This is a genomic window from Lacibacter luteus (assembly GCF_004118265.1).
Classification (GTDB): domain Bacteria; phylum Bacteroidota; class Bacteroidia; order Chitinophagales; family Chitinophagaceae; genus Lacibacter; species Lacibacter luteus.
This window is the reverse complement of record NZ_SDHW01000002.1, coordinates 692,059-776,244: the sequence shown is the minus strand read 5'-3', so window position 1 is coordinate 776,244 and position 84,186 is coordinate 692,059. Positions and strand designations below refer to the sequence as shown.

The following is an 84,186-nucleotide window of genomic DNA, read 5'->3' as shown; positions in this document are numbered from 1 at the left end:
CGTTTGATAAACAAAAAACAGCCAGTTCTTTAACAGCTTCAGAACATCTCTCCACCAGTTTTTGGATGATTTTTTTAGGGGGTCAATTTAAAATGGCGGAAGGGGGTTAGTTTGGGTGGTATTTACACTCAGAACAAAGTAGAAGAGTTGAAGGGTCTACCTCACCGCAACACATCTGTGTTCATCTGCGTCTATCAGCGGCCAACAAATTGTAAGCGCAGCGCACAATCCATTCGTGTTAATTCGTGCTATTCGTGGCCAACCACATTACAAGCGTAGCGCCGCAATCCAATCTGTGATCATCCCTCCAATCTGCGTCATCCGTGATTCTATTTCTTTATTGCAAGCGCAGCGCCGCAGTCTTTCCACTTTGTGTTTCTTACAATCTTTGCGTCTTCGTGGCAACCATTGTAAGTGCAGAACCGCAATCATTCGTGGTCACCCTCAACAAAACAAAAGACAATACAATTCCCCATCCGCTCAGGAGTGAATAGTTGAAGCAATAAATGATTGCTGTATTTCTGTTTAGAAAAAGGACTCCGTCGAAGAAAGAATGAATTGCCTTTTGACTTGCCCCTTCCTTTAGGGAGGGGTTAAAAATTAAGCCCCACTCACCTTAACAAGCGCCAGCGCATTAAACGCACCATTCTTCAATGAATACTGATTACCATTCACCTCCTGGTAAAACTCAATACCCAATACAAGAAACAAAGGCTTAGTGCTGTTGGCAGTAACCTGGTGATTCAGATTCAAAGCCGCCGTAGCAGTTGAATTAATCGGCAATGAATTACTGTCACCAAAATCCACCACGTAGGTTTTGTTTTCAAAATCAACTTCCACACCGGCCGATACCAGTTTGAAATGCGTTGCACCACTTGGTGCAGCCACCATATTCATCGGAACAAACGGAGGAATAGCAATTGCCAGCGCACCACTCACACGGTCAATACTTGCGCTATACGGTGCAAACAATGATGTACCAAGTTTGCTGCTGGCATTAAACTCAAACCCTTCCAGCAATTCAGCCTCACCGTCAATCACATTACGCAATCCACGCTCGTTGGTCGCATCAGCCTGTATCACTTTCATCATCTCACGTGTAAGCCTGCTTAACATGCGACTGTCTGCTGTGTGAAGTAATAAGGAACGGAGAGCAGTACGCAATACTTTCCCTGCTGCCCCGGCTCTGCCAAACTCTGCACCGTTCTCACGGGTACGGGCAAATGCAGGGTCGTTTGCAATACGCTCAGCATTCACACTCGTTTTTTCCCTTGCCAGGTAACCGTCTTTGCTTTTGTAAAATGTAATGTTACCGATCGTTCCCTTCAGTGGAAGGATACCTTTTTGTTGTGCCATCGGTTTATTGTTTAAAATCAAAAAATGCAAAATGTTTCAATAGGTACATTTCATAAAACCCGTCAGTTGCAACGACACAACAAGAGTACAAACGCAAAAAAGTAAATGAAAATCAACCGGGCGCTTTTACCGATTTTCGGCAATTAAAGCAGTTATAGCAAACAGTAGCGTATTTGCACATTTATAGCAGAAACTGCATACTACGTATATAGAGCGTATGTTAAGCGTATATACTGGCGCTATTCAAATAGACCAACATACAGTTGTAAAGTACTTGGAAATCGTTGCAATTAAATTTATACCCGTTCGGGTATAACAATGCGCTTTTATTTGTGTAATTGTTTACTGATTTAGTTACCACGCAGGTCTATGGCTAATTATCTGCGTTCATTTGTGTGCATCTGTGGCTAAATATAAAAAGCCCAGACGATTAATGTCTGGGCTTTCGTGGTGTGGGCCGGGATCGAACCGGCGACACAAGGATTTTCAGTCCTTTGCTCTACCGACTGAGCTACCGCACCTTCATCCTCCGTAGCTTTTCAGCGAAGGAGGGAATCCTGAAACACGCTATTTGGTAAGTGGAAGCCTATCCGCCTTTTGTGCTTCGGGGTTGCAAATATAGAGGTATCTGTGCAATTATTGAAATCAAAATCAAAAAAGCCTAAATTTGATTTGCTAACCTTAATTTAAAGTAAGGATTCAACCTTACGCCTGTTCACTTAATAACTTTGCTGCTTTATAATTAAAAAACCGTAACCACGGAAACCCTGCCGGAAATAGTTGTTCTCTTCAGTACAATAAAGCAACCTATACCCCGGTAATTTTTTAAACCAAAAAAGCTTCAAAATGAGAAAATTGAGTGTTCTACTCACACTTGCTTTCAGTTTTTTTATGCTGATTGCCAACGCACAGGTAACTACAAGTAGTATTACCGGAACCGTAATCGGCGACAGCAAAACTCCCCTCGAAGGTGCTACCGTTACCGCACTGCACGTTCCTTCAGGTACACGTTATGTTACCACCACAACCAAAAACGGTTTGTTTATTTTACCCAGTGTACGGGTAGGTGGTCCTTACCGCATTACAGTTTCATACACCGGCTACAGCGAGCAGGTACAAAACGATGTATATGCTTCGTTAGGTAACACAGCCAATGTAGATGTGGCCTTAAGTGCAACAGCGAAGGAGCTGAGTGCAATTGTTGTTACGGCCAACCGCAACCCGGTATTAAACACAAAAAACACAGGTGCATCGGCAACTATTAACAAAGAAGCGTTAAACCGTACACCTACTATTGGCCGTACTGTTAACGACATCACTAAGTTTAATGCGTATGGCAACGGTCGCTCTTTTGCAGGACAGGACAGTCGACTTAACAACTTCACCATCGATGGTTCGGTATTTAACAACGGCTTTGGTTTGGGTAGCCAGGCACAAGCTGGTGGCCGTACAAGTTCCGGTGCTATTTCGCTCGATGCCATTGAAGAACTGCAGATCAATATCGCCCCTTACGATATCCGTCAATCGGGTTTTGTTGGTGCTGCCATCAACGCTGTAACACGCAGCGGTACCAACGATTACGCAGGTTCTGTTTTTCATTTCTTCAACAACCGCAACCTGGCAGGTAAAGAAGCCAAAGGCGGTAAAGTACCTCCAACTCCTTTCCAGGTAAATACAACGGGTTTCCGTGTAGGTGGCCCTATCATTAAAAACAAATTGTTCTTCTTTTTAAATGGTGAGTTTACAACCAGTAACCGTCCCGCACTTGATTGGGTTGCCAATCGCACAGGTGCTGCAGGTAACGTAAGCCGTACAACAGCAGCCGACCTCGATGATCTGAAGAATTTTATGAAGACCAACTTCAACTGGGATATGGGTGCTACCGATAACTTCAACAACGAAGCATTCAGCCGTAAGTTCCTTGCCCGTATCGATTACAACATCAACGATAAACATAAACTCACAGTGCGTTACTCACATCACAACTCAGAAAGTGATGTCATCATCAGTAACAGCAGCTCAGGTAATACCGCAGGTAACGGTAACCGTCAGAACTTAGCATTAGCTATTTCCGGCCAGAATACGGGTTACAAGATCCAGGATAATACACGTTCAATTGTAGCAGAGTTAAACTCGAGCTTTAAACGTCGTGTATCAAACCAGTTTTTAATTACCTATAACAAACAGATCGAAGACCGTGCATACCGCACCGGTATGTTCCCCACTATTGATATCTTAAAAGATGGAAGTACGTATACCTCATTAGGTTTTGATCCGTTTACACCCAACAACCGGTTAGACTATTATACGTTTAACATTACCAACAACCTCACCTTTGTAAAAAATCAGCATACGTTTACAGCAGGTGCTGCATTCGAAGCATTTAAATCGAACAACCTGTTCTTCTATGCATCAAATGGTGTGTGGACCTTTAACAGCATCGACGATTTTAAAACAGCGGCGTTAGCGTACAAAGCAAACCCCAACTTAACTACATCGCCTGTAACGTTGAACCGTTTCAACTATCGTTATACCTTATTGCCCGATGGTAAATTGCCATGGCAGGTGTTTAAAACACAAACATGGAGTGCGTATGTGCAGGATGAGTATAAGATGACCAACCGTTTACGTATTACTGCCGGTTTCCGTTTCGATTATATCAATATACCTAACACTGCAACCGATTATGCCAACAGCTATGTTGCAGGTTTAAGTTTCCGTACACCCGAATACAGAGAGTATAAAGTATATACCGATCAGATGCCGAAATCTCGTTTGTACATGTCGCCCCGTTTAGGTTTTAACTGGGATGCGTATGGCAACCGTCAGCTGCAGGTGCGTGGTGGTACAGGTTTGTTCCTTTCACGTATGCCTTACGTACTCATCAGCAACCAGCTGGGTAATAACGGTGTAAATATTGGTTTGGTGAATGTAACAGGTACTGCTGCCAATGCGTATCCGTTTACACTCGATCCTTCACGTTATACACCAACATCTACCGATGTTACACTGTTGCGTGGTTACAACGTAAACTATGGCGATCCGAATCTTAAATTCCCGCAAACCTGGAAAAGCAATATTGCTGTTGACTATAAACTGCCATGGGGTGTTGTTGCAACAGTTGAATACATCTACAACCAAAACATTAATGCGCTTAATTATGTAGATGTAAACATGAAACTTCCTTCGGGTAAATTAACAGGTGCTGACACCCGTGATATTTATCCGGCACTGGATTTAAGCGGAAGTGCTGCTACCAATGCACGTTTCTTTAACAGTGGTATTGGTAACGTGTTTGTATTAACCAATAACAACGAAGGTTATTCTTACTCATTAACCACGAAGCTGGAAAAACCAATTACAAAAAACTGGGGTGGTTTGTTAGGTTATACCTATGCAAAAGCAACGGATGTAGCATTTGTTGCAAGTACTGTTAATGCCAACGTTCCTTCTGTTTATGGTTTAAACTATGTACGCAACAGTTTCAGCGATAACGATCTCCGTCATCGTTTTATCGGAAGTGTAAGCTACCGTATCATGTATGGTAAAACATACGGCGGTGGTACTACTGTTACATTAGGTATGGTTTCTGCCAGCGGCAGTAAATTATCGTATGTTGCAAGTAACGATATGAATGGTGATGGACAGATCAACGATCTCATTTATGTACCTGCAAAAGGAAGCAATCTTACCTTCCAGGATTATACAACAAGTGGTGTAACATTTACTGCAGCACAACAACAGGCTGCTTACGATGCATACATTAACAATCATCCTTACCTCAAAACACGCAGAGGTACATATGCAGAACGTAATGGTGCACAACTGCCCTGGTTAACCCGTTTCGATTTCAGTGCAGAACAGGATTTCTTTGTGAAAGTAGGTAAGTCGAAAAAGACCAACATCATTCGTGTACGTGCCGATATCTTAAACTTCGGTAATCTCATCAACAGCAAATGGGGTGTAGGTAATGCAACAACAACAACACAACCATTGAACTATCGTGGAAGAACTGCAGGTGGCGAACCCATCTATCGTTTGGCTACACAGGTAGTTGGCGGACAAACTGTATTGTTGCGTGATGCATTCATCAATTCATTAACAATTGATGATGTGTACCAGGTACAGATCGGTATCCGTTACATCTTTAACAATTAAGCAATCGTTTGTTGCTGTAAGGCAACGCATAAAAAAACCGATCGTAATTAATACGATCGGTTTTTTATTTTCAACCCGTTTGCAAATTAAGGTTGAACATCTTTGCCAAACTCAGCCAGCAACTCATCGTCTTTATCGGGTTTGCTGCTTAATATCTGCCGTACAATAAAATAACCCAGTAAGCCCGACAGAGGTCCGAGGAAGAACAAGGCCATTTGTTCAACACCGTTTAATGTGAGTATTACCGCAACAGTAATTTCTGTAATAAGCCAGGCTAGTGCAGCCATTACTTTCCAGGCCGTTGCATTTACGCCTTTGCGATCGGCAATAGGACCGATCTTTCGAATAAAATAAATAAGTCCGAGGATTTCAAGCATAGAAAAAGGGTTTGGTTTCGTAACTAAATATAAAACTCCTGCACGTAAAAAAAGCAGAAAGGATGCCCCTTCTGCTTATCTGTGTTGAATTAGTTTATATCTGTTTTGCCCTTCATGAAAGGAGACTGCTTCGTTCCTCGCAGTAACGGTTCTTGAACCCTGTGCTTTTCCCTTGGATTTTCTTTCTTGTACCTTAAACCTTGGTTCCTTGCCTATATCCTACATTCCGTATTCGCTCAAAAACTTAATCCGCATAATCTTTAATTGCTCCCAGTTATAAGCACCATCTTCCAGTTCCTGCTGTGCTACTTTTAAATCGCTGGTGCTGCAGGTTTTGAAGTAATCCATGATCTCTTCCTGTTCGTATTCATCCAGCCATTCATCAATAGCATAGTCAAGACGGAGCTTGGTGCCGCTGGCTGCAATGGTTTCCATTTCTTCCAGCATTTCATCCATACGCCAGCCTTTGTTTTTGGCAATGGTTTCAAGCGGAATACGTTTATCAATATTCTGAATAAGGAATACTTTGTTACCGCTCTTGTTTACCACACTCTTCATTACAAACTCATCGGGCTTTTCCACTTCGTTCTCTTCAACATACTTCGCCACCATTTCAACAAATGGTTTACCGTAACGAATGGCTTTGCCCTTACTAACACCCTGGCATTTTTCCAGCTCTTCCAATGTTGTGGGATAAAGCGTTGCCATATCCAGCAGCGAGTTTTCGAGGAAGATCACAAACGGAGGTAACCCTTTTTTCTTTGCTTCTTTCTGACGAAGTTCTTTCAGCATTTCAAACAATTTCTCGTCCGATGCCAAACCACCGCCACCTGCATCTGCACCTTCATCATCATCGGCATTTGCTTCTTCGTATAAATTGTTGAGTACAATTTTAAAGCTCTTTGGTTTTTTCAGGAACGCTTCGCCGGCTTTGGTAAACTTCAGCAAACCGTACTCTTCAATATCTTTCTGAATTAAGCCATGCAGCAACATCTGGCGGATGAGCGAGTTCCAGTAATGCTGATCTTTTTCTTTACCACTACCATATTCAGCTATCTGATCGTGACGGTACATTTGAATCTGCGGAGTAAGCTTACCCATAATAACAGGAATTACATACTCTGTAGCAAAACGTTCGTCGAGTGCTTTGATCGCTTTCAACGCAACAACTGTTTCATCTTTCGCTTCGATCTGTTCTTTCGGATGCAGACAGTTATCACAGTTACCGCATTTCTCTTCTTTGTACTCCTCTCCAAAATAATGCAGCAATATTTTACGGCGGCAAACAGAGCTTTCTGCAAAGGCAACCGTTTCCTGGATCATTTGCCCGGTTACTTCACGCTCACTTAACGGTTTATCACGCATCAGATGTTCGAGCTTGCTTACATCTTTATGCGAATAGTAAAGGATACATTTTCCTTCCATACCATCACGCCCTGCACGGCCTGTTTCCTGGTAATAGTTTTCAATACTCTTTGGAATATTGTAATGAATTACAAAACGGATATCGGGTTTATCGATCCCCATACCAAAGGCAATCGTTGCTACAATTACCTGTACATCTTCGTTGAGGAATTGATCCTGCCTGTCGGCTCTCACTTTACCATCGAACCCTGCATGATAAGCAACGGCTTTAATACCATTTGCCATCAGCATATCGGCCAACTCTTCTGTTGTTTTACGGTTGAGTGTATAGATGATGCCACTCTTGCCCTTGTTTTGTGAAATGAACTTCACAATATTTTTAACCGTTTGATCTTTTTTGATCTTAGGTTGAATTTCATAATAGAGGTTTCCACGGTTGAACGAGGAAATAAAAATATCGGGATTGCGTAAGCCAAGGTTCTTTACGATATCACTTTGTACTTTGGGTGTTGCGGTAGCGGTTAATGCAATGATGGGAATATCGGGGTTGATCTGATCCATCATTTCTTTTAAGCGGCGATATTCGGGGCGGAAATCGTGGCCCCACTCACTGATACAATGCGCTTCATCCACAGCAAAAAACGAAATCTGCAGATCGCTGAAGAATTCGAGGTTCTCCTGTTTGGTGAGTGTTTCGGGTGCAACGTAGAGCATTTTGGTTTTGCCGGTAAGCAAATCATCATGCACTTCTTTTATTTCTTTCTTGGTTAATGTTGAGTTGAGGAAATGCGCCACATCATCCTTACTGCTGTAGCTGCGTACCAGGTCTACCTGGTTTTTCATTAGGGCAATCAGCGGACTAACAATAATAGCCACCCCTTCGCTTACCAAAGCCGGCAACTGGTAACACAAACTTTTACCGCCACCTGTTGGCATAATTACAAATGTGTCTCTGCCGGCAAGCAGGTTGGTAATTACCTGCTCCTGTGTGCCTTTAAACCCATCGAAACCGAAATGCTCGTTTACGGCAGCATAGAGGTCGATGCCTGCAGCTATATCTGCCTTTTTTTTGCCGGTTGCTTTAACGGAAGTTCCGTCTGTTGAACGGGCAGCTTTCTTTACAGTTTCTTTTTTCTTTGTTGCGGTTGCCTCCTTAACAGGGGCTTTTTTCTTTGCTGTTGCCATCACTTAATTTCCTTCACGCTTGGTTTAACTAACTGGATTTTTCAAGCAAGTAGTTGATAAAAAGTACCGAATGTACTTTTCTTAAAGGGGCACGAAGTTACTGAAATGAATGGGGTTTCGGCCCGGCAATTCGTCAAAAACCTGCTAAAAAAGTCTATTTGATAAGATAATTCATTTTAACGGATTTGTAATTCTGAAATATGCACAAACTTCTTCGCAGGCGTTTTTCAGGTTTAGCTTTTCTGTTCTGTTGAATTACAGTAGGTTTGCCCCGCTAATGGAAGACAGAAAGCATATTGACCCCCTGAACGTTGCCCGCCGAACCATTGCACTGGAAGCCGGTGCTATTGAAGGACTTGTGGCATTACTTACCGATGATTTTACCCGTATTTGCGACAGTATTCTGGCTGCCAAGGGCAGGCTTATTGTTAGCGGTATTGGCAAAAGTGCGGTGATTGCACAAAAAATTGTAGCTACCCTCAACTCCACGGGCACACCTGCCGTGTACCTGCATGCAGCCGAAGCTATTCACGGCGATCTGGGTATGATTCTGCAACACGATGTAGTGATGATCATCAGCAAAAGTGGTGAAAGCCCGGAGATTAAAGTATTAGCCCAACTGGTAAAAAACTTTGGCAACCCTGTTATTGGTATGGTTGGCAATACGGATTCGTACCTGGCCAAACAAAGCGATTTTGTACTCAACACTACTGTAAGCCAGGAGGCCTGCCCCAATAACCTTGCGCCTACCAGCAGTACGACTGCGCAAATGGTGATGGGCGATGCCTTGGCGGTAGCCCTGATGGAATTGCGTGGATTTAAGAGTGAAGATTTTGCCAAGTTCCACCCTGGTGGTGCCTTGGGCAAAAAACTTTACCTGCGGGTTGCCGATCTGTACATCCACAACGAACAGCCGAAAGTAACGGCAGACACTTCGTTAAAAGAAGTGATTGTTGAAATATCAAAAAAGCGATTGGGCGCAACAGCTGTGGTTAATGAAACAGGTGAGCTGCTGGGTGTAATTACCGATGGTGATTTGCGCCGTATGCTGGAGAAAAACATTTCGCTCAACGAAGCAAAGGCCCAACAGATTATGACCCTCAACCCCAAAACGATTGAAGCAGATGCTTTAGCCATTGATGCCATGGAGCTGATGCGGAAAAATAATATCAGTCAGTTATTGGTTGTGCAGCACAAACAATACCTTGGCATCATACATTTGCACGATTTAATTAAAGAAGGATTGATCTAAAAGGTGAATGGTCAATGGTGAATGGTGAATGAAACTCACCACTCGCCACGCACTACTCGCCACTCACTACTCACCATGAACAAAAATCATTATGTAGCCATTATGGCGGGCGGTATCGGCAGTCGTTTCTGGCCTATGAGCCGTACAGCTTTTCCCAAACAGTTTCTGGATATTTTACATACAGGTCGTACGCTCATTCAATCTACCTACGATCGTTACCTGCAGTTTATACCAAATGAAAATATTTATGTTGTTACGTCGGCCGAATATGCTGCTATTGTAAAACAGCAGTTGCCCGATTTGCCTGCTGAAAATATTTTGTGCGAACCAAGCAGAAAAAACACAGCGCCTTGTGTGGCTTACATTGCACACAAGCTGCAACAGATCAATAACGAAGGATTACTGATTTGTGCACCGGCCGATCACCTCATTCTCGATGCACCTGCATTTACGAAAGTGTGTACCGATGCGTTTGATTTTGTAAACAACATCAATGCGCTGGTAACACTGGGTATTAAACCGCATTACGCCAACACCGGTTACGGTTATATTCAACACGAAGCAATGCCTGTTGCCGACAGTGTGTATAAGGTGAAAACCTTTACCGAAAAACCGAATCTTGAACTGGCGAAAACATTCTTAGCCAGTGGCGATTTTCTCTGGAATGCCGGCATTTTTGTTTGGAAGGTGAAGAACATCATCAAAGCATTTGAAAAGTTTTTACCGGAGATGAACGAAGTGTTTGTTGCTGAGAAAGAGCATTTCAATACAGCTACCGAACAGGAAGCAATTGAACGCATTTATCCGCAGTGTACCAATATTTCCATCGACTATGGTATTATGGAAAAGGCCGACAATGTGTATGTAATGCCTTCTTCTTTCGGCTGGAGCGACCTTGGTACATGGAACAGTGCTTACGAAAACATGGAGAAAGATTATTTTGGCAATGCAGTGGCCGGCAAAAATGTAATGATCATTGATGCTACCAAAAACGTAGTACATGCCAACGATAAAAAGTTAGTGCTGCTGCAAGGGCTTGATGATTTTATTATTGTAGACACACACGATGTGTTACTCATCTGCAAAAAGGAAAAAGAACAGGAAATCAAAGAATATGTTGCAGAAGTGAAACGGAATAAAGGCGATAAATTTTTGTAGGCTAAGAGTTTGAAATAGGAAAGGAGGGTTGAGAGTTTCTGGTTTCTGGTTTTTTAGTTTATCGTTTCATGTTGGTGCCTCCATTTCGTTTTATTCATTAAGGAAAACAAAAAGTGTTTAATAAAAAGGGAGAGGCGACAATATTGTCGCCTCTCCCTTTTTATCTCTTTCTACTCTTTACAAACTCTTAGCACTAGTTCTTGTTGTTGATGAATTCGAACGCTTTAAAATCTTTCCGTAATACGGCCAATTTTACTTTACCTGTTTTTGTGTGTACTTTATACCTGTTAAGATCAATCACTTCATGCGCTTTGCAGAAATTTTCCAGCTCTTCTACATGATATAATAATTCATGCAGCCACTCCACTTCGTGATCGATGGCTTCCTGGCTGCGGTGGTGATTGTTGAGCAGCACCAGAAGATCTCTCCGCTGATTCCTCTTCATAACTTAACAGATAACAATTTATTTAATAACCCACCATCCCTTTTTTGTTGGGACAGCCGCAGCTGTTTTTCCTCGAGGCACTACATCCTGTTCCCAAAAACAGTGCTACAGTAACTAACAATAGAAAAACAATCTTTGTTGAACGCTGCATCTGCATACTCACAAAATTTTTACGGATCATTGGATATTTGTTTAATCGGTGACTTGTAAAATAACTACTTTCCCGCCGAAATATTGTAGTACACCCGATGAACGGTTTAAAAAATACACGGATTTTATTGGCTCCTCTCGATTGGGGGCTGGGCCATGCAACCCGTTGTATTCCCATCATCCGTTATTTACAGGAACTTGGCTGCGAAGTTGTACTTGCAACCGACGGCGCTGCCGCAAAACTTTTGCAGCAGGAATTTCCCGGCATAGAGGTAAAACAACTAAGGGGTTATAACATACAATATGGCAAAGGCTCGTCGCTGTTCCTGAACATGCTGCAACAATTACCCTCAATTTTCAGGAGTATCCGATACGAACAGCAATGGCTGCAAACATTGTTACAAACAGAGCCGTTCGATTTCATCATCAGCGACAACCGACCCGGCTTTTACAGCAGCGCTGTGCCTTCTGTTTATATTACGCATCAGCTGCTCATTCATTCGGGCAAAGGAAAATGGCTGAACCGCATGCTGCAACAACTGCATACAGGTTATATCAAAAAATTCAACGCTGTTTGGGTGCCCGATACTGCTGGTCATCCTCATCTTGCAGGCGAACTTTCGCACCCTGCCAAACAATTGGTTCAACCTGTTTACCTGGGTTTGCTCAGCCGTATGCAGCCTGTTGCTGTTGCAATGCACAACGATCTGTTGATTCTGCTTTCCGGACCGGAACCGCAACGAAGTATTTTAGAAACGCAATTGGTACAATCGCTCAAAAACTTTCATGGCAAAGCAGTGCTTGTTCGTGGATTACCAAACGAAGCAGCGCTGTTAAAAGTTCCTGCTTCTGTAACTGTACACACACATTTGCCTGCACAAGAGTTGCAGGAAATTATTTGTGCATCAAAACTTGTTATTTGCCGCAGTGGCTATACCAGCTTAATGGATCTTGTGTATTTGCAAAAAAAGGCGGTGCTTATTCCAACTATCGGTCAGCCGGAACAGGAATATCTTGCACAACAGATGCAAACTCTTCAACTCTTCCCTTTATTAAAACAAAAAGAAGCAAGCATAGAACTTGCACTAAACATTGCTGAAACATTTAACTATCAATATCCGTTTCATGCAAACAGTTTTGAACAATACAAACCTGTTATTGCTAAACAACTCGAATTGCTGGTTGCAAAAAGGTAAAACAATGCAAGGGATATCGAAAAAAATCCCGTGTTACTGTCTGCCTAACTTGTGCCTGCGTTCGAACAACCAACTAAATGGTTTTTGTTTTTCGGGACGAAGATCGAAACGTTTAATACTTTTTTCTTTGAGTACCTGGATAGCTTCTTCTACGGAATCGGTAACAACAAAAAGCTGATCATCATCGGGAGAAATGGTTCCCCGTTGTTTCATTAACTGTACATGCTCTACCATTTCTTTATGAAACTCTTTACCCATTACAATTACCGGAAAGTCTTTGATCTTTTTTGTTTGAATTAATGTGATCGATTCAAACAACTCATCGAGTGTACCAAAACCACCGGGCATACAAATAAAAGCGTAGGAATATTTTATCAATAATGTTTTGCGTACAAAGAAGTAACGGATGTTTACCCAACGATCGAGATAAGGATTCGGATCCTGTTCGAACGGCAACACAATGTTACAACCAACACTTCGGCCACCTACATCTTTTGCCCCACGGTTTGCCGCTTCCATTAAGCCGGGGCCGCCACCTGTCATTACTGTAAAACCCATCTTTGCTACTTCAGCCCCAACCTTACGGGTAAGATCGTAATATTCATGTCCCTCATTATAGCGTGCCGAACCAAAAATGGTCACACAAGGCCCTACAAATGCAAGGCTACGGTATCCTTTCACAAACTCCATCATTACTTTCCATGCAAAACGGAATTCACGAAAACGGCTTTGCGGACCTTCTAAAAATTTTATCTCACTTTGCGATTGTTGTACGGCGGGTTTATCTTTTGTCGTCATTCGTTTATTGTTTTTTAGGTAACCAATTCATCTCCGGTATCAGTGCCGGTTCTTTAAAATAGTTTGAGCGTAAACTATCGTTCCATCCATTTGGATTTTTGTTGAATGTTTTACTGCTGAAAAAAATCATGCCCTGCATATTGGGTGTGTTGCGCAACAGTTCTATCTGGCGGGGAATAAGTGTACTGTCTTTCCACACATCGCTGCTGCCTGCACGGTAAATACCCAGGCCAATGTAACAATGTTTGCCATAAGTATGTTTACTCCACCAATCAATTAACACTTCATAAGGTGCAGCTTTATGACCAAACTCCCAATAGAGTTGCGGTGCAACATAATCGATCCAGTTTTTACGCAGCCATAATAAAATATCGGCATACAGATCATCGTAGTTTGTTTGTCCTGCTTTTGTATTGCTGCCCAATGGATCTTTATCGCTGTTGCGCCAAACACCGAACGGACTGATACCAAACTTTACCCAGGGTTTGGTTTGCTTGATCATTCGGCTCAATGCAACAATAATCGAATCTACATTGCTTCGTCTCCAGTCATCTTTCACTAACCCATTGCTGTATTGTTTATATGTAGCTGAATCGGGAAACTCAACATTGGCAATCCGGTAAGGATAAAAATAATCATCGAAGTGTACAGCATCTACATCGTATCGTTGAGTTATATCTCTTATCACTTCCACCACAAAAGCCTGTGCAGCTTTATTACCGGGGTCGAAATACTTTTTACCTCCATAATCCAAAAACCAATCGGGATGTATACGTGTAACATGTGATGGAGCAATGGAGGCTTTTCCAATACTGAAATCGGCACGATAAGGATTACACCATGCATGAAATTCCATTCCACGTTTATGCGTTTCCGTTATCATAAACGCCAGAGGATCGTAATAAGGAGATGGAGGTTTCCCCTGCACACCACTCAGCCATTCGCTCCATGGTTCGTATGGCGATGGATAAAATGCATCTGTTGCCGGGCGTACCTGCATAACAACAGCATTCATGCCATTGCTTTTGTGCAGATCGAGTATGCGGATGAACTCTGCCTTTTGCGAATCGACAGGTAATCCTTTTTTTGAAGGCCAATCGATGTTATCAACAGTAGCAATCCATACTGCACGAAACTCCTGTTTGGATTGTGCGGAAAGATGAAAGGAAAAGCAAAGGATAGTGAAGAATAAAAGGCATCTTACCATACTTAAATTTAGGCAGAACCCCGCACTTTATCGAGCAGGCGGTTTAATTCTCTTGCATCTGTTTCAGAAACATTCTGCAATACGTTATCAATTGTATAGGCCGATTGATCGAGCTTTTGTAAAAGCCGTATTCCTTTTGCAGAAATTTTTACATCTACCAATCGTTTATCTTTTTTATTGATACTTTTTAATGCGAGTTTTTTTAAAAGGAGGCGATCAACAATGCGGCTGGTATCGCTCATCTTATCAAGCATACGTTCACGAATCTGTAAAGTTGAAAGAGGCGAATCGCTGCCACGCAAAATGCGCAGGATATTGTACTGTTGTAATGTAAGATCTTCTTCTTCCAGCACAAGCTTTAACTGTTCGGTTACCCAGTTGTGTGTAAAAATGAGATTCACCACACATTTATGATGTTCATTCCGGAACTTCCGGATCTGGAGGATGTCTTTTTCAATGCTCATACGCAAGTATTGGTTAGATACGAGATGATTGGTTTAATACCCGGGTAAAACGTGGCTTTGTTTTAAAGATTGTTTTAATTGCTTGCAGCTTCTTCATTTAACAAAGGCAACACATTTACGTTTTCGGCAGCATGCGTTGTGTGCAATACCGGGCGGATTGATGATGTTTCAACAGGTACGAAAAATGCAGGACGGGTTTTTAATTCCCTGCAAATTTAGAAGCTCCCACCAATAAAATTCCTGTTATGGAATCGAGCTTAAAGTTTTTCAATTGTTCATCGCTTTCAAACCCTTTTCCGAAAATGGTTTTGGTGCGCTGTCTTATCTCCACATCTTTGGTGGTATAGAGTTTATGCAAATTCTGTTCCCAAAAAAGCTCATCGGTTTTTAAGGTATCGCCATCAACACTAATCACAACTACACTATCACGCAAAATAACCCGGCCTTGCTGTTCGTAATAATCGGCTCTTTTTGCATTGAGGTAGCTTTTAATACGGGTGCTGTCATCATAAAAATCTACGTGCAGCGAACGGGGAAATTCTACCCTTGGCACACTATCGAAATAACGGAGCATATAAGGCGCCGTTAGCTTTGCCTTTACTACTCCCGATTGACTTAAGTAACTGGTTACACCCTTTACTTCATCAACCGATAGTTTTTGTTGCTGCATTTTACGAATCTGGTCGAGGTCGTTTTCGCAGGCTATGAAAAAAAAGCAGCCCATGATTAGTGCTGCTGCTTTCTTTATTAGGTTAATATGATAAAAGCGATTACTCATATTTGCGTTTGATGAACCAGATATCGCTGAGTGAGAAACTAACTGAAAAACGGAAATAGTTTTCACGCAACAACATGGTGCGATTACCACGCTGGCCAAACTCAAGCGATGTATTGATGATGTTGTTCCGGTTAAACTCTGCATACGAATAGCGGCGGATGGGTAAACCTAAGCCCAGTGTAATACCATAGCTTTTCATATCGCCATCAACCTTATAAGGTTCTAAACCGTAAGTAAATCCGGTGCGGTACATTACCTGGTTCCAGTACGATTTTGCACGGCCTGTAATATCAGGAATAAATTGCGCTCCTGTTTTTACCTGCCATCCGTTTTGCAGCTTGCTGTCTTTTGCGCCATCATATTCATAATTGCCCCAGTTACTCAACACCACATCGGCACCAATGCGCAAACTTGTTTTGCCTTCAAACTCGTACATGGCACCAAAGCCATAAGTTGAAGGATAAAGCAGACTCATTGGAATATCTGTTTTTTCTGAAACAGAATCAATCTGCTGATCGGTACCAGACTGGCCGGTGATAAAGAACGTTTCGTACAATTCATCACGAGTGCCTTTTAATTTCCCTTGCAGGCTGGTATAAGCACCCAGTTGTAAAAAGCTTGCACGTTTTTTTGCAGTATCCAATCCCAGTTTAATGCGGTATTGCAAACCAAGTTCTAAGAATGCTGCACCAAACTTGTTACCGATTTTCTTTTGCCCGCTGCGGTAACGCTCAGGAACAGTATCGTTCAAAATATTAACACGTGTAATATAATCGGCCGTACCAAAACGGTAACCTGTATTAAATCCAATACTTAAATTCTTAATACCGATAGCAGACCCTACAAATGCCTGGTAACTACCACCGCTTCCTTCATAAATTGAAACAACGCTATCGCCTGCATCTAAACGGCTGCCCGAAATAATGTTGTAACTCACTTTGGTTAAAGGACGCAGACCAAATGCCAAACCCCAATCGTATTTTGCTTTTGGCGGTTTTATTTGAAAACCGGCAGCGAGGTAAGGAACTACCGCATTATTAGAAGTATAAGAACTACCCCTGTTATCGCTGAGTTTACGGCTGTTAATATCGATACCAATATCGAGGATCGAACGCTGTAAGCCAAAACGACTGTACGATGCCGGGTTTACAAAGTTGATGGTTTGATAGTCGCTGTAAGCTGCACCAACATGGCCCATACCTCTGTTTACGATGTTACCGGAAGGCACAATATCGCCTAAGCCATACCGGCTCCAGGGCGAATTATCCTGCGATTTTAACTGAGAAACGATTGATAACGATAGCACGAACAGAAACGAAACACGCTTACCGATTAAACTCACTGATTGCATACAGTCCTTTAAAGATTAGTTGAGGGTCTGCAAATATCTGGTTTTTGAGCAGAGGAGCAAAATGCAGCGTATCGCCCCCGGTTAATTGCACGTTAAAGTTCCCGTACTTTTCGGCATAAGCGTCAATAATACCGTCGATTTCCTTGGCCATACCCCAGGCTACACCGCTAAGGAGATTGGTTTTGGTATCGTACCCAATCAACGGAAAATTCCACTCCATATTTACCAAAGGCAGCTTGGCTGTGAGGCCGTGCATGGCTTTAAACCGCATTTCGAGCCCCGGCGATATACTGCCGCCCAAAAACTGGTTTTGGTTATTGATGAAGTTGTAAGTAATACAAGTGCCCAGCCCGATGGCTAAATTATTGCTGTTGGGGAAAAGATGAACCGCAGCCGCACAAAGTGCCAGGCGATCTGCTCCGATAGTTTCGGGTTTACCAACCGGCGTTGTAAAAGGCAATTTTGTTGCATGCGACAGTTTATGAAAATTGCTGTGATGGGCCAGCACATGCTCCACTGTTTCCTGGTGATTGATAACAGATGATAAAATGCTGTACTGCGGTTGGAATTTCTGCAACAGCTCTTCAATAGTTGAACGGTCATCGTTAGGAAGTATAATTATTTCTTTGAGATGACTTTCGTCGAACACAGCCGCTTTTAAACGTGTATTGCCGAAATCGAAACAAATGGTGGTGGACATGCAGCGAAGTTACAGGTCAAAATCGAACGACTGCAAATTCCTGAAATGGCCATTGAGTTTTACTTTTTCCTTCAGGCCTTCCATTTCTGAAAGCAGTGGAATTACTTTATTAAGGTGGCGTTTTAAATACTCCTGTCTTTGTGCTTCTCTAAACAGGCTTAACAGTTCGTATTCTTCATCTACATTTAACCCGATGTGATGGGCTACATCAAACGACTTTAATTCTTCTTCCGGTTTTTTAAAATCTTTACTTACCTGGAGTAATTTATGCAGATCCTTAATGCCCTGCACAACTTTTTGCATTTGAAGACGGTTACCATCGTCCAAGTCGTCGGGATAAGTTACAATGGCTCCGCTGTACAGTTTATCGGGAATGCTGCGAACCATTTCCAGCATGCGGAACACTTTTATTCCCTTTGTAGAAATATCCATCTTCCCGTCATCATATACTTTTTTTATTTCCTTTACCTCCACCAATGTACCCAGCTCCTTTAATTCTTTATTTACTACAGCAGGAATACCAAACGGCTTTTTTTGTTCGTAGCATTCTGTAATAAGTTGTTTGTAACGGGGTTCAAAAATGTGCAGGTTCAGGTTTTCGCCGGGAAAAACAATTACACTAAGAGGGAAAATGGGAATAAAGTTGGTCATACCAAAGGTTCTCGCTGCAAAATAACAAAGAAAGCGATTATTGTTTCTGCTGCCGCAGTAAACGTTGCAGTGTTTTGTACTTTGTTTTCGTATACCTTGAATTAGTAAGGGCTATAATAAACCCTTCTCTGCCATCGAGCATGCCCAGTCTTAGTATATAATTATGGAAAAAATTAAAGATGGGCGAAAACAACACTTTATACGAAACGCCTTTTACGCCGTTTTTAAAATATTGCTCGCCGCTTTTTACAGCGTAACTGTTCATTTTTTCTGTGTACTGCTCTGTGCTTTGTACGGTTTTATGCAGCAATGCTCCTTTTAACTTTTTTACTTCGCAATCATCTTCACAAATCAGTTTTTCGTGCACTGCATCTTCGTTCCAGATTGCCTGGTTACGGTTAAACAGCCGGGTTGGATCATCGTGCCGCCATTGGCCAAAACGAATAAGCTTTTCTACAAAATAATTCTTACGGCGAATGGTGAACACCTGCTTTTCGTTCGACAGATCGAGTTGCAGTAAAGTATCGAGCAACTGTTTATCTACAATCTCATCTGCATCAATTTGTAATATCCAGTCGTAGTCGGCCTGTTCGTTCGCTATGTTTTTGGTAAGTCCGTGCCCACGCCATTTTTCTTCAATTACTTTGGCACCGTTCTTTTTAGCAATGGGTATGGTGGCATCGTTGCTGCCTGTATCGCACACAATAATACTGTCTGTTAACAGCTTTACACTTTGGAGTGTTGCTGCTAACAGGTGCGCTGCATTTTTGGTTATTATTACAACGGAGATGGGTTGCATTTCAGAAGTTCGTTTTTCTCAAGGTTGATCGTACAATTCCAATATAGGATAAAAAAACAATATAGAAATACACCAAACTGGTCATCAATTGTGCTTTCGTATAAAAAAACAAGATTCATGAACAATACAAAGGCAAGAGCCTGTTTATGATGTTTCCATTTTTCTAAGAATAAGGGCATAAACGCCACAGCAGTAAACAACAGTACAGCAAGTATACCTGCACCGCTTCCACTCATCATCCATTGGTTTAAGGGCAAAAACTGTTCGGTTATGGCAACTTCGGATGCGTGTGATGCATACCATACGCCTGCCTGTGTTTTTATATCCCCATAACCAACACCGCCAAGCCAGTTTTGTTTAAACAAATACCAGCCACTTTGTATACTTGTCCACCTGTTTGCATCGCTGAAGCGGCCTGCAAACTCCTGTGCATTCCAGTTCACCTGTTCGAACAAAACATAATGTACCCGCACACGAAATGTTGGAAGCAGTGCATACGACAGCAATGGCAGAAACAGTACCGCAGCCAATGCAACTGCTGCTGCTTTTTGTTTACCGCTTTTGTATAATTGAAGAATGAGCAATGGAAGCACCACAACATATAAACCCAACAAACCTGTTTTTGCTCCAAGTATATGCAGGTAAATCGTTAACCAAAGTACAGCAACTCTTATTGTTGTAATGAACAGCTTAGATGCTATTGCTTTCCATTCTTCAATCTTCAGCCAAAACAATAAAGCAATAACAATTCCCATGCTGAAGCGGATATGATCGTTTGCAGCAGGTGTTGGAATGGTTTGTGAAAACTGATAAGCGTTGTTGAAATACTGCAGCTCCGCTGCATATTGTACCGCACTCCAAACCGAGCCTCCAAACATCAACCCTATCCAAAACAGTTTAAACCAAAGCAATTGTTTCCGTTCAATTCCTTTTTGACTGATCAATGCAAACGGAAGCAACAACAACGGAAGCTTATCCTGCATAATGCTTACCCATTCCTGTTTATCACTACTCCATAAACCCGAAATAAAGGGCAGCAGAAACAAACAGCTGATGCCAATTGACAGTTTGTCGGAAATGAATTGTTGAAAGCGCTCTTTCAGGTTGCCTTGTATAAACGCATTTGTAATAAGTGAAATGGTGCCGATGCTGAGTAATAAACGGCTGCATAAAAAACCAACGGCCATTGTTACTATGGCACTACAAAAAAGAAACAGATATATGTTGGTTCGGCTAAACAGCATGCTTGTTTGCAAATAAACAAACTTTACATGGTTTAACTCCTGATCTTTCTAACTGTGTTATTGCTACCCATAAGCGTGCAGCTGCTTGCCAAACATCTATAGTATTCTACTTAGTTTGAATGCAAGCATTATTTCAATTAGGTTTGTAGCATGTGGACGGCTTTATTAAACGAATTACAGCAGGGAAACATGAAAAGTCTTGCCCGTAGTATTTCATTAATTGAAAATGAAGTGCCGGGTTATGAAGTTTTTTTGCAAAGTCTGCCTGTTACACATACGCCTGTTATTGGTATAACCGGACCGCCCGGCGCCGGTAAAAGCACACTGACCGATAGCCTTATTGGTTTATTAGTGAATAAAGGAAAAAAAGTGGCAGTGCTTTGTGTTGATCCTTCTTCACCTTTCAACTTAGGCGCATTGCTCGGCGATCGTATCCGCATGAGCAATTGGTACAATCATCCGAATGTGTTCATCCGTTCATTGGCAACACGTGGATCGCTTGGTGGGCTGCATCCGAAAATTTTAGAGATCACTGATACCTGCAAAGCAGCAGGTTTTGATTATGTAATTGTAGAAACGGTTGGTGTTGGACAAAGTGAAATCGAAATTGCAGGTTTGGCGGATGTTACAACTGTTGTATTAGTACCCGAAGCTGGTGATGAAGTACAAACAATGAAAGCAGGCTTAATGGAGATCGCTGATATTTTTGCAGTGAACAAAGCCGACCGGCCCGAAGCTGATCTGTTTGTACGCAATCTTCGCCTGATGTTAGCTCCTGCTTTTACTACACACGAACAGGAAATACATGTGGTGAAAACCATTGCGACCGAACAAAACGGTGCAGCCGAATTACTCGAAAAAATTGAACTGTTGTTACAGCATCAGCATTCCAACGAACGCAGAAGCTGGTTACTTGCCGAGAAAGCGTATTATTTAATTCAACAGCAACGTATGAAAGATGTGCAGAAGAAAGCAATGAAACTGCAGATTGAAGAAGAAATGAAGAAAAGCGATTTTAATTTGTATAAGTTCATACATAACTATCTTTTGTTGTGAACCACAAAGGCACTAAGACAGAAAGATTCACGAAGTAAAACGGAGAGCAATGCTCTCCGTTTCTGTTTTTCTTTGTACTACTTCGTGACTCTTTGTGTCTTTGTGGTTCAATCTTCTTCACAACCAATCGGCGCACCCGGTGGTATTTCTTTATGAATGGTTGGCTTGGCAGCAGAAGGATTTTTCATGCGCTCAACTACCAGTTGCAAATGACCGGCATAAGTTCCCGTTGCTGTTTTGCTTTGCAGTTCGATATACTTTTTCAAATCGTTCATTGCCTTTGTAAGTATACCACGAACTGCATACGAATTGTTTTCATCAACAGACGATGCCAACAAATACGTCAACAACACCTGTTCTGTTTGTTGTTGTATCAACGCTTCAATACCATTACGACGTGGAGCTTTAAATGTTTTATCGATCAGTACACGAAGCATTTCTTCTAATCCCAAACCGCCTTTCAATTCTAACTGCACCATACGACTCAACCGTTCGCTGTTGAATAAAAATGAAAAAGGAAGATCGGCTGCTGTTTCCGCAGGCGACAACTGATCGAATGATAAACCTGTACGTTTACGGAACAATTCTCTTGAGCTGTTGTAACCCGATGGTCGTGGTGGAATCAACGCAGCAATGCGATCGGGTATCTGCAATACTTTCGGATCAATACAATCAACAATTGCAACCAATGCAGCAAGCTGTTCTGCTTTGCTCATCTGTTTGGTAATGATCTGTCCATCGCCACGCAATGCATAAGAATAATACATACCACCTACCAACTTAACAGCTGCTTCAATCTGATAACGATGATAGAAGTACACCGGCACCAACGCATCTTCCAGCATAGCCATCGGCATACCCGGACGAATATTTTTCTCGCCAAATTCATTTAATGCCTTTGCCCTTACTTTCATTACTTCTTTCAACTCCTCGGTTGCACTTACACCATTATCCCACAAATGTGCCTGCGGATGCAAACCACCCGGTGCACGTGCATCCCGATCGGCGATGAATTGCAATCCACGTTTATTCGCATCAACTAAAATTGTATTCAATGCAGTTGCTTCATTTGTTCCTGCTGGAAAATCCTGGTACCCCCATGTAACTGCTACTTTATCCCAGTCACCGATCTTATCATCATACACATTCGAAAAATCCATCTCACCTTGTGCATTTAAATGAATGGTGGGATGCGGATAATCCATTACACTTGCACGGTTGCTTACACTGGCTGCATAGTTGTGCATCAATCCAATTGTATGACCAATTTCATGTGCCGATAGCTGGCGCAATCTTGCCAATGCTGCTTTCAACATTTGATCATTTGCAGGAATGCCTGTTTCATAAGGCGATAATAAACCGGAGAAGATGAGATAATCCTGTCGTACACGCAACGAACCAAGTGACACCTGTCCTTTAATAATTTCACCTGTACGTGGATCAACAACCGATGCACCATAACTCCAGCCACGTGTAGAACGATGCACCCAATTGATCATGTTGTAACGGATATCCATCGGGTCGGCACTATCAGGTAAGATGCGCACATCAAATGCATTGGTATAACCAGCTGCTTCAAAAGCCTGGTTCCACCATTTGCCACCTTCTAACAATGCAGAGCGAATTGGTTCCGGTGTTCCATTATCTAAATAATAAATGATGGGTTTTACAGCTTCGCTTTTTGCAGCAGATGGATCTTTTTTATTTAAGCGATGACGGATGATATAATATTTTTCGATGGGGTCACTAACAGGTGATGCATAGTCGTAAAACGAAATGGGAATGTAACTGCTGCGTGGATCAAACACTCTTGGTTTGTAATTATTATCCGGCAGTTGCACCAACGAATGATGAATACGCAACGTAATTGCTTCGGTTGAAGGTGTAACCGCCTGTACATAGTTGCCCACTTCACCATCGCTGTTTGCATAAGTAACGGTTACTTCCAGTTCGGAGTTAAGCGGAAAATTTTTTGTGCGTGGCAGATACATGGCGCTGCGTGTTTTATCCAGCACATAATTTCCCTGCCGCATCCGGCGGATGGTATTGCTCACCTTCATGGCATCACGCAACAAAAAGTCGGTTGCATCAACCAATACCTTGCCGTTGCTTTCTGCTTCAACAGTAAAACCCCAAACTGTTGTTTGTGCAAATGCCTGTTCAACGGCCCTGCGTTCGGCTGCACTGTTTGATAATGCACGGTAACTGTAGTTGGGTTGAATAAGCAACACTTTGCGACCGGTTTTCGAAAACTTCACTACACGATCCTCGCCCAGCAAACCACGATCGAGACCAATATCATTCGAACCTAATCCACCGGGTAACGATACCACATAAAGAAACTCCGTATCGAACTTGTCTATTTCCAGCCAGAGTTTATTACTGTTCTCATCCCAATAAAAAGGGAAATAACCTTCGTACTTTTTTAAACCGTTTGTCTTGTCTTCAATGGTTGGGAGTTTCTGTGCTGCTGCAAAAAAAGGTAACAGCAACAGCAATAAAATTGACTTTCTCATATGCGTTGGTTTGATGCATACAAGTTAAGCCCTGCATTTGATTGAGAAAAGAGAATGTGATTAGTGGCGCTGAAAACCCTGAGCGAAGTCGAGATATGAGGGGAATTGAAGTGTACCTGACCTGACAGGTTTGTGTACTTATAATAATTGCGCTTACTTCTGTAATCAACCCGATAAGCTTAACCTGTCAGGCTTCGCTAAAAGACTACTGCTGTTCTTCCTTCGGCTGATTTTTCCACCAACGCCAGCCAACAAATGCAATAATGAGTAAGGGAGCACTCATTAAATAAATAATTGCGCCATTCAATGCCTTTGCAGGTTTTTCACCCAGCTGTGATGCTGTTTTTGTACAAATAGCACATTGTGCTTCTGCATCAACGCCTGTAAACAAAAATAAGATCAATAATAAAGTAACCAGTCCGGCCCACTTTTTCATACACTGAATTTGAATTGCAAAGGTAAGGGAGGAAAAGAAAGAAGTTGCAAGGAATACCGTTACCGGCGATGCAGACTTTGTTCTTTCTGCTTCAGTAATTTCTTTTCGGCTGAGGAGTGTGTTAAGCCTTCCGCTTCTTTAAAATAGGCTTTGGCTTTTGTATGATCGCCGATTTGAGCATGATACTCGCCCAAAACTGCCGGCAGGAGATAATAATTTTTCAATGTTTCTTTTCCTTCGATCAGTTCAATAGCAACAATCGCTTCTTTCGGCCCATGTAATTCAGCAATCACTATTGCTCTGTTCAATGCAATGATGGGTGAAGGATAGAGTTGCTGCAATAAATTATAACAGCTGAGGATATTGTGCCAGTTGGTATGTGCATAGTCTCTTGCACGTGCGTGTTCATACGCAATGCCGGCTTCAAGATGATATTTACTGATGGTTTCGCCAGCGGCAGATTCTTCGAGGTGAAAAACACCCGTTTCGATCAATGCCCTGTTCCATTTGCTGCGGTCCTGTTGTTTCATCAATAATATATTTCCATCATCGTCCATCCGTGCATTGTTTCTTGATGCATTAAAACACATGAGCGCCATTAATGCATGACTGTTTGCATGCTCAACCGTTTTTGTTCTGCAGATCAATTCGCAAAGACGCATCGCTTCACGCATGAGATCGTTTCGTATCAGGTTTTCATGATGGGTTGAATTATATCCTTCGTTGAATAAAAGATAAACAGCCATCAATACATTGTTCAACCGACTATCCAGCACATCGGCAGCAGGCAATTCAAAATCGACCTGTTGTTCACGAAATGTTTGTCGTGCCCGGTATAATCTTTTTTCAATCGTATCGTAACTGCATACAAATGCTTTGGCAATTTCGGTGACACTAAAGCCACACAACGTTTTAAGCACAAGTGCAACCTGCGATTCAGGTGAGAGTGATGGATGACAACAAACAAACATCATCCGCAAACGATCATCGTCTACAAATTTTTCATTTAACTGTTCGTGAATAGTTGGTACCAGCGAATATTCCGACTGTAATAAATGCGTAAACGATCTTGCAAATTCTTCGCCCCGTTTCTGTTGACGAATTACATCCACTGCTTTGTTACGTGCAACAGTGTATAACCAACCTGATGGATTGGAAGGAACACCATTGATCTTCCAATGTTCAAATGCTTTCACCAATGTATCCTGCACAACATCTTCGGCAAGCTCCAGGTTATGTACACCAAAAAGTTTGGTTAACGCAGCAACCAGCTTTCCCCATTCATGGCGAAAGAGATGTTCAACTGTTTGTTCTATGGGAGATGTTTGTTGCAGAAGATTCTTTTCTGCAAGTTAAAAAAAGCTCCGCCAGTTTTAACGGAGCTTTTTTACATATTATGAAGGCATATCCATTTTCAATACCTGGCGCAATTGAATGCTACCACCAATTTCATAATCGGGATAATCTTCGCAAAGCGCTACGGCTTCATCATAGTTCTCAGCTTTAATCACAAAGTAGCCGCCAACAATTTCTTTCCCTTCGGTGTACGGACCATCTACCACATTTTTGCTGTTACCCTTAATGAGTTTACCACCCGGTAATAATGGCTCACCACTTACATATTTATCTGCTGCTGCAAGTTTATTTATCCAGGCAAGCCATTTGCCCATATTTTCCTGCATTTCGTCGGGCGATGAATTATTTGCCATTCCGCCATGAAAGATCAACATGAATTGTTCCATAAAATCTGTTTTAAAAGTGAATAATTTATTGATAGACGAATGGCTGCAACCAATCCGGACAACCAGCTAAACAATTTTTTTTTATCCTGCATTTTCCAACACCACAGCATAGCCCTGTCCTACACCAATACACATTGTACACAAAGCATACTTTCCGTTTACCTCCTGCAACTGTTTGGCAGCTGTAAGAATAAGCCGTGCACCACTCATACCCAAGGGATGGCCCAACGCAATAGCACCACCGTAACGGTTAAGACGTGCATCATCATCTGCTATGCCCCATTGGCGAATACAAGCCAGCGATTGTGCAGCAAATGCTTCGTTCAATTCAATAATAGAAAGATCATTCCAGGAAAGTCCGGCTTTCTGCAAGGCTTTGTTGGCTGCTTCAACCGGACCAATACCCATGATCCTTGGTTCAACACCTGTAACATGCGAACTGATGATCTTCGCCAATGGCTTTAATCCATATTGTTCAACTGCAGTATCACTTGCAAGCAACAATGCTGCTGCACCATCGTTCAATCCCGATGCATTGCCTGCAGTAACGGTTCCGTTTGTACGAAAAGCAGGTTTCAGTTTAGCCAATACTTCAAGTGTTGTAGATGATTTAATAAATTCATCTTTTGTTACAACAACTGCTTCGCCTTTTTTCTGCGGAATAGTTACACTGCAAATTTCTTTTGCCAGATTTCCGTTTGCAGTTGCTGCGGCAGCTTTCATTTGACTGTTGCAGGCAAAGCGATCCTGATCGTTCCGTGAAATATTGTAAAGATCAACCAGGTTTTCTGCTGTTTCGCCCATTGCATCAGTTCCGTACATGGCCTTCATTTTCGGATTAACGAAGCGCCAGCCAAAACTACTGTCGAACATTTCCTGTGCGCCATCAAATGCAGCCGATGCCTTGCTCATTACTAATGGGCTGCGGGTCATGTGTTCAACACCACCTGCAATCAACACATCCGCATCGCCAACCTGTATTGCACGTTTCGCCTGCACAACCGCACTCATACCCGATGCACATAAACGGTTAACCGTTTCGCCGGGTACAGTAACGGGCAAACCTGCCAGCAGCAAAGCCATCCTGGCAACATTACGGTTATCTTCTCCCGCCTGGTTTACACAACCAAGCAATACATCTTCAACAAGCGATGCAGGAAGCAATGCTTTATATTTTTCTGTTAAAGCAGCTAATGGTACAGCCGCCAGATCATCGGCACGTAAGCCCGAGAACATTCCTTTAAAACTACCAATCGGCGTTCGCACCCCATCTACGATAAAACATTGTTTCATGTGTAAAAACTTTAATAGCAAGCAATCGTTAAAAAAACGAATGTAAAGAAGATGAACGACACAACAGAACCCGGATATTATTACATAGATTTCTAAAAAGAAATGATGAAAGGAATAAATTCATCTGATCTATTTCGGAACTTTAAGAAAACCCTCTGTCATGCAACGCAAGAACTTTTTGCAATACATCGCAATTGGTACAGGCAGTTTACTTTCTGTTCCACTATTGGTACAAGCACAAACAACTCCCAATCAAAAACCCGATCCTTTACCTGCCGAAAAAGTAAAAGAGTTTGTTGGAGCAGGGCATAACAATCTCGATAAAGTAAAAACATTGCTGGCCGAATTTCCTACACTGGTTTACTGCACCTGGGATTGGGGCGGTGGCGATTTTGAAACAGGCTTAGAAGGGGCAGGGCACGTAGGCAATAAAGAAATTGCCAATTATTTAATTGAAAAAGGTGCACGTACCAATTTGTTTGTATTAACAATGTTGGGCAAAACACAATTGGTGAAAGCCTGGCTCGATGCCTATCCGCAATACCTGTTTGCAAGAGGACCGCATGGTTATACACTTCTGCACCATGCCAACCGTGGCGGTGAGCAGGCAAAAGAACTTGTTGATTATTTACAGCATAAAGGACTAAAAGAAACAAGAACCACATTATAAATTTTAAAACTTACAAAATGGATAATGCTATCAGTTGGTTTGAAATACCAACAACCGATATCGACAGAGCACAGAAATTTTATGAAGCTGTTTTTCAAATTCAAATGCAGGCTTTAGAATTCCAAGGGTTTAAAATGCGCATGTTTCCTATTGATGATCCAATGAAGGGTATTGGCGGAACTCTGGTGCAGGAAAGCTCCGGTTTTTACAAGCCGTCGTTAACCGATGGACCAATGATCTATCTTAATGGCAATCCTGATGTGCAGATCTTTCTCGATCGTGTAGAAGCAGCCGGCGGTAAAATACTTGTTCCAAAAACAGTTATATCTGATGAGTATGGCGATATGGCTGTAATTGCCGATACGGAAGGTAACCGTATTGCACTCCACAACATTCCCGAAAAATACAGACAATAACAGTATGAAGAAGATAAGTATTCTATTGCTTTTGTTTGTTGCAGTCAGCAGTTTCAGTAATGAAACAGGTTGGCATACTTCTGTAAAATCGTTTCACTGGTTGAAGGGTTCCTGGCAAATGCAAACAAGGCGTGGTGTTATAACCGAAAAATGGGCTGTTGCAAACGACAGTACACTTTCAGGCGAAAGCAGCATTACACGTGCCGATGGTACAATTATTCCGTTAGAAAAAATTGAACTGGCTTTCCGTAAGGGGCATTACTATTATATTCCTACTGTAAAAAATCAGAATGGAGAGCAGCCTGTTGAGTTTAAAATAACAACACACAGCGAAAAGGGGTTTGTTGCTGAAAATCCACAACACGATTTTCCAAAACGCATCAGTTATACATTGGTGAATGCAGATTCAATTCATGCAGTAATTGATGATGGATTGGAAACGCCGGTTAAAAAATCAAACTTTTATTATTCACGAAAAAAAGATTGATCATGTCTGCTTTCGATTGGAGTTGGTTTACCGTACGTATAAACATACAAGGTTCATCTGTTGAGCAGCTTTACCGTGCATGGGCAACAAGAGGCGGCATTGAGTTTTGGTTTTTACGTATGAGCGAATACAAAACTGTTGGTGGCGAATTAAGAGGCAGCGATGAACCTGTACAAAAAGGTGATGTTTACCGCTGGCGTTGGCATGGCTACAGCGATGAAGTAACTGAAACAGGCGAAATACTTGATTGTAACGGAAAGGATTTTTTTAAGTTCAAATTTGGCGATGCAGGTAATTGCAGCGTACGCATTTATCCCGAACAGGATGAATTGATGGTCGAGTTACTGCAAGACGAAATTCCAACCAATGAAAAAGCGAAAGAGATGTGGCATATCGGATGCAAAACCGGATGGACTTTCTATTTCGCCAATATGAAATCGCTATTTGAAGGCGGCATTGATTTGCGTAACCGCAACGAACAAATTCAAAACGTCATCAATTCTTAAATGCACATGGCTTACAACGAAAAACTGGCAGCGCAGGTGCGTGAACTTATTTCAGCTTCACAAAAAAATGTGGAAGAGAAAGCGATGTTTGGCGGGCTCTGTTTTATGGTGAATGATAAAATGTGCGTTGGTGTGGAGAAAGAACGTTTAATGGTACGACTCGACCCCGCTGTTTACGATGAAGCAATGGAAAAAGAAGGCTGCAGACCAATGGATTTTACAGGCAGAGTAATGAAAGGCTATGTATTTGTTGATGCAGATGCAGTTACTACCAAAAAGAAACTCAGTTACTGGATAGATCTTGCATTGGCTTTTAATAAAATTGCGAAAGCAAGCAAAAAGAAAGGCAGATCGTAGAAACGATCTGCCGTAATTAACCATAAGTAACTTGGTGCAATAAGGTTAGATAATCATCATCAAAAATCGAACAACACAACTTGTATGAACGATCAGAAATTTTTTTGTGTTTTATGACAGGGATAAAGCAAAAGGGCCTTTTTTATGAACCGTTAATTGTAAAAGATCTTTTTCAAGCAATGCCGAAATGCGGATACATGCATAATCGGTTTGCAAAAGCTCTTCCAGCAACAGTTTTTTTACGGCAGCAGCAACTTTCTTTTCGTCGGTTAACAGCTGCAAATCGGGCGAAACATCATTAATAAAAAAACTATGCCTTAAAACAGCTACAGGTAATAACGATGCTGCAACATGACCAATAACGGGCTTCAGATAAATCTGGGTTTTCATACTACAGTGTTTTAAAAATTTACCGTTGAGTTTTCTGGGTATGTTTTCGTGGTTCAATTAAAACTCAACCGGCTCTTTTGGTTAAATGTGGATTTTGGTTTACTAAGTTTAAAGTCAGCTGATTTTTCATTGGGTTCGGATCAAAAACGGGCCTTTTTAACAGGAAATCGGATTATTAAAGTTCCAGTGGGTACAGATTAAAATTGGTTTTCATTGGTATCGGTTTCAGAGAGTACAAAACATTTGCTTGAATGGCTTTTGGGTCGTTTGGTTTTTAAATAGAATTAGATTTCAGTTTTCGTTGCTTCATCATCAATGACAGGACAAAGTAACAACCGTAAAGAGCCGAAAAAAATAGAAGACATTGACATTAGATTGTACATTATTCTAATTTGATTTTGTAGTTGAAATTCGATAGCCAACGCAAAAACATTTAGTTTAACTTGTTACCGTTAACAGCAGTAAAGTAAAACCCTTATAATATGCAATCTAAGGCAACAACAGTAGACGAATACATAGCAGAATTACCCGAAGACAGGCGCAAAACTGTAAGTCAATTAAGAAAAATTATTAAGAAAAATCTGCCAAAAGGGTTTAAAGAAACCATGAACTATGGAATGATGGGTTATTGCGTTCCACATTCTATGTACCCGGCAGGTTATCATTGCAAGCCTGAAGACCCTTTACCCTTTTTGGGCCTTGCTTCGCAAAAAAACTCGATCAACCTTTATCATATGGGCATCTATGCCGACCCTCAATTATTAAAATGGTTCCAGGATGCACATGCGAAAGCTTCGTCTAAAAAATTAGATATGGGTAAGAGCTGTATACGCTACAAAAAGCCGGAGGACATACCTTACGAACTAATTGGTGAGCTGGTTTCGAAAATTACTCCCGCCGAATGGATCGCTACTTATGAAAAGAAATTTGTACGCAAATAAAAAAACCTCGTATGAAACAAGTATTGATTTTACTCGCCTGTATATTTTCCTTACAGGCCTTTGCACAAAACAACGCTGCAAAACCAAAGCAATGGCTGGGTATTCTTACACTCAACGAAAAATACAAGGATGCAAAAAACTGGACTAAGGAAGATGAAGCCATTACGGGTGACCATTTTCAACGACTCATTAAATTAAAAAATGAAGGAGTTGTTATTCTGGCCGGTCGCACACAACTGGATTTAAACGATCCCGGTATGATGGGTTTGGTGATCTTTTATGCCAAAGATGAAAAAGAAGCACAGCAGCTGATGCAGGATGATCCGGCAGTGAAAAATAAGATCATGCTGGTAAAAGTAGTGCCTTATGGAGTAGCGGTAAATAAATGCGATTAGCGAACTTGAACAGTCTTACGGCCTTTAAAAGTTTGAATATCGCACACAACAGTTTAAGTTGCCTGTAACAGATCAAAGACACACATGATCATTTTTTAAGAATCACATTCATCAACATAAACAAACAGAAATGAAAAAGCAATTAATTACACTGCTGACAATACTCTTTGTTCTTACAAACGCAAACGCACAACTCGCCGATTCCATTAAAGCCAGCTACATCAAAGACTGGGAACGGTCAAAAGCCTATACCAAAGAATATCTTGATGCAATGCCAAAAGATAAATACGATTTCAGAGCACAGGACAGCATCAGAACCTTTGCACAACAGATGCTGCATCTTTCGCAGGGCATCATTGGTTTTATTGCAAACGGTACAGGCGCACAACGCATTTCATTTGGTCAGAATATTGAACAACGGAAAGGCGCACAGTCAGCCGACTCAGTAATGTATTATGTAATGGCGAGTTATGATTACGCTATTGAAAACATCAAGAATATGGATGTAACTAAACTGCTGGAACCTGCCGGTCGTGGCAACTTTATGTTCTCTCGTTTGGTGTGGCTCAACAAAGCACTGGAACACCAGGCGCATCATCGTGGACAAACAACGATCTATATTCGTTTGGTTGGTATAAAACCGCCGAACGAAAGATTATTCTAACGGATTTCTGATTTTATAAATGGAAAAGTTGATCGTACACATGGTCAACTTTTTTATTTACCTTCCTTATCCATTTTCAAAACCAACTGTTATGAACGTTTCCAAACTCTTCAGCACCGGCTTGCTGATCGTTTCAGTATTTGCATTGCATGCACAAAAGAAAACAACAGCTCCTGCAAAAGAAGAACCGAAAGATATTCTCAACACAGGCTTATTGATCGGACTTCAGTTCCGCAGTGTTGGTCCGGCCATTACGTCGGGACGTATTGCAGATATTGCTGTGAATCCCAACAATACCAGTGAATATTATGTAGCATCAGCTGCAGGTGGTGTTTGGAAAACAAACAACGCTGGCATTACCTACACTCCCATTTTTGATGGAGAAGGTGCATTCTCCATTGGTTGTGTTGCTATCGATCCAACCAACACGAATGTTGTATGGGTGGGTAGTGGTGAAAATAATAATCAGCGTGTGGTTGGTTATGGCGATGGAGTATATAAAAGTGAAGATGGTGGCAAGAGCTGGAAGAATGCTGGGTTAAAAAATTCAGAACATATCGGTCGTATTGCCATTGATCCGAAGAACAGTGATGTAGTTTACGTTGCTGCATACGGTCCTGTTTGGAACAGCGGTGGTGAACGTGGTATTTATAAAACAACCGATGGTGGTAAAACATGGAAGCAGGTGTTGAATGTAAGTGAGCACACAGGCTTTAATGAAGTGATGGTTGATCCACGGCATCCAAACATTGTATATGCAGCGGCGCATCAACGTCAGCGGAAAGTGTTTACTTATATTGGTGGCGGGCCCGAATCTGCATTGTATAAAAGTACAGATGGCGGGGCTACATGGAATAAGATGATGAGTGGATTACCCGGCGGCGATATTGGTCGTATTGGTTTGAATTATTCACCAGTAAATCCTGATGTGTTGTATTGCGTGGTGGAAGCACCAGAAGGAAAAGGTGGCGTGTTTAAAAGTACCGATCGTGGGGCAAGCTGGGAAAAGCAAAGTGGTTATGCTACTTCAGGCAATTACTATCAGAAACTTTTTTGCGATCCGAAAGATGTCAACAAAATTTTTGTCATCAATGTTTATCTCGGTGTAAGTAACGATGGCGGTAAGAATTTTTCTATTCTTGGTGAAAAGAGTAAGCATATCGATAACCATGTGATCTGGATCAATCCAAACAATACCGATCATTATTTAGTTGGTTGCGATGGTGGTGTGTACGAAAGTTATGATGCAGGCAGCAACTGGGATTTTAAAGCCAATCTTCCTGTTACACAGTTTTACAAAGCAGCAACAGATAATGCGTTTCCATTCTATCATATTCATGGTGGTACGCAGGATAACTTCAGCTTGGGCGGACCATCACGTACGTTGAGTGCAAATGGTATTATGAATTCCGATTGGTATTTCACCAGTTTGGGTGATGGGTATGAATCGCAGATCGATCAAACAAATCCTGATATTGTTTTTTCGCAGGCGCAGTATGGTGCAGTTACACGTTACGACAGAAAGAGTGGTGAGTTTTTATTTATCCAGGCACAGGAACCAGAAGGTGAAGCATATCGTTGGAATTGGGATGCGCCATTGGTGATCTCGAAGTATGATAACAAACGACTTTATCATGGTGCTAATAAATTATTTCGTACTGATGATCGAGGTAATACATGGAAAGTGATCAGTCCTGATTTAACAAGACAGATTGATCGCAACAAATTACCGGTGATGGGTAAAGTGTGGAGTATGGATGCGGTGGCGAAGAATGGTTCAACAGATATTTATGGTAACATCACGACGATTGCTGAATCGAAATTCGATGAGAATACCATTTATGTTGGTACGGATGATGGATTGATACAGATAACAACTGATGGCGGTGCTAACTGGATGAAGATTGATAATATTGCCGGAGTGCCTGAACGTACTTATGTGAATCACATCATCACTTCGCAGCACGATAAGAATATAGCGTATGTAACATTCAATCATCATCGCTACGGCGATTTTCATCCGTATGTGTATAAAACAAGTGATGGCGGTAAAACATGGAAAGCCATCACGAATAATTTACCTGAGCGTGGTACATCTTATACCATTGCAGAAGATCATGTAAACAAAGATTTATTATTTGTTGGCACCGAGTTTGGTTTGTTTGTAAGTATTGATGGCGGTAACAAATGGATACAGATGAAAGGCAACCTGCCAACGATTGCTGTAAAAGATCTGGAGATACAGAAGAGAGAAAACGATTTGATCCTTGCAACATTCGGTCGTGGTTTTTATGTGCTGGATGATTATACTCCATTGCGTCATTTAAAACGTGCAGACCTCGAAAAAGAAGCAGTGATCTTCCCGGTGAAAGATGCATGGATGTTTATTGAATCGCAACCATTGGGTGTAAGAGGCAAAGGTTTCCAGGGCGAAAGTTTCTTTACCACACCAAATCCGAAAGTAGGTGCAGTGTTTACATATTATCTGAAAGAAGACATTAAGACCATTAAAGAAAAACGCAGAGCTGCAGAAGCAGAAAAAATAAAGAAAGGCGAAGCGCCGGTTTATCCATCACCTGATTCATTGCGATTGGAAGATGAACAACCTGCACCGCATTTGTTGTTTACTGTAACAGATGAAGGCGGCAATATTGTTCGTCGCATAAAAGTACCGGCGAAGAAGGGTTTGAAACGTATTGTATGGGATTTCCGCACTTCACCATTTGGCCCGATTGATTTTACACCGTTCGATGAATCGTTTGCCTTCAGTTCACCTGATCAGGGTTACTTCGCCTTACCCGGCACGTACAAAGTGTCGTTGAGTAAGTTTGAAGATGGTGTGTACACCGACTTATCGCCTGTGCAAACATTCAAAGCAATGGCGTTGAATGCAGCAACACTTCCAGCAACTGATAAAAAAGCATTAGATGATTTCTGTAAAAAGATTGCAGAGTTAAGTCGAGTAGTGGCTGCAACCGATCAATACCGTGGCGAGTTGGTAAACAAAGTACGTTACATGAAACAGGCTGTTATTGAAACGCCTAAGCAAACACTTGATCTTTCCACAGCATTGCAGAGTATTGAAAAACGCTTGAATGCAGTAAATCGTATATTAAATGGAGATGCATCGATGGCAAGAAGAGAGTTTGAAACATCACCATCTGTAAACGGACGTATCGGTTACATCACAGGTGCATTGTGGAATACCACTGCTGCACCTACACAAACACAACTCAACAATTACCAGATCGCTGCTAAACAATTCACTCCTGTTTACAACGAACTGAAAGCAATTGCTGAAGAAGTAAAACGTATTGAAAATATTCTGGAAAAGAATGGTGCGCCTTATACACCGGGACGTTTGCCTGAGTGGAGAGGTTTGTGATAAAAAATAGAGTCACAGATGACACGGATACTACTGATAGAATACAAAAGAGCCGCATTGAAAGCGGCTCTTAATATTTAGAGAATCTGCAAGAATGATTCACCAAAGCTCCCCAACAGAGCAGCGGGTATGGAAATTTTTATTTGCTTTAATAGCAGTTAATAATTTTATTGAATAATTATAATTAGGCTCACGGCGTATACAATCAATTTCCCAATCATTAATGTTTGTTTTTAAATGATCATATGGTCCGTATGTTTTTAAAAATCCTATCGAATCATTAAAGAACCAGTCATAGCACCCACCTTTGTATTCTGATTCATACTTATAAATCAAACACGAATCACAGTCTATACTATTTGTAACCTTGCCTTTATAAAGTAGAGGAACAACGGATATTTCAATTTCAAATTTCTTCAAATATTGGTTATAAGTGTTGTCGTAAATAATATAATAAGAGCTATCTGAATGATTGAAGTTTAATCTAAACGAAATAGTGTCGTAGATACTTAATGTTATAGATTCAAATTTTAATAGCTCATAATAAAAAAAGTTGTCGCCTTTCTTATTCATTTTGTACTTAGCTGCTTCAGCTGTGTTAAAGCCCCATATTTTGTCTTTATTATAGATGCCAGTATTTACATAGCCGTTTGAGTCAACATAATTAATGTAATTCGATTCAATAATGTCCGAGCTGTTTATTTTGTTTCTCTGCATAATAAAACAAGATTGAACAGAGATGATGAAAAATAACAAATATCCAATCTTACGTTGCTTCATATCGTTTCTTTGTAATAGTTAAATCAGTACAAATCCTTCCAATCCGTGTCATCAGTGACTCTATCCCTCTATCTTCTTCACATCAATATCCCCTGCACAGGTTCAATACGTGGCGGTAATTCTTTTTCGCCCAGCATTTCACGTAGTTCAATTTCAAGATTGCGGCAGATGGCCGTCATCGGTATATCATTCACGCCATTATCAAATGGGTTTTCACTTGCATCACCGATCTGTTCCATTACTGCAAACACCCATGCAATGAGCATGGTAAACGGGATCACCAGCCAGTTAATGTTGGAATTGAGTTTTGCCAGCTCACCAATAATTGAAAACGGAAGCAGGAAAATAAAAATGAATACAAACGCTGTACTGAAACTTGCATACTGCCGTGGAAATGGAAAACTCTTGATGCGTTCCGATGCACCTTGCTGATTATAAAACTCAAGCACCAGCTTGCCCATATCACTGTGCTCAAGTTCATCAAGCCATCCTTTATTTTTGATTTCTATCAGTTCTTCATTCTGCCGCTTCATAATAGCCGATGCGATGTTTGCTTTTCCTTCAAACAATTTTCTGTCTTCCTCACTTAAAAATTTATGCATCACTTCTTCCGCCTGTGGTTCAAACTTATTTTCACCAAAGATATCTTTCACCACCTGCAGCTTTGGTGAACGTACATACCACGATTCTTTAAACACTGGATTGCGGCGCAATTGCAAACGCAGCATGTTGAGCCATGCAAGATGGCGGTACAGCAATTCTTTTTTTGCAGCATATGCTTCAGCCGATCCTTTGTCTCTTGATGCAACCACATCCATCACCATTGCACCCCACATGCGTGTTGCATTGGTAATACTGCCCCATACTCTTCTTGCCTCCCATAAACGATCATACGCCGAGTTGTTTTTAAAGCCCACATAAAAAGCAACGGCCGTACCAATGGTTGCCACCGGCAAAAAAGGAATAGCGATTGATTTGATGTCTAAAATATCATGAAGAAAAAATACAAGTCCGCTGATAGCAATACAAACAGCCTGCAAACGCCAGGCAAACTGAATGATCATTTTCGGATTGATGATGCGGGTGGTGAGCATGCTGATTATTTTTCTAAAAATATAAAAAAAGCCCCTTGCAAAACAAGGGGCTGTAAAAGGCTAATGGCCGATTATTTTTTTACACGTTTGAGTGTTCCTTTCATAACTTTTTTTCTTATCGAACTTTGGAATCTTTAACGGTAGAAGAATTCGTTTGTGTACTACTTCAGGTGGAGTTGTTTCTATGGAAATCAGTCCATGCCTGCAAACAGGCGTTCCGCATCTGCTTTTTTAAACAACTGTGTGCCTTCGTTCATAGTGGCAGCGCTGCCACAGGACACACCAAAACTGATGACTTCTTTTAATGAACGTTGCTGTTGTAACATATACGTCATGCCCGCCACCATACTATCGCCTGCACCAACAGTGCTTCGCTTCTCAACCTTTGGTGCAGCTGCAAAATAACGTTCCTCTTGACTTACCAACCATGCACCATCAGGACCCATACTTACGGCAATCAATTCTGCAAAACCATCACGTATTGCTTGTTGAGCTGCATCAGGCACTTCATTCTTATCAAGCCACTCTACATTCAGCATTTTACACAGCTCGCCAATATTTGGTTTAATGAGGTAAGCGCCTTTGCCTTGTAATGCCTGTAATGCTGGACCACTTGTATCAACAATACATTTTGCACCAACAGCTTTTGCATTTTTTACGATCAATCCATAAAAATGATCGGGCAAGCCGGGAGGTAAACTTCCGCTTGCAATCACATACTCGGGTGTGAAGTTGCGTATCTGATCAATCAATGTTTTAATTGTTTCTTCCTGCACTTCTCTGCCGGGAAATGTAAAACGGTATTGATTAACGGTTGATGTTTCAAGAATGATCCAATTCTCTCTTGTTTCTACTTTTGTATCTACAGCATGAAACTCCAATTCTTCTTCACGCAACAAGGAACATAACATATCACCATTATGTCCGCCTGCAGGAAACAATGCCACTGAAGATGTTTCCAATCGCTTCAATGCTTTACTTACATTAATGCCACCACCACCGGGCTCATTCACCACTTCGGTGCAACGGAGTTTGCTTTCAGGTTTCAATTGTTCAGCCTGCGAACTTTTATCAATGCAGGGATTAAGGGTTACTGTAAGTATCATGTAATGCGTTGTGTTAGTTGTAAGAATTGTTTTCCACTTCGGTTAAAACAAGATGAATGCGCTTTGCAAGTGTATCGTAATCGGTATAACCTTTTGCAAGCAAATGAAATTTCGATTCGGTCAACTGCATTAATACCTGTGGAAAACCGGATACCTGTAATTGTTTGCAGAGCTGAAATTCGTAATATGCTTTCTCTCGATATTCTTCCGACGCAAGCTTGCTGTAAAAATCATCAACAGGTATATTGTATTTCTCCAGCAAATGACGGTATGCTTCATTATCGGTCAAATCTCTTCCTTCGTAATGCAGACTGTATTGCAGATCGGAGGCAAAGCTTACCTGTTGATCGGGAAACAGTTCCTTAAAAATACAAAGTGCAATCGCCGGCTTTTCTGATGAAGGAAACCAATCGCTTTGATCGGGATTGTTGATGTGCCAGAGATAATCTTCACCAAACTTTATTCCCGTGTACTCTTCCACTGTTTTGTAAGCGCCTTTTATATATTCTGCTGTTGCACTTATGTGTACAGGCTGTTCGGGCAAGATCATTCCGCCGCTTAACACTTCTATCTGCAAACGGTCTCCGTATGCCGCATCAATTTTTTTCATTACGGAACTGAAACCATAGCACCATCCGCAATAAGCATCGTAACAATAAATAAGTAAAGGTTGCATTGTATAAATGTAAGCAGCAAAGTTAAAGCCATCTGAATAATGATGACCTGCAGAATTAACTGACAGCTATCAGGCGGGAATATGAAGTTCGAGCCTGCATCCTTTGCCGGGCGCAGAATCAATGGTTACATGACCGTTGTAATGCTCTGCACGGTTAACAATATTTCTGAAACCAAGTCCTTTTTGTATTGATGAAAGATCGGTTCCTATGCCATTATCAATAATCGAAAGCGAAAGTTCATGATCATCTGAAGAGAGATCGATGGTTACATCAGTTGCATTTGAATGGCGGATAATATTAATCATCTGTTCCTGTACTATCCGGAAAACAGTTAGCTCAGCATCTGCATTGTATTTCTTTGTTTCATCAAATGCTTCTGTATAATAAGAAATAGATAGTTTTTGATCGCTGTTGATCCTGCCCAGTAAATCATCAATAGCTCCACTTAAGCCCACAAGCTCTAACGATTTTGGGTTAATTGACTGACTGATCCTCCTTATTTCATTAACTGCTTCGCCAATATTTTTTTTGATCTGTGTAATGTAGTTGTTAGTGCTTTCATCTGCTGTTGCAACAAAGTCGAGCATCATTTTTCCCGACGATAAAACCTGGTTGATATTTTCGTGCAATTCGTATGCAATTTCAGAACGTTCACGTTCCTGCGCCTGTATAACTGCTTCAATAATCTCTGTTTTCTTTTGCTGTTCTTGCAGCACCAGTTTTTGCTGCAGCAGTTTTTCTTTACTAATGTCGGTATGTGTTCCTACTATCAGCAAAGGTCTTCCCTCTGCAGATCGTTCAATAACAATACCTCTGTCGAGTACCCACTTCATTGAACCGTCTTTATGATAAATGCGGTATTCAATCGAATGACTGTCTCGAATGCCTTGCCGATATTCTTCATCATTTTTAATCAAGAGATGTTTATCATCCCGATGCGTATTATTCCACCACTTATCTTCATTCTCTGTTTCGTTTAATTCTTCTGCAGTATAGCCGAGAAAATGATTGTTGGCTGCCGAGAACCAAGTAACGCCTGTTTCATAATTATGCTCCCATGCATTATCGCCCGTTTTATCAAGCGCCAGCCGCATGCGTGTTTCATTTTGTTTCAGCTTTTCGTTTGCTGTTCTGCTTTCAGTAATATCTGTAAAACTTGTAACAACTGATGTCAGCGTTCCATCACTTTCCGAAAACACAGGGTGTGAATTGATTTTTATCCATTTTAATTCACCCGATGGTTTGTACACTCCCATGATTATATTTTCCTGGGGTTTGCCGGTAGTAAGCACCTGCATCGAAGGCCGTTGTTCAACAGGAAAATCTGTTCCATCTTCTTTAATTGTTCGCCATAACTGATCAAATGATGATTTACCCTGCATTTGCCCTGCTGTGAAACCGAGAATCTGTTCTGCAGCAGTATTTGCTTCAAGAATATATCCTTTTTTATTTTGTACAACCACACCTTCGGCAAGTGAGTTTAGGAAATGATTGCTTTGCCTGTAACTCTGTATTATCTTTTCAGCTTTTGCTCTGGCTCTGAAACTTTTGTATAAAAAGTTATACCCAATAACAACAACCAGTATAAGCGAAATAATATTAGCAGCAAACAGCAACTGCAATTTTCCTGCAGTACTTCTGTTTTCTTCCTCCATTGTTTTTACCAATTGTAACCGTTCATCAGTAAACTTCTGAATGTTTCTACGCAACTGATTTGAAAACGCAGTTCCTTCTTTAATAAATTGTTTGATTTTTTCAGGAGATGGTCGGCTTTTTATTGCAGTTAAAGCAACAACACTATCTGAGATAGCAATCCGTTTATGCACTAAGATGCTGATATGGTTAATTACTGCTGTAGAAATAATGGCCTGCGTTGTATACCGGGTTAATTGGTCTGTTTCAGCTATCAGAGCTGCCTGTGTACGTTGATATATTTCAAAAAAATCCTGTTCTCCTGTTATGTAATAACCACGGCCCGCCATAGCCATTTCATCTGCTGCAGATAATAAGTTGGTTGCATTATTGATAATGGTACGTTCCCTCTGAATGGAGTTGAGTGTTTCTCTTCCCACTTCGTTCATCTTATACAGCAATACACTTATGGTGCATAGCCCCATAAGAATAAACAGCATATAAATGAACAACCGCTTGCTTAAAAATTTAACTAATGTACTCATACTAATTTACACTGAACTTAACAAGAAGCGATCCATTAAAACTAAAGAGCACAAGGAAAAATTGTCAGGTTCAGTTATTGGACTTTATGCAACATAAAAATACTGAACCTTTTTTTGCTAACGTTTGTAAATGCACAATTCAGATGAATTTAAACCAATCAATGACAGCCTCATGGTATTTATTACTACATACATCAAGCTTACCAAAGTATTACACCTTGTTTTACCCGCAATTCAATATGATACAATGCATCAAATGATTCAACAGGATTTTGTTTCAGTACAAGAAAGCTGGCTTCATATCCTTCTCTCAATGCTGCTATTTTGCGTTTCGGAAAAATATTTTGTGGAGTTATTTCGCACCACATCTTCAACAACTCCAGATTATTATAAACATTCAGTAATTGCAAATATTCTATTTCTGTTTTGGCTGTAAGATTATAACTATCGCAACCAATTGTAACAGGCACTTTATATTTCTTCAATAATTGCAAGTTATAGGTTTGAACGTTTACCTGTGCCTTGTATTGCTCATTAGTTATCGGTTTCAGTTCTGTTTTCAATAATGAGTAAGTTGCGTCGGCATGTACACGCTTTTTCTTAAACAAACGCACAGTACTTTTGTCAAGTTTATAGTATTCTGCAGTGTAACCTCCACGCCAACGTACCTGGTACCCCGGCAAATGATTGATCTCATCCACACCTGCACGCAAAGCAACTTTCAAATCGTTTGGTGTTTCTGCATGCGCACTAACTTTTAATCCTGCAGCGTGTGCTTTTTTTACAATGATCTTTGCAAGCTCCGGATCAATTCCCTTCTTGCCATTAAATGCTGTATCATCTTTTCTCTCCTTATATTCTTCTGAGAAGATTAAATAGAACTTAATAAAGCCGGGCTTTTGTGCAAGTATATAAGGCCATTTCTTTTCTAACTCTTCTTTTGAATTTACCAGGTAATAGGCTTCTCCTTCAAAGCTTTTAGCTGTCCAGCCGGGTAATGCTTTTTTATAGGTTGTGGTGAGCAGGTAGGGATATAATGTTGAGGGGTGCCCACCATTGGCTGTAATACCACCATTTGCAAATAAAACATCTACACTGTTTGGTTTGTTTAACCGATTTAAAATTTTATTTGTTGCAAAGGGAATACTGTTGGGATTTTTAATGTAGAAGATACCATCAGACAAATAACGTTCGATGTATACATCCAGATCCTGATCGGTTTCAGGAGAATGATTATGTGCTTCACCAAAAGGTGGAATTACAAACTGATTTTTGAGATCAACAACCGTATCAACAGCTGCCGGTTTATTTTTAGTGAGATAGCCATTTACACTGTAAAATTCTGCAGCAGTAAACCCTATACCATTAAACCATTGCCCGTTAATAAAGCGAATGGTTTTCTGTTGCGCCGATAACGCAGCTGTTACAAACATCAAAAACAATAACGAAAGCAAACGCATAACAAGCTATTCAACGGGTTAACAGGAGATACAGCAATTTAAATTTTGTTTTTTATTTCAATCATTTTTATCTGCATGATTGTAGCAATGCTGGTTGCCCGTTGCCTTGCCAGCTCTGCTTTGTCGCCTTCAAACAATTCATCAACTGTTGCTGTAAAATACCCCAGCCATGTTTTAAAATGACGGGCTTCCAACGGCGATTGCTGATGCAGATCCAGATGTGGCTTCATAGCATTTTTTTGATACGTGTCCGACTGGAATAAAATCGAATCCCAAAAATCAACCAGCACAGGAAAATGCTCCTCTAAATTGATCTTCGCCACATCAGTAAACAAATAACTGATGCTTTTATCGGTCAGCAGTTTATCGTAAAACCGTTCCATTAACAAACGGATATCTTCCCTGTTGCGAATATCTGTTTTCATATTAATGCGCCTCTAACCAGTTAACGCCTGTACCGGCTTCTGCAATTACCGGTACGCCGTGTGTAAGCGGCATAGCGGTCTGCATACAATCAATGATCAATGCTTTTATTTCATCTGCTTCTTCTTTTACTACATCAAAGATCAATTCATCATGCACCTGCAAAATCATTTTACTTTTCAGCTTGCTGTTTTTTAATGCCGCATGTGTTTTGATCATGGCCAGTTTGATCATATCCGCCGCTGTTCCCTGGATAGGTGAATTGATAGCATTTCGTTCCGCATAACCACGTACCGTAAAGTTGCTGGAGTTAATATCACGCAACCAACGCTTGCGGCCCATGAGTGTTTCCACATAACCATTTTCACGTGCAAAATTCACCGTGTCATCCATATACTTTTGAATGCCTGCAAACTCACGCTTATAATTATCAATGATCTCCTTTGCTTCGGTGCGGCTGATGCCTAAATTATCGGCCAAACCAAATGCACCTTGCCCGTAAATGATACCAAAGTTTACACTCTTTGCTTTGTAACGCATTTCTTTGGTTACGTCTTTCTCTTCAACCTTATACACTTTGGCAGCAGTAGCTGTATGAATATCCTTGCCTTGAATAAATGCATCGCACATGGCAGGATCGCCACTGATGGCAGCTACAATACGCAATTCAATTTGCGAATAATCGGCGCTCACCAGTAAATGATTTTCATCCCGTGGTACAAATGCTTTGCGTATTTCCCGTCCACGTTCTGTACGCACCGGAATATTTTGCAGGTTGGGATTGTTACTTGCCAAACGACCGGTAACTGCAACAGCTTGTCCGTATGTTGTATGCACACGACCTGTTTTGCGGTTGATCAGTTGCGGCAATGCATCAACATACGTTGATTTCAGTTTTGTCAACTCACGGAAAGCAAGAATATCTTCTACAATCGGACTTGTATGTGCAAGTTTTAACAACACATCTTCGCCGGTTGCGTACTGACCTGTTTTTGTTTTCTTCGCTTTGGGATCAAGCTTTAAATGATCGAACAACACTTCACCTAATTGTTTTGGCGAAGCAAGATTGAATTTTAAACCGGATGAACTGTACACTCTTTCCTCAGCTTCCTTCGCATCTTTCTCCAGCTGTTTTGAATAATCATTTAAGAAGTCCACATCCACTTTTACACCTTCAAACTCCATATCGGTCAGCACTTTTACCAATGGGTTTTCCACTTCGTAAAAAACTTTCTCTACTTCTTTCTCTTTCAAGCCGGGAAACAACGCATGTTTTATTTGCAAGGTAATGTCTGCATCTTCCGCTGCGTAATCGGTTATCTTTTCCAACTCCACATCACGCATGGTACCTTGCGTTTTTCCTTTCTTACCAATTAATTCTTCAATATGCACAGGTTCGTAACCGAGCAGTTGTGCACTAAGAATATCCATGCTGCGTTTGCCATCCGGTTCAATTACATAATGCGCCAGCATGGTGTCAAACAGTTGTCCTTTCAATTCAACTTCATACCATTTCAGTACCAACAGATCGTATTTAATATTCTGCCCGATCCATGTTTTACTTTCATCTGCAAACAATGGTTGAAAAATTTTCAGTGTTGCTTTTGTTTCATCCTGGTTGGCTGAACAGGGAATGTACCATGCTTTGTGTGGCTCATAAGAAAAACTCATACCCACCAATTCACAATCATTGGCATCAATACCGGTTGTTTCAGTATCAAAACAAATTTCTTTTTGCTGCAGCAGCTCTTCAACAAGTTTTTTTAATTCATCCTTTGAAGTTACAGCAATGTATTCGTGTGCGGTATTATGAATGTTGTTGGAAGCAATGGTAAATTCAGAAGAACCTTCTTCTTCTGCTGCCGCATCTTCTGTTTCTTTTTCTTCAACTGAAGTTTTTGTATCAGGTTGATTTGCTTTTGCTGCCGGTTTGGATTCCTTTCTTACTTCGCCCATTGTTGTGTCTACTATATTTCCAAACAAATCACGCTGTACAGCAACGGGAGCAGTTGAAAACACGTTAAAGTCATCGCCCAGGATACGTTTGCCGATGGTTTTAAATTCCAGTTCAGCAAACACTTCTTTCAACTCTTCTTTATTCCACTCTTTTAAACGAAAATCTTCTTCATGAAATTCAACAGGTGCATCGGTAATAATGGTGGCGAGTTTCTTACTCATAATGGCAAGATCTTTTCCTGCAGCAATTTTTTCGCCCATCTTACCTTTTACATTAGCTGCGTTGGCTAATACATTTTCCAATGTACCATATTCAGCTAAAAGTTTGGCTGCTGTTTTTTCGCCTACACCTGGTATGCCGGGAATATTATCTACTGCATCACCCATCATACCCAGTATATCAATTACCTGGCTTACTTCTTTAATATTCCATTTGGCACACACCTCTTCAGGGCCCATGATCTCCACATCGCCACCCTGGTAAGCAGGTTTATAAATTTTTACTTTCTCTGTTACAAGCTGACCATAATCTTTATCAGGTGTTACCATATACACTTCGTAACCCGCCGCTTCACCTTGTTTACTCAATGTACCAATTACATCATCTGCTTCATATCCATCTTTTTCAATAACCGGAATGTTGAAGCCTTTGATGATTCGCTTAATATCAGGAATAGCCAGGAGAAGGTCTTCCGGCGCATCTTGCCTGTTGGCTTTGTATTCTGCAAAATCGGTATGACGTTCTGTTGGGGCTGCTGTATCAAAACAAACAGCCATGTGTGATGGCTTTTGTTTGGTGATGAGTTCAATCAATGCATTGGTAAAACCAAACTGTGCGTTGGTGTTTTTTCCTTTAGATGTATTACGTGGATTACGAATGAGTGCATAATATGCACGAAAGATGAGTGCAAACGCATCGAGCAAAAAAACTTTTTTATCATTGGCCATGCCGCTAAGTTAACACCCTTGCCAAAGAGAGAAAGAGAAATTTTTATAAACGACAAAAGCCCCGTTTTTTCAACGTGGTTTTCATGTAAGCAAAAAAATACAGGAGGTGGTGGAAACCACCTCCGCAAAACTTACATTATGAGAAAATTCAACACCGGCAGCAAAAAATATAGGGTACGGATCGCCGGTTCGTTGACGTGCTTAACGAATTGAAACTTGTTGTACGATATGTACGACGGAATTACTTAGCTGAGTTTTCAGCAAGTTCATTTTCCAAAGGCTTCGCTTCCTTTGTTTGCTGTTGAGCTGTTTGTTGTTTTGAAACTTCTGCTTTACCTGCAACAACACGTGCTAAGAAAGAATCTTCCTTATAGAACACGTTTAAATAAATTGCAAAGAGGAAAAATACGAATGAGAAGAAACGCAATGGTTTTTTCATGACATTTGGATTTAGTTTTTTCAAAAATATTGGACAGTTCAAATGTAGAAACAGTTTCGCTAATATGCAACTGTTACAAGTTGTTTTTCAAAAATTCAGGGTTAGTACTTACCCCGTAAGCGGTAAATTTACGGTTGGCTCAAATGCAGTACTACAAAGGGTTACAGCACGCCTTCTTTAATCTCTTCCCACAAGTCACGATAGCATTGTGCTGCATAACTGCTGCGTGCAAATTCTTCAAGCGGAGCTTTGTGCACACCCATTTTTTCTACATCACTTAAATAAGGAATATAGTTTTCAAAGAAGCGTTTGTCTTTATATAATTCTTCCATCACTTCGTTGTGCATGGTACGGCGCAGATCGGTCATTGTAAAAAAGCAAGTCATCTTTTTATTATCGATGTTCTTCTCTTTAAAAAAATCTTTTACCATGTTATAGGTGCGAACAGAAAGTGTTGTTGGAATAATCGGCATCAACACAACATCTGCTGCATTAAAAATATTTTCTGCCAACGAACTTAAACCGGGAGGGCAATCAATGAACACAAAATCATAATCGTTTTTCAATTGCTTCAACACAGTTGCCAGGCGCTTTTTTGATGCCTGCATTTCATCGATCATTACATCGTGCGCTTTTGCAGTAATATCGGCAGGAATAATATCGAGGTTTTCATATTCTGTAGCCATGATGCTGTCGGCCAATTCTGCATCTTTGCCTACCAGATCTTTCATTGCCACTTTTTGCTTGGGCTTAACTTTGTAATAGAACGATGTTGCTCCCTGCGGATCAATATCCCATAACAATGTTTTGTAACCGTCTTTTGCTGCGAGGTACGCAAAATTTACACAACTGGCTGTTTTACCAACTCCACCCTTGAGATTAAATAAAGCAAATGTGAACATGGCTGATCTTTTGATGAACAGCTATCAAGTTAAGAAAAGATGTGGAAAATACACAAACAGCGGAATAGACTCCTGCGCACCGCCCTTCGACTTTGCTCAAGGAAAAAGGACGGATCAGCCATATCGAACGAAGTCGAGATATGAGCGAAACGGAAAATACAGTTCAACAGCCGTCAGAGTTCGCAACTGCCTGACGGGAGTTAAGCGTTCACTATTTCTTCATTTCATCCAACTCCTTTTGTAAACGGAACATTTCATCCCGCAGCCTTGCGGCTTCCATAAAATCGAGATCACGGGCAGCTTTCTCCATCTGCTTTTTGGTTCGGGCGATGGCTTTCTCCATTTGTGGAATGGTTTGATATACTTCCTGGTCTTCTGCTGCAACAACCAATTCACCATCGGGTGCAAGTGCATAGGTTTTCGCAGGATCGTAACCTTTAATATCGAGCACGGATGTTTGTTTCATTACCTGCTCTATCGATTTCTTCACGGTTGTTGGCGTAATACCATGCTCAATGTTATAAGCAACCTGTTTTTCTCTGCGACGGCTTGTTTCTTCAATGGTGCGTCGCATGCTTTCGGTCATTTTATCGGCATAAAAAATCACCAAGCCATCTACATTACGTGCAGCACGACCTGCAGTTTGCGTTAAACTTTTTTCATTGCGCAGGAATCCTTCTTTATCTGCATCCAATATTGCTACCAACGACACCTCCGGTAAATCCAACCCTTCACGCAACAGATTTACACCCACCAACACATCTATATCTCCTAAACGTAACTGGCGTAAAATTTCCACACGCTCGAGTGTATCCACTTCGCTATGGATGTATTTTGATTTGATGTTGATGCGGTGCAGGTACTTATCCATTTCTTCGGCCATGCGCTTGGTGAGTGTTGTTACCAAAACACGATCGCCTTTTTTAACTCGTTTATCAATTTCGTCTAACAAGTCATCGATCTGGTTTACACTCGGACGAATTTCGATGGGCGGATCCAGCAAACCTGTTGGACGAACTACTTGTTCTGCCACAATCCCTTCTGTTTTTTCCAGTTCGTAGTCATCTGGCGTTGCACTCACAAACACCACCTGGTTCAATAAACTTTCAAATTCATGAAAATTGAGCGGACGGTTATCTAATGCACTCGGTAAACGGAAACCATAATCTACCAACACCATTTTACGGCTTCTGTCGCCGCCATACATACCGCTCACCTGCGGAATAGTTTGATGGCTTTCATCAATGATCATTAAATAATCTTTCGGAAAATAATCTAACAAGCAGAATGGCCTTGTACCGGGTGTGCGCCTGTCGAAAAACCGGGAATAGTTTTCAATACCGTTGCAGTAACCCAGCTCACGTATCATTTCAAGATCGTATTCTGTGCGTTCCTTCAAACGCTGGGCTTCAATATATTTTCCTTCACGCTTAAAGTATTCAACCTGTGCAGCCGATTCGTCCTGTATTTCATAAATGATCTGCTGCATCATGTCTTTCGGCGCAATGTATAAGTTGGCAGGAAAGATAGCAGCATTGTCTACTTTACCAATCCGTTTGCCCGATTTAATCTCGATGGTTTCAATTTCTTCGATCTCATCGCCGAAGAACGTAATGCGATAACCAAAATCAACGTACGGGAGATTAATATCAACCGTATCGCCTTTTACACGAAAGCTGCCCCTGTTAAAATCGCCTTGCGAACGGGTGTATAAACTGTTGACCAACGAGTGCAAAAAGCCCTGCCTTGATAACACCTGGTTCTTTTGAATACGGATGATGCCATTTTCAAAATCGGTAGGATTACCCATACCATAAATACAACTTACACTCGCCACCACAATAATATCTCTCCGCCCACTCAACAATTCACTTGTTGCCTGCAAACGAAGTTTGTCAAGCTCTTCGTTAATGCTCAGATCTTTTTCGATGTAAGTTCCGCTCACCGGCATGTATGCCTCAGGCTGATAGTAATCGTAATAGCTTACGAAATAACCCACCGCATTATCCGGAAAAAACTGTTTAAACTCCCCATACAACTGTGCCACCAATGTTTTGTTATGCGTAAGCACAAGCGTTGGCCGCTGCACATTCTGTATAACATTGGCCATGGTAAATGTTTTACCACTACCTGTTACACCCAATAAGGTTTGGTATTTTTCACCGTTTAAAATTCCTTCGGTGAGTTGCTGAATAGCGAGTGGCTGATCGCCACTGGGAGTATATGGTGAATGAAGCTGAAAAGGCATACCATGCAAATTACGAATGAAAACGATTAATTTACAGCGTTAACCAATACTACATCTTTTGCTAAAGTATTTACAGCTTAACCAACAGTTCGATGTGCAAAAAATGCAGCAAGAAGTTGCATTGCTTGAAAGTGGTTTGTGGAAAGCGCATTACAACACGGCTCATTACGAAGGTAGCTGGACCATTTTACCGCTTCGCTCCATTAACGGAAGTATTGACAATATTATTTCTATCCATTCAGCAGCTGCAGAAACTATTCCGGCTTATAAAGACACTGTTTTGCTGCAACAATGCAACTACATCCGCTCTGTTCTTGCTTTTTTTGAATGCGAAAAAACGGCTGTGCGTTTAATGAAGCTGCATGCGGGTGCTGTTATTAAAGAACACAGCGATCATGACATGCGTTTTGAAGATGGTGAAGTACGGCTGCATATTCCCGTAGTTACAAATGCTGCAGTTGAATTTTTTCTTGCCGATGAACGTGTGCCGATGCAGGAGGGTGAGTGCTGGTACCTGAATCTTACATTGAAACACCGCATCAACAATTTTGGCAACAGCGACAGAATACATCTTGTGCTCGATTGCAAAGTAAACGACTGGATAAAAAAACAGTTTACAACAAACACTGTATTAAAAAAAGATTTTGAAGAAGGGCAGAAGCCAAAGCAATCGAAAGAAGAGAAATTAAAAATTATTGCCCAGCTGCGTTTACTTAATACAACTACTGCACTCGAGCTGGCCGATAAAATGGAAAAAGAAACCGAATGAACAACGACAATTTATTTCATACATCCATCAATTTTATTAACAGCATCGGCATAGAAACTGTGTTTTGCCGGCTTAATTCAGAAGATTGCTTTCTTCCCGGTATTTTCATCAGCAATGGAAAAATATTAATCGATAAAGAGAAGCTGTTACACCCCGGCGATATTATTCATGAAGCAGGGCATCTTGCAGTTATTCCATCGGCAGAACGAATGAATACTTCCGGCCCTGATATTGCCAAACGTAAAGATGCTGCTTCGGAAGAAATGATGGCTATTGCATGGAGTTATGCAGCCTGCAAACATCTTGCTGTTGATCCTGCATTTGTATTTCATGAAGAAGGTTACAAAGGCGGCGGCAAAAATATTATTGAAGATTTTGATGCAGGCCGGTATTTTGGTGTTCCTGTTTTACAATGGCTCGGTATGACGGTTACCAAATCGGGCAATACTGCAGAAGATTACCCTGCTATGCATAAATGGCTGAGAGATTGATTCGTTGTGTAAATTCATATACTTCTGCAGCGGATACCCAGCTCCCTTTCAACCCGAAGCATTTCTTTTTGTTTCAACAGATCGTTTGGCTTGCAAAAAAACATCTGCAATTTCTCTGCATGCTCTTCAGTTAAACCATTCAGGTTTTCAATTTTATTACCATTTATGTAAAGCTCTCTCAAATTGATCAGCTTCTCTACCTGTTGAAAGGAAGAGATTTGATTATCCTGCACATACAACATTTCCAATGCAGTAAGCGCTTCAATTCCATTAAGCGAATTAACCTGGTTACTATACAGAAAAAGATGTTTTAACGATTTTAACCGGCTTACCTCTTTAACAGTTTCAATCTTTTGAAATATTACTACCAGCGTTTCCAGGTTTTGCAACGCTTCTACACCCGAAAGATTTGTCAACTCAAAATTCATATTCGGGTAAGGTGCCGATGGGCCGGCAAAACGTAATGCAGGAGTTGCATAAAGTTGAGCCAACTCATCGGGAGTTGGCTCGTTTGTATGTTGAAATGCGGTTATTGAAAACGCTTGTTGCCATTGAGGTTCTAACTGACGCCACCAATGCTGCAATGAACTACTCATTAATAGAATATTAGTTACGGCTTGGAAAGATACCTTCCATTGCAATGTAAAAATTTAATACCAGGTATGGCTGAATGTTCTCGTGTGGCTGATTACCTCCGGCAGAGCCAACAGCACCTGTATTCATTTGAACAACTGTACCTGTTGCTTTATATTCCTTATCTAATGCTCCGCTGTTTGCAAGGTAATTTCCTGTAGGAGTTGAAGCATCACCCACATCGGAAACAGCATTAAGCGAATGTGTATGTGCAGGAATTTGTGTAGAGATGAGCGTTACCGTTTCAGTGCCCCCCACTTCTCCCAAGTCTCTGTTGGTAAGACCAGGCCCCTGGCCCCAACCCATTGGCACCCTTCCACGCATATCGGGCAAGGCAAATGTAGTAGTGCCGTTACCTCCAAAGGTTGTACCTAATAATGAAAACAAAGCTGTATTTGTAGCAATCGAAACTATCTGACCTGAACAGGTTGCATATCCACGTGGGGCAAAGTTCATACCGCCCATGTATATTTCTGCAAGAAAAGGCATGTCTGGCATAATGGAAAAGTTTAGATGTTATGGTTTGTTATTTTTTTTGAATGATTGTAATTACGCAAACGAACTTTCAACTGTTACACGTTTGTTGTTGTTCACTTTTGCTTTTACAATAAGTTGCGATTGCTTATTGTTTTTTTTCAGCCTGTTTATTGTGTCTTCTTTCAAAAGCAAAACAAGATTTACCTGGTTGTTTTGTTTAGCTAACTGCAACAGGCCTTCCAGTTCGTAACGGTTAAGTCTGAAAAGTTTTTCCGGTGCTGATTTAGTTGAAAAGAAAGTTACGATCACATCATCGGGAGTTGATTTCTTTTCGCCCCAATAGATCCATATAGGCCGGGCCACTAATTGTTCTTGTTGAAAATGAACATACTCTCCCTCAACAGCAACATGTCCTTTTGCAATGCGGTTTACAGCTTCGTCTTTCAAATCTCCGGTTTGCTGTAAACGCACTGCATTATACATTTTGCAGAAAGTTTTCCAGCTTTCGTTAAGGTTTGTGGATGAAACAGGTTTTGCAAAAAGTTGTACAGGCGAAGCAATTGCAAGCCCCGCTGTAAGGATTGCTGCATTTGTTAAGAAACTTCTCCTGCTGTTATTACTTACATTCATATTATTGCTTAACAAGTTTTTCGGTTATTAATTCATCACCTCTTCTTAATTGAAGCAGATAGGTTCCTGCAGGATAGTTGCTGATGTTGATTTCCTGCACACCCATACCAACTGTTGTATTGATAAGTCTGCGGCCACTCAGGTCGAGTACAGACAGTTCAACTTTTACAGCAGAAGTTAGTCTTACCTGATAAATGCCTTTGCCGGGATTATTGGTAATTGCATAATATGCTTTCGATGGAAGCTCTACATTAGCAATAGAAGAGTATTTCTTATTGCCGTCGAAATCGATCTGCAGCAAGCGGTAATAATTTTTACCGGCAACAGCTTCTTTATCGGTAAACAAATAATTACTTTCTGTTGCGGCATTTCCTTTGCCATTTACAAATGCAATGGTGGTCCAGTTAACAGCATCGGTGCTGTGTTGCACGTCAAATCCTTTGTTATTATTTTCAGTTGCTGTTTTCCATTTCAGATCAACATCATTACTATTATTTTTTTGAGCACTGAACCCAACAAGCTCAACAGGCAGTGCAACTACACCCGAAATAAACAATGGAGCAGCTCCTATACATGCTCCCGGCGATGTTTCGTTCCAAGGGCAAGAGCCATTAGCTGTTCCTGTAGGTTCGGATGTATTACAGGTTTCATAATAAAACGGCTGGCCATCAAAATCCAACACCCAAAGATTGTCGGGTGCACCCATCCAATAAACGCTTACAGTTACTCCGGCAATACCATCAACCGTTCCGGTTCCCTGGTAAGCAGACCGGCCATTTACATCAGCTATTTTGTTTAGTACAATATTACTGGCCATACATTGGCCTCCTACGGTAATTGTTTGTGCCAGCAACGGGCTTTGCAGAAATGCGATTAGCAGAATAGTTAAGGCAATTCTCATTGGTAAGTTTTTAGCACTTGAAAGATTATACTTTTTTAGCATTTATGCAACCATGTCATATTATTTTTTTATTCACAGTAAATTTCCTGTTGCATTCCCTGTTGTAAACAATTTGTTTATCGATATAAATTCAAAAAAGAAACAAGTTGTTTTAAATAGTTATTACTGATGTTTTCGATTACACAACCATAATAATGATCTTTTATATACAGCAATAAAAAAACCGGCTTTCGCCGGTTCTGTATTATTTAATTATTTCCTCCCTGCCCGCCGGGGCCTCCACCACCTTGCCGGCGCTGCATTTGTTCCTGCATTTCTTTTTGTTTTGCTTTATACTTTTCCTTTTGTTCGGGAGTAAGTATTGCTTCGATCTGTTCGTTGTATTTTTTACGGATGTCCATCATCTTCGTACGTTGTTCTTCACGACTGAGCGAACTGTTACGGAGTGTTTCCATTTCCTCACGTTGCTTGTCCTGGATGGCTTTAACTTTATCCTGTTGATCTTTGCTTAAGTTCAGATCCTTAAACATGTCTACACGTGGTCCTCTGCCTCTTGTAGAATCAGCCGGCGGTTGTGCTTTTGCAATTGCTCCTACGAACATAAAAAGCAATAAAAATTGGAGTACTTTCATTGTTGAATTTTTTTTGTGTGAAATAAGTTTGACGGCAGATCTTAAAAAAGCTTACGCCTGTCATAAAAATTTTTTAATGAACTATCTAGCCCACGCCTATCTTTCTTTTCAGCAGCCGGAATTACTGGTAGGCAATATGATCAGCGATTTTGTGAAAGGAAAGCAAAAGCTGGAATATGCTCCCGGTATACAGGAAGGAATTTCACTGCACCGGTTTATCGATAGCTACACCGATGAGCACCCGGCTACCAAACAGGCCAAAGAGATCTTCCGGCCACATTACCGCTTGTATGCAGGAGCATTTGTTGATGTGGTTTACGATCATTTCCTTGCAACAGACCCTGCCATTTTCAGCAACAACTCGTTGGAAGATTTTGCTGCAACAACCTATCAACTGCTGGAACCATATACTGCTGTTTTTCCTGAGCGTTTTGCACGGATGTTTCCCTATATGAAAACACAGAACTGGCTCTACCATTATAAGGACAGGTGGGGAATAGAAAACAGTTTACATGGTGTAGTACGACGATCTGCCTACCTTACAGAAAGTGCAACGGCCTTCGCTTTGTTCGAAGACCGTTACAACGATTTGCAAATTTGCTATGATTGGTTTTTCCCGGAGCTGCAGGCTGCCGTTAAGGGTTGGATCAATGAATATAAGAATCGTACACAAGGAACTGTTTAAAGCGTTCCACACAAGCTCGCTCAAGCATTTCTCTGTCGTCGGGGTGGGCAATATCAATTAAAGCTTTTGCACGCTGCCGTAAATTTTTTCCATACAACGATGCAATGCCAAATTCAGTAACCACATAATGAATATGTCCACGTGTTGTAACCACACCTGCTCCTTGTTTTAAAAAAGGTACTATACGGTTTACGCCTTTGGCTGTACGGGATGTTAAGGCTATAACAGGTTTACCGCCTTCGCTTAATGCAGCGCCACGCATAAAATCCATCTGTCCGCCAATACCGCTGTACTGTGTTGTGCCAATACTATCAGCACAAACCTGTCCGGTAATATCTACTTCAATTGCACTGTTAATGGCAACAACTTTTGGGTTACGCCCAATAACATGCGGATTGTTTACATAGTCAATATCAAGGAAAGCAAACGCAGGATTATCATCTACATAATCGTACAGCTTGCGGGTACCAACTGCAAAACCTGTTACCGTTTTATGCGGGTGAATTTTTTTGTTGACGTTGTTGATCACATCCCGTTCTACAAGATCAATAATACCATCGCTCAGCATTTCAGTATGTACACCGAGGTTTTTATGATCGTGCAGTGATCGCAGCACTGCATCAGGAATGGTACCAATACCCATTTGCAGGGTACTTCCATCATCGATCATACCGGCTATATACCGGCCAATTTTCAGTTCATCTTCTTTTACTTTCGAACCATAATCCACTTCGGGCAATGGTTCTTCGCAATAAACCATCGATGTAAACCGATCGGTATGGATCAAACTGTCGCCATGTGTACGGGGCACATTGGGGTTTACCTGTGCAATAATATATTTGGCTGTATTAACAGCACAATGCGCAATGTCTACACTTACACCCATTGAACAATAACCATGTTTATCGGGTGGCGATACATGCACCAATGCCACATCAATGGGTATATATCCTTTTTTGAACAGATCGGGAATATCGCTGAGGAACACAGGAATAAAATCGGCCCTTCCCTCGTTTACAGCCTGGCGCACACTATTACTTACAAACATGCAGTTAATATTGAAAATACCTTCGTACTCGGGACGGTCAACTGTAATATCGCCGTGAACTGTAATAAAAACAAGTTCAACATTTTCCAACCTGTGCGACTGTTTTGCAAGTTGCCTTAACAAATAAAGCGGGGTTTGAGCGCTACCTTGTACAAACAATCGCTGGCCGCTTTTTATTACTGAAAGCGCCTGTTCTATTGACTGATAATGGATATGCCTGTACATAACAAACGTATTAGGATGTAAAAATAAAATACGGCAGTCCGGCCGAAACTGTCAACAAACAGGATAAATGGTGATTACAGACAGGGTTCGTTTATTTAAATTTGCAACCTGCAAAACAACTTTTCTGTATTTAATTAAGTCATAAGGTTGCAGCAGCAGTTGATTTTTGGGGTTACAAAACCCAACTTGTTACATTGTTTATTAAAAAAGAGAATAACAAAATGAGAAGTACACTATTATTACTGGCTTTTGTATGCATGGCGATGGCAGTAAGTGCGCAAAACGGATCAAAGCTTCCTCCGTTAGACAAATCACCTATGGATATGTCGTATTATCCGGTAAACTACCCGGTACTCCGTATACAACCCAACAAACCTGCCGAGCCGTTAATTGCAAGGGTTATTTACAGTCGCCCTTCGAAAAGCGGACGTAAAGTATTTGGCGAGTTGGTGGAAGATGGAAAAGTATGGAGGCTTGGTGCCAACGAAGCCACCGAAATTGAATTTTACCGTGATGTAAAGATTGGTGGTAAGGTTGTAAAAAAAGGGCGCTACACAATGTATGCACTTGAAAGCGGAACAAAATGGACCGTTATTATAAATAAGGATACCGATGTGTGGGGCGCTTTTAAATATGATGCAAGTAAAGATGTAGTGCGTATTGATTGCCCGGTTATTAAAACCCCGGATATTACCGAATCGTTTACAATGGTGTTTGAAAAAGTAACCGATAAAAGTATTAACCTGGTAATGGATTGGGATGATGTGATGGTGAAAATGCCGATTAGCTGGTAAGTACGATATAGAAAGTACGAGGTACGAATTTAGAAGTACGAAGTGTACTAAATTTTAATCAACCTAAGTAATAGCAAGGAAGCTCTGCAGAAATGCAGGGCTTTTTTTTGTTATTCTTGCGCATGGCTTTTTCTGTAAAAGATTTTTTGGCAAGACTTAATTGGAGACAGGTAGTAATTCATGCGCTTGCTTTTTGGTTTTTTATGCATGCGTTTGAAACGCTGTATTATTTGTTTAACCTGGAAATAATCAGCACTTTCAAAGCATCAGGTAATAGCACAAAAAAATTATTAGAAGAACAGGAAGTTACGGTTGAAGACTTATCGTTGTTTTTAATTTGGCAGACATTATCTGGTGCAATTGGATGGTTAACTGCTCTTTTTCTTTCAATTATTCTTTCCGTTAAGCAACGTTGGTTTTGGCTTAATGTAATCTTCTCGCTTTTCTTACTACTTCTTTTACTTAGAGTTCCTGTTTGGAGTTACACGAAACATCTGTTTTATTATCCAGGCCGATTGTTTTCAAACTCAATAACTGAGTTTTTAATAAATGGAGGACTACTACTAACACTTGGCCTGCTGCTGTTCTTCTTAAAACCCATCAACCGCTTTATTGAAAGAGGGGCGTTTCATCTGACGACCTCGTCTGACGAATTATAAAATCAACAACTGATCAACTATTTTTTTTAATCGCTAACAACAACGTTGTACAGTCACCCTTCGGGTGAACAGACAACCGGTTTTCTTTTTGGTTTGTATGCCATGAATATTCGACTTTTACAGTTATGTGTGGTATAGCAGGCATCATTTCAAGAAATCCGAATCAAATTTCAACACAACGGTTACAACAAATGACCGATGCGCTTGCACATCGTGGTCCTGATGGTGAAGGCTTTTGGATCAATGCATCGAACAATGTTGGTTTCGGTCACAGGCGTTTAGCTATTATTGATTTGAGCGATGCGGGCAAACAACCTATGCACTACCTTAACCGCTACAGCATTACTTATAATGGCGAACTGTATAATTATATTGAGCTGAGAGAAACATTGCAGCAAAAAGGTTACAGCTTTCGTACACAAACCGATACCGAAGTACTGCTTGCTGCTTACGATTGCTGGAAGGAGCAATGCCTGCAACAGTTTGATGGCATGTTTGCTTTTGCAATATGGGACGAACAGGAACAAAACCTGTTTGCAGCACGTGACCGTTTTGGCGAAAAACCTTTTTATTACAGCTTTGATGGTGAGCAGTTTGTTTTTGCAAGTGAAATGAAAGCATTGTGGGCCGCAGGTATTACCCGTTCGGTTGATCACAGTATGCTGCTGAATTATATTGCATTGGGCTGGGTAAAAAATCCGGCCGATCTGTCGCAAACATTTTATCAAAACATCAGCAATCTTCCGCAAGCTCATTATCTGCAGTTAAGTTTACAAAACGGTACAAATGAAATTGTGCAGTATTTCGATCTTGATAAAGAAACCACTTTATCGATAAGCGAAGCAGATGCAGCAGAGCAATTGCTGCATTTGCTGAACACATCAGTAAAAAGAAGATTACGGAGTGATGTGGAGGTGGGCACTTCGTTGAGTGGTGGATTAGACAGTTCTTCAATTGTTGCAATGATCAACCAACTTCAAACCAGAAACCATAAACTACAAACTTTCACCGCATCTTTCCCCGGTTTTGAAAAAGATGAAACAGCTTATGCCAAACAGGTAGCAGACAAATTTCAACTGCAACAGCATTTTGTTACCCCCACTGCAGACACATTGTCCAACGATATTGAAAACCTCATCTTTCAACAGGAAGAACCATTTCAATCGAGCAGCATTTATGCCCAATACAAAGTGTACGAACTGGCCAAGCAAAACAATATTAAAGTAATACTCGACGGGCAGGGTGCTGATGAAACGCTTGCAGGTTATCACAAATACATTCATTGGTTTTTGCAGGAGAAAAGTCGTGAGTCGTCAGTCGTGAATCGTGAGTTGAAGGCATTTACTGATCATCATATTTCAGTTGACTGGAGTTGGAAGAATAAACTGGCTGCACGCTTTCCTGAGTTTACAGCGGTACAACTGGAAAACAAAGCCAACAAAGCTGTACTCAATCACAAGTTCATCAGCAATCACTACCGCAAAGAACATTTTAATAAAAAAAGTATTTACAAACCGGCTGTAAGCAAGCTCAACGATCTGTTGTATTATAACACAATGCTGGTTGGACTCGAAGAGCTGCTTCGCTATGCCGATCGCAACAGCATGGCACATGGCGTGGAAGTTCGTTTGCCTTTCTTATCACACGAATTGGTGCAGTTTATTTTTTCGTTGCCTTCGCATTACAAGATCAACAACGGTTTTACAAAAAACATCCTCCGGCAATGTATAAAAGAACATTTGCCTGCTGCTATTGTTTACCGTACCGATAAAGTTGGTTACGAACCACCGCAACAGCAATGGATGCAGTCGCCGGCTTTTGCTGAGTTGCTGAACCAAAGCCGGCAAAAACTGGTGAAAGAAAATATCCTCCGGAAAAGCATCCTTCAGCAACCGGTGAATGCACAACCTGCACATGCTGTTAATAATGACGACTGGCGTTATTTCTGTGCGGCACATCTGTTGTAATTTACCATCTTTGCAATCCGTCCGACGCCTGCGTCTGACGGATGATCAAAAAACCTAATCGTCAGACGATCAAAAACGATACATATGAAACTCGATACAAAAATGATCCATGCGGGAGCACATCCCGATCCTTCTACAGGTGCAATTATGACACCTATTTATCAAACCAGTACTTACGTTCAGGAAGCACCTGGCGTAAACAAAGGTTATGAATATGCAAGAAGTCAGAATCCAACACGCTTTGCTTTGGAAGAAGCTGTTGCCGTAATTGAAAACGGAAAATTTGGTTTAGTGTTTGGCAGTGGTGTGGCAGCAACCGATGCCGTGATTAAATTATTAAACCCCGGCGACGAAGTAATTGCAGCAAGTGATATGTATGGCGGCACCTATCGTTTGTTTATGAAAGTGTTTGAAAAATTCGGTTTCAAATTTATATATGTTGATACAACAGATGCTGCAAATGTAAAAGCAGCGGTAACCGCAAAAACCAAACTCATCTGGCTTGAAACGCCAACAAACCCATTGATGAACATTACCGACATCAAAGCTATTGCTGCTATTGCAAAAGAAGCAGGTGCTTTGTTGTGTGTTGATAACACATTTGCTTCGCCATACTTACAAAACCCGTTGGATCTTGGTGCTGACATTGTGATGCATTCAGCAACAAAATACCTAAGCGGACACAGCGATGTAATCCAGGGATGTTTGGTAATGAATGATGCCGAGCTGCGTGAAAAATTATACTTCATCCAGAAAAGCTGTGGTGCTGTACCCGGGCCAATGGATTGTTTCCTTGTGCTGCGTGGTATTAAAACATTAGCAGTGCGTATGAAAGCGCATTGTGCCAATGGTGAAAAAATTGCATACTGGTTAAAAGCAAATCCGAAAGTGGGTAAAGTGTATTGGCCGGGTTTTACCGATCATCCGGGATATGCTGTTGCAAAAGAACAGATGCGTGGGTTTGGAGGTATGATCAGTTTTGAATTAAAAGACGATAGTCTTGATGAAGCAAAACGTGTATTATCATCAACCAAATTGTTTTCATTAGCCGAAAGTTTGGGTGGGGTAGAAAGCCTCATCAATCATCCGGCAAGCATGACGCATGCAAGTATTCCCAGAGAGAAACGTTTAAAAGATGGATTGAGTGATTCGCTCATCCGCTTAAGTGTTGGCATTGAAGATGCAGATGATTTGATTGAAGATTTGGCGAAAGCGATTGGGTAATGAAAAAACAAGAATTAAAAAAGCTTTTGAACCAGAAGGTTGATTTCTACAATCAACCTTCGTTCATTAAAGACGATCCCATTTGCATTCCTCACCTGTTTACACAAAAACAGGATATTGAAATAGCCGGTTTCTTTGCCGCCATTTTTGCATGGGGCAACCGCACCACCATCATCAACAAAAGCAAAGAGTTGATGCTGCTGATGGAGATGCAGCCGCATCAATTCTGCCTGAACCATAATTCTCATAGATTAAAAAGATTAGCAGGATTTAAGCACAGAACTTTTACTGCCGATGATCTTTATTATTTCGTTGAATTCTTTCATCAGCATTACAGCAAACATGAATCGTTGGAAACAGCTTTCTTTCCACGCAAAGGAATGACGGTGGAAGAAGGCCTTAATCATTTCAAAAATTATTTCTTTTCGTTCGAACATTTAAAACGAACAGAGAAACATATCTCTTCGCCCAAACAGAAATCAAGTTGCAAGCGGTTGAATATGTATTTGCGCTGGATGGTACGCAACGATAACAAAGCTGTTGATTTCGGCATCTGGCAAAACATTTCAGCAGCAGAACTTATTTGTCCGCTCGATGTACATGTAAGCCGCATTGCCCGGCAGTACGGGTTACTTCACCGAAAGCAGGACGATTGGGAAGCTGCTCTTGAACTAACCGCTAATCTGCGTATCTTAGATAAGCAAGATCCGGTGAAGTATGACTTTGCATTGTTCGGCACCGGTGTTATGGAAACAAAACGTTAGGTCTGTCATATGAAGCCGGATAAAATCATTCCTTTTCTTATACTGCTGGTTGTAAATTTTTTGATTGTGTTGCTCATTAACTACGCATTTCTTAAATGGATAGCACACAAACCCGAAACTACGTTTACATCGGTTACTGCAAAAAGTGCCATACTTGCATTTGTATTAACCATTCTGTTTCTGCTGTTCAATAAAAAGAAAGACGGTGAGTAATTACGATAACAATATTATTCCACAACTTAACATTGAGCTTTCGCTGGAGTTGCCGGAAAAGTTATCAATGACAGAACTGGAAGAGCAACTCACCCAGCACATCAATCAACTCATCAACACCGATTTTGAAAAACTTGTTTACTACCTCTACCGTATTGATGTAAACGAAGCTAAAATGAAACAGTTGCTGCAACAGCAACAGGGCGAAAACGCTGCACAACTTCTTGCCCGCCTCATCATCGACAGGCAATTGCAAAAAATAAAATCAAGAGCCGAACATAAATCAAACACTGCAGATGATGATAGTGCAGAGCGCTGGTAAACACATTTGCACAACCGTTTGTCTTCTTAACGTTTGGTAAACAGGAAACCATTAATTTTAAGAGTCACCTCAAACAAAACGTATGCAATTCTTAAAACGATTGTTGAAATGGTTTGCCATTCTTTTGCTTGTGCTTTCCGTTATTTATTTTCTTGGACCTAACCCATCAACACCTGTTTACACAAATACGTTGCCCGTTGTTCCTGCCCAAGCAACAGCCTTGGAAAATTATATTGCAGCGAACGAAGCTCAGCACAAGATCAAACCACAGAACGAAGCCCGCATTGTTTGGCATAACGATTCAACCAAACAAAAAACAGCGTATGCAATTGTGTACCTGCATGGTTTTTCTGCTTCGCAGGAAGAAGGTGCGCCTGTACACAAAGCCATTGCTAAAAAATTCGGCTGCAATTTATATTTAGCCCGCCTTGCCGAACATGGTATTGATACAACAGAAGCCATGCAAAATCTTACAGCAGAAAACTATTGGGAGAGTGTAAAGCAGGCTTATGCCATTGGCAAACAGCTCGGCAACAAAGTAATTGTAATGGGCACATCAACCGGAGGCAGCAATGCATTGCAACTGGCTGCAAGCTTTCCCGATGTGTATGCACTTGTATTGTTATCGCCCAATATTGCCATCAACGATCCGAATGCATGGCTGGCGAATAATCCATGGGGCTTGCAGATTGCCAGACTTGTAAAAAAATCTGATTACCATATCACAAAAGATCAACGGGATATTTACAAAGCATACTGGTATTCAAAATATCGTTTGGAAGCTGTTGTGAATCTGCAGGAGTATTTAGAAACGGCTATGACAGATGAAACCTTCAGTAACGTAAAGCAGCCGACACTACTGCTGTATTATTATAAAGATGAAGTGCACCAGGATAGTGTGGTAAAAGTGGGTGCTATGCTGCAGATGTTTGATAAGCTTGGCACGGTTGCTGAACAGAAACGAAAGGTAGCTATGCCCAACACCGGCGATCATGTAATAGGTGGCTACATTAAATCGAACGACTACCAGGGGGTTGAAACAGAAGTAACAAAATTTATGATGGAAGTATTAAAACTTCCGATAAGCAATAAATAATTATCAATCGTAAAACAGAGCATCATGAGTTCATTATCACGCAGAGATGCGTTAAAGGCATTAGGTATTTCCATTGGCGGTTCAGTACTGCCGCTTTCATCGTGGGCAACAAACGATAAGGGAGAAAAAATTATTCTTCCCGATTTTGAAAACAGTTTCCGCCCCGATAAACCCATTACTGTTGTTACATGTGGTGCAGGCGCAAGAGGAAATGTATATGGTAACTATGCGGTGCAATACCCGGCACAAATGGATATTGTGGGTGTGGCCGAACCAATTGCAATCCGTAATGAACGTTATGCAAAGAAGCACGACATTAAAGAAGAGAACCGTTTCAATACATGGGAAGATATTTTTAAACGTCCGAAGTTTGCCGATGCTGTATTGATAACAACTCCGGATAATTTACACTATGGTCCCTGTATGAAAGCTTTGGAAATGGGTTACCATGTGTTGCTGGAAAAACCAATATCGCCCAGCGAAAAAGAATGCAGAGATATTTTAGCGTTGGCAAAAAAAACAGGAAAGATCGTTGCGGTTTGCCATGTACTTCGCTATGCACCTTACTTTGAAGAGCTGCGGAAAATTATGCAGAGTGGAGTATTGGGTAAAGTAGTGAGTCTGCAACACCTCGAACCAATTGAGCACACACATATGAGTCATTCGTATGTGCGTGGCAACTGGCACAACAGTAAAGAAACAACGCCTATTATTCTTGCTAAAAGCTGTCACGATCTGGATATACTGCGTTGGATGATCGGTAAAGAAAGTAAAAGCATTCATGCATTAGGCGATGTTAGCTGGTTTAAAAAAGAAAATGCACCAGAAGGAAGTACTGCACGTTGTACGGATGGTTGCAAGGTAGAAGCAACCTGTCCTTACTCAGCATTAAAACAATACTATCGTGAGCGAAAGAGAACATATGTTTTTGATATGCCCGACGATAAGGAAAAACATGCAGAACATATCATGAACAAACTGAAGACAACGAATTATGGTCGTTGTGTGTACCGGATGGAAAACGATCAGCCCGATCATTACACCACCAACATGTTGTTTAACGATGGTGTTACGGCCAGCTTTAGTATGGAAGCATTTACATCGTACGAAGGAAGAAGAACGAGAGTAATGGGAACATTGGGCGATGTTGTGGGCGATATGTACAGTTTTACACACACCGATTTTCTTACCGGTAAAAAAACAGAATGGAAGAACGCAACAGATATGCACGGAGGTGGCGATTGGCGACTTGTTGCAAACTGGCTGCAGGCGGTTTCGAAAAACGATCCTTCTTTACTTACATCAACCATCGATGCATCTATTGAAAGTCACCTCATGGGTTTTGCTGCAGAAAAAAGCAGGAAAGAAAAGAAAGTGGTGGAAATAAAATTGTAAGTGATCCTGATTTATAACCTGACAGGTTAACTATAAAAAGGTTGGGCCCCGATAGAAATCGTGGGCCCTTTTGCTTACCTCTGAAACCACAAAAAAAATAGTTCTTTTATGTTCAGAAAGAGTTATGGTTAGGCATTACTGCCGAACAGTTCGTATGGATGGACAGATAAGAAACGAAGGCTAAGGACTAAACGTTCATCAGAGGGATATGGTGGAAATGGGGCGCTCTACAAGGGAATTGGAATCAGGTTAGCTTAACTGGGTAGCAGATGGATAAAGTAAATATAGAGCAGTCTTTTGATTTTTGCAAGCGTGATTTTACTAACAGTTTCAACTTCATAATTGTTTATCCGCCGCCGAAAAAGCCTTCTTCTTTTTATAAGCATACCACCATTGCGGGGCCGTTTTCTTCAACAAAGTATCAATACCTCGCATGCCAAAAAGGTTCCATACGCCATGGAGCTTGGGGCCTACTCCCTCCTGCAATGCACGAAGGCTCATAGCAAAGCCGCTATCCAGGTATTCCATATGGTGCCAGTAACCCGCAGGCATAAACAAGGTATCGCCATGTTCAAGGATCACTTCATACCCGTTTGCCTTTTTTAATGCAGGAAATGCATTGTAATCGGGCTTACCATTGTTAAGATGATAGTTACTGAAATCGGCCAGGCTTAACACTTCAAATGGTTTGCGGTAGAGTTTATGCTGCTCTTCGTAAGGAAAAAGCAACACCCGCTTACGGCCAATAAACTGCGTATGCAGGATATGCGACAGATCAATATCAAAATGCATATGGGTAATCGATGTTGCCCCACCTACAAACAGCATCGGATATTTTTTTACAAAGCCTTTCATGTATTCTTCTGGCCAGGTAAAATCTTTGGTAAGCTCGGGCGAATGATCGAAAATATTAAAGAGGAAAATACGCCAACCTGCAGGCCCTTGTGAGATCATATCAATATATTCTCCAAAGGTTTTGTAATCATCGGCTGTATTAATGGGTGTATAGGCATCGCTTTTTACATTATTATAAAGTCCCACTTTATGATGACCTGCTGCCTGTTTTAAATAACTCCAGTTCCATTTTGTAAATGCCGACCACTGGTGTGCAAGTGATTTAATGATAACCGGTTTACCGGGCAGGTAATAATCTTTTCGAAACTGATCGGGGCTTATGGTTTCAAATGTGTCGACAGGTTTCAGTTGCATAACAATCAGGCGGTTTGGAACACGTAATCAAATATAAATGAACAAACGGAGATAAACTCTCTGCCCAATCATAAAATTCGTTTGTAACTTTAAGTATGTTGTTGCATGTACATCCGGAAAACCCGCAGGCAAGGCAGATCAAAACCATTGTTGAACATCTGCAAAAAGGGGGCATCATTATTTATCCTACAGATACTATTTACGGTTTAGGTTGCGATATTTTTCAGCACAAAGCAATTGAACGCATCTGCCGTATAAAAAATGTTGATCCGCAAAAAGCACAGTTATCATTTATCTGTCACGACTTAAGCGACCTTAGTACTTATACCAAACAAATTTCCACACCGGTTTATCGGATGCTGAAGCAATACCTGCCCGGACCTTATACATTTATCTTACCGGCGAGTAAAGAAGTACCGAAAATTCTTAAAAGCAAAAAAGATACGATAGGCTTACGTGTACCCGATAACGAAATTGCAAGAACAATTATCCGGGAGCTGGGGCATCCCATCCTCAGTGCATCATTACCCGGTGAAATGGTTGAGGAATACACCGATCCCGAACTGATGCATGATAACTTTCATAAGCTGGTAGATCTTGTTGTTGATGGTGGTATTGGCGGTATGATTCCTTCTACAATTGTTGATTGTACCGATGATGAACCGGTAGTGATACGACAAGGACTGGGCGAGTGGGTTGGTTAAGCCGGATTTTTAGTGAGTAATTTGTATTCCCAATGTTGCAGGCAGCGACAATGTATACCTGTAAAAAATTAAATAGCTTACAAACGATAAAACAACACTTACTGACAAAACCTTTGCTGCTTCTTTTATCAAATGACTTTTTGAAAGATTTAAAATAAATACTAACGCCACAGGGCAATACACCTGAATGAAAGGAAATAGAAAAAAAGACCCAAACGCATATGCTTCCTTCTGAAACATATAAAAGGCAAAAACGAAAAAATAAGAGCTTAGAAATATCAGCGTTCCAAAGAAAAGTGTAATCATTCTGATTTCCTTATCCATTACCAGATACACCAACTTATGTGAAATTCTTCCGAAAGCAGCAAAAGCTCCTGCTAAATAAAAAAGAATTACCACTCCCATAACTAAAATTGTTTCGTCAAAATAACTCCTGCATTTTCAACGGATCAATATTAAACGATCTCCGGTGATGTTCGCATAAACCATACACTTCAATTGCTTTACGGTGTTGAGCTGTACCATAGCCTTTGTTCTTTTGCCAGTTATAATGCGGAAACTGTTGGTGCAGCTGCAGCATGTATTCATCACGATAGGTTTTTGCCAAAATACTTGCAGCTGCAATTGAAGCAAACCTCCCATCGCCTTTTATAAATGTTTTATGTGCAGTGCGTTTGTACTTGATAAAACGGTTACCATCTATCAACAACAATTGTGGTTTCTTTTTTAACTGATCAATGGCTAAATGCATTGCTTTAAACGATGCTTTCAGGATATTGATTTGATCAATTTCTTCCACTTCAACTTTTGCAACAGCAAAGGTTATTGCCTGCTGTTCAACAATCAATCGTAATGCATTGCGGTTTTCTTCGTTTACCTGTTTACTGTCGTTGAGTAATGGATGATGAAAATCTTTCGGCAATATAACCGCAGCAGCAAACACCGGACCTGCATAGCATCCTCTGCCTGCCTCATCGCAACCTGCCTCCAGCAATTCTTCCTGATAGAACGATAACAATGCCATAACTTCAAAAGTAAGTTAGGATGTCTTTGTTTTTTCAATCCAAATAAAATTTCAACATTTGCATATGGCAATACAGCAGGTACAGGACGATTTACTACGCAAAAGTTATCCTTTATTTGAAGAGAACCTGGTAAGCGAAATTGAAGAGCAAGGAGCATTTAAAACCTTTCCCGCAAACGAAGTATTGATGCGAAGAGGCCAGTACATCCGCAGCACAATGTTGGTGTTAAGCGGTTTAATTAAAATATACCGGGAAGATGAAGATGGCAATGAATTTCTGATGTACTATTTAAAACCCGGCGAAGCCTGTGCATTGTCGCTTGTATGTGCAGCCAAACACGAAGCCAGCCCCATTATGGCAAAAACGGTATCCGAAACAGATGTAATGATGGTGCCGGTAGATATTATGAGCGAATGGATGAGTAAATTTAAAAGCTGGTACCAATTTGTTATAGAAACCTACCGCACACGCTTTGATGAATTATTGGCTACACTTGATAATGTTGCTTTCCGCAGCATGGATGAGCGTTTGGAGTTTTACCTGAAGCGTGCTAAAGAAGCACAGCAAACAACAATGCTCAACATCAGTCACCAGGAAATTGCTAACGAACTTAACACTTCACGTGAGGTAATTTCAAGACTTTTGAAAAAAATGGAGCAGAAAGATATGGTAAAGCTCAACCGCAATATCATTGAATTAAAAAATCTGTAATTCTCAGCTATGTGATCTGAATCACTGTTGGCTGCGAAAAAGCACAGCACATTTGCAGCATGGAAATAATCGGCTATCTCGCATCTGTTATTATTGGTATATCGTTAGGACTAATTGGTGGCGGCGGTTCTATTTTAACTGTACCCGTACTTGTTTACCTCCTTGGCGTGGAGCCTGTGCTGGCAACTGCTTATTCTTTATTTATTGTTGGTTCTACTTCGCTTGTTGGTGCATTTCCCAAATACAAACAAGGACTTGTAAATACTAAAACAGCTGTAATTTTTGGTATACCGGCTATTGCAGCGGTATATGCTACAAGGAAATTTATTGTTCCTGCTATACCGCAGGAATTATTTTCGATCGGTAACATCGTTATCAATAAACCGATTTTAACAATGCTGCTTTTTGCAGTGTTGATGGTGTTTGCATCGTACTCCATGATCAAAGGCAAAACAGAAGATGGTAACGGCAACAACGGTAAGCAGAAGTTTAACTACCCCTTTATACTCCTTGAAGGAACAGTGGTAGGCATCTTAACGGGTTTAGTTGGTGCCGGCGGCGGTTTCCTCATTATTCCGGCTTTGGTATTACTGAGCAAGCTCCCAATGAAACAGGCCGTAGGTACATCGCTGCTTATAATTGCAGCAAAATCTTTAATTGGTTTTCTTGGCGATATCGGTCATCAGGTTATCGATTGGCAATTATTATTCCTTGTTACGGCATTAGCTATTACAGGCATTTTTATAGGAAGTGCTCTCAGCAAAAAAGTATCGGGCGATAAACTCAAAAAATGGTTCGGTTGGTTTGTATTGGTAATGGGCATTTACATAATTGTGAAAGAACTATTTATTAAATAGCACTCTTTATTGTTCCTGCTCTTCTGTGACAAAAGTCATACTCCGGAGTTAAAAGAAAATTCAAATTTGTATCATTCAATCAAATAGTAAAAAAGCAAAAAAATATACACATGAAATAAGCCATAAAAATGATTGAGCTGATTTATACCAATAGCGATGATCATTTTTGGGCGAATAACATGTGGCAAAAAAACAACAAAAAATATACACATGAAAATTGAGCAGATCTATACAGGCTGTTTGGCACAAGGTGCTTACTACATCGAAAGCGATGGTGAGGCTGTAGTAATTGATCCCTTGCGTGAGGTAAGACCTTATGTTGAAAAAGCAGAACGCAGTAATGCAAAAATCAAATATGTTTTTGAAACACATTTCCACGCCGATTTTGTAAGCGGCCATATTGATCTTGCAAAAGAAACAGGTGCAAAAATTGTGTACGGGCCAAATGCAAAACCCGACTTCGAGTTTTATGCAGCACAGGATGGCGAAGAGTTGAAAGTAGGTAAGCTTACATTTAAAGTGTTACATACACCCGGCCACACAATGGAAAGTACCTGCTACCTGTTAAAAGATGAAAACGGAAAAGACATTGCCATCTTTACAGGCGATACCTTGTTCATTGGTGATGTTGGCCGCCCCGATCTGGCACAGAAAGTTGTGGCCGATCTTACACAGGATAAATTAGCAGGTCACCTGTTCGATTCATTGCGTAACAAGATCATGCCATTGGCAGATGAGATCATTGTATACCCTGCACATGGTGCCGGCAGTGCCTGCGGTAAAAACATGAGCAAAGAAACTTCCGATACACTTGGTCATCAAAAAGCAAGCAACTATGCTTTGCGTGAAAACATGACCAAAGAAGAGTTTGTTAAAGAAGTTACTACAGGCTTGGTGGCGCCTCCTCAATACTTTCCATTAAATGTAATGATGAACATTCATGGTTACGACAGTATTGAAGAAGTATTGAAACGTGGTACACAAGCTTTAAGTCCGGAAGCATTTGAAACTGCAGCCAACGAAACAGGTGCACTTATTCTTGATACAAGAGATGCAGAAACTTTCAGCAAAGGTTTTGTACCCAACTCCATCAACATTGGTATTGATGGAAGTTTTGCTCCATGGGTTGGTGCAATGATACCCGATGTAAAACAGGAAATTTTGTTGGTAACAGACGAAGGTCGTGAAGAAGAAGTGGTAACAAGACTGGCACGTGTTGGTTACGATTATTCACTCGGTTATCTGAAAGGCGGCTTTAATGCATGGAAAGCTGCAGGTAAAGAAGTAGATGAAATTAAACGTGTATCGGTTAATGAACTGGCCGATCTGCAAAACAAAGATCAGCACATAAGCATACTTGATGTACGCAAAAACAGTGAGTATGTAAGCGAACACCTGAACGGTGTGGAAAATGCACCGCTCGATTTTATTAACGACAGTATGCTCAAGGTTGATAAAAACAAACCAACTTATGTGCATTGTGCCGGCGGTTACCGTTCAATGATCTTTGCCTCTATTCTTCGTGCACGTGGATACGATAACCTTATTGATGTACGTGGCGGTTTTAAAGCACTAAAAGAAAACGGCAACTTCAACATTACCGATTACGTTTGTCCTTCAATTCTTTTATAAACAGTGGTGATGGTTAAGGAACAGGGGGAGGCTTGTTCTCCTCCTGTTATTTGTAGATTTAAAAAATTAAGAGACAATGTTATCAATACTAAAAAATCTGTTTGGCCCCGCAACCGATTACAAAGCTTTACTCAGCAGCGGGGCGTTGATTGTTGATGTACGCACACCCGGTGAATATAGAGGTGGGCACATCAAAGGGTCGGTGAATATTCCTGTTGACAGTATCCGTCAGCACATTACTGATCTAAAGAAAAAAGGTAAGCCTGTTATTACCTGCTGTGCAAGTGGTATGCGCAGCAGCTCTGCCGCTTCTGTTTTAAAAGGCGCCGGCATTGAAGCTCATAACGGTGGTTCCTGGATGAGTTTACAACAAAAAATATAAGCAATGCGCAGCTACTTTAAACAATGGACAGGCATGCGCTTACTGCGTTTGCTAATGGGTGTTGTAGCAATTGTGCAAGGCATCGCATCGCCAACTCCTTTGTTGTGGGTAATTGGTGCGGTATTATTGGTACAGGCATTTCTTAATATTGGTTGTATGGACAGTTCCTGCAACATTCCTGTTCAGCAACAAAAAATGCATCGGTAAACAATGAAAACGTTTCTTAAAAAATCTGTTTGGTATTTGCCGGGTGCAGCAATTGGTGCAATCGGCGGTTACTTTTACTGGAAATATTTTGGTTGTAACGGAACCTGTTTAATTACATCGAGCCCCGTACGCAGTATTGTTTATTTTGCAGTAATGGGTACAATTGTAAACAGCATGTTTCAACCCAATGGTAAAAAAACAACAGAAGAACATTCCTGATTAAAACAGGAATCGCCTGTTGCTCTCCTTTTTTTGAAGATACCTGCAATCTGTAAATTATTTGTTATTCCGGCAATCACAAAAACCAATCTCTCATGAGTTTCATTGAGTTTATAAAACAACCATGGCCCTGGTACGTTGCAGGTCCGTTAATCGGATTAATTGTGCCTACGCTTTTGCTTATTGGTAACAAAACATTCGGCATCTCTTCTTCGCTGCGTCATATTTGTGCAGCCTGTATACCTGCCAACATTCCTTTCTTTAAATATGATTGGAAAAAGGAAGCATGGAACCTGTTTTTTGTTGCAGGCATTGCAGTGGGCGGTTTTCTTGCGTTCTGGTTATTGCAAAACCCTGAACCAATGCAGGTAAACCCAAAGCTTGCAGCAGAGTTATCGCAATACGGTATTGATGATTACAGCAAACTGGTGCCCATTCAATTATTTAATTGGGAAAGTTTGTTTTCTGTAAAAGGATTACTGCTGATGGTTGGTGGCGGTTTCCTTGTTGGCTTTGGAACACGTTATGCAGGTGGTTGTACAAGTGGTCATGCCATTATGGGATTATCGAACCTGCAAGTGCCTTCGCTTGTAGCAACCATTTCGTTTATGGTTGGTGGTTTTATTATGGCCAATCTTCTTTTACCTTTTCTCTTAAACCTTTAATTGCAAACAAATGGAATCAAAAGAAATAGTGCAGGAAGTTGAACTTGAAAAAAAGCATCACAAATTCCTTGAGCAGAATACCGATTTCGAAATGCGCTCACTCGATTCTGTTTGCTTTAACGAATCGGAATTAAAACACCCGTGGTGGTATAATTTAAAATATGCAGCTGTTGGCTTGCTGTTTGGAATTGTGTTTGTAAAAGCCGAGATCATTTCCTGGTTCCGCATACAGGAAATGTTTCGCCTGCAAAGTTTTCACATGTACGGTGTAATTGGTTCGGCAGTAGTGGTTGGCCTTATTTCGGTACTCATCATTAAAAAATTCAAAATAAAAACCATTTACGGCGAGCCAATCGAATTTGTAGATAAGAAATTCAATAAAGGGCAAATCTATGGCGGACTGCTGTTTGGTTTAGGCTGGGCTATTACAGGTGCTTGTCCGGGTCCGTTATTTGCACAAATAGGTAGCGGTGCAACTGCAGTAATTGTAACTTTGCTTAGTGCTATTGCAGGCACATGGGTTTATGGTAAAATAAGAGAACGTTTACCTCATTAATCAGTTAATGGTTATATGAACAGCCGAAACATTATACTGCTATTTATTTTGCTGGTTGCATTGATTGCTGCAACACAAACAGGTTGTTCGTCGCAGGGCGATGAAAAAAATATTGCCTCAGATTCAAGTATGCAGCAATCGATGTGGGTAGGTGCTTCTGTAAATCAAATACCTTATTACTCCCGTAAAGACGGTGAACTTATCTGGTACGGTCGTGAGTTAATAGCAAACACATCAAAATACCTCGGACCAAAGGGTTCTGTATTACAGATAAGTAATGGTATGAACTGCCAGAACTGTCATTTAGATGCCGGCACAAGACCCTGGGGTAATAACTATGGTGCCGTATATTCAACTTATCCAAAATTCAGAGATCGTTCGGGAGGTATAGAAACCATTTACAAACGGGTGAACGATTGTATTGAACGCAGTCTTAACGGCAGAGCACTTGATACAGGCAGTAAAGAAATGCAGGCTATCTACGCTTATATAAAATGGTTGGGCGAAGATGTAAAGCGTGGCGAAAAACCAAAAGGCTCGGGTATTGTTGATCTGCCTTATCTCAATCGTGCTGCCAATCCGCAAAAAGGGAAAGAAGTGTACGTACAGAAATGCCAAACCTGTCATGGTACTAACGGCGAAGGACAACTGCATGTTGATGGTAATGCATATACCTATCCACCATTATGGGGTAACAACAGTTATAATGTTGGCGCAGGTTTGTTTCGCTTATCACGCTTTGCAGGTTATGTAAAAAACAATATGCCGTTTGGCGCCGACTATCATGCACCGCAGTTAAGTGCAGAAGAAGCATGGGATGTAGCCGCATTTGTAAACTCGCAACCAAGGCCAGCAAAAGATTTAAAAAGCGACTGGCCCGATATTTCAAAGAAACCAATTGATCATCCGTTTGGGCCCTATGCCGATCCGTTTACAGAAGAGCAGCATAAATACGGGCCGTTTGCAGCAATTAAAACCTACAAAGAGCAAAACAAAAATCATAAACCCACCGGTAAGCACTAAATTGAAAAGAAAACCATGAAAGGATTAAGACTGTTGTTTGTTTCATTTTTACTCGCAGGCGCATCGCAATTAAAAGCACAGGAAAAAATTGTTTGGGAAATTGCTTCAGGCGATACGGTTCATCAACGTATCCTGTTTCGGCAAATCAATAATGTACTTACTGCCGCACCCGATACAAAAATAGAAGTAGTGTTTCATAGCCTTGCCATCTTTGCTGTTTTAAAAGACACAGGATATTTTAAAGAACAGATTTTACAGGCGCATAAAAGAGGTGTTGTAATTGCAGTGTGCAACAACTCGCTGAAAAGCCGCAACATCAGTAAAGACCGTGTAATTCCTGAAGCGGTTATAGTGCCGGTTTCTATTTTAGAAATTGCAGGCAAACAGCGTGAAGGCTGGAGTTATATTAAAGCTGAATAGTCTTTCATAAATACTTTGTATTCCTTTTATTGTTAACCCGCTTCTACGGGTTAAAAGTTGTTATGTGTTTTACTCCGTTTTATTACAATCCAAGTTGCGGATTAAAAAAATGTTTCAATAATCTTCATTTTTTGTCACAAACAAAAAATACTGAAAGCCTTACCCCGTGTGAATTTTAGTACATACCACAAGCTTTCCAATAACAGTGTTTTGTATGATCAGAATCACCAACTGCAGCTACCGCTTCCTCTATTTTTGAAGTGATAAAAAAATCGCAAAAAAACATGAAGTACATTATTGTTGGAGCAGTTGCAGGTGGCGCCAGTACAGCAGCACGATTAAGAAGACTGGATGAACAGGCAGAGATCATCATTTTCGAAAAAGGAGAATATATTTCTTATGCCAATTGTGGTTTGCCTTATTATATCGGCGATATTATTAAAGACCGGAATAAATTATTTGTACAAACTGCTGCCGCCTTCAACAAACGTTTTAATATTGATGTACGCATCTCAACCGAAGTAATTGCCATCAATCCTTCTGCAAAAAAAATTACAGCACACAAACAAACGACCCAAGAAGTATACGAAGAAACATATGACAAACTGATTCTTTCTCCCGGTGCAGAACCTGTTCGTCCGCCATTACCGGGTATAAACAGCGAAGGCATTTTTACATTGCGTAATGTAAACGACACCGATTATATTAAAGCTTATGTGCAGCAAAAGCATGTAAGCAAAGCCGTTGTTATCGGTGCAGGTTTTATTGGCCTGGAGATGGCAGAAAATTTTCATGCGCTGGGTTTGGATGTAACCGTTATAGAAATGATCAATCAGGTAATGGCGCCGGTTGATTATCCTGTTGCTGCATTTGTACAACAACATATCCGTTCAAAAAAAGTAAAACTTCGTTTAAATACGGCCGTTACCGGTTTTACAAAAACACAGGAGCATATTGAAGTGGCATTGAACAATGGCGAAGTGTTATTTGCTGATGTGGTGATACTTTCCATTGGTGTGCGACCCGATACAAGGCTGGCAGCAATGGTCGGTTTACAACTCGGCCCGGCAAAAGGTATACAGGTAAATGAATTTTTACAAACCTCCGATCAGGATATTTACGCTGTTGGTGATGCCATTGAATTTGAAAATCCCATCACGCATCAATCAATGATCACTTACCTGGCGGGACCAGCGAATAAACAAGGCCGTATTTGTGCAGACAATGTGGCCCTTGGTAATGTTCGCTCGTACAAAGGTTCCATTAATACAGCTATTGTAAAAGTGTTCGACATGACGGTGGGTACAACCGGCACTGCATCAAAACATTTAAAAGCTGCCGGAATTGAGCATATTGTTTCCACCACACATAATGCATCACATGCAGGTTATTATCCCGGTGCAAAACAAATGACCATTCAACTTGCATTTACGCCGAAAGAGGGTAAACTGTTAAGTGCACAAATTGCAGGTTATGATGGTGTAGATAAACGACTCGATGTTTTTGCTTCCTACATCAAACAAGGAAAAACGGTTTATGATCTTATTGAGTTTGAACATGCGTATGCACCTCCCTATTCATCTGCAAAAGATCCTGTAAACATGGCCGGCTTTGTTGCAGAAAATATTCTACTCGATCGTTTACGTGTATTTTACTGGAATGAACTGGAGCAACTGCAATCCGGCGATCTGCTTATCGATGTTCGCCGTAAAGATGAATTTGAAGCAGGTAGCATTGATGATGCTATCAATATTCCGGTTGATGAGTTGAGAGAGCGACTGGATGAAATTCCAAAAGATAAAAAGCTTTATATCTATTGCGAAGCAGGCTTGCGTGGTTACCTGGCGCAACGTATTCTGCGCCAAAACGGATACGAAGCAGTTGCCAACCTTTCCGGTGGTTATTATTTATGGAAAACCTGCACAACCGAAAAGTGTTTACTCAACAAAGCCAACCCCATTTTAGTATAGATGCGAATGTTTTCCTCGCCTACCTTTGCAGGCGTTATGACGCAAACTTCCCGCCAGCAAAAAGCTGTTGCCAACTGGTTAATGTTCGGTGTATTTATGTTGATCGTTCAGATATTGCTGGGCGGCATTACACGTTTAACCGGCAGTGGTTTAAGCATTACAGAATGGGATGTTGTTACAGGAACACTTCCGCCATTGAACGAAACAAAATGGATGGAAGAGTTTGGAAAGTATAAAGCTACTCCGCAATATCAATTACTCAATACCGATTTTACTGTAAGTGATTTTAAATTCATTTTCTTTTGGGAATGGTTTCATCGACTGTGGGCAAGAGTAATGGGGATGGTGTTTGCAGTTGGCTTTGTTTACTTTTTAGTACGCCGCTATTTTAAACAGGAAATGATCAAACCATTGATCATCCTGTTTTTATTAGGTGCTTTGCAAGGTGCTGTTGGCTGGATAATGGTAGCAAGTGGTTTAACAGGTGATGCGGTTTATGTAAAGCCAACACGTTTGGCACTGCACTTTATTCTTGCAATGGGTTTGCTTTGCTACACGTTTTGGTTTGCCTTGCAGTTACGGGTAAAGAAAAGCGAAATCACGGTTCATCGTTCCATCAACAATTTTACACTTGTACTGTTGGTATTGCTTACGGTACAACTATTGTTTGGTGCGTTAATGGCAGGGCATAAAGCAGCAACGGTTGCACCTTCCTGGCCGCTTATTAATAACGAGTGGATTCCTGCAGCGTTGTTTAAAGATTCGCCGCTGCTTCTCAACTTTATTGAAAATAAAATCACCATTCACTTTGTACATCGTGGACTTGCTTATTTGCTGAGTATACTTATTGTTGTTTGGTATTACCGTGCTGCAAAAGTTGAAGGCAGTAACCTGTTTACAGCTACACGTTTTGTTCCCCTGTTTCTTGTTATTGTGCAGGTATTGCTGGGTATTGTTTCTGTTCTTACATCTACTAAAATTATTCCCAACCGTTGGGGTTTGTTCGAATGGATGGCACAACTGCACCAGCTGTTTGGTATGTTGTTATTGCTGAGTCTTGTTTGGGCACTCTATCTTGTTCGCAGAAAAGAACAGGCATAATCAATAAATAGCAAGCAGCGTTCCGTTCGTAAATGTTTTCTTTTACGTAACTTCTGCTTCATGAAGAAATACCTGCTTGGCATATGGTACTCGTTTCCCGTACAATTGATATTTCTGCATTTCAGAAAGTATCAGCTATTGCTGGTGTTCTGGTTTTTACTTGGCAGTGCGGTAAGCGGAGGTTTTCTGCACACGTACGGAGCTAACTCTCTTTTTCTCTCACCGGAATACTTAGGACAGGTAAATTTTCTCAGCGCTTTTTTTGTTGGTACAGCCTTTGGCGGTTTTGTAATGAGCTGGAATATTGCCAGCTTTATTCTTTTCAGCAGCTACTTTAAATTTTTAGCTACCACTTCAAAGCCATTTTCGAAATACTGTATTAATAATGCAGGCATACCGCTTATTTTTCTAATCAACTTTTTAATACAGCTCATCCGGTTTAACCGGTATAAAGAACTGCTGTCGCTTAGCGAAGTATTATGGATTGAGTTTGGCTTTTTGTCGGGATTGTTTCTTTTCCTGTTCTTATCAATGCTGTATTTCTATGGATATGAAAAAGCCATTCTTAAAACAATGCACCCGGTGCTGCGTAACCCACAGCAGTTTATGCAGCAGTATAAACCCGATGGCAGGCCGCACAATCATGAACAACTCATAACAGTAAAATATTTTTTAACGAGCTTCTTTACGTTTAAGAAAACAAGAAATGTTTCGCATTACAGCAGTTTGTTCCTGGATGTAATTTTTAAACGGCATCACTTTGCTGCAGTAATGGCCATTGTACTGGCCTTTCTTTTGTTAATGATCTATGGTTTGTTTCTCGATTATCCGCAATTACAGGTTCCTGCTGCTGCGAGTATCTTTATCTTCTTTGCTGTACTTATTGGCGCTGCTGCTGCATTGGCACATTGGCTCGATACATGGAGTATTCCTGTTTCCATTGTGCTGGTTCTTGCTTTCAATTTGTTGTTCCGTTACGAATACATCGACATCCGCAATAAAGCATTTGGTTTAAATTATGGAGACAGGCAGAAACGTCCTGCATACAATCTCTCATCACTTAATGCACTATGTACCGCACAACAGGTACGCACCGACAGTTTAAACATGATTCGTTTGCTTGAAAACTGGAAACGAAATCAAGCCGAAGAAAAGCCATTGTTCTATGTAATTAATGTAAGTGGTGGAGGTAACCGTTCTGCAACATTTACTGTAAACATGCTCAGCCGTATAGATAGTTTTATGAACGGGCAGCTGATGAAAAAAACAGGTTTGTTTTCCGGTGCTTCCGGTGGTATGCTTGGGCTAACCTATTACCGTGAGCTGTATCGCCGTCAGCAAAAAGGAAAAGCAGTTAATTTTTCAAGAGAACAGATAACAGCAGATATTTCGAAAGATTTGTTGAACCCAATTTTCTCTGCTTATGTTACGAGAGACTTGCTTACGCCTGCACAAAAATTTTCTGTTGGTCCTTATCGTTTTGTAAAAGACCGTGGTTATGCGTTTGAACAACAGTTAAATCATAATACAGGAGACATTTTAAATGATCGTTTGCTCGATTACAGGAACGACGAGTTGAATGCAACTATTCCATTGGGCATTTTTAATTCTACTGTTTCGCAGGATGGACGTAAGATGATGATCTGTAGTCAGCCGGTCAGTTTTTTAATGCGTCCGCAATTCGACAGTACAAAAAATATTGCTGCAGAACCGGATGCTATCGATTATGCAGCTTTTTTTAAAGAGCTCAATCCATATAATCTGCGTTTGCTTACAGCCCTGCGCATGAACGCAACCTTTCCTTATGTGTTGCCGAATGTGTGGTTACCTACCCTTCCTATTGTTGATGTAATGGATGCCGGATTGCGTGATAATTACGGACAGGAGATCACACTTCGTTTTCTGCATGTTTTCAGCAACTGGATCAAAGCAAATACTTCGGGTGTTGTGTTCATCCAGATACTCGATCGCAAAAAAGGTGAGTGGGATGATGATTTAAAAGAACCCGGCATTGGCGACATTTTGTACAAACCAGTTACAACCCTGCAAAATAATTTTTACAAAGTGCAGGATTATATGCAGGAAAGTATGTTGAGTTATTCTGTAAACGATGTGCCGATGCATCGGTTTCATTTTATGTACCGGCCCGAACAGGCAAAACAAGGTGCAGCGCTCAGTTTTCATTTAACAGGTCGTGAAAAGAAAGATATTTCTGCAGCAGTTAGTGATGCTTTTAACAATGCTGCTCTTCAGAATCTTCTGCAGCTGGCACAATCAACTCAAGGCATTAATAAAGAATAAGCCGAAGCAATTACTTTTATATGAAACACTCCTGCAGCTTCTTTTCCATCGCCATCAATATGCAATGGCGCATTTCCAGTATTGGTAATGGTGAGTTCTTTTGTTTGAAAATAGGTGATGCCGTTGCGTTTAGCAAAATCGGTTGTAAACGTACCAAAGCGTATATGCCATATTACACGGCTGATCATTGCAAATAAATTAGCTTTTTCTACGGCAACAACATCTACTAATCCATCCTGCAAACTTGCTTTAGGTGCAATGGTAACATGATTGCCAAACTGGTTACTGTTGGCAATGCTGATGAAGTATGCATCGAGTTGCAGATTTATTTCTTTACTTGAAATTGTAAACGGATAGGTTTTAATTGAAGCAATGTTTTCCAAAGAGAGTTGTATATACTTCAGCAATCCACGTTTTGATTGCTTGTCGAATTCATGTGCCACTTTTGCATCAAAACCAATACCACTAAGCATACAGGAAAACCTGCCGTTTATTGTAAATGCATCAACCCGTTGTGCAGTTCCTTTAAAAATAACATCAAATGCTTTGTTGATGTTTTTCGGTATACCTGCAGCAAAAGCTAATCCGTTTCCCGAACCACGGGGAATAATACCAATGTTTACCGGTAAATGATGAATAGCTGCAAGAATGGTGCTGATGGTTCCATCGCCACCTGCAATAACCACATCGGTAACGGCTGCCGTATTTATTTTTTCGATGAGGAAAGAATAATCAGCATCGGCTCTGCTATGCTCAATAGAAAATTCAACCTGCTCCTTTTTACAACGCTCTTCAATAAGCTGTTGCAATGGTTTACCTGTTTGTACACCTGAGCGTGGATTGAATAAGAAAATAAAACGTCGTTGCATGTGCTGCAAAACTACTGGCGAAAATTGAAATGATAAAGCTTACCTCTGCGGATATAGTACATCACGGTTATAGGTCCATACAGCATCCTGCAAATGAACCGAGGCTTTGCGACGAAACAATGAGGCAACAAGATTAATTGTATTGCCGCTTAAGATAATAATACTTCCGGGTGTGCGGTTTTTTTGTGCTATTAATATTCCCCCAATAACAGCAGCTGTGCCAATAAGCGGAAGCGTATTTCCAACTGCCCGGCTTTTAAGATATTGTTTATAATAACCTGTTGCTTCGGGTGAAATCAGCATCAGATTTTGCACCGTTGTTTTTTCCAGTACAATACCATTCATGCTGATGCGGTTACCTAGCCTGATTGTTTTTTGATTGTACTGCAGCCGCATAGAGTCGCTATTGATCTGTGCTATTGCCGATACACAAACAATTGCACTGGCTAGCAAAAGAATTACGTGTTTCATTAATGTTTGATAAAATTGAAGATAATGTTCAACTGAAATATAGCATAGTTTATGTTTCCTTCAACAACTAACGGTTGTGTTTATCCTGCAAAGTTCCAATTCATAATTTATTCATTAGTTGGTTTAAACATGTTAAACTACATTTGCGTGTCAATCAACAACATGAAGCATCAAACCCTACGCATTTATTTCTCTGTATTATTATTATGTGCTTCATTGCTACTTGTTGTACCATTGTTTATGTATGAGTATGGTACAGACGAGCAGTTTCTTCTTGTTGTTGAAGTGCTCCTCTTTGTATTTCTTTCTTCAGCAAACTATACCGATAGAAAAGAAGTGTTGGTAGGCCGCCGCAAAACACATTTTGCAATCATTATCCTTCTTTCAATTGTTTTGTCTATTAACGGTCTGCTTTTGATCAGCAAAGTAAAAAACACTTCAACTTCGCTCAACTCATCAACCGAAAGTCCGGCAACTTATAACTAACAAACTTACCATTTTAGCAATGCACTGGCCCAGGTAAAGCCACTGCCAAAAGCTGCTAAACAAACAAGGTCGCCTTCTTTTATTTTACCTGCTTCCCAGGCTTCGCATAATGCAATAGGTACAGAAGCCGCTGTAGTGTTACCATACTTCTGAATATTATTAAAAACCTGTTCATCGTTCAATTTTAATTTTTGCTGAACAAACTGTGCAATACGTAAGTTAGCCTGGTGAGGAATGAGTAGTTGCAGATCGGACGATTGATACCCGTTTGCGGTAAGCGCCTCCAATATTACTTCAGGAAATTTCACCACTGCTGTTTTAAACACGGCCGGGCCATCCATGTTCGGAAAGTTTTGTGCTTCATCAATCATTGTGTGGCTCATAAACATGTCGCCCATCTCTGCATTGTTAAATGTTGCAGCGTCAGCTTTCCAATGATTGGCATGTGTACCCGGGTTAAACATCGCCAGTATTTCCGCATCCATTCCATCGCTATGCAAGTGTGTACTTAATATTCCACGATTAGTATCTTCAGTTGCTTGTAATACTACTGCGCCAGCACCATCTCCAAAGATTACGCTTACATTTCTGCCACGGGTGCTAAAGTCTAATCCAAAAGAATGTTTCTCTGCACCAACTACCAATATGTTTTTATACATGCCCGATTTAATAAACTGATCGGCTACTGATACTGCATAAACAAAACCGCTGCATTGGTTACGAATATCCAAAGCACCTACCTGTTTCATTTGCATGGCACGTTGCAACAATACACCACAACCTGGAAAATAATAATCAGGACTAAGTGTAGCAAAAATGATAAAATCGATATCCTGTGGTGTAAGTCCTGCCCGTTCAATTGCAACCTTTGCTGCTTCCACACCCATTGTTGTAGTAGTTTCTTCTGTGCGATGTGCGTAGCGACGTTCTTTAATACCTGTTCGTTCCTGTATCCATTCATCGGTGGTATCCATAAAATTGGTGAGGTCGTTATTGGTTACAACAGTTGAAGGAACATACTTTCCAATACCGGCTATTATACTCCGAATCATATAGCTAATCGTTTAGAAAAGTAAGTTAGGAATTTGCCTCGATTTGTAACTATTACAAATTCAACTATTGTTTAAGGCAATAAAAAAGGGGCCGCAGCCCCTTTGTATCTCTTATTGATAATGTTAGATGATTTCCCAAACTTCGTTTCCACGTAAAAGTTTGTCGAGATTGCCAACTCCTTTTGTACCGATTGCTTCATCGATCTGCATTTGAAGAACATCTTCGTAACATGCACGCTCAGTTTCATAAAACACACCAAATGGTCTTGGTAAGTGACCTGCAATACGTGGATCATCGAACATACGCACCAATATTTGTGCTTTATAAAAATCTTTTTCGTTGTGCACCCACAAATCATCCTTGCTATGCCCTTCGTTAAGATCTACAATAACCGGACTAAAGCCATCGAGTTTAATGCCCTTGTCTTTATTTGCGCCAAACACTAAAGGTTCGCCATGTGTAAGGAACAGTGTTTCGTCTGCTTTGCTCGACTTTTCAGTAAATACTTCAAAAGCGCCATCGTTAAAGATGTTACAGTTTTGATAGATCTCAAGAAACGAAGCTCCTTTATGTTTTTGACTGCGGATAAGTGTTTCCTGTAAATGTTTAGGATCACGATCCATACTGCGTGCAATAAACGTTGCGTCTGCGCCCATGGCCAATGCCAATGGATTAAACGGATGATCGATACTGCCCATAGGCGTACTCTTCGTTACCTTCTTTTCTTCTGATGTAGGAGAATATTGTCCCTTTGTTAAACCATAGATCTGGTTATTAAACATCAGAATATTAATATCGAAGTTGCGACGCAGCAAATGAATAGTATGGTTGCCTCCGATACTCAAGCTGTCGCCATCGCCGGTTACAACCCAAACACTCAATTCGGGTCTTGCTGCTTTTAATCCGCTGGCAATTGCAGTTGCACGGCCATGGATCGAGTGCATACCATATGTGTTCATGTAATACGGAAAACGGCTGCTGCAGCCAATACCACTTACAATAACAATATTTTCCTTGGGGATGCCTAATGTAGGCATTACTTTCTGCACCTGTGCAAGAATAGAATAATCGCCACAACCTGGGCACCAACGTACTTCCTGGTCGGTTGCAAAATCCTTTGCTGTTAGGGCAGGGGCTGTCGTTACTTCACTCATATAAAAAAGTTGCATCAAATTTACGCAGAAATCCGACTGATAACGCTCTAAAATATTACCTAAATCAGTTATTTGCTATTAATTCCTCCCAATATTCGGCTGCTCTGCGTGTATGTGGAATTACAATCGTTCCGCCAACAATATTTGC

85 protein-coding genes and 1 tRNA gene (1 of these 86 only partly in view) are annotated in these 84,186 nt (G+C 40.9%); 41 read left to right on the top strand and 45 right to left on the bottom strand.

The features are described 5' to 3' along the window. Window positions 1–600: 600 nt before the first annotated feature. Both ESA94_RS11090 and ESA94_RS11085 read right to left on the bottom strand, forming a co-directional pair. Entirely contained in the window at window positions 601–1,356 is a 756-nt protein-coding gene (locus tag ESA94_RS11090) for a hypothetical protein (protein ID WP_129130950.1), read from the bottom strand. A 448-nt stretch (window positions 1,357–1,804) separates the two neighbouring features. Next, a tRNA-Phe gene (locus ESA94_RS11085) sits at window positions 1,805–1,877 on the bottom strand. 325 nt (window positions 1,878–2,202) lie between these two features. Between ESA94_RS11085 and ESA94_RS11080 the strand changes: the two genes are divergently transcribed. After that, window positions 2,203–5,514, top strand: coding sequence for a TonB-dependent receptor (locus ESA94_RS11080; protein WP_164972710.1), 3,312 nt, complete (start codon window positions 2,203–2,205; stop codon window positions 5,512–5,514). Window positions 5,515–5,600: 86 nt separating this feature from the next. Here the strand turns inward: ESA94_RS11080 and ESA94_RS11075 are convergent, their stop codons facing one another. Both ESA94_RS11075 and recQ read right to left on the bottom strand, forming a co-directional pair. Then, window positions 5,601–5,891: a hypothetical protein gene (locus ESA94_RS11075; RefSeq protein WP_129130949.1), complete on the bottom strand. Its 291-nt coding sequence runs from the start codon at window positions 5,889–5,891 to the stop codon at window positions 5,601–5,603. A 219-nt stretch (window positions 5,892–6,110) separates the two neighbouring features. After that, the gene (gene recQ, locus ESA94_RS11070) at window positions 6,111–8,441 is read right to left on the bottom strand and encodes a DNA helicase RecQ (RefSeq protein WP_205755956.1); all 2,331 of its coding nucleotides are present in this window, start codon (window positions 8,439–8,441) and stop codon (window positions 6,111–6,113) included. 277 nt (window positions 8,442–8,718) lie between these two features. On the opposite strand from recQ, the gene ESA94_RS11065 reads away from it, so the two are divergent. Next, entirely contained in the window at window positions 8,719–9,693 is a 975-nt protein-coding gene (locus ESA94_RS11065) for a KpsF/GutQ family sugar-phosphate isomerase (RefSeq protein ID WP_129130948.1), read from the top strand. Between the two features lie 21 nt (window positions 9,694–9,714). Beyond that, window positions 9,715–10,851, top strand: coding sequence for a mannose-1-phosphate guanylyltransferase (locus ESA94_RS11060; RefSeq protein WP_240671030.1), 1,137 nt, complete (start codon window positions 9,715–9,717; stop codon window positions 10,849–10,851). Window positions 10,852–11,044: 193 nt separating this feature from the next. Here ESA94_RS11060 and ESA94_RS11055 read toward each other — a convergent pair whose 3' ends face one another. After that, on the bottom strand, window positions 11,045–11,296 hold the full coding sequence (locus ESA94_RS11055; RefSeq protein ID WP_129130946.1) for a hypothetical protein: 252 nt from the start codon (window positions 11,294–11,296) through the stop codon (window positions 11,045–11,047). 248 nt (window positions 11,297–11,544) lie between these two features. Here ESA94_RS11055 and ESA94_RS11050 point away from each other — a divergent pair, with 248 nt between their 5' ends. Continuing rightward, complete coding sequence (locus ESA94_RS11050) at window positions 11,545–12,642, top strand: glycosyltransferase (RefSeq protein ID WP_129130945.1); 1,098 nt, start codon at window positions 11,545–11,547, stop codon at window positions 12,640–12,642. 33 nt (window positions 12,643–12,675) lie between these two features. Here the strand turns inward: ESA94_RS11050 and ESA94_RS11045 are convergent, their stop codons facing one another. From ESA94_RS11045 to ESA94_RS11010, 9 genes are all read right to left on the bottom strand, one after another. Further along, window positions 12,676–13,440, bottom strand: coding sequence for an LOG family protein (locus tag ESA94_RS11045; RefSeq protein WP_129130944.1), 765 nt, complete (start codon window positions 13,438–13,440; stop codon window positions 12,676–12,678). Between the two features lie 4 nt (window positions 13,441–13,444). Further along, window positions 13,445–14,647, bottom strand: coding sequence for a glycoside hydrolase family 10 protein (locus tag ESA94_RS11040; RefSeq protein ID WP_129130943.1), 1,203 nt, complete (start codon window positions 14,645–14,647; stop codon window positions 13,445–13,447). An 8-nt stretch (window positions 14,648–14,655) separates the two neighbouring features. Further along, complete coding sequence (locus tag ESA94_RS11035) at window positions 14,656–15,111, bottom strand: MarR family winged helix-turn-helix transcriptional regulator (protein WP_129130942.1); 456 nt, start codon at window positions 15,109–15,111, stop codon at window positions 14,656–14,658. Window positions 15,112–15,310: 199 nt separating this feature from the next. Next, the gene (lptC, locus tag ESA94_RS11030) at window positions 15,311–15,889 is read right to left on the bottom strand and encodes an LPS export ABC transporter periplasmic protein LptC (protein WP_164972709.1); all 579 of its coding nucleotides are present in this window, start codon (window positions 15,887–15,889) and stop codon (window positions 15,311–15,313) included. Beyond that, window positions 15,882–17,240, bottom strand: a complete 1,359-nt coding sequence (locus tag ESA94_RS21430; protein WP_164972708.1) for a hypothetical protein — start codon at window positions 17,238–17,240, stop codon at window positions 15,882–15,884. The genes lptC and ESA94_RS21430 overlap by 8 nt, the downstream gene beginning before the upstream one ends. Next, complete coding sequence (locus ESA94_RS11025; RefSeq protein WP_129130940.1) at window positions 17,215–17,940, bottom strand: type III pantothenate kinase; 726 nt, start codon at window positions 17,938–17,940, stop codon at window positions 17,215–17,217. Before ESA94_RS11025 ends, ESA94_RS21430 begins: the two co-directional genes overlap by 26 nt. A gap of 9 nt (window positions 17,941–17,949) precedes the next feature. Further along, entirely contained in the window at window positions 17,950–18,591 is a 642-nt protein-coding gene (locus ESA94_RS11020; protein ID WP_129130939.1) for an LON peptidase substrate-binding domain-containing protein, read from the bottom strand. 37 nt (window positions 18,592–18,628) lie between these two features. Continuing rightward, window positions 18,629–19,390: a glycosyltransferase family 2 protein gene (locus ESA94_RS11015; RefSeq protein ID WP_129130938.1), complete on the bottom strand. Its 762-nt coding sequence runs from the start codon at window positions 19,388–19,390 to the stop codon at window positions 18,629–18,631. Beyond that, window positions 19,369–20,577, bottom strand: a complete 1,209-nt coding sequence (locus tag ESA94_RS11010; protein WP_129130937.1) for a hypothetical protein — start codon at window positions 20,575–20,577, stop codon at window positions 19,369–19,371. Before ESA94_RS11010 ends, ESA94_RS11015 begins: the two co-directional genes overlap by 22 nt. A 207-nt stretch (window positions 20,578–20,784) precedes the next feature. Here ESA94_RS11010 and meaB point away from each other — a divergent pair, with 207 nt between their 5' ends. Beyond that, window positions 20,785–21,690, top strand: a complete 906-nt coding sequence (gene meaB / locus ESA94_RS11005; protein WP_129130936.1) for a methylmalonyl Co-A mutase-associated GTPase MeaB — start codon at window positions 20,785–20,787, stop codon at window positions 21,688–21,690. A 107-nt stretch (window positions 21,691–21,797) separates the two neighbouring features. Here meaB and ESA94_RS11000 read toward each other — a convergent pair whose 3' ends face one another. The 5 genes from ESA94_RS11000 to pcaF all read right to left on the bottom strand — a co-directional run bounded on the left by ESA94_RS11000 (window position 21,798) and on the right by pcaF (window position 27,677). After that, the gene (locus ESA94_RS11000; RefSeq protein WP_129130935.1) at window positions 21,798–24,206 is read right to left on the bottom strand and encodes a zinc-dependent metalloprotease; all 2,409 of its coding nucleotides are present in this window, start codon (window positions 24,204–24,206) and stop codon (window positions 21,798–21,800) included. A 205-nt stretch (window positions 24,207–24,411) separates the two neighbouring features. After that, entirely contained in the window at window positions 24,412–24,642 is a 231-nt protein-coding gene (locus ESA94_RS10995; protein WP_129130934.1) for a hypothetical protein, read from the bottom strand. Window positions 24,643–24,701: 59 nt separating this feature from the next. Then, window positions 24,702–25,958: an RNA polymerase sigma factor gene (locus ESA94_RS10990; RefSeq protein ID WP_262708030.1), complete on the bottom strand. Its 1,257-nt coding sequence runs from the start codon at window positions 25,956–25,958 to the stop codon at window positions 24,702–24,704. A gap of 78 nt (window positions 25,959–26,036) precedes the next feature. Further along, window positions 26,037–26,384, bottom strand: coding sequence for a YciI family protein (locus tag ESA94_RS10985; RefSeq protein WP_129130932.1), 348 nt, complete (start codon window positions 26,382–26,384; stop codon window positions 26,037–26,039). A gap of 81 nt (window positions 26,385–26,465) precedes the next feature. Then, complete coding sequence (gene pcaF, locus ESA94_RS10980; RefSeq protein WP_129130931.1) at window positions 26,466–27,677, bottom strand: 3-oxoadipyl-CoA thiolase; 1,212 nt, start codon at window positions 27,675–27,677, stop codon at window positions 26,466–26,468. 160 nt (window positions 27,678–27,837) lie between these two features. Between pcaF and ESA94_RS10975 the strand changes: the two genes are divergently transcribed. The 5 genes from ESA94_RS10975 to ESA94_RS10955 are packed head-to-tail and all read left to right on the top strand — an operon-like array spanning window position 27,838 to window position 30,113. Continuing rightward, window positions 27,838–28,347: a hypothetical protein gene (locus ESA94_RS10975; protein WP_205755955.1), complete on the top strand. Its 510-nt coding sequence runs from the start codon at window positions 27,838–27,840 to the stop codon at window positions 28,345–28,347. 17 nt (window positions 28,348–28,364) lie between these two features. Then, on the top strand, window positions 28,365–28,763 hold the full coding sequence (locus ESA94_RS10970) for a VOC family protein (RefSeq protein ID WP_129130930.1): 399 nt from the start codon (window positions 28,365–28,367) through the stop codon (window positions 28,761–28,763). A gap of 4 nt (window positions 28,764–28,767) precedes the next feature. Next, window positions 28,768–29,250 carry a DUF6265 family protein gene (locus ESA94_RS10965; protein WP_129130929.1) on the top strand — a complete coding sequence of 161 codons (483 nt, stop codon included), beginning with the start codon at window positions 28,768–28,770 and terminating at the stop codon, window positions 29,248–29,250. A gap of 2 nt (window positions 29,251–29,252) precedes the next feature. After that, window positions 29,253–29,756: an SRPBCC family protein gene (locus ESA94_RS10960; protein ID WP_129130928.1), complete on the top strand. Its 504-nt coding sequence runs from the start codon at window positions 29,253–29,255 to the stop codon at window positions 29,754–29,756. Window positions 29,757–29,762: 6 nt separating this feature from the next. Beyond that, window positions 29,763–30,113, top strand: a complete 351-nt coding sequence (locus tag ESA94_RS10955; protein ID WP_129130927.1) for a TfoX/Sxy family protein — start codon at window positions 29,763–29,765, stop codon at window positions 30,111–30,113. Window positions 30,114–30,224: 111 nt separating this feature from the next. On the opposite strand, the gene ESA94_RS10950 is transcribed toward ESA94_RS10955, so the two are convergent. Beyond that, on the bottom strand, window positions 30,225–30,503 hold the full coding sequence (locus ESA94_RS10950; RefSeq protein WP_129130926.1) for a hypothetical protein: 279 nt from the start codon (window positions 30,501–30,503) through the stop codon (window positions 30,225–30,227). A 482-nt stretch (window positions 30,504–30,985) separates the two neighbouring features. Between ESA94_RS10950 and ESA94_RS10945 the strand changes: the two genes are divergently transcribed. The 4 genes from ESA94_RS10945 to ESA94_RS10930 all read left to right on the top strand — a co-directional run bounded on the left by ESA94_RS10945 (window position 30,986) and on the right by ESA94_RS10930 (window position 35,888). Next, window positions 30,986–31,444: a DUF1801 domain-containing protein gene (locus tag ESA94_RS10945; RefSeq protein WP_129130925.1), complete on the top strand. Its 459-nt coding sequence runs from the start codon at window positions 30,986–30,988 to the stop codon at window positions 31,442–31,444. Window positions 31,445–31,455: 11 nt separating this feature from the next. Beyond that, window positions 31,456–31,839, top strand: a complete 384-nt coding sequence (locus tag ESA94_RS10940; RefSeq protein WP_129130924.1) for a YciI family protein — start codon at window positions 31,456–31,458, stop codon at window positions 31,837–31,839. A 130-nt stretch (window positions 31,840–31,969) separates the two neighbouring features. After that, complete coding sequence (locus ESA94_RS10935; protein ID WP_129130923.1) at window positions 31,970–32,503, top strand: DinB family protein; 534 nt, start codon at window positions 31,970–31,972, stop codon at window positions 32,501–32,503. Window positions 32,504–32,594: 91 nt separating this feature from the next. Then, entirely contained in the window at window positions 32,595–35,888 is a 3,294-nt protein-coding gene (locus ESA94_RS10930; RefSeq protein ID WP_129130922.1) for a VPS10 domain-containing protein, read from the top strand. A 99-nt stretch (window positions 35,889–35,987) separates the two neighbouring features. On the opposite strand, the gene ESA94_RS10925 is transcribed toward ESA94_RS10930, so the two are convergent. The 11 genes from ESA94_RS10925 to uvrB form a co-directional block, all read right to left on the bottom strand. Further along, window positions 35,988–36,668: a hypothetical protein gene (locus tag ESA94_RS10925; RefSeq protein WP_129130921.1), complete on the bottom strand. Its 681-nt coding sequence runs from the start codon at window positions 36,666–36,668 to the stop codon at window positions 35,988–35,990. Between the two features lie 77 nt (window positions 36,669–36,745). Continuing rightward, window positions 36,746–37,762: a bestrophin family protein gene (locus tag ESA94_RS10920; protein WP_129130920.1), complete on the bottom strand. Its 1,017-nt coding sequence runs from the start codon at window positions 37,760–37,762 to the stop codon at window positions 36,746–36,748. Between the two features lie 191 nt (window positions 37,763–37,953). After that, window positions 37,954–38,868: a 1-phosphofructokinase family hexose kinase gene (locus tag ESA94_RS10915; RefSeq protein ID WP_129130919.1), complete on the bottom strand. Its 915-nt coding sequence runs from the start codon at window positions 38,866–38,868 to the stop codon at window positions 37,954–37,956. 13 nt (window positions 38,869–38,881) lie between these two features. Continuing rightward, a complete protein-coding gene (locus ESA94_RS10910; RefSeq protein WP_129130918.1) occupies window positions 38,882–39,544 on the bottom strand; it encodes a DsbA family protein in 663 nt (220 codons plus the stop codon). A gap of 69 nt (window positions 39,545–39,613) precedes the next feature. Further along, a complete protein-coding gene (locus tag ESA94_RS10905; protein WP_129130917.1) occupies window positions 39,614–41,722 on the bottom strand; it encodes a PAS domain S-box protein in 2,109 nt (702 codons plus the stop codon). A gap of 200 nt (window positions 41,723–41,922) precedes the next feature. Then, window positions 41,923–43,182, bottom strand: a complete 1,260-nt coding sequence (locus tag ESA94_RS10900; protein ID WP_129130916.1) for an amidohydrolase family protein — start codon at window positions 43,180–43,182, stop codon at window positions 41,923–41,925. Between the two features lie 38 nt (window positions 43,183–43,220). Beyond that, window positions 43,221–43,607, bottom strand: a complete 387-nt coding sequence (locus ESA94_RS10895) for a group III truncated hemoglobin (RefSeq protein WP_129130915.1) — start codon at window positions 43,605–43,607, stop codon at window positions 43,221–43,223. 1 nt (window position 43,608) lies between these two features. Continuing rightward, window positions 43,609–46,509 carry a DNA polymerase I gene (gene polA, locus ESA94_RS10890; RefSeq protein WP_129130914.1) on the bottom strand — a complete coding sequence of 967 codons (2,901 nt, stop codon included), beginning with the start codon at window positions 46,507–46,509 and terminating at the stop codon, window positions 43,609–43,611. Between the two features lie 241 nt (window positions 46,510–46,750). Next, entirely contained in the window at window positions 46,751–46,948 is a 198-nt protein-coding gene (locus ESA94_RS10885) for a hypothetical protein (protein WP_129130913.1), read from the bottom strand. Window positions 46,949–47,109: 161 nt separating this feature from the next. Continuing rightward, the gene (locus tag ESA94_RS10880) at window positions 47,110–47,850 is read right to left on the bottom strand and encodes a ParA family protein (protein WP_129130912.1); all 741 of its coding nucleotides are present in this window, start codon (window positions 47,848–47,850) and stop codon (window positions 47,110–47,112) included. A gap of 211 nt (window positions 47,851–48,061) precedes the next feature. Beyond that, on the bottom strand, window positions 48,062–50,098 hold the full coding sequence (gene uvrB, locus ESA94_RS10875) for an excinuclease ABC subunit UvrB (protein ID WP_129130911.1): 2,037 nt from the start codon (window positions 50,096–50,098) through the stop codon (window positions 48,062–48,064). A 103-nt stretch (window positions 50,099–50,201) separates the two neighbouring features. On the opposite strand from uvrB, the gene ESA94_RS10870 reads away from it, so the two are divergent. Both ESA94_RS10870 and ESA94_RS10865 read left to right on the top strand, forming a co-directional pair. Further along, window positions 50,202–50,867 carry an aspartyl/asparaginyl beta-hydroxylase domain-containing protein gene (locus tag ESA94_RS10870; RefSeq protein ID WP_129130910.1) on the top strand — a complete coding sequence of 222 codons (666 nt, stop codon included), beginning with the start codon at window positions 50,202–50,204 and terminating at the stop codon, window positions 50,865–50,867. Further along, window positions 50,864–51,358 carry a hypothetical protein gene (locus tag ESA94_RS10865; protein ID WP_205755954.1) on the top strand — a complete coding sequence of 165 codons (495 nt, stop codon included), beginning with the start codon at window positions 50,864–50,866 and terminating at the stop codon, window positions 51,356–51,358. Before ESA94_RS10870 ends, ESA94_RS10865 begins: the two co-directional genes overlap by 4 nt. Before the next feature lie 14 nt (window positions 51,359–51,372). On the opposite strand, the gene ESA94_RS10860 is transcribed toward ESA94_RS10865, so the two are convergent. The 5 genes from ESA94_RS10860 to ESA94_RS10840 all read right to left on the bottom strand — a co-directional run bounded on the left by ESA94_RS10860 (window position 51,373) and on the right by ESA94_RS10840 (window position 54,631). Then, window positions 51,373–51,954 carry a leucine-rich repeat domain-containing protein gene (locus ESA94_RS10860; RefSeq protein WP_129130909.1) on the bottom strand — a complete coding sequence of 194 codons (582 nt, stop codon included), beginning with the start codon at window positions 51,952–51,954 and terminating at the stop codon, window positions 51,373–51,375. Window positions 51,955–51,964: 10 nt separating this feature from the next. Further along, window positions 51,965–52,489, bottom strand: a complete 525-nt coding sequence (locus ESA94_RS10855; RefSeq protein ID WP_129130908.1) for a phage tail protein — start codon at window positions 52,487–52,489, stop codon at window positions 51,965–51,967. A gap of 51 nt (window positions 52,490–52,540) precedes the next feature. Beyond that, window positions 52,541–53,098, bottom strand: coding sequence for a twin-arginine translocation signal domain-containing protein (locus ESA94_RS10850; protein WP_129130907.1), 558 nt, complete (start codon window positions 53,096–53,098; stop codon window positions 52,541–52,543). Between the two features lies 1 nt (window position 53,099). After that, window positions 53,100–53,999, bottom strand: coding sequence for a T9SS type A sorting domain-containing protein (locus tag ESA94_RS10845; RefSeq protein ID WP_164972707.1), 900 nt, complete (start codon window positions 53,997–53,999; stop codon window positions 53,100–53,102). 248 nt (window positions 54,000–54,247) lie between these two features. After that, complete coding sequence (locus ESA94_RS10840; protein WP_129130905.1) at window positions 54,248–54,631, bottom strand: Spy/CpxP family protein refolding chaperone; 384 nt, start codon at window positions 54,629–54,631, stop codon at window positions 54,248–54,250. A 76-nt stretch (window positions 54,632–54,707) separates the two neighbouring features. Here ESA94_RS10840 and ESA94_RS10835 point away from each other — a divergent pair, with 76 nt between their 5' ends. Next, window positions 54,708–55,316 (top strand): acyl carrier protein phosphodiesterase, encoded by a 609-nt coding sequence (locus ESA94_RS10835; RefSeq protein WP_129130904.1) that lies wholly within the window; start codon window positions 54,708–54,710, stop codon window positions 55,314–55,316. Here ESA94_RS10835 and ESA94_RS10830 read toward each other — a convergent pair. Next, window positions 55,279–56,589, bottom strand: coding sequence for an acetyl-CoA hydrolase/transferase family protein (locus ESA94_RS10830; protein WP_129130903.1), 1,311 nt, complete (start codon window positions 56,587–56,589; stop codon window positions 55,279–55,281). The genes ESA94_RS10835 and ESA94_RS10830 overlap by 38 nt on opposite strands. 221 nt (window positions 56,590–56,810) lie before the next feature. On the opposite strand from ESA94_RS10830, the gene ESA94_RS10825 reads away from it, so the two are divergent. From ESA94_RS10825 to ESA94_RS10785, 9 genes are all read left to right on the top strand, one after another. After that, the gene (locus ESA94_RS10825) at window positions 56,811–57,383 is read left to right on the top strand and encodes a DUF2911 domain-containing protein (protein ID WP_164972706.1); all 573 of its coding nucleotides are present in this window, start codon (window positions 56,811–56,813) and stop codon (window positions 57,381–57,383) included. Window positions 57,384–57,505: 122 nt separating this feature from the next. Beyond that, window positions 57,506–58,042, top strand: a complete 537-nt coding sequence (locus ESA94_RS10820; RefSeq protein ID WP_129130902.1) for a hypothetical protein — start codon at window positions 57,506–57,508, stop codon at window positions 58,040–58,042. A gap of 125 nt (window positions 58,043–58,167) precedes the next feature. After that, complete coding sequence (asnB, locus tag ESA94_RS10815; RefSeq protein WP_129130901.1) at window positions 58,168–60,009, top strand: asparagine synthase (glutamine-hydrolyzing); 1,842 nt, start codon at window positions 58,168–58,170, stop codon at window positions 60,007–60,009. Between the two features lie 84 nt (window positions 60,010–60,093). Continuing rightward, complete coding sequence (locus ESA94_RS10810; protein ID WP_129130900.1) at window positions 60,094–61,233, top strand: cystathionine gamma-synthase; 1,140 nt, start codon at window positions 60,094–60,096, stop codon at window positions 61,231–61,233. Continuing rightward, a complete protein-coding gene (locus ESA94_RS10805) occupies window positions 61,233–61,997 on the top strand; it encodes a TIGR02757 family protein (RefSeq protein WP_129130899.1) in 765 nt (254 codons plus the stop codon). Before ESA94_RS10810 ends, ESA94_RS10805 begins: the two co-directional genes overlap by 1 nt. Before the next feature lie 9 nt (window positions 61,998–62,006). Further along, window positions 62,007–62,210, top strand: coding sequence for a hypothetical protein (locus ESA94_RS10800; RefSeq protein WP_129130898.1), 204 nt, complete (start codon window positions 62,007–62,009; stop codon window positions 62,208–62,210). Further along, complete coding sequence (locus ESA94_RS10795; RefSeq protein ID WP_129130897.1) at window positions 62,203–62,532, top strand: hypothetical protein; 330 nt, start codon at window positions 62,203–62,205, stop codon at window positions 62,530–62,532. Before ESA94_RS10800 ends, ESA94_RS10795 begins: the two co-directional genes overlap by 8 nt. Window positions 62,533–62,614: 82 nt before the next feature. Beyond that, window positions 62,615–63,628 (top strand): alpha/beta hydrolase, encoded by a 1,014-nt coding sequence (locus ESA94_RS10790; protein ID WP_129130896.1) that lies wholly within the window; start codon window positions 62,615–62,617, stop codon window positions 63,626–63,628. Window positions 63,629–63,652: 24 nt separating this feature from the next. Next, window positions 63,653–65,023 (top strand): Gfo/Idh/MocA family protein, encoded by a 1,371-nt coding sequence (locus ESA94_RS10785; RefSeq protein ID WP_129130895.1) that lies wholly within the window; start codon window positions 63,653–63,655, stop codon window positions 65,021–65,023. 336 nt (window positions 65,024–65,359) lie between these two features. Here the strand turns inward: ESA94_RS10785 and ESA94_RS10780 are convergent, their stop codons facing one another. Continuing rightward, window positions 65,360–66,232: a cupin-like domain-containing protein gene (locus tag ESA94_RS10780; RefSeq protein ID WP_129130894.1), complete on the bottom strand. Its 873-nt coding sequence runs from the start codon at window positions 66,230–66,232 to the stop codon at window positions 65,360–65,362. 95 nt (window positions 66,233–66,327) lie between these two features. Between ESA94_RS10780 and ESA94_RS10775 the strand changes: the two genes are divergently transcribed. Next, the gene (locus ESA94_RS10775; RefSeq protein WP_129130893.1) at window positions 66,328–66,936 is read left to right on the top strand and encodes an L-threonylcarbamoyladenylate synthase; all 609 of its coding nucleotides are present in this window, start codon (window positions 66,328–66,330) and stop codon (window positions 66,934–66,936) included. A 9-nt stretch (window positions 66,937–66,945) separates the two neighbouring features. Here ESA94_RS10775 and ESA94_RS10770 read toward each other — a convergent pair whose 3' ends face one another. Beyond that, complete coding sequence (locus ESA94_RS10770) at window positions 66,946–67,341, bottom strand: hypothetical protein (RefSeq protein WP_129130892.1); 396 nt, start codon at window positions 67,339–67,341, stop codon at window positions 66,946–66,948. Between the two features lie 16 nt (window positions 67,342–67,357). Next, window positions 67,358–67,960, bottom strand: coding sequence for a ribonuclease HII (locus ESA94_RS10765; protein WP_129130891.1), 603 nt, complete (start codon window positions 67,958–67,960; stop codon window positions 67,358–67,360). Window positions 67,961–68,024: 64 nt separating this feature from the next. Between ESA94_RS10765 and ESA94_RS10760 the strand changes: the two genes are divergently transcribed. The 13 genes from ESA94_RS10760 (at window position 68,025) to ESA94_RS10700 (ending at window position 80,005) form a co-directional block, all read left to right on the top strand. Continuing rightward, on the top strand, window positions 68,025–68,672 hold the full coding sequence (locus tag ESA94_RS10760; protein WP_129130890.1) for a Crp/Fnr family transcriptional regulator: 648 nt from the start codon (window positions 68,025–68,027) through the stop codon (window positions 68,670–68,672). Window positions 68,673–68,731: 59 nt separating this feature from the next. Then, window positions 68,732–69,529, top strand: coding sequence for a sulfite exporter TauE/SafE family protein (locus ESA94_RS10755; RefSeq protein WP_129130889.1), 798 nt, complete (start codon window positions 68,732–68,734; stop codon window positions 69,527–69,529). A gap of 210 nt (window positions 69,530–69,739) precedes the next feature. Continuing rightward, window positions 69,740–71,161 carry an MBL fold metallo-hydrolase gene (locus ESA94_RS10750; RefSeq protein WP_129130888.1) on the top strand — a complete coding sequence of 474 codons (1,422 nt, stop codon included), beginning with the start codon at window positions 69,740–69,742 and terminating at the stop codon, window positions 71,159–71,161. 76 nt (window positions 71,162–71,237) lie between these two features. Further along, window positions 71,238–71,543 carry a rhodanese-like domain-containing protein gene (locus ESA94_RS10745; RefSeq protein ID WP_129130887.1) on the top strand — a complete coding sequence of 102 codons (306 nt, stop codon included), beginning with the start codon at window positions 71,238–71,240 and terminating at the stop codon, window positions 71,541–71,543. A gap of 3 nt (window positions 71,544–71,546) precedes the next feature. After that, a complete protein-coding gene (locus ESA94_RS10740; protein ID WP_129130886.1) occupies window positions 71,547–71,750 on the top strand; it encodes a DUF2892 domain-containing protein in 204 nt (67 codons plus the stop codon). Between the two features lie 3 nt (window positions 71,751–71,753). After that, window positions 71,754–71,969, top strand: a complete 216-nt coding sequence (locus ESA94_RS10735; protein ID WP_129130885.1) for a hypothetical protein — start codon at window positions 71,754–71,756, stop codon at window positions 71,967–71,969. A 95-nt stretch (window positions 71,970–72,064) separates the two neighbouring features. Beyond that, the gene (locus ESA94_RS10730; RefSeq protein WP_129130884.1) at window positions 72,065–72,634 is read left to right on the top strand and encodes a YeeE/YedE family protein; all 570 of its coding nucleotides are present in this window, start codon (window positions 72,065–72,067) and stop codon (window positions 72,632–72,634) included. 10 nt (window positions 72,635–72,644) lie between these two features. After that, window positions 72,645–73,190, top strand: coding sequence for a YeeE/YedE family protein (locus tag ESA94_RS10725; RefSeq protein ID WP_129130883.1), 546 nt, complete (start codon window positions 72,645–72,647; stop codon window positions 73,188–73,190). A gap of 15 nt (window positions 73,191–73,205) precedes the next feature. After that, on the top strand, window positions 73,206–74,213 hold the full coding sequence (locus ESA94_RS10720; protein WP_129130882.1) for a c-type cytochrome: 1,008 nt from the start codon (window positions 73,206–73,208) through the stop codon (window positions 74,211–74,213). Window positions 74,214–74,228: 15 nt separating this feature from the next. Further along, entirely contained in the window at window positions 74,229–74,633 is a 405-nt protein-coding gene (locus ESA94_RS10715; RefSeq protein WP_129130881.1) for a DsrE family protein, read from the top strand. A 284-nt stretch (window positions 74,634–74,917) separates the two neighbouring features. Further along, a complete protein-coding gene (locus tag ESA94_RS10710) occupies window positions 74,918–76,603 on the top strand; it encodes an FAD-dependent oxidoreductase (RefSeq protein ID WP_129130880.1) in 1,686 nt (561 codons plus the stop codon). Between the two features lie 36 nt (window positions 76,604–76,639). Continuing rightward, window positions 76,640–77,704 (top strand): COX15/CtaA family protein, encoded by a 1,065-nt coding sequence (locus tag ESA94_RS10705; RefSeq protein WP_129130879.1) that lies wholly within the window; start codon window positions 76,640–76,642, stop codon window positions 77,702–77,704. 60 nt (window positions 77,705–77,764) lie between these two features. Beyond that, window positions 77,765–80,005 (top strand): hypothetical protein, encoded by a 2,241-nt coding sequence (locus tag ESA94_RS10700; protein WP_129130878.1) that lies wholly within the window; start codon window positions 77,765–77,767, stop codon window positions 80,003–80,005. On the opposite strand, the gene ESA94_RS10695 is transcribed toward ESA94_RS10700, so the two are convergent. Both ESA94_RS10695 and ESA94_RS10690 read right to left on the bottom strand, forming a co-directional pair. Further along, window positions 79,984–80,874 carry a diacylglycerol/lipid kinase family protein gene (locus tag ESA94_RS10695; protein WP_129130877.1) on the bottom strand — a complete coding sequence of 297 codons (891 nt, stop codon included), beginning with the start codon at window positions 80,872–80,874 and terminating at the stop codon, window positions 79,984–79,986. The genes ESA94_RS10700 and ESA94_RS10695 overlap by 22 nt on opposite strands. Before the next feature lie 39 nt (window positions 80,875–80,913). Continuing rightward, window positions 80,914–81,345, bottom strand: coding sequence for a hypothetical protein (locus ESA94_RS10690; protein WP_129130876.1), 432 nt, complete (start codon window positions 81,343–81,345; stop codon window positions 80,914–80,916). 162 nt (window positions 81,346–81,507) lie between these two features. On the opposite strand from ESA94_RS10690, the gene ESA94_RS10685 reads away from it, so the two are divergent. Then, window positions 81,508–81,831 carry a hypothetical protein gene (locus ESA94_RS10685; RefSeq protein WP_129130875.1) on the top strand — a complete coding sequence of 108 codons (324 nt, stop codon included), beginning with the start codon at window positions 81,508–81,510 and terminating at the stop codon, window positions 81,829–81,831. A gap of 5 nt (window positions 81,832–81,836) precedes the next feature. On the opposite strand, the gene ESA94_RS10680 is transcribed toward ESA94_RS10685, so the two are convergent. The 3 genes from ESA94_RS10680 to ESA94_RS10670 all read right to left on the bottom strand — a co-directional run. Next, window positions 81,837–82,883, bottom strand: a complete 1,047-nt coding sequence (locus ESA94_RS10680) for a 3-oxoacyl-ACP synthase III family protein (protein WP_129130874.1) — start codon at window positions 82,881–82,883, stop codon at window positions 81,837–81,839. 123 nt (window positions 82,884–83,006) lie between these two features. Then, a complete protein-coding gene (locus tag ESA94_RS10675) occupies window positions 83,007–84,038 on the bottom strand; it encodes a 2-oxoacid:ferredoxin oxidoreductase subunit beta (RefSeq protein WP_129130873.1) in 1,032 nt (343 codons plus the stop codon). A 64-nt stretch (window positions 84,039–84,102) separates the two neighbouring features. After that, a protein-coding gene (locus ESA94_RS10670; protein ID WP_129130872.1) for a carboxymuconolactone decarboxylase family protein crosses the window boundary here: on the bottom strand, window positions 84,103–84,186 show its 3' end. 264 nt of this gene lie beyond the right edge of the window; 84 of the gene's 348 nt are visible here — the last part of the coding sequence; its start codon lies beyond the right edge, outside the window; its stop codon occupies window positions 84,103–84,105.

Bases quoted from the DNA above. Each gene is read 5' to 3' on its own strand.
- ESA94_RS11090 (WP_129130950.1), bottom strand. From the start codon at position 1,356: ATGGCACAACAAAAAGGTATCCTTCCACTGAAGGGAACGATCGGTAAC.
- ESA94_RS11080 (WP_164972710.1), top strand. From the start codon at position 2,203: ATGAGAAAATTGAGTGTTCTACTCACACTTGCTTTCAGTTTTTTTATG.
- ESA94_RS11075 (WP_129130949.1), bottom strand. From the start codon at position 5,891: ATGCTTGAAATCCTCGGACTTATTTATTTTATTCGAAAGATCGGTCCT.
- recQ (WP_205755956.1), bottom strand. From the start codon at position 8,441: ATGGCAACAGCAAAGAAAAAAGCCCCTGTTAAGGAGGCAACCGCAACA.
- ESA94_RS11065 (WP_129130948.1), top strand. From the start codon at position 8,719: ATGGAAGACAGAAAGCATATTGACCCCCTGAACGTTGCCCGCCGAACC.
- ESA94_RS11060 (WP_240671030.1), top strand. From the start codon at position 9,715: ATGGTGAATGAAACTCACCACTCGCCACGCACTACTCGCCACTCACTA.
- ESA94_RS11055 (WP_129130946.1), bottom strand. From the start codon at position 11,296: ATGAAGAGGAATCAGCGGAGAGATCTTCTGGTGCTGCTCAACAATCAC.
- ESA94_RS11050 (WP_129130945.1), top strand. From the start codon at position 11,545: ATGAACGGTTTAAAAAATACACGGATTTTATTGGCTCCTCTCGATTGG.
- ESA94_RS11045 (WP_129130944.1), bottom strand. From the start codon at position 13,440: ATGACGACAAAAGATAAACCCGCCGTACAACAATCGCAAAGTGAGATA.
- ESA94_RS11040 (WP_129130943.1), bottom strand. From the start codon at position 14,647: ATGGTAAGATGCCTTTTATTCTTCACTATCCTTTGCTTTTCCTTTCAT.
- ESA94_RS11035 (WP_129130942.1), bottom strand. From the start codon at position 15,111: ATGAGCATTGAAAAAGACATCCTCCAGATCCGGAAGTTCCGGAATGAA.
- lptC (WP_164972709.1), bottom strand. From the start codon at position 15,889: ATGAGTAATCGCTTTTATCATATTAACCTAATAAAGAAAGCAGCAGCA.
- ESA94_RS21430 (WP_164972708.1), bottom strand. From the start codon at position 17,240: ATGCAATCAGTGAGTTTAATCGGTAAGCGTGTTTCGTTTCTGTTCGTG.
- ESA94_RS11025 (WP_129130940.1), bottom strand. From the start codon at position 17,940: ATGTCCACCACCATTTGTTTCGATTTCGGCAATACACGTTTAAAAGCG.
- ESA94_RS11020 (WP_129130939.1), bottom strand. From the start codon at position 18,591: ATGACCAACTTTATTCCCATTTTCCCTCTTAGTGTAATTGTTTTTCCC.
- ESA94_RS11015 (WP_129130938.1), bottom strand. From the start codon at position 19,390: ATGCAACCCATCTCCGTTGTAATAATAACCAAAAATGCAGCGCACCTG.
- ESA94_RS11010 (WP_129130937.1), bottom strand. From the start codon at position 20,577: ATGGCCGTTGGTTTTTTATGCAGCCGTTTATTACTCAGCATCGGCACC.
- meaB (WP_129130936.1), top strand. From the start codon at position 20,785: ATGTGGACGGCTTTATTAAACGAATTACAGCAGGGAAACATGAAAAGT.
- ESA94_RS11000 (WP_129130935.1), bottom strand. From the start codon at position 24,206: ATGAGAAAGTCAATTTTATTGCTGTTGCTGTTACCTTTTTTTGCAGCA.
- ESA94_RS10995 (WP_129130934.1), bottom strand. From the start codon at position 24,642: ATGAAAAAGTGGGCCGGACTGGTTACTTTATTATTGATCTTATTTTTG.
- ESA94_RS10985 (WP_129130932.1), bottom strand. From the start codon at position 26,384: ATGGAACAATTCATGTTGATCTTTCATGGCGGAATGGCAAATAATTCA.
- pcaF (WP_129130931.1), bottom strand. From the start codon at position 27,677: ATGAAACAATGTTTTATCGTAGATGGGGTGCGAACGCCGATTGGTAGT.
- ESA94_RS10975 (WP_205755955.1), top strand. From the start codon at position 27,838: ATGCAACGCAAGAACTTTTTGCAATACATCGCAATTGGTACAGGCAGT.
- ESA94_RS10970 (WP_129130930.1), top strand. From the start codon at position 28,365: ATGGATAATGCTATCAGTTGGTTTGAAATACCAACAACCGATATCGAC.
- ESA94_RS10965 (WP_129130929.1), top strand. From the start codon at position 28,768: ATGAAGAAGATAAGTATTCTATTGCTTTTGTTTGTTGCAGTCAGCAGT.
- ESA94_RS10960 (WP_129130928.1), top strand. From the start codon at position 29,253: ATGTCTGCTTTCGATTGGAGTTGGTTTACCGTACGTATAAACATACAA.
- ESA94_RS10955 (WP_129130927.1), top strand. From the start codon at position 29,763: ATGGCTTACAACGAAAAACTGGCAGCGCAGGTGCGTGAACTTATTTCA.
- ESA94_RS10950 (WP_129130926.1), bottom strand. From the start codon at position 30,503: ATGAAAACCCAGATTTATCTGAAGCCCGTTATTGGTCATGTTGCAGCA.
- ESA94_RS10945 (WP_129130925.1), top strand. From the start codon at position 30,986: ATGCAATCTAAGGCAACAACAGTAGACGAATACATAGCAGAATTACCC.
- ESA94_RS10940 (WP_129130924.1), top strand. From the start codon at position 31,456: ATGAAACAAGTATTGATTTTACTCGCCTGTATATTTTCCTTACAGGCC.
- ESA94_RS10935 (WP_129130923.1), top strand. From the start codon at position 31,970: ATGAAAAAGCAATTAATTACACTGCTGACAATACTCTTTGTTCTTACA.
- ESA94_RS10930 (WP_129130922.1), top strand. From the start codon at position 32,595: ATGAACGTTTCCAAACTCTTCAGCACCGGCTTGCTGATCGTTTCAGTA.
- ESA94_RS10925 (WP_129130921.1), bottom strand. From the start codon at position 36,668: ATGAAGCAACGTAAGATTGGATATTTGTTATTTTTCATCATCTCTGTT.
- ESA94_RS10920 (WP_129130920.1), bottom strand. From the start codon at position 37,762: ATGCTCACCACCCGCATCATCAATCCGAAAATGATCATTCAGTTTGCC.
- ESA94_RS10915 (WP_129130919.1), bottom strand. From the start codon at position 38,868: ATGATACTTACAGTAACCCTTAATCCCTGCATTGATAAAAGTTCGCAG.
- ESA94_RS10910 (WP_129130918.1), bottom strand. From the start codon at position 39,544: ATGCAACCTTTACTTATTTATTGTTACGATGCTTATTGCGGATGGTGC.
- ESA94_RS10905 (WP_129130917.1), bottom strand. From the start codon at position 41,722: ATGAGTACATTAGTTAAATTTTTAAGCAAGCGGTTGTTCATTTATATG.
- ESA94_RS10900 (WP_129130916.1), bottom strand. From the start codon at position 43,182: ATGCGTTTGCTTTCGTTATTGTTTTTGATGTTTGTAACAGCTGCGTTA.
- ESA94_RS10895 (WP_129130915.1), bottom strand. From the start codon at position 43,607: ATGAAAACAGATATTCGCAACAGGGAAGATATCCGTTTGTTAATGGAA.
- polA (WP_129130914.1), bottom strand. From the start codon at position 46,509: ATGGCCAATGATAAAAAAGTTTTTTTGCTCGATGCGTTTGCACTCATC.
- ESA94_RS10885 (WP_129130913.1), bottom strand. From the start codon at position 46,948: ATGAAAAAACCATTGCGTTTCTTCTCATTCGTATTTTTCCTCTTTGCA.
- ESA94_RS10880 (WP_129130912.1), bottom strand. From the start codon at position 47,850: ATGTTCACATTTGCTTTATTTAATCTCAAGGGTGGAGTTGGTAAAACA.
- uvrB (WP_129130911.1), bottom strand. From the start codon at position 50,098: ATGCCTTTTCAGCTTCATTCACCATATACTCCCAGTGGCGATCAGCCA.
- ESA94_RS10870 (WP_129130910.1), top strand. From the start codon at position 50,202: ATGCAGCAAGAAGTTGCATTGCTTGAAAGTGGTTTGTGGAAAGCGCAT.
- ESA94_RS10865 (WP_205755954.1), top strand. From the start codon at position 50,864: ATGAACAACGACAATTTATTTCATACATCCATCAATTTTATTAACAGC.
- ESA94_RS10860 (WP_129130909.1), bottom strand. From the start codon at position 51,954: ATGAGTAGTTCATTGCAGCATTGGTGGCGTCAGTTAGAACCTCAATGG.
- ESA94_RS10855 (WP_129130908.1), bottom strand. From the start codon at position 52,489: ATGCCAGACATGCCTTTTCTTGCAGAAATATACATGGGCGGTATGAAC.
- ESA94_RS10850 (WP_129130907.1), bottom strand. From the start codon at position 53,098: ATGAATGTAAGTAATAACAGCAGGAGAAGTTTCTTAACAAATGCAGCA.
- ESA94_RS10845 (WP_164972707.1), bottom strand. From the start codon at position 53,999: ATGAGAATTGCCTTAACTATTCTGCTAATCGCATTTCTGCAAAGCCCG.
- ESA94_RS10840 (WP_129130905.1), bottom strand. From the start codon at position 54,631: ATGAAAGTACTCCAATTTTTATTGCTTTTTATGTTCGTAGGAGCAATT.
- ESA94_RS10835 (WP_129130904.1), top strand. From the start codon at position 54,708: ATGAACTATCTAGCCCACGCCTATCTTTCTTTTCAGCAGCCGGAATTA.
- ESA94_RS10830 (WP_129130903.1), bottom strand. From the start codon at position 56,589: ATGTACAGGCATATCCATTATCAGTCAATAGAACAGGCGCTTTCAGTA.
- ESA94_RS10825 (WP_164972706.1), top strand. From the start codon at position 56,811: ATGAGAAGTACACTATTATTACTGGCTTTTGTATGCATGGCGATGGCA.
- ESA94_RS10820 (WP_129130902.1), top strand. From the start codon at position 57,506: ATGGCTTTTTCTGTAAAAGATTTTTTGGCAAGACTTAATTGGAGACAG.
- asnB (WP_129130901.1), top strand. From the start codon at position 58,168: ATGTGTGGTATAGCAGGCATCATTTCAAGAAATCCGAATCAAATTTCA.
- ESA94_RS10810 (WP_129130900.1), top strand. From the start codon at position 60,094: ATGAAACTCGATACAAAAATGATCCATGCGGGAGCACATCCCGATCCT.
- ESA94_RS10805 (WP_129130899.1), top strand. From the start codon at position 61,233: ATGAAAAAACAAGAATTAAAAAAGCTTTTGAACCAGAAGGTTGATTTC.
- ESA94_RS10800 (WP_129130898.1), top strand. From the start codon at position 62,007: ATGAAGCCGGATAAAATCATTCCTTTTCTTATACTGCTGGTTGTAAAT.
- ESA94_RS10790 (WP_129130896.1), top strand. From the start codon at position 62,615: ATGCAATTCTTAAAACGATTGTTGAAATGGTTTGCCATTCTTTTGCTT.
- ESA94_RS10785 (WP_129130895.1), top strand. From the start codon at position 63,653: ATGAGTTCATTATCACGCAGAGATGCGTTAAAGGCATTAGGTATTTCC.
- ESA94_RS10780 (WP_129130894.1), bottom strand. From the start codon at position 66,232: ATGCAACTGAAACCTGTCGACACATTTGAAACCATAAGCCCCGATCAG.
- ESA94_RS10775 (WP_129130893.1), top strand. From the start codon at position 66,328: ATGTTGTTGCATGTACATCCGGAAAACCCGCAGGCAAGGCAGATCAAA.
- ESA94_RS10770 (WP_129130892.1), bottom strand. From the start codon at position 67,341: ATGGGAGTGGTAATTCTTTTTTATTTAGCAGGAGCTTTTGCTGCTTTC.
- ESA94_RS10765 (WP_129130891.1), bottom strand. From the start codon at position 67,960: ATGGCATTGTTATCGTTCTATCAGGAAGAATTGCTGGAGGCAGGTTGC.
- ESA94_RS10760 (WP_129130890.1), top strand. From the start codon at position 68,025: ATGGCAATACAGCAGGTACAGGACGATTTACTACGCAAAAGTTATCCT.
- ESA94_RS10755 (WP_129130889.1), top strand. From the start codon at position 68,732: ATGGAAATAATCGGCTATCTCGCATCTGTTATTATTGGTATATCGTTA.
- ESA94_RS10750 (WP_129130888.1), top strand. From the start codon at position 69,740: ATGAAAATTGAGCAGATCTATACAGGCTGTTTGGCACAAGGTGCTTAC.
- ESA94_RS10745 (WP_129130887.1), top strand. From the start codon at position 71,238: ATGTTATCAATACTAAAAAATCTGTTTGGCCCCGCAACCGATTACAAA.
- ESA94_RS10740 (WP_129130886.1), top strand. From the start codon at position 71,547: ATGCGCAGCTACTTTAAACAATGGACAGGCATGCGCTTACTGCGTTTG.
- ESA94_RS10735 (WP_129130885.1), top strand. From the start codon at position 71,754: ATGAAAACGTTTCTTAAAAAATCTGTTTGGTATTTGCCGGGTGCAGCA.
- ESA94_RS10730 (WP_129130884.1), top strand. From the start codon at position 72,065: ATGAGTTTCATTGAGTTTATAAAACAACCATGGCCCTGGTACGTTGCA.
- ESA94_RS10725 (WP_129130883.1), top strand. From the start codon at position 72,645: ATGGAATCAAAAGAAATAGTGCAGGAAGTTGAACTTGAAAAAAAGCAT.
- ESA94_RS10720 (WP_129130882.1), top strand. From the start codon at position 73,206: ATGAACAGCCGAAACATTATACTGCTATTTATTTTGCTGGTTGCATTG.
- ESA94_RS10715 (WP_129130881.1), top strand. From the start codon at position 74,229: ATGAAAGGATTAAGACTGTTGTTTGTTTCATTTTTACTCGCAGGCGCA.
- ESA94_RS10710 (WP_129130880.1), top strand. From the start codon at position 74,918: ATGAAGTACATTATTGTTGGAGCAGTTGCAGGTGGCGCCAGTACAGCA.
- ESA94_RS10705 (WP_129130879.1), top strand. From the start codon at position 76,640: ATGACGCAAACTTCCCGCCAGCAAAAAGCTGTTGCCAACTGGTTAATG.
- ESA94_RS10700 (WP_129130878.1), top strand. From the start codon at position 77,765: ATGAAGAAATACCTGCTTGGCATATGGTACTCGTTTCCCGTACAATTG.
- ESA94_RS10695 (WP_129130877.1), bottom strand. From the start codon at position 80,874: ATGCAACGACGTTTTATTTTCTTATTCAATCCACGCTCAGGTGTACAA.
- ESA94_RS10690 (WP_129130876.1), bottom strand. From the start codon at position 81,345: ATGAAACACGTAATTCTTTTGCTAGCCAGTGCAATTGTTTGTGTATCG.
- ESA94_RS10685 (WP_129130875.1), top strand. From the start codon at position 81,508: ATGAAGCATCAAACCCTACGCATTTATTTCTCTGTATTATTATTATGT.
- ESA94_RS10680 (WP_129130874.1), bottom strand. From the start codon at position 82,883: ATGATTCGGAGTATAATAGCCGGTATTGGAAAGTATGTTCCTTCAACT.
- ESA94_RS10675 (WP_129130873.1), bottom strand. From the start codon at position 84,038: ATGAGTGAAGTAACGACAGCCCCTGCCCTAACAGCAAAGGATTTTGCA.